The 114817-nt window shown below is 57.8% G+C and carries 100 protein-coding genes, 1 tRNA gene and 2 pseudogenes (2 of these 103 cut by a window edge); 50 read left to right on the top strand and 53 right to left on the bottom strand.

Going from position 1 to position 114817, the window contains the following annotated elements:
• The 3 genes in view from efeB to efeU are tightly spaced (at most 51 nt apart) and all read right to left on the bottom strand, a layout consistent with a single transcriptional unit that may run on beyond the window.
• Positions 1 to 889, bottom strand: the 5' portion of a protein-coding gene (gene efeB, locus ACOI6Z_RS15525) for an iron uptake transporter deferrochelatase/peroxidase subunit (protein WP_065812121.1). 395 nt of this gene lie to the left of the window's left edge; only the first 889 of its 1284 coding nucleotides appear in the window; its start codon is at positions 887 to 889; its stop codon lies beyond the left edge, outside the window.
• Positions 890 to 893: 4 nt separating this feature from the next.
• Entirely contained in the window at positions 894 to 2021 is a 1128-nt protein-coding gene (gene efeO / locus ACOI6Z_RS15520; RefSeq protein WP_049013715.1) for an iron uptake system protein EfeO, read from the bottom strand.
• A 51-nt stretch (positions 2022 to 2072) separates the two neighbouring features.
• Positions 2073 to 2903, bottom strand: coding sequence for an iron uptake transporter permease EfeU (efeU, locus tag ACOI6Z_RS15515; RefSeq protein ID WP_032452417.1), 831 nt, complete (start codon positions 2901 to 2903; stop codon positions 2073 to 2075).
• Between the two features lie 270 nt (positions 2904 to 3173).
• Between efeU and ACOI6Z_RS15510 the strand changes: the two genes are divergently transcribed.
• The gene (locus ACOI6Z_RS15510; RefSeq protein ID WP_065812211.1) at positions 3174 to 4358 is read left to right on the top strand and encodes a NupC/NupG family nucleoside CNT transporter; all 1185 of its coding nucleotides are present in this window, start codon (positions 3174 to 3176) and stop codon (positions 4356 to 4358) included.
• A gap of 31 nt (positions 4359 to 4389) precedes the next feature.
• Here ACOI6Z_RS15510 and ACOI6Z_RS15505 read toward each other — a convergent pair whose 3' ends face one another.
• Entirely contained in the window at positions 4390 to 4824 is a 435-nt protein-coding gene (locus tag ACOI6Z_RS15505) for a DUF3574 domain-containing protein (RefSeq protein ID WP_065812122.1), read from the bottom strand.
• Between the two features lie 134 nt (positions 4825 to 4958).
• Positions 4959 to 6467: a sodium/proline symporter PutP gene (gene putP, locus ACOI6Z_RS15500; protein WP_065812123.1), complete on the bottom strand. Its 1509-nt coding sequence runs from the start codon at positions 6465 to 6467 to the stop codon at positions 4959 to 4961.
• A 421-nt stretch (positions 6468 to 6888) separates the two neighbouring features.
• Between putP and putA the strand changes: the two genes are divergently transcribed.
• The gene (gene putA, locus ACOI6Z_RS15495) at positions 6889 to 10851 is read left to right on the top strand and encodes a trifunctional transcriptional regulator/proline dehydrogenase/L-glutamate gamma-semialdehyde dehydrogenase (protein ID WP_243817420.1); all 3963 of its coding nucleotides are present in this window, start codon (positions 6889 to 6891) and stop codon (positions 10849 to 10851) included.
• Between the two features lie 129 nt (positions 10852 to 10980).
• Positions 10981 to 11376, top strand: coding sequence for a lysozyme inhibitor LprI family protein (locus ACOI6Z_RS15490; protein ID WP_023289101.1), 396 nt, complete (start codon positions 10981 to 10983; stop codon positions 11374 to 11376).
• On the opposite strand, the gene rutR is transcribed toward ACOI6Z_RS15490, so the two are convergent.
• A complete protein-coding gene (gene rutR, locus ACOI6Z_RS15485) occupies positions 11373 to 12011 on the bottom strand; it encodes an HTH-type transcriptional regulator RutR (RefSeq protein WP_065812125.1) in 639 nt (212 codons plus the stop codon). The two genes, ACOI6Z_RS15490 and rutR, sit on opposite strands and share 4 nt — an antisense overlap.
• Positions 12012 to 12295: 284 nt before the next feature.
• On the opposite strand from rutR, the gene rutA reads away from it, so the two are divergent.
• Genes rutA through rutG form a run of 7 tightly spaced genes read left to right on the top strand, consistent with a single transcriptional unit; the run spans position 12296 to position 17718 of the window.
• Positions 12296 to 13387, top strand: a complete 1092-nt coding sequence (rutA, locus tag ACOI6Z_RS15480) for a pyrimidine utilization protein A (RefSeq protein ID WP_004204507.1) — start codon at positions 12296 to 12298, stop codon at positions 13385 to 13387.
• Positions 13387 to 14097, top strand: coding sequence for a pyrimidine utilization protein B (gene rutB, locus ACOI6Z_RS15475; protein ID WP_044522018.1), 711 nt, complete (start codon positions 13387 to 13389; stop codon positions 14095 to 14097). The genes rutA and rutB overlap by 1 nt, the downstream gene beginning before the upstream one ends.
• Complete coding sequence (gene rutC / locus ACOI6Z_RS15470) at positions 14090 to 14482, top strand: pyrimidine utilization protein C (protein ID WP_032455320.1); 393 nt, start codon at positions 14090 to 14092, stop codon at positions 14480 to 14482. Before rutB ends, rutC begins: the two co-directional genes overlap by 8 nt.
• On the top strand, positions 14479 to 15282 hold the full coding sequence (gene rutD / locus ACOI6Z_RS15465) for a pyrimidine utilization protein D (protein WP_044522016.1): 804 nt from the start codon (positions 14479 to 14481) through the stop codon (positions 15280 to 15282). The genes rutC and rutD overlap by 4 nt, the downstream gene beginning before the upstream one ends.
• A complete protein-coding gene (locus tag ACOI6Z_RS15460; protein WP_032455317.1) occupies positions 15279 to 15869 on the top strand; it encodes a malonic semialdehyde reductase in 591 nt (196 codons plus the stop codon). The genes rutD and ACOI6Z_RS15460 overlap by 4 nt, the downstream gene beginning before the upstream one ends.
• A 10-nt stretch (positions 15870 to 15879) precedes the next feature.
• Positions 15880 to 16374: an NADH-dependent FMN reductase RutF gene (gene rutF / locus ACOI6Z_RS15455; RefSeq protein ID WP_048297217.1), complete on the top strand. Its 495-nt coding sequence runs from the start codon at positions 15880 to 15882 to the stop codon at positions 16372 to 16374.
• A 21-nt stretch (positions 16375 to 16395) separates the two neighbouring features.
• A complete protein-coding gene (gene rutG / locus ACOI6Z_RS15450) occupies positions 16396 to 17718 on the top strand; it encodes a pyrimidine utilization transport protein G (RefSeq protein WP_065812126.1) in 1323 nt (440 codons plus the stop codon).
• Between the two features lie 796 nt (positions 17719 to 18514).
• Here the strand turns inward: rutG and ACOI6Z_RS15445 are convergent.
• Entirely contained in the window at positions 18515 to 19453 is a 939-nt protein-coding gene (locus ACOI6Z_RS15445) for a DMT family transporter (RefSeq protein WP_064158255.1), read from the bottom strand.
• 164 nt (positions 19454 to 19617) lie between these two features.
• Positions 19618 to 19791, bottom strand: coding sequence for a general stress protein (locus ACOI6Z_RS15440; protein WP_002898708.1), 174 nt, complete (start codon positions 19789 to 19791; stop codon positions 19618 to 19620).
• A gap of 435 nt (positions 19792 to 20226) precedes the next feature.
• Between ACOI6Z_RS15440 and wrbA the strand changes: the two genes are divergently transcribed.
• Positions 20227 to 20823, top strand: coding sequence for an NAD(P)H:quinone oxidoreductase (gene wrbA, locus ACOI6Z_RS15435; RefSeq protein WP_002898704.1), 597 nt, complete (start codon positions 20227 to 20229; stop codon positions 20821 to 20823).
• A gap of 20 nt (positions 20824 to 20843) precedes the next feature.
• Positions 20844 to 21071: a YccJ family protein gene (locus tag ACOI6Z_RS15430; RefSeq protein WP_008805934.1), complete on the top strand. Its 228-nt coding sequence runs from the start codon at positions 20844 to 20846 to the stop codon at positions 21069 to 21071.
• Between the two features lie 66 nt (positions 21072 to 21137).
• Here ACOI6Z_RS15430 and agp read toward each other — a convergent pair whose 3' ends face one another.
• Positions 21138 to 22385, bottom strand: coding sequence for a bifunctional glucose-1-phosphatase/inositol phosphatase (gene agp / locus ACOI6Z_RS15425; protein WP_420687444.1), 1248 nt, complete (start codon positions 22383 to 22385; stop codon positions 21138 to 21140).
• A gap of 152 nt (positions 22386 to 22537) precedes the next feature.
• Between agp and ACOI6Z_RS15420 the strand changes: the two genes are divergently transcribed.
• The gene (locus tag ACOI6Z_RS15420; protein WP_023289093.1) at positions 22538 to 22987 is read left to right on the top strand and encodes a winged helix-turn-helix transcriptional regulator; all 450 of its coding nucleotides are present in this window, start codon (positions 22538 to 22540) and stop codon (positions 22985 to 22987) included.
• A gap of 114 nt (positions 22988 to 23101) precedes the next feature.
• Positions 23102 to 23890: an SDR family NAD(P)-dependent oxidoreductase gene (locus tag ACOI6Z_RS15415; protein WP_044522002.1), complete on the top strand. Its 789-nt coding sequence runs from the start codon at positions 23102 to 23104 to the stop codon at positions 23888 to 23890.
• Position 23891: 1 nt separating this feature from the next.
• Here the strand turns inward: ACOI6Z_RS15415 and ACOI6Z_RS15410 are convergent, their stop codons facing one another.
• Positions 23892 to 24113, bottom strand: a complete 222-nt coding sequence (locus ACOI6Z_RS15410; RefSeq protein ID WP_023289090.1) for a hypothetical protein — start codon at positions 24111 to 24113, stop codon at positions 23892 to 23894.
• A gap of 255 nt (positions 24114 to 24368) precedes the next feature.
• Between ACOI6Z_RS15410 and ACOI6Z_RS15405 the strand changes: the two genes are divergently transcribed.
• Positions 24369 to 24491, top strand: a complete 123-nt coding sequence (locus tag ACOI6Z_RS15405) for a small membrane protein (RefSeq protein ID WP_002898600.1) — start codon at positions 24369 to 24371, stop codon at positions 24489 to 24491.
• A gap of 118 nt (positions 24492 to 24609) precedes the next feature.
• Here ACOI6Z_RS15405 and ACOI6Z_RS15400 read toward each other — a convergent pair whose 3' ends face one another.
• The 3 genes from ACOI6Z_RS15400 to ACOI6Z_RS15390 form a co-directional block, all read right to left on the bottom strand.
• A complete protein-coding gene (locus ACOI6Z_RS15400) occupies positions 24610 to 26001 on the bottom strand; it encodes an APC family permease (RefSeq protein WP_023289089.1) in 1392 nt (463 codons plus the stop codon).
• Positions 25991 to 26173 (bottom strand): hypothetical protein, encoded by a 183-nt coding sequence (locus ACOI6Z_RS15395; RefSeq protein ID WP_418887452.1) that lies wholly within the window; start codon positions 26171 to 26173, stop codon positions 25991 to 25993. The genes ACOI6Z_RS15400 and ACOI6Z_RS15395 overlap by 11 nt, the downstream gene beginning before the upstream one ends.
• A 181-nt stretch (positions 26174 to 26354) precedes the next feature.
• Positions 26355 to 27776 (bottom strand): glutamine synthetase family protein, encoded by a 1422-nt coding sequence (locus ACOI6Z_RS15390; protein WP_002898595.1) that lies wholly within the window; start codon positions 27774 to 27776, stop codon positions 26355 to 26357.
• Positions 27777 to 28001: 225 nt separating this feature from the next.
• On the opposite strand from ACOI6Z_RS15390, the gene puuD reads away from it, so the two are divergent.
• The 4 genes from puuD (at position 28002) to ACOI6Z_RS15370 (ending at position 32428) form a co-directional block, all read left to right on the top strand.
• Entirely contained in the window at positions 28002 to 28754 is a 753-nt protein-coding gene (puuD, locus tag ACOI6Z_RS15385; RefSeq protein WP_072199196.1) for a gamma-glutamyl-gamma-aminobutyrate hydrolase, read from the top strand.
• A 25-nt stretch (positions 28755 to 28779) separates the two neighbouring features.
• Positions 28780 to 29337 (top strand): HTH-type transcriptional regulator PuuR, encoded by a 558-nt coding sequence (puuR, locus tag ACOI6Z_RS15380; protein WP_002898590.1) that lies wholly within the window; start codon positions 28780 to 28782, stop codon positions 29335 to 29337.
• Positions 29338 to 29657: 320 nt separating this feature from the next.
• Complete coding sequence (puuC, locus tag ACOI6Z_RS15375) at positions 29658 to 31145, top strand: aldehyde dehydrogenase PuuC (protein WP_032455303.1); 1488 nt, start codon at positions 29658 to 29660, stop codon at positions 31143 to 31145.
• A gap of 2 nt (positions 31146 to 31147) precedes the next feature.
• On the top strand, positions 31148 to 32428 hold the full coding sequence (locus ACOI6Z_RS15370; RefSeq protein ID WP_065812127.1) for an NAD(P)/FAD-dependent oxidoreductase: 1281 nt from the start codon (positions 31148 to 31150) through the stop codon (positions 32426 to 32428).
• On the opposite strand, the gene ACOI6Z_RS15365 is transcribed toward ACOI6Z_RS15370, so the two are convergent.
• On the bottom strand, positions 32425 to 33387 hold the full coding sequence (locus ACOI6Z_RS15365) for a LysR substrate-binding domain-containing protein (RefSeq protein WP_074423593.1): 963 nt from the start codon (positions 33385 to 33387) through the stop codon (positions 32425 to 32427). The genes ACOI6Z_RS15370 and ACOI6Z_RS15365 overlap by 4 nt on opposite strands.
• A gap of 82 nt (positions 33388 to 33469) precedes the next feature.
• Between ACOI6Z_RS15365 and ACOI6Z_RS15360 the strand changes: the two genes are divergently transcribed.
• Positions 33470 to 34603 carry a tartrate dehydrogenase gene (locus tag ACOI6Z_RS15360; protein WP_044521999.1) on the top strand — a complete coding sequence of 378 codons (1134 nt, stop codon included), beginning with the start codon at positions 33470 to 33472 and terminating at the stop codon, positions 34601 to 34603.
• A gap of 21 nt (positions 34604 to 34624) precedes the next feature.
• On the opposite strand, the gene ACOI6Z_RS15355 is transcribed toward ACOI6Z_RS15360, so the two are convergent.
• The 5 genes from ACOI6Z_RS15355 to ptsP form a co-directional block, all read right to left on the bottom strand.
• On the bottom strand, positions 34625 to 35452 hold the full coding sequence (locus tag ACOI6Z_RS15355; RefSeq protein ID WP_023289082.1) for an IclR family transcriptional regulator: 828 nt from the start codon (positions 35450 to 35452) through the stop codon (positions 34625 to 34627).
• Entirely contained in the window at positions 35439 to 36302 is an 864-nt protein-coding gene (locus tag ACOI6Z_RS15350) for an IclR family transcriptional regulator (RefSeq protein ID WP_124070407.1), read from the bottom strand. Before ACOI6Z_RS15350 ends, ACOI6Z_RS15355 begins: the two co-directional genes overlap by 14 nt.
• 24 nt (positions 36303 to 36326) lie before the next feature.
• Positions 36327 to 37082: an SDR family NAD(P)-dependent oxidoreductase gene (locus ACOI6Z_RS15345; protein WP_023289080.1), complete on the bottom strand. Its 756-nt coding sequence runs from the start codon at positions 37080 to 37082 to the stop codon at positions 36327 to 36329.
• An 85-nt stretch (positions 37083 to 37167) separates the two neighbouring features.
• A complete protein-coding gene (locus tag ACOI6Z_RS15340; RefSeq protein ID WP_101995798.1) occupies positions 37168 to 38904 on the bottom strand; it encodes an FAD-dependent oxidoreductase in 1737 nt (578 codons plus the stop codon).
• A 275-nt stretch (positions 38905 to 39179) separates the two neighbouring features.
• Positions 39180 to 41681 carry a phosphoenolpyruvate--protein phosphotransferase gene (gene ptsP, locus ACOI6Z_RS15335; RefSeq protein WP_065812130.1) on the bottom strand — a complete coding sequence of 834 codons (2502 nt, stop codon included), beginning with the start codon at positions 41679 to 41681 and terminating at the stop codon, positions 39180 to 39182.
• 309 nt (positions 41682 to 41990) lie between these two features.
• Between ptsP and ACOI6Z_RS15330 the strand changes: the two genes are divergently transcribed.
• The 5 genes from ACOI6Z_RS15330 to ACOI6Z_RS15310 are packed head-to-tail and all read left to right on the top strand — an operon-like array spanning position 41991 to position 46954.
• Entirely contained in the window at positions 41991 to 43067 is a 1077-nt protein-coding gene (locus ACOI6Z_RS15330; RefSeq protein ID WP_065812131.1) for a PTS fructose transporter subunit EIIC, read from the top strand.
• 20 nt (positions 43068 to 43087) lie between these two features.
• On the top strand, positions 43088 to 43408 hold the full coding sequence (locus ACOI6Z_RS15325) for a PTS fructose-like transporter subunit IIB (RefSeq protein WP_065812132.1): 321 nt from the start codon (positions 43088 to 43090) through the stop codon (positions 43406 to 43408).
• Positions 43409 to 43458: 50 nt separating this feature from the next.
• Positions 43459 to 45756 (top strand): formate C-acetyltransferase, encoded by a 2298-nt coding sequence (locus ACOI6Z_RS15320; RefSeq protein WP_065812133.1) that lies wholly within the window; start codon positions 43459 to 43461, stop codon positions 45754 to 45756.
• On the top strand, positions 45722 to 46597 hold the full coding sequence (locus ACOI6Z_RS15315; RefSeq protein WP_032455296.1) for a [formate-C-acetyltransferase]-activating enzyme: 876 nt from the start codon (positions 45722 to 45724) through the stop codon (positions 46595 to 46597). The genes ACOI6Z_RS15320 and ACOI6Z_RS15315 overlap by 35 nt, the downstream gene beginning before the upstream one ends.
• Before the next feature lie 15 nt (positions 46598 to 46612).
• The gene (locus tag ACOI6Z_RS15310; protein ID WP_023289073.1) at positions 46613 to 46954 is read left to right on the top strand and encodes a PTS fructose-like transporter subunit IIB; all 342 of its coding nucleotides are present in this window, start codon (positions 46613 to 46615) and stop codon (positions 46952 to 46954) included.
• A gap of 13 nt (positions 46955 to 46967) precedes the next feature.
• On the opposite strand, the gene ACOI6Z_RS15305 is transcribed toward ACOI6Z_RS15310, so the two are convergent.
• Positions 46968 to 47735, bottom strand: coding sequence for a phytanoyl-CoA dioxygenase family protein (locus ACOI6Z_RS15305; RefSeq protein ID WP_065812134.1), 768 nt, complete (start codon positions 47733 to 47735; stop codon positions 46968 to 46970).
• 261 nt (positions 47736 to 47996) lie between these two features.
• Here ACOI6Z_RS15305 and ACOI6Z_RS15300 point away from each other — a divergent pair, with 261 nt between their 5' ends.
• The gene (locus ACOI6Z_RS15300; protein ID WP_023289071.1) at positions 47997 to 48830 is read left to right on the top strand and encodes a helix-turn-helix transcriptional regulator; all 834 of its coding nucleotides are present in this window, start codon (positions 47997 to 47999) and stop codon (positions 48828 to 48830) included.
• 17 nt (positions 48831 to 48847) lie between these two features.
• On the opposite strand, the gene ACOI6Z_RS15295 is transcribed toward ACOI6Z_RS15300, so the two are convergent.
• The 4 genes from ACOI6Z_RS15295 to ACOI6Z_RS15280 all read right to left on the bottom strand — a co-directional run bounded on the left by ACOI6Z_RS15295 (position 48848) and on the right by ACOI6Z_RS15280 (position 53634).
• Entirely contained in the window at positions 48848 to 49747 is a 900-nt protein-coding gene (locus ACOI6Z_RS15295) for a GGDEF domain-containing protein (protein ID WP_064158249.1), read from the bottom strand.
• 244 nt (positions 49748 to 49991) lie between these two features.
• Positions 49992 to 51020: an ABC transporter ATP-binding protein gene (locus ACOI6Z_RS15290; protein ID WP_023289069.1), complete on the bottom strand. Its 1029-nt coding sequence runs from the start codon at positions 51018 to 51020 to the stop codon at positions 49992 to 49994.
• A gap of 1 nt (position 51021) precedes the next feature.
• Positions 51022 to 52596: an ABC transporter permease gene (locus ACOI6Z_RS15285; protein WP_065812135.1), complete on the bottom strand. Its 1575-nt coding sequence runs from the start codon at positions 52594 to 52596 to the stop codon at positions 51022 to 51024.
• 21 nt (positions 52597 to 52617) lie between these two features.
• The gene (locus tag ACOI6Z_RS15280) at positions 52618 to 53634 is read right to left on the bottom strand and encodes an iron ABC transporter substrate-binding protein (RefSeq protein WP_032455292.1); all 1017 of its coding nucleotides are present in this window, start codon (positions 53632 to 53634) and stop codon (positions 52618 to 52620) included.
• Between the two features lie 402 nt (positions 53635 to 54036).
• Between ACOI6Z_RS15280 and ACOI6Z_RS15275 the strand changes: the two are divergent.
• Positions 54037 to 54651 (top strand): annotated as a pseudogene (locus ACOI6Z_RS15275) (CSS-motif domain-containing protein); the annotation flags it as partial.
• Positions 54652 to 54762: 111 nt separating this feature from the next.
• The gene (locus ACOI6Z_RS15270) at positions 54763 to 55572 is read left to right on the top strand and encodes an EAL domain-containing protein (protein WP_224252777.1); all 810 of its coding nucleotides are present in this window, start codon (positions 54763 to 54765) and stop codon (positions 55570 to 55572) included.
• A 44-nt stretch (positions 55573 to 55616) separates the two neighbouring features.
• Here the strand turns inward: ACOI6Z_RS15270 and ACOI6Z_RS15265 are convergent, their stop codons facing one another.
• From ACOI6Z_RS15265 to ACOI6Z_RS15250, 4 genes are all read right to left on the bottom strand, one after another.
• Positions 55617 to 55958 carry an STAS domain-containing protein gene (locus ACOI6Z_RS15265; protein ID WP_065812136.1) on the bottom strand — a complete coding sequence of 114 codons (342 nt, stop codon included), beginning with the start codon at positions 55956 to 55958 and terminating at the stop codon, positions 55617 to 55619.
• Positions 55959 to 56021: 63 nt separating this feature from the next.
• Positions 56022 to 58448, bottom strand: coding sequence for a glycogen/starch/alpha-glucan phosphorylase (locus tag ACOI6Z_RS15260; protein ID WP_065812137.1), 2427 nt, complete (start codon positions 58446 to 58448; stop codon positions 56022 to 56024).
• A 320-nt stretch (positions 58449 to 58768) separates the two neighbouring features.
• Positions 58769 to 58856, bottom strand: a tRNA-Ser gene (locus ACOI6Z_RS15255).
• A gap of 119 nt (positions 58857 to 58975) precedes the next feature.
• Positions 58976 to 60637 (bottom strand): ABC transporter substrate-binding protein, encoded by a 1662-nt coding sequence (locus tag ACOI6Z_RS15250; RefSeq protein ID WP_065812138.1) that lies wholly within the window; start codon positions 60635 to 60637, stop codon positions 58976 to 58978.
• Between the two features lie 268 nt (positions 60638 to 60905).
• On the opposite strand from ACOI6Z_RS15250, the gene yccA reads away from it, so the two are divergent.
• Both yccA and tusE read left to right on the top strand, forming a co-directional pair.
• Positions 60906 to 61565: an FtsH protease modulator YccA gene (yccA, locus tag ACOI6Z_RS15245; protein ID WP_002898458.1), complete on the top strand. Its 660-nt coding sequence runs from the start codon at positions 60906 to 60908 to the stop codon at positions 61563 to 61565.
• An 87-nt stretch (positions 61566 to 61652) separates the two neighbouring features.
• On the top strand, positions 61653 to 61982 hold the full coding sequence (gene tusE, locus ACOI6Z_RS15240) for a sulfurtransferase TusE (RefSeq protein ID WP_050532900.1): 330 nt from the start codon (positions 61653 to 61655) through the stop codon (positions 61980 to 61982).
• On the opposite strand, the gene yccX is transcribed toward tusE, so the two are convergent.
• Genes yccX through ACOI6Z_RS15225 form a run of 3 tightly spaced genes read right to left on the bottom strand, consistent with a single transcriptional unit; the run spans position 61979 to position 63669 of the window.
• Entirely contained in the window at positions 61979 to 62260 is a 282-nt protein-coding gene (gene yccX, locus ACOI6Z_RS15235; RefSeq protein ID WP_004201446.1) for an acylphosphatase, read from the bottom strand. The genes tusE and yccX overlap by 4 nt on opposite strands.
• A 48-nt stretch (positions 62261 to 62308) precedes the next feature.
• Positions 62309 to 63097 (bottom strand): AraC family transcriptional regulator, encoded by a 789-nt coding sequence (locus ACOI6Z_RS15230; protein WP_023289061.1) that lies wholly within the window; start codon positions 63095 to 63097, stop codon positions 62309 to 62311.
• Between the two features lie 17 nt (positions 63098 to 63114).
• Positions 63115 to 63669, bottom strand: coding sequence for a YbhB/YbcL family Raf kinase inhibitor-like protein (locus ACOI6Z_RS15225; protein ID WP_023289060.1), 555 nt, complete (start codon positions 63667 to 63669; stop codon positions 63115 to 63117).
• Between the two features lie 190 nt (positions 63670 to 63859).
• Between ACOI6Z_RS15225 and rlmI the strand changes: the two genes are divergently transcribed.
• Together rlmI and hspQ are read left to right on the top strand one after the other, a co-directional pair.
• Positions 63860 to 65062 (top strand): 23S rRNA (cytosine(1962)-C(5))-methyltransferase RlmI, encoded by a 1203-nt coding sequence (gene rlmI / locus ACOI6Z_RS15220; RefSeq protein ID WP_420687443.1) that lies wholly within the window; start codon positions 63860 to 63862, stop codon positions 65060 to 65062.
• A 59-nt stretch (positions 65063 to 65121) separates the two neighbouring features.
• Positions 65122 to 65439 (top strand): heat shock protein HspQ, encoded by a 318-nt coding sequence (gene hspQ, locus ACOI6Z_RS15215; RefSeq protein WP_023289058.1) that lies wholly within the window; start codon positions 65122 to 65124, stop codon positions 65437 to 65439.
• A gap of 30 nt (positions 65440 to 65469) precedes the next feature.
• Here hspQ and ACOI6Z_RS15210 read toward each other — a convergent pair whose 3' ends face one another.
• Positions 65470 to 65883 carry a CoA-binding protein gene (locus ACOI6Z_RS15210; protein ID WP_023289057.1) on the bottom strand — a complete coding sequence of 138 codons (414 nt, stop codon included), beginning with the start codon at positions 65881 to 65883 and terminating at the stop codon, positions 65470 to 65472.
• A gap of 154 nt (positions 65884 to 66037) precedes the next feature.
• Here ACOI6Z_RS15210 and mgsA point away from each other — a divergent pair, with 154 nt between their 5' ends.
• The gene (gene mgsA / locus ACOI6Z_RS15205) at positions 66038 to 66496 is read left to right on the top strand and encodes a methylglyoxal synthase (protein WP_004201439.1); all 459 of its coding nucleotides are present in this window, start codon (positions 66038 to 66040) and stop codon (positions 66494 to 66496) included.
• An 11-nt stretch (positions 66497 to 66507) separates the two neighbouring features.
• On the opposite strand, the gene helD is transcribed toward mgsA, so the two are convergent.
• Positions 66508 to 68562 (bottom strand): DNA helicase IV, encoded by a 2055-nt coding sequence (gene helD / locus ACOI6Z_RS15200; RefSeq protein ID WP_102005961.1) that lies wholly within the window; start codon positions 68560 to 68562, stop codon positions 66508 to 66510.
• A 124-nt stretch (positions 68563 to 68686) separates the two neighbouring features.
• Here helD and ACOI6Z_RS15195 point away from each other — a divergent pair, with 124 nt between their 5' ends.
• Both ACOI6Z_RS15195 and yccS read left to right on the top strand, forming a co-directional pair.
• Positions 68687 to 69133 carry a YccF domain-containing protein gene (locus ACOI6Z_RS15195; protein WP_004201437.1) on the top strand — a complete coding sequence of 149 codons (447 nt, stop codon included), beginning with the start codon at positions 68687 to 68689 and terminating at the stop codon, positions 69131 to 69133.
• A gap of 17 nt (positions 69134 to 69150) precedes the next feature.
• Positions 69151 to 71286 (top strand): YccS family putative transporter, encoded by a 2136-nt coding sequence (gene yccS, locus ACOI6Z_RS15190; protein WP_065812142.1) that lies wholly within the window; start codon positions 69151 to 69153, stop codon positions 71284 to 71286.
• Between the two features lie 10 nt (positions 71287 to 71296).
• Here the strand turns inward: yccS and ACOI6Z_RS15185 are convergent, their stop codons facing one another.
• Positions 71297 to 71893, bottom strand: coding sequence for a TfoX/Sxy family DNA transformation protein (locus ACOI6Z_RS15185; protein WP_023289053.1), 597 nt, complete (start codon positions 71891 to 71893; stop codon positions 71297 to 71299).
• A gap of 17 nt (positions 71894 to 71910) precedes the next feature.
• A complete protein-coding gene (locus ACOI6Z_RS15180) occupies positions 71911 to 72216 on the bottom strand; it encodes a hypothetical protein (protein WP_158238131.1) in 306 nt (101 codons plus the stop codon).
• 25 nt (positions 72217 to 72241) lie between these two features.
• On the opposite strand from ACOI6Z_RS15180, the gene sulA reads away from it, so the two are divergent.
• Both sulA and ompA read left to right on the top strand, forming a co-directional pair.
• Positions 72242 to 72751, top strand: a complete 510-nt coding sequence (gene sulA, locus ACOI6Z_RS15175; protein WP_023289052.1) for an SOS-induced cell division inhibitor SulA — start codon at positions 72242 to 72244, stop codon at positions 72749 to 72751.
• Between the two features lie 352 nt (positions 72752 to 73103).
• Positions 73104 to 74174: a porin OmpA gene (gene ompA, locus ACOI6Z_RS15170; RefSeq protein WP_044521956.1), complete on the top strand. Its 1071-nt coding sequence runs from the start codon at positions 73104 to 73106 to the stop codon at positions 74172 to 74174.
• A 146-nt stretch (positions 74175 to 74320) separates the two neighbouring features.
• Here ompA and matP read toward each other — a convergent pair whose 3' ends face one another.
• The gene (gene matP / locus ACOI6Z_RS15165) at positions 74321 to 74773 is read right to left on the bottom strand and encodes a macrodomain Ter protein MatP (RefSeq protein ID WP_002898404.1); all 453 of its coding nucleotides are present in this window, start codon (positions 74771 to 74773) and stop codon (positions 74321 to 74323) included.
• Between the two features lie 185 nt (positions 74774 to 74958).
• Between matP and ACOI6Z_RS15160 the strand changes: the two genes are divergently transcribed.
• Together ACOI6Z_RS15160 and fabA are read left to right on the top strand one after the other, a co-directional pair.
• A complete protein-coding gene (locus tag ACOI6Z_RS15160) occupies positions 74959 to 76716 on the top strand; it encodes an AAA family ATPase (RefSeq protein WP_065812143.1) in 1758 nt (585 codons plus the stop codon).
• A gap of 69 nt (positions 76717 to 76785) precedes the next feature.
• Complete coding sequence (fabA, locus tag ACOI6Z_RS15155) at positions 76786 to 77304, top strand: bifunctional 3-hydroxydecanoyl-ACP dehydratase/trans-2-decenoyl-ACP isomerase (RefSeq protein WP_004201428.1); 519 nt, start codon at positions 76786 to 76788, stop codon at positions 77302 to 77304.
• 68 nt (positions 77305 to 77372) lie between these two features.
• Here the strand turns inward: fabA and rmf are convergent, their stop codons facing one another.
• The 6 genes from rmf to rlmKL all read right to left on the bottom strand — a co-directional run bounded on the left by rmf (position 77373) and on the right by rlmKL (position 85291).
• Complete coding sequence (gene rmf, locus ACOI6Z_RS15150; RefSeq protein WP_002898396.1) at positions 77373 to 77540, bottom strand: ribosome modulation factor; 168 nt, start codon at positions 77538 to 77540, stop codon at positions 77373 to 77375.
• 252 nt (positions 77541 to 77792) lie between these two features.
• Entirely contained in the window at positions 77793 to 78356 is a 564-nt protein-coding gene (gene pqiC / locus ACOI6Z_RS15145; RefSeq protein WP_032455285.1) for a membrane integrity-associated transporter subunit PqiC, read from the bottom strand.
• Positions 78356 to 79993 carry an intermembrane transport protein PqiB gene (gene pqiB / locus ACOI6Z_RS15140; RefSeq protein WP_065812144.1) on the bottom strand — a complete coding sequence of 546 codons (1638 nt, stop codon included), beginning with the start codon at positions 79991 to 79993 and terminating at the stop codon, positions 78356 to 78358. The genes pqiC and pqiB overlap by 1 nt, the downstream gene beginning before the upstream one ends.
• Positions 79983 to 81251: a membrane integrity-associated transporter subunit PqiA gene (gene pqiA / locus ACOI6Z_RS15135; RefSeq protein WP_065812145.1), complete on the bottom strand. Its 1269-nt coding sequence runs from the start codon at positions 81249 to 81251 to the stop codon at positions 79983 to 79985. The genes pqiB and pqiA overlap by 11 nt, the downstream gene beginning before the upstream one ends.
• A 14-nt stretch (positions 81252 to 81265) precedes the next feature.
• Positions 81266 to 83173 carry an ABC transporter ATP-binding protein gene (locus tag ACOI6Z_RS15130; protein WP_023289046.1) on the bottom strand — a complete coding sequence of 636 codons (1908 nt, stop codon included), beginning with the start codon at positions 83171 to 83173 and terminating at the stop codon, positions 81266 to 81268.
• Between the two features lie 12 nt (positions 83174 to 83185).
• The gene (gene rlmKL / locus ACOI6Z_RS15125; protein WP_064155425.1) at positions 83186 to 85291 is read right to left on the bottom strand and encodes a bifunctional 23S rRNA (guanine(2069)-N(7))-methyltransferase RlmK/23S rRNA (guanine(2445)-N(2))-methyltransferase RlmL; all 2106 of its coding nucleotides are present in this window, start codon (positions 85289 to 85291) and stop codon (positions 83186 to 83188) included.
• Between the two features lie 99 nt (positions 85292 to 85390).
• Between rlmKL and ACOI6Z_RS15120 the strand changes: the two genes are divergently transcribed.
• The gene (locus tag ACOI6Z_RS15120) at positions 85391 to 86500 is read left to right on the top strand and encodes a YcbX family protein (protein ID WP_065812146.1); all 1110 of its coding nucleotides are present in this window, start codon (positions 85391 to 85393) and stop codon (positions 86498 to 86500) included.
• Here the strand turns inward: ACOI6Z_RS15120 and zapC are convergent.
• Both zapC and pyrD read right to left on the bottom strand, forming a co-directional pair.
• Positions 86497 to 87039 (bottom strand): cell division protein ZapC, encoded by a 543-nt coding sequence (gene zapC / locus ACOI6Z_RS15115; RefSeq protein WP_023289043.1) that lies wholly within the window; start codon positions 87037 to 87039, stop codon positions 86497 to 86499. The two genes, ACOI6Z_RS15120 and zapC, sit on opposite strands and share 4 nt — an antisense overlap.
• Before the next feature lie 169 nt (positions 87040 to 87208).
• Complete coding sequence (gene pyrD, locus ACOI6Z_RS15110; RefSeq protein WP_004201417.1) at positions 87209 to 88219, bottom strand: quinone-dependent dihydroorotate dehydrogenase; 1011 nt, start codon at positions 88217 to 88219, stop codon at positions 87209 to 87211.
• Positions 88220 to 88467: 248 nt separating this feature from the next.
• Here pyrD and ssuE point away from each other — a divergent pair, with 248 nt between their 5' ends.
• From ssuE to ssuB, 5 genes are read left to right on the top strand one after another with little or no spacing between them, the layout of a single operon-like run.
• Complete coding sequence (ssuE, locus tag ACOI6Z_RS15105) at positions 88468 to 89043, top strand: NADPH-dependent FMN reductase (RefSeq protein WP_050532906.1); 576 nt, start codon at positions 88468 to 88470, stop codon at positions 89041 to 89043.
• The gene (locus ACOI6Z_RS15100) at positions 89036 to 89998 is read left to right on the top strand and encodes a sulfonate ABC transporter substrate-binding protein (RefSeq protein WP_023289042.1); all 963 of its coding nucleotides are present in this window, start codon (positions 89036 to 89038) and stop codon (positions 89996 to 89998) included. Before ssuE ends, ACOI6Z_RS15100 begins: the two co-directional genes overlap by 8 nt.
• Entirely contained in the window at positions 89995 to 91140 is a 1146-nt protein-coding gene (gene ssuD, locus ACOI6Z_RS15095) for an FMNH2-dependent alkanesulfonate monooxygenase (RefSeq protein ID WP_023289041.1), read from the top strand. Before ACOI6Z_RS15100 ends, ssuD begins: the two co-directional genes overlap by 4 nt.
• Positions 91141 to 91150: 10 nt before the next feature.
• On the top strand, positions 91151 to 91942 hold the full coding sequence (ssuC, locus tag ACOI6Z_RS15090; RefSeq protein ID WP_065812147.1) for an aliphatic sulfonate ABC transporter permease SsuC: 792 nt from the start codon (positions 91151 to 91153) through the stop codon (positions 91940 to 91942).
• The gene (ssuB, locus tag ACOI6Z_RS15085) at positions 91939 to 92712 is read left to right on the top strand and encodes an aliphatic sulfonates ABC transporter ATP-binding protein (protein WP_023289039.1); all 774 of its coding nucleotides are present in this window, start codon (positions 91939 to 91941) and stop codon (positions 92710 to 92712) included. Before ssuC ends, ssuB begins: the two co-directional genes overlap by 4 nt.
• A 97-nt stretch (positions 92713 to 92809) precedes the next feature.
• Here the strand turns inward: ssuB and pepN are convergent, their stop codons facing one another.
• A complete protein-coding gene (pepN, locus tag ACOI6Z_RS15080; protein WP_117133957.1) occupies positions 92810 to 95425 on the bottom strand; it encodes an aminopeptidase N in 2616 nt (871 codons plus the stop codon).
• A 326-nt stretch (positions 95426 to 95751) separates the two neighbouring features.
• Between pepN and pncB the strand changes: the two genes are divergently transcribed.
• Entirely contained in the window at positions 95752 to 96954 is a 1203-nt protein-coding gene (pncB, locus tag ACOI6Z_RS15075) for a nicotinate phosphoribosyltransferase (RefSeq protein WP_032428717.1), read from the top strand.
• Between the two features lie 42 nt (positions 96955 to 96996).
• On the opposite strand, the gene ACOI6Z_RS15070 is transcribed toward pncB, so the two are convergent.
• The 4 genes from ACOI6Z_RS15070 to dpaL all read right to left on the bottom strand — a co-directional run bounded on the left by ACOI6Z_RS15070 (position 96997) and on the right by dpaL (position 102068).
• Positions 96997 to 98163, bottom strand: coding sequence for a M20 aminoacylase family protein (locus ACOI6Z_RS15070; protein WP_044521930.1), 1167 nt, complete (start codon positions 98161 to 98163; stop codon positions 96997 to 96999).
• 18 nt (positions 98164 to 98181) lie between these two features.
• Positions 98182 to 99420 carry a Zn-dependent hydrolase gene (locus ACOI6Z_RS15065; RefSeq protein ID WP_044521929.1) on the bottom strand — a complete coding sequence of 413 codons (1239 nt, stop codon included), beginning with the start codon at positions 99418 to 99420 and terminating at the stop codon, positions 98182 to 98184.
• A gap of 24 nt (positions 99421 to 99444) precedes the next feature.
• Positions 99445 to 100734, bottom strand: a complete 1290-nt coding sequence (locus tag ACOI6Z_RS15060) for an aromatic amino acid transport family protein (RefSeq protein ID WP_065812149.1) — start codon at positions 100732 to 100734, stop codon at positions 99445 to 99447.
• Positions 100735 to 100856: 122 nt separating this feature from the next.
• Positions 100857 to 102068, bottom strand: coding sequence for a diaminopropionate ammonia-lyase (dpaL, locus tag ACOI6Z_RS15055; RefSeq protein WP_074423595.1), 1212 nt, complete (start codon positions 102066 to 102068; stop codon positions 100857 to 100859).
• Positions 102069 to 102379: 311 nt separating this feature from the next.
• Between dpaL and ACOI6Z_RS15050 the strand changes: the two genes are divergently transcribed.
• From ACOI6Z_RS15050 to aspC, 4 genes and pseudogenes are all read left to right on the top strand, one after another.
• Positions 102380 to 102841 carry an Lrp/AsnC family transcriptional regulator gene (locus tag ACOI6Z_RS15050; protein ID WP_002898209.1) on the top strand — a complete coding sequence of 154 codons (462 nt, stop codon included), beginning with the start codon at positions 102380 to 102382 and terminating at the stop codon, positions 102839 to 102841.
• A 175-nt stretch (positions 102842 to 103016) separates the two neighbouring features.
• Positions 103017 to 104417: an asparagine--tRNA ligase gene (gene asnS / locus ACOI6Z_RS15045; protein WP_017899452.1), complete on the top strand. Its 1401-nt coding sequence runs from the start codon at positions 103017 to 103019 to the stop codon at positions 104415 to 104417.
• Positions 104418 to 105008: 591 nt separating this feature from the next.
• A pseudogene (locus tag ACOI6Z_RS15040) lies at positions 105009 to 106072 on the top strand (porin).
• A 187-nt stretch (positions 106073 to 106259) separates the two neighbouring features.
• On the top strand, positions 106260 to 107450 hold the full coding sequence (gene aspC / locus ACOI6Z_RS15035) for an aspartate transaminase (protein WP_023289032.1): 1191 nt from the start codon (positions 106260 to 106262) through the stop codon (positions 107448 to 107450).
• 66 nt (positions 107451 to 107516) lie between these two features.
• On the opposite strand, the gene ACOI6Z_RS15030 is transcribed toward aspC, so the two are convergent.
• From ACOI6Z_RS15030 to mukB, 4 genes are all read right to left on the bottom strand, one after another.
• Positions 107517 to 108164: an MBL fold metallo-hydrolase gene (locus tag ACOI6Z_RS15030; RefSeq protein ID WP_023289031.1), complete on the bottom strand. Its 648-nt coding sequence runs from the start codon at positions 108162 to 108164 to the stop codon at positions 107517 to 107519.
• Between the two features lie 13 nt (positions 108165 to 108177).
• Positions 108178 to 108729, bottom strand: a complete 552-nt coding sequence (locus tag ACOI6Z_RS15025) for a YcbK family protein (RefSeq protein WP_004201403.1) — start codon at positions 108727 to 108729, stop codon at positions 108178 to 108180.
• A gap of 303 nt (positions 108730 to 109032) precedes the next feature.
• Positions 109033 to 110823, bottom strand: coding sequence for a L,D-transpeptidase (gene ldtD, locus ACOI6Z_RS15020; RefSeq protein ID WP_044521923.1), 1791 nt, complete (start codon positions 110821 to 110823; stop codon positions 109033 to 109035).
• A gap of 201 nt (positions 110824 to 111024) precedes the next feature.
• Positions 111025 to 114817: the 3' portion of a chromosome partition protein MukB gene (mukB, locus tag ACOI6Z_RS15015; protein ID WP_065812151.1), read on the bottom strand. 656 nt of this gene lie beyond the right edge of the window; 3793 of the gene's 4449 nt are visible here — the last part of the coding sequence; its start codon lies beyond the right edge, outside the window; it ends in the stop codon at positions 111025 to 111027.

Here is a 114817-nt window from a genome sequence, read left to right as displayed (position 1 = left end):
TCGTCTGCTGCTCTTTCAGCGGCGTCCGGTCCCAGAACTCGACGTGAAACTGGATGATGCGCGCCGCCTGATAGCTGCCGCCCACGGCCCAGGCCGGCTCGTCCTGATCCGCCGTTACCCACACGACCTGATCCATCAGCGCGCTGTCATGGCTCGCCGGATTAGCGGTGCCGTCTTTGAAACCCAGCAGGTTGATGGGGGTCTCTTTGCCTTTGCTGCGCGCCGCGCTATCGGAGATAAACCCTTCCCGCTTCCAGCGCACGCTGAGCAAATCCGGCGTATGTTTGATGACATCGCGCAGGGCGTGGATCACCGTATCCTGAGTATTGGCGCAGATCTGCAGCAGCAGGTCGCCATGGCACAGGGCGGCATCCAGCGAATCATTGGGGAAGCGAGTCATCGGCTGCAGTTTTCTCGGCACTTTATCCGCGAGACCAAAGCGCTCATCAAACAGTGAATGGCCGACCGAGACGGTGATGGTCAGGTTATCCGGGGCAATCCACGGCCCTAAGATGCCGGAATCCATCGGCGGCAGCCGGGGATTAGGCGTATCCGGCGCCGGGCCGCCCTGGGTTAAAAAGGCGATACGCTGGGTCAGCAGCCGGAACAGACGCTCGAGGTCGGCTTTATCTGACGCCAGCACGTCGAACGCCACCAGCATCATCGAGGCCTGCTGCGGCGTCAGAATGCCCGCCTGATGCCGGCCGTAGAATGGCTGTTTTTCCTGACGCGCGTCGGGTGCGAGCGTCCCGGGGGAACTTTCCGCTTTTGCCGCATGCGCCACCGGGCAGCCGCCGGTGATGGCCAGCGCGCCGCCAAGCGCGCCGATCCCTTTCAGTAAGCGACGACGTGACGGCTCGTTCACGTCGTGTGGTTTCTGTTGTGCCATCGACTTAGTCCAGACCCAGGATCCCGCGCAGCTGAGCCAGATCTTCCGCCAGGGTGGTGATCGGCCCTTTCAGCGCATTACGGTCAGCGGTGGTCAGCTTATCGTAAGTTTCGAAACCGTCTTTGGTGCGGTATTTGCTGAGGATACTGTCCACTTTCTTAAAGTTGGCGTCCACTTTCGCCAGCAGCGCGCTGTTCTCTTTTTGCAGCTGCGGGCGCAGCAGGTCGACAATTTTCTGCGCGCCGTCAATATTGGCCTGGAAGTCCCACAGGTCGGTATGGCTGTAGCGATCTTCTTCACCGCTGATCTTGCTGGCCGCGACTTCTTCAATTAATCCTGCCGCACCGCCCACGACTTTTGACGGCGGGAACGCCAGCTCGCTGATGCGTTTTTGCAGCTCCAGCACATCGCTGTTCAGCTGATCGGCATATTTTTCCATGCCCTTGACGCTGTTATCGCCAAACAGCGCCTTTTCCAGACGGTGGAAACCGGTGAATTTCGGATCTTCCGCTTTTTTCTCGAAGTCGTCTTCGCGGGCGTCGATGCTGCCGTCAAGGTCAGAGAACAGCTCGGCGATCGGCTCGATGCGCTCGTAATACTGGCGCGTCGGGGCGTACAGCGCTTTCGCTTTCTCGATATCGCCCGCTTTCACCGCGTCGGTAAAGGCTTTGGTGCCGCTGACCAGCTGCGCGGTTTCCGCCGTCACATAGGCTTTGTAAGCGGTGATCGCTTCGCCGAGGCTCAGCACCGCATCGGCTTTCGCCGCGTCTTTGGTGGCGGCGCCGGTGACGATCAGTTTGCCTTTCGGGTTGGTGAGCAGGCCGCAGGTCATGTCATATTCGCCCGGCTGCAGGTTCGCGGTGAGCTTCTGGGTAAAGCCCGGCGCGATGTTCTCACGCTCTTCCACCACCATGACCCCTTTCAGAATCTCCCACTCCAGCGCTTTCTGGCTGTGGTTCTGAATAATAAACTGGGTTTTACCCGCGTTAACGGTCACCTGCATCGGCTCGCACTGTTTATCGTTGACGGTGACTTTGACCTGCGGGATATCCGCAGCCTGAGCACCGAATGCAGAGCTGAGCAGCGCGGCCACGGTCACCCGTAGCGCATTACGGCGAAAATGAATCATCATGATCATCCCTTTCGGTAAGTAGAGTGTCGCTTATAAGCTCGCAGCGCCCGGTCAGGCAGCCCGCGAGGCAGTCGTATTATTTCGCGGCGGCAGCGCAAACAGCACCAGCGCCGGGATCAGATAAAGCAGATAAACAGCCACTTCGCTGACGCTTGGCGTCTCCTGGTAGCCGAAGATCCCTTCCAGCAGCGTGCCGAACAGCGTATGCGTCGACAGCACAGCGCTCAGATCGAAGGCGGTCTCCTGGAACAGGTTCCACAGGCCCGCCTCGTGGAAGGCGCGGATCGCCCCCGCGGCCAGGCCAGCGGCCACCAGCAGGATAAACAGGCTGGTCCATTTGAAGAACACGCCGAGGTTGAGACGGATACCGCCCCAGTAGAGCAGGAAGCCCAGCACGATAGCCGTGGCCAGCCCCAGCAGCGCCCCCAGCGGCGGCCAGATGCCGACATCCTGCTGGAATGCCGCCAGCAGAAAGAAGACCGACTCCAGCCCCTCACGGGCGACCGCGAAAAAGACCATCATCACCAGCGCCCAGCCATGGTGATTGCCGCGCTGTAGCGCCTTGTCCACGGCCTGCTCCAGCTGCTGCTTGACGTTGCGTGAGACATTGCGCATCCAGAAGACCATCCACGTCAGGATCACCACCGCGATGACCGCGACGATCCCTTCGAACAGCTCCTGTTCACGCTGAGGAAATTCACCGGTGGTTTCGTTGATAAAAATGCCTAAGCCAAGACACAGCGCCGCCGCGAGGATCACGCCAATCCACATCACGCCAATCCAGTTGCCGCGCTGGGTGCGTTTCAGATAGCTGGCGATCAGGCTGACAATCAGCGCCGCCTCCAGGCCTTCGCGTAACATAATGAGAAATGGGACAAACATGCCAATACCCTTAAATGTAAAGCACCGTCAACGAATGCAAAAACAGGTAATATTTATGATAGTGATTATCATTACAATACTCAGAAACACAAGCAAAATGTGCAGAGAATGATGATCAGTTGTAAATAAATCGCTGGCAAATAATGACTTATGAAAATATTCGCCTGTTATGAGGGAAAAGAATAAGCAAAGGATTTTTTACGTCAGATATTTACCCGTCGCAGCGGCTATGGCTAAATGGCGGCCTTATTGACCTGCGAAAAGAACAACATGACTGCATTTTTTCATTTCCTGCTGGCGCTGGCGGTGATCCTCGCCCTGGCCTGGCTTGCCAGCTATGACAGACAAAAAATTCGTATTCGTTATATTCTCCAGTTGATTATTATCGAAATAGCGCTCGCTTTCTTTTTCCTGCACGCCGAAAGCGGCCTGTGGCTGGTGAAAAATATCTCCGGCTTTTTTGCTTCGCTATTAGGCTTTGCCGCCGAAGGGACCAATTTCGTCTTTGGCGGCATGAGCGAAAAAGGCTTAGCCTTTATTTTCCTTGGCGTCCTGTGTCCAATTGTGTTTATTTCCGCGCTGATTGGTATTCTCCAGCACTGGCGGATCCTGCCGATTTTTATTCGCGTCATTGGCACCCTGCTGTCGAAGGTCAACGGCATGGGTAAGCTGGAATCTTTTAACGCCGTCAGCTCACTGATCCTCGGCCAGTCAGAAAACTTCATCGCCTACAAAGGCGTGCTGGGCGACCTCTCCTCGCGGCGTCTGTTCACCATGGCGGCGACGGCCATGTCGACCGTATCGCTGTCGATCGTCGGCGCCTATATGACCATGCTGGACGCCAAATACGTCGTCGCGGCGCTGATCCTGAATATGTTCAGCACCTTTATCGTGCTGTCGGTGATTAACCCGACGCGGCCGGGCAGCGAGCAGGAAATAAAGCTGGAGAAGCTGCATGAATCGCAGAGTTTCTTTGAAATGCTCGGGGAATATATTCTGGCCGGCTTTAAGGTGGCGATGATTATTCTGGCGATGCTGATCGGCTTTATCGCGCTGATCAGCGCCATTAACGCGCTGTTCGCTACCCTGTTTGGCCTCAGCTTCCAGCAGATCCTCGGCTACGTCTTCTATCCGCTGGCCTGGCTTGTCGGCATTCCGCTGAGCGATGCGCTGAACGCCGGCAGCATCATGGCCACCAAGCTGGTCGCTAACGAATTTGTGGCGATGATTGAGCTGCAAAAGATTGCCGCCAGCATGACGCCGCGCGGGCTCGGCATTCTCTCGGTCTTTCTGGTATCGTTTGCCAACTTTGCCTCGATCGGCATTATCGCCGGGGCGATCAAAGGCCTGAATGAACCGCAGGGCAATATTGTCTCCCGCTTCGGCCTGCGGCTGGTGTATAGCGCCACGCTGGTGAGCCTGCTTTCGGCCAGCTTCGCCGGGCTGGTGCTGTAAGACAAACGGCGGGGCTGTCCCCGCCGTTAACTCAAAACTGTACGCAGACCGGCTGGTCGACACGCATCACCGACTCCTGCGCGAAGCGCGATTTATAGCCCTCGCGCAGGGCCTCAATACCGGTCTCGCTCTGCGCGTCGTGGCCATGGATCACCATCAGCGCCTTGCTCTGCTCCCGCACCACCTGACCATTCTGGCCAAGCCACTGGCCGTGGGCATCAAACACCGTCAGCCCGTCGCGAAAGCGCGGCGTGACGTCGCGGTCGACAAACTGTTGCCACTCTTCAGGGGTGATGTCTTTCCCCGCCGGGCGGCTCAGACCGAAGTAAAGCGTGGTTTGCACCATGGACTGATCCGCCGGGCAGGCGCCGGGCTTCGGCGCGCTGGCCGATGAACTTCCACCCGCCGCGCAGCCGCTGAGTAACCCTGCCAGCACCAGCGCCATTGCACCCTGTCTGAACGTCATCTTTGCTATCCTCATTGTTATTAGTCAGGAAATATCAGCGGATTTTCAAATAATTAGCAAGGGTTATAATATTCCGGCCCGGCAACAGGCAATAAAAAGCCCGCCAGCGGCGGGCTCGTGAGCGTCAGATGAGCTTACTCAGCCGTGGCGCGTACCGGCGGCGGCGTATGGTAGTGGGCATCCGCTTCGGCGAAGCGCTGCTGCATGCTGGCTGACGGCGCTTTATCCAGCAGGCTAAAGACCACAATCCCGATGCTGCCGAAGATAAAGCCCGGAATAATTTCATACAGGCCCAGCCAGCCAAACTGCTTCCAGACGATCACGGTCAGAGCGCCAATCACCATCCCGGCCAGCGCGCCGTTACGGGTCATACGCGACCACATCACCGAGAACAGCACCACCGGGCCAAAGGCGGCGCCGAAACCGGCCCAGGCATAGCTCACCAGACCCAGCACGCGGTTCTCCGGGTTGGCCGCCAGGGCAATGGCTACCAGGGCAACCACCAGCACCATCATACGGCCCACCCAGACCAGCTCTTTCTGACCGGCGTTTTTACGCAGGAAGGCTTTATACAGATCTTCAGTAATCGCGCTGGAGCAAACCAGCAGCTGACAGCTCAGGGTGGACATCACCGCCGCCAGAATCGCCGACAGCAGGATCCCGGCAATCCACGGGTTAAACAGGATTTGCGCCAGCTCGATAAACACGCGTTCGGCGTTCTGGTTAACCGCGCCCGCCAGGCTCGGGTTGTTATTGAAGTAGGCGATGCCAAAGAAGCCGACGGCCACCGCCCCGCCGAGGCAGAGGATCATCCAGGTCATACTAATGCGACGCGCGTGGACGATGCTGTGGTGCGAATCCGCCGCCATAAAGCGCGCCAGAATATGCGGCTGACCGAAATAGCCCAGTCCCCAGCCCATCAGCGAAATAATCGCCACGAAGTTCAGCCCTTTCAGCATGTCGATATTTTCGATGCTCTTCTGCTTAATGACTTCCAGCGAATCGCCAAAACCGCCGACGGATATAATCACGATTACCGGGGTGAGGATCAGCGCGAAAATCATCAGGCTGGCCTGCACGGTATCCGTCCAGCTGACGGCGAGGAAGCCGCCGACAAAGGTATAGATAATTGTCGCCGCCGCGCCGGCCCACAGCGCGGTTTCATAGCTCATGCCAAAGGTGCTTTCAAACAGACGCGCCCCCGCCACAATTCCCGAGGCGCAATAGATAGTAAAGAACAGCAGAATAACCAGCGCCGAAATAATTCTCAGCACCCGGCTTTTATCTTCAAAACGGCCGGTAAAATAATCAGGCAGCGTCAGGGCGTTATTATTCACCTCGGTATGCACGCGCAGGCGCCCGGCGACCAGCTTCCAGTTAATCCACGCCCCCAACGTTAAGCCGATGGCAATCCAGCTTTCGGAAATCCCGGAGAGGAAAATGGCGCCCGGCAGGCCCATCAGCAGCCAGCCGCTCATGTCCGAGGCGCCGGCGGAAAGCGCGGTCACAAATGGCCCCAGACTGCGTCCCCCGAGAATATAATCATCAAAGTTTTTGGTCGAACGCCAGGCAATAAACCCTATCAATACCATACCAAGAATATAAATAATAAATGTCACCAGCATCGGTGTGCTAATAGCCATGCAAAGTCTCCAGAATTTTTATCGACAGCGTCCAACTTCGTCGTTTTTTTCCACTACCGGAACGGGGTAATGGCGCATTGTTTAATTGGGCGACCGTATCCTGACGGAAGCTTCGGTTTTTCACAAACGATTTAACACAGCATTTACACGAAAAACCGACGGCGCAAAACGTCAATTTGCGAGAGGTTGCACTCTCTCACGTTTTTAAAGGTTGCACCAAACAAAAGTGTTAACTCACGCATACAAATACCCTATGAGCCCGGGGTTAAAATTCTGCTATTTTAGGCACTATTTTTAACAAATCCGCCATTTCACGGCTTTCGTCACACGCCTCAATTAACAAGGTTGCACAAAGTTGCAACATAGTGGATATTTTCAGGCAACCGCATAAGCCTAACGATAAATGACAGGAGTTTTGAGCATGGGCACCACCACCATGGGTGTTAAGCTTGACGACGCAACCCGCGAGCGCATTAAGTCCGCCGCGAGCCGCATTGACCGCACGCCGCACTGGCTGATTAAGCAGGCCATCTTCAACTATCTGGAAAAGCTGGAGAACGACGAAACGCTGCCCGAACTGCCGGCGCTGCTCTCCGGGGCCGCCAATGAAAGCGATGAAGCGGGTTCCCCGGCGGAAGAGCCGTATCAGCCGTTCCTCGAATTCGCCGAGCAGATCCTGCCGCAGTCGGTAAGCCGCGCGGCGATCACCGCCGCCTGGCGTCGCCCGGAAACCGACGCGGTGCCGATGCTGCTGGAGCAGGCCCGACTGCCGCAGCCGCTGGGCGAGCAGGCGCATAAGCTGGCGTATCAGCTGGCGGAAAAACTGCGCAACCAGAAGACCGCCAGCGGCCGCGCCGGCATGGTGCAGAGTCTGCTGCAGGAGTTCTCCCTCTCCTCACAGGAAGGGGTGGCGCTGATGTGCCTGGCGGAAGCCCTGCTGCGTATTCCGGATAAAGCCACCCGCGATGCGCTGATCCGCGACAAAATCAGCAACGGCAACTGGCAGTCGCACATCGGCCGCAGCCCGTCGCTGTTCGTCAATGCCGCCACCTGGGGGCTGCTGTTCACCGGCAAACTGGTCTCCACCCATAACGAAACCAGCCTCTCACGCTCGCTGAACCGCATCATCGGCAAGAGCGGCGAACCGCTGATCCGTAAGGGCGTGGATATGGCGATGCGCCTGATGGGCGAGCAGTTCGTCACCGGGGAAACCATCGCCGAAGCGCTGGCTAACGCCCGCAAGCTGGAAGATAAAGGTTTCCGCTACTCCTACGATATGCTCGGCGAAGCGGCCCTGACCGCCGCCGACGCCCAGGCCTATATGGTCTCTTATCAGCAGGCGATCCATGCCATCGGCAAAGCTTCCAACGGCCGCGGCATTTATGAAGGCCCGGGCATATCCATTAAGCTCTCGGCTCTGCACCCGCGCTACAGCCGCGCCCAGTATGACCGGGTGATGGAAGAGCTCTATCCGCGTCTGAAATCGCTGACCCTGCTGGCGCGCCAGTATGACATCGGCATTAACATCGATGCTGAAGAGGCCGACCGTCTCGAGATCTCCCTCGACCTGCTGGAAAAACTGTGCTTCGAGCCGGAGCTGGCGGGCTGGAACGGCATCGGTTTTGTTATTCAGGCCTACCAGAAGCGCTGCCCGTTCGTCATCGACGCGCTGATCGATCTCGCCACCCGCAGCCGTCGTCGCCTGATGATCCGTCTGGTGAAAGGCGCCTACTGGGACAGCGAAATCAAACGCGCGCAGATGGAAGGTCTCGAAGGCTATCCGGTCTACACCCGCAAGGTTTACACCGACGTCTCCTATCTCGCCTGCGCGAAAAAGCTGCTGGCGGTGCCAAACCTGATTTATCCGCAGTTCGCCACTCACAACGCCCATACTCTGGCGGCTATCTACCAGCTGGCGGGCCAGAACTACTACCCTGGCCAGTATGAGTTCCAGTGCCTGCACGGCATGGGCGAACCGCTGTACGAGCAGGTGGTGGGCAAAGTCGCCGACGGCAAACTGAACCGGCCGTGCCGGATCTACGCTCCGGTGGGCACCCACGAGACGCTGCTGGCGTATCTGGTGCGTCGTCTGCTGGAGAATGGCGCCAATACCTCCTTCGTCAACCGTATCGCGGACAATACCCTGCCGCTGGACGAGCTGGTGGCCGACCCGGTCAGCGCGGTGGAAAAACTGGCGCAGCAGGAAGGCCAGGCCGGTCTGCCGCACCCGAAAATTCCGCTGCCGCGCGATCTCTACGGCAGCGGCCGGTGCAACTCCGCCGGTCTGGATCTGGCTAACGAGCATCGTCTGGCCTCCCTCTCCTCTTCCCTGCTCAACAGCGCCCTGCATAAATGGCAGGCATTGCCGATCCTGGAGCAGCCGGTGGCCGAAGGCGAGATGCAGCCGGTGGTCAACCCGGCGGAGCCGAAGGATATCGTCGGTTACGTCCGCGAAGCCAGCGATGACGAAGTGCAGCAGGCGCTCACCAGCGCTATCAATAACGCGCCCATCTGGTTCGCCACCCCGCCGCAGGAGCGCGCCGCCATTCTTGAGCGCGCCGCGGTGCTGATGGAAAGCCAGATGCCGACCCTGATGGGGATCCTGGTGCGCGAAGCGGGTAAAACCTTCAGCAACGCCATCGCCGAAGTGCGCGAAGCCGTTGACTTCCTCCACTACTACGCCGGTCAGGTGCGCGACGATTTCGATAATGAAACCCACCGTCCGCTGGGTCCGGTGGTCTGCATCAGCCCATGGAACTTCCCGCTGGCGATCTTCACCGGGCAGATTGCCGCCGCGCTGGCGGCCGGCAACAGCGTGCTGGCGAAACCGGCGGAGCAGACGCCGCTTATCGCCGCCCAGGGCGTGGCGATCCTGCTGGAAGCCGGCGTGCCGCCAGGGGTGATCCAGCTGCTGCCGGGCCGCGGGGAAACCGTCGGCGCCGCGCTGACATCCGATGAGCGCGTGCGCGGCGTGATGTTCACCGGCTCCACCGAAGTGGCCACCCTGCTGCAACGCAATATCGCCAGCCGCCTCGACGCTCAGGGACGCCCAACGCCGCTGATCGCCGAAACCGGCGGCATGAACGCGATGATCGTCGACTCGTCGGCGCTTACCGAGCAGGTGGTGATCGACGTCCTGGCTTCCGCGTTCGACAGCGCCGGTCAGCGCTGCTCCGCCCTGCGCGTCCTCTGCCTGCAGGAAGAGGTAGCCGACCACACCTTAACCATGCTGCGCGGCGCGATGAGCGAGTGCCGGATGGGCAATCCCGGCCGCCTGACCACCGATATCGGCCCGGTTATCGATGCGGAAGCGAAAGAGAATATCGAACGCCATATTCAGACGATGCGCGCCAAAGGCCGCACCGTCTATCAGGCGGTGCGCGAGAATAGCGAAGACGCCCGCGAATGGAACCACGGGACCTTTGTGCCGCCGACGCTTATCGAACTCGACAGCTTCGACGAGCTGAAAAAAGAGGTCTTCGGCCCGGTGCTGCACGTGGTGCGCTATAACCGTAACGAGCTGGACAAACTGGTGGAGCAGATTAACGCTTCCGGCTACGGCCTGACCCTCGGCGTACATACCCGTATCGACGAGACCATCGCCCAGGTCACCGGCAGCGCGAAGGTGGGCAACCTGTACGTCAACCGCAATATGGTTGGCGCGGTGGTCGGCGTGCAGCCGTTCGGCGGCGAAGGGTTGTCCGGTACCGGTCCAAAAGCCGGCGGTCCGCTGTACCTTTACCGCCTGCTCTCCAGCCGTCCGCAGGGCGCGGTTGGCGTGACCTTCGCCCGCCAGGATGCAGAGCGTCCGCTGGACGCCCAGCTGAAAACGCTGCTGGAAAAACCGCTGCAGGCGCTGCAGCAGTGGGCGGCGGGCCGTCCTGAGCTGCAGGCGCTGTGCCAGCAGTACAGCGAGCAGGCGCAAAGCGGCACCCAACGCCTGCTTCCGGGGCCCACCGGCGAGCGCAACACCCTGACGCTGATGCCTCGCGAGCGCGTGCTGTGCGTGGCGGATAATGAGCAGGATGCGCTGATCCAGCTGGCGGCCGTGCTGGCGGTCGGTTGTGAAGTGCTGTGGCCGGACAGCGCCCTGCAGCGCGATCTGGCGAAGAAACTCCCGCGGGACGTCAGCGAGCGGATCCGTTTCGCCAAAGCGGATCAGTTGCCTGGCCAGGCCTTCGACGCGGTTATCTATCACGGCGACTCCGACCAGCTGCGCGAGCTGTGCGAGCAGGTGGCGGCGCGCGACGGGGCGATTGTCTCCGTGCAGGGCTTCGCCCGCGGCGAAACCAATCTGCTGCTGGAGCGGTTGTACATCGAGCGTTCGCTGAGCGTCAACACCGCGGCGGCAGGCGGTAACGCCAGCCTGATGACCATCGGCTAAGACGGGCTACCCGGTGGCGCTGTGCGCCGCCATCCGGGAAATCGGCGATGCGATCAGCTAATGACAGCCGACGTCAGCTGTGCTTAATTAAGGCTCCCGGACGGGAGCCTTTTTTATGGGAGCAGAACAATGAAACGCATGTTATTTGCCGCGGCGGTCTTGCTGGCCAGCGGCGCGGCGCTGGCGGACGAGTGCAGCAACGCCAACACCCAAACCGAAATGAATCAGTGCGCGGCCGCGCAGTATCAGGCAGCCGACAAAAAGCTGAATGACACCTGGCAGCAGGCTCTGCAGCGTGCGGTGGGTAAACAGCAGACATTACTGAAGCAGGCCCAGCAGGCATGGATCGCCCTGCGCGACGCCGACTGCGCTTTCCTCGCGTCCGGAGCCGAAGGCGGCAGCATGCAGCCGATGCTGGTGAGCCAGTGCATGACCGATAAGAGCGTGGAGCGGGAATCTTTCCTCGCCTCGCTGCTGCAGTGCGAGGACGGCGATCAAAGCTGCCCGCTGCCGCCGGCCAATTAACGGACGCGAATGCCTTCGATAATCATCCGCTGGACATTATCGACCGTTTGCTCAAAAAAGGCCGCGTCCTGCAGCGTGGCGCCGGTGACCGCCTCCACCTGGGTGGCGAAGTCGGCGTAATGCTGGGTAGTGGCCCAGATCATAAAGATTAAATGCTGCGGATCGACCGGCGCCAGCTTGCCGCGGTCGATCCAGCCGGAAACAATCGCCGATTTCTCATCGACCAGCGCTTTCAGATCCCCGGTCAGTTCGCCCATCAGCAGCGGCGCGCCCTGCAACATCTCAAGGCAGAAGAGCTTCGAGGCCTGGGGGTGATCGCGGGACACCTCCAGCTTCAGACGAATATACTCGCGGATCGCCACCAGCGGGCTGATATCCTCGCGAAAGGCCTTCAGCGGCGCCAGCCAGATGGCGAGGATCTGCTGCAGAACGGCCACGTACAGCGCCTCTTTCGAAGGGTAGTAATAGAGCAGATTGGTTTTCGACACCCCGGCGCGCTCAGCCACCTGCTCCAGCCGCGTACCGTGAATACCAAATTGCGAAAATGCCTCCAGCGCGGCGGCCAGGATGGCCTCCTTTTTGGCGCTGACCGCTTGTGAACGTTTGCCGTTTTTCTTCGCCGCGCCCTGTGCCATACATCCTCTCCTTCAGTTGACGCCACCAGCATAGCAAAAGCCCTTCGCCGACACGACCCCATGCACCCTGATTGCGCATGACTGCCGTTTTTTCGTGCACTGATTTTGACCATCCAGTCCACTTTTTTATCGTCCTTTTTAGCAACCCAATAGCAACACATTAATAACATTAGCATTTATAAAACTGGCATCGCGTTTGCTTTACCTCTTCTGCGAGGTGGTCCAGGGAGAGGCAGGATGCCGCGCCACCGCAACCCATCTTCCATGACTGTAGAGAGGTAGGTATGAAAATTGGTGTTTTCGTTCCCATTGGCAACAACGGCTGGCTGATCTCCACCCATGCCCCGCAGTATATGCCGACCTTCGAACTGAATAAGGCTATCGTGCAGAAAGCCGAGCACTACCATTTCGACTTCGCGCTCTCCATGATCAAGCTGCGCGGCTTCGGCGGGAAAACCGAATTCTGGGATCACAACCTGGAGTCCTTCACCCTGATGGCCGGCCTGGCCGCGGTAACCTCGAAGATCCAGATCTACGCCACCGCCGCCACCCTCACGCTGCCGCCGGCGATCGTCGCCCGGATGGCCTCCACCATCGACTCCATCTCCGGCGGCCGGTTTGGCGTCAATCTGGTGACCGGCTGGCAAAAACCGGAATATGACCAGATGGGCATGTGGCCAGGGGATGACTATTTCGCCAGCCGCTATGACTATCTCACCGAATACGTTCAGGTGCTCCGCGACCTGTGGGGCACCGGGCGCAGCGATTTCAAAGGCGACTACTTCACCATGAACGACTGCCGGGTCAGCCCGCGCCCTTCGCAGCCGATGAAGGTGATCTGCGCCGGGCAGAGCGACGCCGGCATGGCCTTCTCCGCCCAGCACGCCGACTATAACTTCTGCTTTGGCAAAGGGGTCAACACGCCAACGGCCTTCGCGCCGACCGCGGCGCGCATGATGCAGGCGGCGGAAAAAACCGGCCGTGACGTAGGCTCCTATGTGCTGTTCATGGTGATCGCTGACGAAACCGACGAAGCGGCGCGCGCCAAATGGGAGCACTACAAAGCGGGCGCCGATGAAGAAGCGCTGGCGTGGCTCACCGAGCAGAGTCAGAAAGACACCCGCTCCGGCAGCGATACCAACGTGCGCCAGATGGCCGACCCCACCTCGGCGGTCAATATCAACATGGGCACCCTTGTCGGATCGTATGCCAGCGTCGCCCGTATGCTTGATGAAGTCGCGAGCGTGCCCGGCACCGACGGCGTGCTGCTGACCTTTGATGATTTTCTTGCCGGCATCGACGCCTTTGGCGAACGCATTCAGCCGCTGATGCGCTGCCGGGACCATATTGCTCCTGTTACCCGTGAGGTGGCCTGATGATTACCCTTCCCGCTCGCCCGGAATCCCTGACCTTCGCGCCGCAGCAGAGCGCGCTGATTGTTGTCGATATGCAGAACGCCTACGCCAGCCTCGGCGGTTATCTGGATCTCGCCGGATTTGACGTCTCCGCCACCCGGCCGGTTATCGACAATATTAATACCGCCGTCGCCGCCGCTCGCGCCGCGGGCATGCTGATTATCTGGTTCCAGAACGGCTGGGATGACCAGTATGTTGAAGCCGGCGGCCCGGGCTCGCCGAACTACCATAAGTCCAACGCGCTGAAAACGATGCGTCAGCGCCCGGAACTGCAGGGCAAGCTGCTGGCGAAAGGCGGCTGGGATTATCAGCTGGTGGACGAGCTGACGCCGCAGGAAGGCGACATCGTGTTGCCGAAACCGCGCTACAGCGGCTTCTTTAACACTCCGCTCGACAGCATTTTGCGCAGCCGCGGCATCCGTCATCTGGTGTTCACCGGGATCGCCACCAACGTCTGCGTCGAATCGACGCTGCGCGATGGTTTCTTCCTCGAATACTTCGGCGTGGTGCTGGAGGATGCTACCCATCAGGCCGGACCGGCCTTCGCCCAGCAGGCGGCGCTGTTCAATATAGAAACCTTTTTCGGCTGGGTCAGCGACGTCGAGAGCTTCTGCCGCGCGCTGTCCCCTGCCACCCCGCTGTCTTTAGCCCAGGAGAAACGTTATGCCTAAACAGGTGATTATTCCGCCAGGCACCACCACGCCGATTGCCCCCTTTGTTCCGGGGACGCTCGCCGATGGCGTGATCTACGTCTCCGGCACTCTGCCGTTTGATAAGCAAAACAATGTGGTGCACATCGGCGACCCAAAGGCGCAAACCCGCCACGTGCTGGAGACCATCAAGTGCGTTATCGAAACGGCGGGCGGGAGTATGGCGGATGTTACTTTCAACAGCATCTTTATCACCGACTGGACAAATTACGCCGCGATTAACGAGGTTTACGCCGAGTTCTTCCCCGGCGATAAACCCGCGCGCTTCTGCATTCAGTGCGGGCTGGTGAAGCCCGATGCGCTGGTGGAAATCGCCAGCGTCGCCCATATCGGCACCCCGACATGATGAGGCTCAATATTGCTCCGGCCCCATGGCCCGGCGCGCCGGTGGTGGTCCTCAGCGCAGGTCTGGGCGGCGGCGGCGGCTACTGGCTGGCGCAGCGCGCGGCGCTGGAGGAACAGTATCAGCTGGTAAGTTATGACCATAACGGGACCGGGGAGAACGCCGGTCCGCTGCCCGCCGACTACAGCATGGCGACGATGGCCGGGGAGCTGTTCAGCGCTCTGCAGGCGGCGGGGATCGCCCGCTTCGCGCTGGTGGGCCACGCGCTGGGGGCGCTGATTGGCCTGCAGCTGGCGCTCGATCGCCCCGAGGCGGTGAGCGCCCTGGTGCTGGTCAACGGCTGGCTGTCGCTGTCGCCGCACACCCGCCGCTGCTTCCTGGTGCGCGAGCGTCTGCTGCATGCCGGCGGCGCGCAGGCGTGGGTCGAAGCGCAGCCGCTGTTTCTCTACCCGGCGGAATGGATGGCCGCGCGCCTGCCGCGCCTCGAAGCCGAAGATGCGCTTGCCATCAGCCATTTTCAGGGCAAGGAGAACCTGCTGAAGCGGCTGCAGGCCCTGAAGCAGGCTGATTTTTCCCGTCGCGCGGCGGCCATCGCCTGTCCGACGCTGATGGTTAGCGCCGCTGACGACCTGCTGGTCCCGGCCTCCTGCTCCCGCGTGCTGCAGACGGCGATCCCCGGCAGCCAGCGCGTGGAAATGCCGTGGGGCGGGCATGCCTGCAACGTCACCGACGCCGATACCTTTAATACCATTTTACGCGACGGGCTGGCCGCTATGCTGCCGGTCGCCAGGGAGACCCGATGAACGACGCGATAAACCAGACGGCCTGCGAGACGCTGTTTACCCAGGCCCGGACCCACAACGGCTGGCTGGATAAGCCAGTGAGCGATGCGCAGCTGCAGGCAGTCTGGGACCTGATGAAAATGGGGCCGACTTCCGCCAACTGTTCGCCGGCGCGCATCGTGTTCGTGCGCAGCGCGGACGGCAAAGAGAAGCTCCGCCCGACGCTCTCCAGCGGCAATCTGCAGAAAACCATGCAGGCGCCGGTGACCGCCATCGTGGCGTGGGACAGCGCCTTTTACGACCGGCTACCGACCCTGTTTCCCCACGGCGATGCCCGCAGCTGGTTCACCTCCAGCCCGCAGCTGGCGGAAGAGACCGCGTTTCGCAACAGCTCCCTGCAGGCGGCGTATCTGATTTTCGCCTGCCGGGCGCTGGGACTCGACACCGGGCCGATGTCCGGTTTCGATCGGGAAAAAGTCGATGCAGCGTTTTTCGCCGACAACGGCTGGAAAAGCAACCTGCTGGTGAACATCGGCTATGGCGACCCCGGCAAACTGTATGGCCGCCTGCCGCGTCTGTCCTTTGATGAAGCCTGCCTGCTGGCATAAGGAGTTGGCGATGAAGTTAGCGGACAAAGAGAGTTTTCGTGACGCCATGGCCCGCGTCGGCGCCGCGGTTAACATTATTACCACCGATGGCCCGGCGGGCCGGGCGGGCTTTACCGCCAGCGCGGTCTGCAGCGTGACCGACACCCCGCCGACCCTGTTGGTCTGTCTGAACCGCTCAGCCTCCGTGTGGCCGGTGTTCAGCGAACACCACACGCTGTGCGTCAATACCCTGGCGGCGGGACAGGAGGCGCTGTCAACGCTGTTTGGCGGTAAAACGGCGATGGACGAGCGCTTTGCCGCCGCCGACTGGCAGACCGGCGTCACCGGCTGCCCGCGGCTGGAGGCGGCGCTGGTCAGCTTTGACTGCCGCATCGACCAGCGCGTCAGCGTCGGCACGCACGACATTCTGTTTTGTCACGTCGTGGCCATTACCCGTCACCCGGAACCCCGGGGTCTGATGTGGTTTGACCGCGGCTATCACACGCTTATGCGACCCGCTTGTTAACCTTTAACCCGGGATATCATCATGGCACTCTTCGATTTTCCTCGCTGGAAGCTGACCTCCCCCGCCGCCGAATCCGGCGTTGTCGCGCCCGATGAACGCTTATCGGCCGGGCAAACGCTGGTGATGGGCGTGCAGCACGCCGTTGCGATGTTCGGCGCGACGGTGCTGATGCCGTTGTTGATGGGGCTCGACCCAAACCTGTCCATACTGATGTCGGGGGTCGGCACCCTGCTGTTCTTTGTCGTCACCGGCGGACGGGTGCCGAGCTATCTCGGCTCCAGCGCCGCCTTTGTCGGGGTGGTGATCGCCATTACCGGCTTTAACGGCCAGGGACTCAACCCTCACCTCAGCGTCGCCCTTGGCGGGATCATCGCCTGCGGGCTGGTCTATACCCTGATCGGTCTGGTGGTGATGAAGATCGGCACCCGCTGGATCGAGCGCCTGATGCCGCCGGTGGTGACCGGGGCGGTGGTGATGGCTATCGGCCTGAACCTGGCGCCGATTGCCGTGCGCAGCGTCTCCGCCAGCGCCTTCGACAGCTGGATGGCGGTGTTAACCGTGCTCTGTATCGGCATAGTCGCGGTATTTACCCGCGGGATGCTGCAGCGTCTGCTGATCCTGGTCGGCCTGATCGTCGCCTGCGCGCTGTACGCCCTGCTGGCTAACGGCTTTGGCCTCGGCAAACCGCTGGACTTCTCCCCCCTCGCCCAGGCGGCGTGGTTCGGGCTGCCGCACTTTACCACCCCATCCTTTAACGGCCAGGCGATGATGTTGATTGCCCCGGTCGCGGTGATCCTGGTGGCCGAGAACCTCGGGCACCTGAAGGCCGTCGCCGGGATGACCGGGCGCAATATGGATCCGTACATGGGGCGCGCCTTCGTCGGCGATGGTCTGGCGACCATGCTCTCCGGCTCGATCGGCGGCAGCGGGGTCACGACCTATGCGGAGAACATCGGCGTCATGGCGGTGACCAAGGTCTACTCGACGCTGGTGTTTGTCGCCGCGGCGCTGATTGCCATGCTGCTGGGCTTCTCGCCGAAATTCGGCGCATTAATCCACACCATTCCCGGGCCGGTGATCGGCGGCGCCTCGATCGTGGTCTTTGGCCTGATCGCCGTCGCCGGGGCGCGGATCTGGGTGCAAAACCGCGTCGACCTCAGCCAGAACAGCAATCTGATCATGGTGTCTGTGACCCTGGTGCTGGGCGCCGGCGATTTCGCGCTGTCGCTGGGCGGCTTTACGCTGGGCGGGATTGGTACCGCCACCTTCGGGGCGATCCTGCTGCACGCGCTGCTTCATCGCGGGACGCGTGAGGCGAAGGAGGCCAGGGTAACGCCGGTTTAAGCCACATTAGCGCGGCGTTGGCGCAGGGAGCGGTGGGGGCCGGATAAGTCGATACAGTTATCGGTTTGCAACGGTTTCGCCCCGGAAAAACGGCTGTTCTGGGTTATATCCAGGCAGATGGCGCTCCCGATATGTCTTCTGCGTTATGTCTCTCATGGCGCCGGGAGCGCACAGGGGGCGGCCAGTCGCCGCCGCCCCCTGTACCCCCGGGCTCCGGCCAGCAAAATCGCCACTGCGTGGTCCCTTCGACTTATCCCTGCAGGCTTCGGGTCGGGCCGAGGCAGCGTCCATGCAAAACACGGCCCTCAGCCCGCATCCATGCGGGCTGCCCCGGCCTTCCGGGAACGTCTCAGCGATTTTGAGGCCGTCAGCACCGGCAGTTTCAGCAACAATGGTGAATAAATTAACGGCAGGTCGTACGAACGTAGGCCGGGTAAGGCGCAACCGCCACCCGGCATAAAAGCGACGCCGAGCCTGATGCCATCGCCCGGCGGCGCTGCGCTTGCGCGGGCCTACGATGAGAGTTAACCATCTGATATAGAGATGGTTATGTAGGCCGGATAAGGCATTTATGCCGCCATCCGGCACCGCCGCGGGTATGGAGTCTGACCGCCCGGCGGCGCTGCGCTTGCGCGGGCCTACGATAAGAGTTAACCATCTGATATAGAAATGGTTATGTAGGCCGGAGAAGGCATTTATGCCGCCATCCGGCACCAGGGCGGGTACGACGGCTGAGGGATATGGCCTGATGGAACGCCTGGCAGAATAAGCGCCGCTGCCGGGGCACAAGGAAAGATTACGGCTCGCGACGATCGGCCAGGTCCGGGAGCGGCTGCGCATCGTCATTCGTTGACATCTGCGGTGGCGGTTTGCGCTTCCACTTCAGCTCGCTCACCAGCACTCCCGCGAGGATAAAGACGCAGCCGAGGAGGGCCAGCAGCGGCAGACGCTCACCGGCCAACCGGCCAAAAATACCGGCCCACACCGGTTCGCCGGTATAGATCAGCGTGGCCCGCGTCGGCGAGACGCTGCGCTGCGCCCAGTTCATGGTCACCTGAATGATCGCGCTAAAAATGCCCAGCCCCAGCGCCACGCCGAGCAGCGCCGGCGTCAACGGCGGCACTGACTCACCGGCCGGCTTCATGGCGGCGAAAGCCACCAGCGACGCGGTCGCCAGCTGCACCACCGTCACCCGCCGAACATCCACTTTCCCGGCCCAGGCGCTGATAAGGATAATCTCCGCGGCAATCGCCAGCGCGCTCGCCAGCGTGATCATCTCCCCCACGCCAAGCGCCAGCAGATTGTTTTCCGGCCCGGCCAGCAGGATCAAACCGATAAAGGCCAGCACAATCCCCACGCAGGACATCACCCCCGGCATACGACCCAGGCACAGCCACTGCAGCAGCGGCACCAGCGGCACATACATCGCCGTGATAAAGGCAGACTTACTGCTGGAGATCGACTGCAGTCCCCAGGTCTGCAGCCCATACCCCAGCGCAATCGCCACGCCAATCGCCACCCCCGCCTTCACCTCCAGCCATGTCATACCGCGCAGGGTGCGCAGCGAGAGCAGACCCACCGCCAGCGCGGCGGTCGCGAAACGCAGGCCAACAAAAAACAGCGGCCCGCTGAGGCTGACCGCATACTGCACGGCAAGGAAGGTCCCTCCCCAGAACATGGTGATCATGATAAGGAGCGCTTCCTGGCGGCTAACGGAGAATTTTAACGAAGACATAAAACAGCCATGACGATTAACGGGCGACCAGTGTGCAATCGGCCCGGCGGGAGCGCAACCTCCGACTGCTAAAAAAAAACCGCCGGCTGATGCCGGCGGCGAGGGCGATGCGGTTGGGTCGGGGAGATTAACACCGCATCAAAGAGAACAGTGCGAGTCGCGCGTTAACTCTCACGACTACCGTGACTGTTTTTACCCCCTTTTTTACCAGCCTCTGAGGCGCGCTGAGGGTCATTTTTAAAATTCCCCCCGCTATGCTGGCCACCTTTACGTCCTGCTTCTGATGCTCTTTCACGGTCTTCAGCAAAGTTGCCAGAACCGCCACGATGGTTTGCCATTACTGACCTCCATTAGGTTAGACATCATAGTGCATTACGCGGGAGCGGCGACGCCGCTGTCCTGCCGCGTATCTATAAGGTTAGTGAATGACTGCCGCTGACGATGGCAAATGTCACATTCAGAAACAAAGCCTGGCGAAAAAAATCCCCTCGCGCCGCGTGATGGCGCTAACCTCCTCTGCTGACGAAGAAAAAATAGTTAGCGAAAATGTATCCTGATGCTACATCCTCGCCGCACCGGCCAGAATGGCGGAGGCATCGCTTCCCGCTTCTCCGCCGCTCAGGCCGCGCTGCGCAAGGAAAAGTAAATAATGCTTTGTCATTTTGTTATAAATCAAATAAATGCCCGTTGGATTTGCACTCTTCGGCAGAGGCTTTATCTTTAAAGGTACCAGCTATTTGGCTGGCTTATAATGCAACCGAGGAGTGATGGAAATGGCTAAAATTCTGGTGCTTTATTATTCCATGTATGGACACATTGAAACCATGGCTCACGCCGTCGCCGATGGGGCGAACCGGGTGGACGGCGTTGAGGTGGTTGTGAAGCGCGTGCCGGAAACCATGCAGGCAGAAGCGTTTGCCAAAGCAGGCGGTAAAACGCAAAACGCGCCTGTCGCTACGCCGCAGGAACTGGCTGAGTATGACGCCATCATCTTTGGTACCCCGACTCGTTTCGGCAATATGTCCGGACAAATGCGCACCTTCCTCGATCAGACCGGCGGCCTGTGGGCATCCGGCGCGCTGTATGGCAAGATCGCCAGCGTATTCAGCTCAACCGGCACCGGCGGCGGCCAGGAACAAACCATTACCTCCACCTGGACGACGCTGGCCCACCACGGCATGATCATCGTGCCGATCGGCTACGGCGCCCAGGAGCTGTTCGATATCTCCCAGGTCCGCGGCGGGACGCCTTATGGCGCAACCACTATTGCCGGCGGCGACGGCTCGCGTCAGCCAAGCGAGGAAGAGTTAGCCATCGCCCGCTATCAGGGTGAACATGTCGCCAAACTGGCCGTTAAATTGCACGGCTAATCTTCCGCAGGAGGAGCACTATGCCAACTCAAGAAGCAAAAGCACATCGCGTCGGCGAATGGGCAAGTTTACGTAACACCTCGCCGGAGATCGCCGAGGCGATTTTCGAAGTCGCCCACTATGATGAAAAACTGGCGGAGCAAATCTGGGAGGAAGGCAGCGACGAAGTGCTGGCGCTGGCCTTTGCCAAAACCGATAAAGATGCGCTGTTCTGGGGTGAACAGACGATTGAGCGTAAAAACGTTTAGGACGTTTATCCCTGCCGAGTCTCACCCTAACCTGCTAAAAAACCCGGATTGCTCCGGGTTTTTTCGTTATTTCGCCGCCTCGTTGATCACCTTTTTAAAGGTCTCCAGCGGGCAGAAACCCTGGTCATCGACCGGGCAGCCGTTAAGCGCCAGCGTGACCCGCTGCGGTGGGGTCTGCAACGTCAATGGGTCGGCGTTACGCAGCTGCTCGGTGCTCTGGTAGACATACTCAATCTTCATCAGATCGCGGTTGCTGCCGCTGTCGTGCCAGCGTTGAAACAGCAGTTTGCCGCCGATAGGCGTGCGCTCATACTGGCCGGGCAGTTGATAGAGCTTAAAGTCCAGCGCCGTCAGCAGCGAGGCAATATTCGAGTCGTGTCCCACCAGCAGCGTGACTTTCGCCTTGCTGGCCCCCTCGCCCACCAGCGCGTTATCGATATAGTTGACCAGCGGCTTGGCCACGTTTTGCGCCACCGCCACCGAAGTAAACAGACTATCCTGATAGCCGTTTTTCAGCTTCGACAGCACCTGCCACTGCTTATCGCTGGCGATCTCCCCCCACGCCACCTGGTCTTTGGGGAAGCCTTCATAATATTGCAGGGTGAAGGCGTCCACCAGCGAGTTGCCCACCTTCAGCGGCCCGGACACCCCCGGCTCCTGCTGATAACCGGCGCTAAAGGTATCTTTACCCTCGCTCAGGGAACAGACCTGCTTCTCTTTGCAGGAGGGCGAGTTGCGGTAATCGATCATCGTCTCCAGCAGCTTGTAACTCTCGGTCAACTGCATCCCCTGGCGCTCTTTTTCCATCGCCTGCAGCGCTTTCTCACGAAACGCCGGGGAGTCGTCGGTGATAACCGGGTTGAAGGTCGGGTCCATGGTGCCCATCTGCGGCTGATGATGCACCGCAATGCCGCAGCCCGGGAACGCGCCGGTGATAAAGAACTGCGCGGTGGCGACGGTGCGTTGCAGGCTGTTAGCGTAGGCATAAACGGCGTTTTCCGGCGGGCACTCGCCGCTGGTCACCAGCTTCTGCTGCGCCAGCCATTCGCGCATATAGTGGCCCATATACACCTCCAGCACGCCACCCTTGGTGGTCAGCTGGCCGCCCGGCACATCCCACTGCGGCCAGGCTTTGGCGGTGGACTGCTCCAGCACGCTACCGTTATTGGCCAGCGGCGCGCGCAGGTTGTGACGACTCATGATCAGCACCTGCTGCAGCTGATACCCCTCCGGGGCGGCCGTGTCCTGCGCCAGAGCGCCGGCGGATAACATGACCGCGCCGGCTACGGCGGCGGCGAGTAGACGTTTTTTCATCCCTTCATCCTTAGTCATTTATTATCATCGGCTTAATTGTGACGGATTTATGCCATTTTTCCTGGCATTCGCTCGCAAACTTAGACCGCCGCCGAAAATTTCCTCTGCCGACCAAATAGTTTTATAATGAAACAACTAACCCGGAGGCTTTCGTGAAACGTACCCGTCTTGAAAACAGCTGCTGTCCTGTCGCCCGCTCCCTCGACGTTATCGGTGACTGGTGGTCGCTGCTTATCGTCCGCGATGCCCTGCGCGGGGCGTGCCGTTTTAGTGAATTCCAGAAAAACCTCGGCATTGCCAAAAATATGCTCGCCGGACGCCTGAAAATGCTGGTGGATGAAGGCATCCTGCGTCTGCAGCCGGCCTCCGACGGCAGCGCCTGGCAGGAGTACGTCCTGACGGATAAGGGCCGCGCCCTGCAGACCGTGCTGGTCGCCCTTTCCCAGTGGGCGGATGACTATCTGTTCGATCCTGACGAACCGGCAACCCGGCTTATTGACCGCCAGCAGCGCCAGCCCCTGCGTAAACTGGTCCTGCAGGCGGCGGATGGCCGTGAGCTGGCCCCGGCGGATATCACCATCGCCGTTCCGCTGAACGACTAATCGCTGCCCGCGGCAGGCAAAAATAAAAAAAGCCCGGCAAATGGTTGCATTATTAAACCAAGTATCTCATGCTGAATTTGGTTTAATTATGCAACCTTTTAAGAGGCAATACTCATGTCCCAGTCATCGCACACTGCTTTTATCACCGGCGCTTCCTCAGGTATCGGCGCGATCTATGCCGAACGACTCGCCGCTCGCGGCTACGATCTGATCCTCGCCGCCCGCCGTGAAGATCGGCTGCAGGCGCTCGCCGGGCAGCTGCAGGCGCGCTACGCCATCCGGGCCAGCATCGTCAAGGCCGACCTGAGCGAGGAGCAAGGCATTGAAGCCGTGGAGCAGCGTCTGCAGCACGATCCCGCCATTGACCTGTTCATCAACAACGCCGGCACGGCAAAAATGGCGGGCTTTCTCGCCAGTACGCCGCGCGAGCACCAGGCGATTCATACGCTCAACACCACCGCGCTCCTGCGCCTGAGCTATGCCGCGCTGGCCGCTTTCGCTCCCCGGGGCCGCGGAACGCTGATCAATATTGCCTCTATTCTCGCGCTGCATACGCTGCCGGGCAGCGCGGTCTACAGCGCCAGCAAAGCGTGGGTGTTGAGCTTTACCCGTGGCCTGCAGGATGAGTTTGCCGACAGCGGCGTGCGTATTCAGGCGGTATTGCCGGCGGCGACCGCCACCGATCTGTGGCCGACCTCCGGCGTGGCGCTGGACGCCCTGCCCACCGGTACGGTCATGACCACCGAGGATCTGGTTGACGCCGCCCTCAGAGGACTGGAGATGGGGGAAAAGGTCACCTTACCGCCCGTGCATGACCTGGGATTGTGGGAGGCTTTCGAGCAGACGCGACTGGCGCTGTTTACCAGCGCGCGAACCGGGCAACCGGCGCCGCGATATCGCTAACTCACTCCGGCAGTGGAACCGCCGCCAGGGTACAGATCGCCTCGTGCTCACCGCCGCGGCGATCGGTGATCACCACCTTATCGCCCGCTTTTTTACCTTCACACGGTTTCAGGACCTGCTCCACGATCCGCTCGCGGATCGCCTGACGTTCATTTTCAGCCTGACTGGCGAAGGCCGTCAGCGCCAGCGCCACGCCCAGCAGGCTGAGGGTTTTCTTATACATGTCTTGCTCTCAGATCATTCTAATTCGCGGTCAGCGTAACCCGCTGCTGGCCGCACTTCTGTAAAATCACTTAACGGAGTGTTACGCCCTTTCAGCTGAAACCCAGGCTGTCACATTCCTGCGGGAAATATTTTATCACAACCCCTGCGGCGGATATTCCCGCGATGAGGCGTCATCTTTCAGACATATCCCGATGTTATCTTCAACTGAGCCCTGTATCTTTTTCCCTTTCTAAACAGAATTTTAGGTTGGTCTATGTCGGGTCTTATTCTCTTTATCGTCGCGGTGGCGCTGCTGGGCGTCGCCATCTACAGTCTGGTGTCGTACCTCAAAGAGCGGCGCGCCAGTCAGTTACCTGTCCATAAAAAGAAGAAATAATACCTTCCGTTCTCCGCCGTTTTCTGCTGATTTCTTTACCATCCTGTACTGTCCCTTACCGATGCCATAACAAAGGCAGGCCTGCGGGCCTGCCTTTGTTCGGTTTCTGCGTCAGGCTCTAGGACTCCCAGGCCTGCTCCGCCTTGGCGGCATCGAACTGCGGCGGCGGTTTACGGAAGCGACGGGTCAGATAAGCCAGATACAGCAGACCAAGCGCCGCCCACACCAGACCGAGCGTCAGGGAAGTGGCCTCGAGGTTGATCCACAGCACCCCTACCGTCAACGCCCCGACCATCGGCAGCAGCAGATAGTGCAGTCGATCCTTCCAGGTTTTGTTGTACCCCTTGCGCCGCCAGAAGTGGTTGAACACCGACAGGTTAACGAAGGTGAAGGCCACCAGCGCGCCGAAGTTAATCAACGCGGTGGCGGTCACCAGGTCGAAGAACAGCGCCGACAGCGCGACAATACCCACCATAATCACGTTCAACGCCGGGGTGCGCCATTTCGGATGCACATAGCCGAAAATGCGCTCCGGGAAGACGTTATCGCGGCCCATCACGTACAGCAGACGGGAGACGCTGGCATGGGACGCCAGGCCGGACGCCAGGGTGTTAACAAAGGTGGTGCAGAGGAAAATTGACTGGAACAGCTTGCCGCCCACGTACAGCGCAATCTCCGGCAGCGCGGCGTCCGGGTCTTTAAAGCGATGAATATCCGGGAAAAACAGCTGCATAAAGAACGACGCGACGATGAAAATAATGCCGCCGTACATCGCGGTGAGAAAAATCGCCTTCGGGATCACCCGCGCGGCGTCAGGCGTCTCTTCCGACAGCGTGGTCACCGCGTCGAAGCCGAGAAACGAAAAGCAGACGATGGTCGCCCCGGTAATAATCGGGATCAGATGCGCATTCTGGCTGATAAACGGCTGCAGCGACCAGACGGTCCCTACCCCCTCGCCTTTGTGCAGCCCCTGGACCACCAGAATGACAAACACCACCATAATCGAGATCTGCACCAGCACGAACAGGGTGTTGAAGTTGGCCACCAGGTTAACGCTTTTCAGGTTCGCGGCGGTCAGAATGGCGACAAAGGTCACCACCCACACCCATGGCGGCACTTCCGGGAACAGCGCCGAGAGATAGATCTTCGCCAGCAGGACGTTGATCATCGGCAGGAACAGATAATCCAGCAGCGACGACCAGCCGACCATAAAACCGACGTGCGGACTGATGGATTTTTGCGCGTAGGTGTAGGCAGAGCCGGCTTCCGGGAACTGGCGCACCAGTTTGCCGTAGCTGATGGCGGTGAACAGCACGCCAGCCAGCGCCAGCAAATACGACGCCGGGACGTGGCCGTTACTGATGCCGGAGACAATGCCGAAGGTATCAAACACCGTCATCGGCGTCAGATAGGCGAGCCCCATCATCACCACTTGCCAGAGTTTGAGGGATTTACGCAGACGCGGTCTGCCCGCCTGAGCGGCGTTATGGGCAGGAAGATTAATTGCCATCGACCATTCCCCCCTTGCGGATAACAGTTTGCGGGCACAACGTTCGCGTGACAAACCTGCTTAGCAAGGGGGTAAGGCATAAATAAAAGGGTAAGACGGACCGGTGAGCGGTTGCTGGCTGGCATCCAATGCGGCCTGAGCGGCCTCCCTCTCCCTGCGGATATTTGAACATCTGCATCATCTCATTTCCTCGTCACACACTGTGTCGTTAACTGAAGCCCCGTTGCCGCCTGCGCTCCTTAACGCGACATCCGGGAAATGGCTGGGCTCCCAGCAAAAAGGACGACCAGGCTCCGCTCAGGCCGTATGATGCTACTCATGACTCAACTCATGCGCCCCTCGCGGGGCGACCATCAGGCGTTTTTCAACATCCACTCAATTTCAGTTTCTGTGATAAGACGCTCAAACTGCAATAATTCATCATGCTTGCAGGCATGGAAAACGTGGCAAAAACGCTCGCCGAGACGCTCACGCAGGTGATCGTTCTGCATAAACTCCCACAGCGCGTCGCTCTGACGGATCGGGAACGGCAGCCCTTCTTGTTCCAGGCCGTTACCTTCCACCTCTTCCTGCAAAGGCAGCTGAGGGTTATCCAGCCCGTGCAGGATACCGGCGAAAATCGCCGCCATCACCAGATACGGGTTGGCGTCCGCTCCCGCCACGCGATACTCCACGCGGTGGTTCTGCCGTTCTCCGCACGGGATCCGCAGCGCCACGGTACGGTTGTTATGGCCCCAGGAAGCCTGCGTCGGGACATACATCCCCGGCTGGAAGCGGCGATACGAGTTCACGTTCGGCGCCAGCAGCGCCATCGAGGCCGGCATCAGATCGATCATCCCGGCCAGCGCGCGTTTGAGCAGCGCGGAGTCTTCCCCGTCGCCGTCCACCAGCACGTTTTCCCCTTTATTGTTCAGCATGCTGATGTGGATATGCATCCCGCTGCCCGCATGCTCTTCATAAGGCTTGGCCATAAAAGTGGCGTGCATCTTATGCTTCTCCGCCATTAAACGCACGAGACGTTTTAACGCCAGCGCATCATCGCAGGCGTCCAGCACGTTATCGGTATGGTGGAGATTGATTTCAAACTGGCCCGGCGAGGCTTCGGCCACCGCGCCGTCGGCGGGGATCAGCTGCAGTTTCGCCAGCTCGTCGATGTCGTTGAGCACGTCGGCAAAGTGGTTCAGGTTATCGACCGAGTAGACCTGGCTTTGGGTGTTGCGATCGTCGGTGCCCGGCGCGCACGGCGGCTGCAGGTAGCCTTCGGCATCGCGTTTGCGGTCCAGTAAATAGAACTCCAGCTCTACCGCTACCACGGGGAACAGCCCGCGCTGGCGCAGCTGCTGCCAGAGGCGGTTGAGTACGTTCCGCGGCTCAACGTCAAAGGGAGCGCCATCTTCATCAACCATAGTCAGCTGTACCTGGGCTATCGACTGCGGATCGGCCGCTGAAGGCGTTAAGGTACCGGGCACCGGGATGCAACTGCGATCCGGCTCGCCCATCTCCTGGCCCAGACCGGCCTCTTCCACGACGTTGCCGAGAATATCCATCGCAAACACCGAGGCCGGAAAATAACAGCCTTTCTCCAGCTTGCTCAGGCCGGCAACGGGGATGCGCTTGCCGCGGAAGCAGCCGTTCAGATCAGTGAGGAGGACATCGACATATTGGGTATCAGGGTAGGTTTCGAGGTAGCGCTTCACTTCTTTCGCGAACGCGCTGACCCGTCTCTCTTCCGTTTGCTGAACAAAATTCTCAACTTCTACGATATTGGTTTCCATGATTCACCGCCGTTGGTTTGGTTTCGGTCCTGCACTCAGACCGTTAAATATAATGTCCACCCCATCGACTGTGTATGCAAATAAATTGTTTGTCAAATGTTAAATTAAGTTTGCAAAGGGCTATTTCCACTGCTAGATTGAGAAAATATTGAACGATATGGCCGTTAAACCCGCTATAGCGGTCATAATTTAGTCCACTTTGTGAGGGCGATCATGGAAAATATAATGTACAAGCCAGTTATTGGCGTCGTGATGTGTAGAAACAGGCTTAAGGGTCACCAGACCCAGACCTTGCAAGAAAAGTACCTGAATGCAATTGTTAACGCCGGCGGACTGCCGATCGCCCTGCCGCATGCGCTGGCGGAGCCGGAGCTGCTGAACGCGTTAGTCGATAAACTGGACGGGATATACCTGCCAGGCAGCCCCAGTAACGTGCAGCCGCACCTTTATGGTGAAAACGGCGATGAGCCTGACGCCGACCCCGGGCGTGATCTTCTGAGCATGGCGCTGATTAACGCCGCACTCGAAAGGCGCATCCCCATTTTCGCCATCTGTCGTGGACTGCAGGAACTGGTTGTCGCCACCGGTGGGACTCTGTATCGTCGTCTGTTCGAGCAGCCTGAGCTGCTGGAGCATCGCGAAGATCCTGAACTGCCCGTCGAGCAGCAGTATGCCCCGTCCCATCAGGTTGAGGTTCAGGAAGGAGGATTGCTGTCGCAATTGATACCGGGCTGCAACACGTTTTGGGTAAACTCGCTACACGGACAAGGGGCAAAAACCCTGAGTCCGCAGCTGCGCGTGGAGGCGCGAGCGCCGGATGGACTGGTGGAAGCGGTCAGCGTGAACGATCACCCTTTCGCGCTGGGCGTACAGTGGCATCCTGAATGGAACAGTAGCGAATACGCCCTGTCGCGTATGTTGTTTGATGGTTTTATCACCGCCTGTCAGGGCCATCATGCTGAAAAGCGGCGGCGCTGACCACTACCGTTAAGGAAATGCAAATATGAGCGATGACGGACTGGCGCCAGGGAAACGTCTGTCAGAGATCCGCCAACAGCTGGGTCTCTCGCAGCGTCGTGCCGCCGAACTGTCTGGGTTAACACATAGTGCCATCAGCACCATAGAGCAGGACAAAGTCAGTCCCGCCATCAGTACGCTGCAAAAGCTGCTGAAAGTCTATGGGCTGTCGCTCTCGGAATTCTTTTCTGAACCCGAAAAGCCGGACGAACCCCAGGTGGTCATTAATCAGGATGACCTTATCGAAATGGGCAGTCAGGGCGTTTCCATGAAGCTGGTTCATAACGGAAATCCGAACCGTACGCTGGCGATGATTTTTGAAACTTACCAGCCTGGAACCACGACCGGGGAGAGGATTAAGCATCAGGGTGAGGAGATAGGCACCATACTGGAGGGGGAGATCGTGCTGACCATTAACGGTCAGTCGTACCACCTGGTGGCTGGACAGAGCTATGCCATTAACACCGGCATCCCGCACAGCTTCAGCAACACCTCGGCAGGCATCTGCCGCATCATCAGTGCCCACACCCCCACCACATTCTGAATAGTTAGCCTGAACGAGGTTCAGGCTTTCTTCAGACCTGCGACGGCGGAAATTTTATTTTCGTCGCCGCGAAAAACTCGCCGTCATAACGTTTGTGCCGGAAGGGAATCCTATTTCCTGCTGGCCCTGAAATAATTAACGCCGTGAATGGCGACTCGTCCCTGAATTATTCGGCATGCAGACAACCTGCCGAAATTTAGGGCAATAAAACGGTATTCAACTCCGGGGATTCACGATGCCCTGCGCCTGGCGCAGCGCCCCCGTGCAGCCTGAAAACGCCGAAATGATTAATTTGCCGATAATGTTTTTAAGGAGTCATGATGAATTTTCAGCACCTGGCTTACTGGCAGGAAAAAGCGAAAAGCCTGGCCATTGAAACACGATTATTTATTAACGGCGAATATTGCGCCGCGGTCGATAATACCACCTTTGAAACCATTGACCCTGCCGCGCAGCAAACATTAGCCCATGTCGCCCGCGGCAAAAAAGCCGACGTCGAGCTGGCGGTGAAGGCCGCGCGTCGGGTCTTTGATAACGGCGACTGGTCACAGGCCGCCCCCGCGCAGCGTAAAGCGGTTCTCACACGCTTCGCCGACCTGATGGAGGCCCACCGCGAAGAGCTGGCGCTGCTGGAAACGCTGGATACCGGCAAACCGATTCGCCACAGCCTGCGCGACGATATTCCCGGCGCCGCCCGCGCCATCCGCTGGTATGCCGAAGCGCTGGATAAAGTCTATGGCGAAGTGGCCCCCACCGGCAGCAACGAGCTGGCGATGATCGTCCGCGAACCGATTGGCGTCATCGCCGCGGTGGTGCCATGGAACTTCCCGCTGCTGCTGGCCTGCTGGAAGCTCGGTCCGGCGCTGGCGGCAGGCAACAGCGTGATCCTTAAGCCGTCGGAAAAATCGCCGCTCACCGCCCTGCGCCTCGCCGGGCTGGCGAAAGAGGCTGGCCTGCCGGACGGCGTGCTGAACGTGGTCAGCGGCTTTGGTCACGAGGCCGGACAGGCGCTCGCCCTGCATCCTGACGTGGAGGTCATTACTTTTACCGGCTCCACCCGCACCGGCAAGCAGCTGCTGAAAGACGCCGGCGACAGCAATATGAAGCGCGTGTGGCTGGAAGCGGGCGGCAAGAGCGCCAACATCGTCTTCGCCGACTGCCCGGATCTGCAAAAAGCGGTCAGCGCCACCGCCGGCGGCATCTTCTACAACCAGGGCCAGGTGTGCATCGCCGGCACCCGCCTGCTGCTGGAGGAGAGCATCGCCGACGAGTTCCTGGCGCGACTGAAAACCGAAGCGCAACACTGGCAGCCGGGCAACCCGCTCGACCCAAACACCACCATGGGCATGCTGATTGACAACACCCATGCCGACAGCGTGCACAGTTTTATTCGCGGCGGCGAAAGTAAAAGCACCCTGTTCCTCGACGGGCGGAAAAATCCATGGCCTGCCGCCGTCGGCCCGACCATTTTCATTGACGTCGACCCGGCTTCCACCCTCAGCCGGGAAGAGATCTTCGGCCCGGTGCTGGTGGTGACGCGATTCAAAAGCGAAGACGAGGCGCTGCGGCTTGCCAACGACAGCGACTACGGCCTCGGGGCCGCGGTATGGACTCGCGATCTCTCACGCGCCCACCGCATGAGCCGCCGCCTGAAGGCCGGTTCGGTCTTCGTCAACAACTATAACGATGGTGATATGACCGTCCCCTTCGGCGGTTACAAACAGAGCGGCAACGGGCGCGATAAGTCGCTGCACGCCCTGGAAAAATTCACCGAATTGAAAACCATCTGGATTGCCCTGGAGTCTTAATCATGACCGAACATACCACCAGCTATTACGCCGCCAGCGCCAACAAATATGAACCCTTTCCGACGCTGGACGAATCGATAAGCTGCGACGTCTGCGTCGTCGGCGGCGGCTACACCGGCCTCTCATCTGCCCTGCATCTTGCCGAAATGGGCTACGACGTGGTGGTGCTGGAAGGGGCGCGCATCGGCTTCGGCGCCAGCGGCCGCAACGGCGGTCAGCTGGTTAACTCCTACAGCCGCGATATCGACGTGATTGAAAAAAACTACGGCCCGGATGCGGCGAAAATGCTCGGCAGCATGATGTTCGAAGGCGGCGATATTATCCGCGAACGCATCCAGCGCTATCAGATCCAGTGCGATTACCGACCGGGCGGCCTGTTCGTGGCGATGAACCATAAACAGCTGGAGACGCTGGAAGAACAGAAAGCCAACTGGGAGCGCTACGGCAACACGCAGCTGGAGCTGCTGGACAGAGAGGCGATTCGTCGCGAAGTGGACAGCGACCGCTACGTCGGCGCCCTGCTCGACCACAGCGGCGGCCATATTCACCCGCTCAACCTCGCCATCGGCGAAGCGGACGCTATTCGCCTGAACGGCGGCCGGGTGTATGAGCAGTCGCCGGTCACCCGCATCCAGCACACCAGCCCGGCAGTGGTCAGCACCGCCCGCGGCCAGGTCGCTGCCCGCTATGTGATCGTCGCCGGCAACGCCTATCTCGGTGACAAACTGGAGCCGGAGCTGGCGAAGCGCAGCATGCCGTGCGGCACCCAGGTGGTCACCACCGCGCCGCTGTCGGAGGAGGTCGCCCGCTCGCTGATCCCGAAAAACTACTGTGTGGAAGACTGTAACTACCTGCTGGACTACTACCGTCTGACCGGCGATAACCGCCTGCTGTACGGCGGCGGCGTGGTCTACGGCGCCCGCGACCCGGACGATGTGGAGCGGCTGATTATGCCAAAGCTGCTGAAAACCTTCCCACAGCTGCAGGGGGTGAAGATTGACTACCGCTGGACGGGCAACTTCCTGCTGACCTTGTCGCGGATGCCGCAGTTTGGTCGCCTGGATAGCAACATCTACTACATGCAGGGCTACAGCGGGCATGGGGTCACCTGTACCCACCTCGCCGGACGATTGATTTCGGAACTGCTGCGCGGCGATGCCGAGCGTTTCGACGCCTTTGCCAAACTGCCGCACTACCCGTTCCCGGGCGGCCGCAGCCTGCGTATCCCCTTTACCGCGATGGGCGCCGCCTACTACAGCCTGCGCGACCGCCTTGGGGTTTAATCGTCTTTGCCGACGGCCCTGGCCGTCGGCTCATGCTGCGGATAGTGTTGCTGGAAATAGTGGCGCAGAAACTCCACGGTGGTGCGAATTTTAGCCGACGTCGCCAGGCGGGAGACGTAAACCGCCCAGACGTTGGCCGGTTGCCAGTAGTCCGGCAGCACCTGCACCAGATGCCCGCTGGCGATATTCTCCCTGACGTCCCACCACGAACGGAGCGCAATCCCCTGCCCGTCCAGACACCACTGATGAACAATTTCGCCATGGTTGGACGACAGCGGCCCGGTCACTTTGATGGCGTGCTGGCCCTCTTTGCTATGCAGCTGCCAGACGCCGAACGGATGATCCCGCTCTTTAATCACCAGGCACGGCAGAGCCGCCAGATCGCTCAGCTGTTTCGGCGGCGCATGGCGGGCGAGGAACTGCGGCGACGCGCAGAGTACGCGGTGATTGCGCGCCAGCTGGCGGGCAATCAGATTCGGCGCGATATCGTCGCCGAGGCGAATATCGAGATCCACCCCTTCATTGACTAAATCCACCAGTCGGTCCTGAACATCAAAACGCAGCTCCAGCTGCGGGTACTGAAGCGCCAGCGCCGACAGCGCGGGGGCCACCACCCGGCGACCAAAGCCGAAGCTGCTGATAATCCGCAGCGTTCCCTGCGGCACCTGACGCACGTCGGAGAGCTCGTCCATCATCTCATCGACATCCTGCAGAATGCGCTGCGCCCACTCGTAGATCCGCTCTCCCTCTTCGGTAATGGTGACCCGGCGGGTGGTCCGGTGCAGCAACATCACATTCAGGGTTTGCTCCAGCAGCGCAACCCGCTTGCTGACAAAAGCCGGCGATACGCCCAGCTCCTCAGCGGCGGCGGCAAACCCGGCCCGGCGGGCGACCAGCATAAAGACGCGTAAATCATTCAGCAGCGGCAGATTATTCATGATCTGTGTTTTATGTTTCACCAGTTAGCGTGATTAATTATGAATCAGTCAATTATAGGATAAGCAGGTGGTCAAACATCATCGCTAAAAAGTGAGAACCGGAATGAAAAAAACCTGTCGTATTGCCGCCATCCCGGGTGACGGAATTGGCAAAGAAGTTCTGCCTGAAGGGATCCGCGTACTGAAAGCCGCCGCGCAGCGGTGGGATCTGGCGCTGAGCTTCGAGCAGATGGAGTGGGCAAGCTGCGAATATTATGCTCATCACGGTAAGATGATGCCGGACGACTGGCGCGAGCAGTTACAGGGGTTCGACGCCATCTACTTTGGCGCCGTCGGCTGGCCGGATACCGTCCCGGATCATATCTCGCTGTGGGGGTCGCTGCTGAAGTTCCGCCGCGAGTTCGATCAGTACGTCAACCTGCGCCCGGTGCGCCTGTTCCCCGGCGTCCCCTGCCCGCTGGCGGGGAAAAAGGCTGGCGATATCGATTTCTACGTGGTGCGCGAGAACACCGAAGGCGAATATTCCGCTCTGGGCGGGCGCGCCAATGAAGGCACCGAGCATGAAGTGGTGATTCAGGAGTCGATCTTTACCCGCCGGGGCGTTGACCGTATCCTGCGCTACGCCTTCGAGCTGGCGCAAAGCCGCCCGCGCAAAACGCTGACCTCGGCGACGAAATCCAACGGGCTGGCCATCAGCATGCCCTACTGGGATGAGCGGGTGGAGGAGATGGCCAAAAACTATCCCGAGATCCGCTGGGACAAGCAGCATATCGATATTCTCTGCGCCCGCTTCGTGCTGCAGCCGGAGCGGTTTGACGTGGTCGTCGGCTCCAATCTGTTCGGTGATATTCTCTCCGATCTCGGCCCGGCCTGCACCGGTACCATTGGTATTGCGCCATCGGCCAATCTCAACCCGGAGCGCACCTTCCCGTCGCTGTTCGAGCCGGTCCACGGTTCAGCGCCGGATATCTACGGTAAAAATATCGCCAATCCGATCGCCACCATATGGGCCGGGGCGATGATGCTTGATTTTCTCGGGAACGGCGATGCGCGCTATCACGCTGCGCACAACGGCATCCTGGCGGCAATTGAGCAGACGATCGCCAGTGGGCCGAAGACGCCGGATATGCAGGGCTCTGCCTCCACCCAACAGGTAGGAGACGCGGTTTGCCTGGCTGTGCTGAGTGAAGTCGTTCCAATGACGGCCAGGAAAACCAGCTCGAGTAGCGACCATTGATGCGAGGCACACTAGAGATACTCAACGCGTTGAGGTAACCGCTAAATCACCAGTGGGATAATCAATCCGTAGCCCCAGCGCTGCCGACAGGCAGTATGCATGATGGCGCAACACTTGTTGGGCTGCACCGCCGGGGCTCACATCAATGACCCCACTCTCATCAAACAAGGTCAACGCGTAAGCTATTGAACCACTGAGATCAAAAACCGGCGCGCTCACGGAACTCAATCCTGGCGCAGGAACATTTTGCTTGAAGTCGCACCCGGCCTGACGAACAGCCTCTAACTTCGCAAAGAATGCCGCCATAGCCGTTTTCGGCGCCGCACGGTGCTCACGTCGCCAATACTCCGCCTCCCATGCCTCGCGAACGATCTCCTCTGGCATCCAGGCGGAAAATACCTGACCAATGGAGGTCTGCTCCAGCGACATCACCGACCCGATTCGAATTTCCGGATATACGCTATAACGACTCTCTTCAACGCGCACGACCGTTGGTCCCATGTTCCCCCAAACGCTCAGGGCAGCACTATGTCCGCATTCCAGGTTTAAGATCTTCAACGTATGTTCAGCGGTATCGTAAGGACGGTGTAAATGCAGAGCCAGCATTCCTAACTGCTGTGACAGTTCTCCGGGTAGATAAAGCCCTCGTGCATCATCCTTTGTCACCAGTCCACTACGTACCAGGCTTATAAGATACGGGAAAGCCCGTGCCGGACTCATACCGACAGCCTGGGCAATCTTTTTTAGCGGCACACCACCCTGTTGGCCTGTGAGGAACTCTAACATCAAGGCGGCAGTTTCAACCGACTGCACTCCACGCGAGTTCTTATCATTATCAACGTGATTCATAAGCGATCTCATTGCATGAAAGGGAGGCGGCGAGCGCTTGAAGAGCATTGCTCACCATCGTTAAGCGCTCACCTATCAAATCATGAGCGGCCGCAAACGCGCTGATCGTCAGGGTAAGCGAGTTGTCAGCCGCAAACACCGGGACAGCAAGGCTGGTAATTGATGCCAACGGATAAGACTGTGCAATCGATATTTTGTCTCTCCTGATGGCGGCCAATTGTTGCTGAAAAGCCGGGGAGAGATAATCATCCAGCTTATCGCGCGTAAACATCTGCTGGTTAATTACCTCGGTACACTGTTCGCGATCGTGATAAGCGGCGAAAAGTTTTCCTGTCGCTGTCTGGGTCAGAGAAAGTACGCTTCCCAGGCGAAAACCAATATTCATCACTGCACCATGCTCACGATAGTCAATGACCAGCGGGCCAAAACGTCCCCACACAGAAAGAAACATATTGACGTTTAAACGCTGTCCCAACGCTGCAATATGAGCAATAGCCTCTTCCACTACCGACTGGCTATGTAGGGCTGCGACGCCTAAACGGAGGGCTAGTGCCCCTGGTTCAAATTTCTGACTTTGTGGGTCACGCTTAAGCAGACCCACGCGCGTCATGCTTACCAGATAGTTATGAATTTGCGCAGAAGTTGTCCCTGCCCGCTCAGCTATTTCGCTGAGCGTTAAGGGACGGGAATGGTCCACCAGTACTCGTAAAATTTGCCCGGCGATTTCCACGCTCTGGATCCCACGCGATTCTGATTTCATAGCACTTACCGCTGCTGTCAGGTTGTTATGAAGCGGTACTTTATCTTGGGCATCAGGTGCTAACAATATGTTTTGGGATGCTTCACTCACCAGCCTCAACGCAACGGTAATCCATCAGCTCACCAGATATCCTCCGTCTACAGGCAATATCACACCGGTCACATAGCTGGCAGCAGACGAAGCGAGAAAAGTCGCAGGGCCAATAAGTTCATCAGGTTGCGCGGCACGCTTCATCGGCACGTGCTGCAAAAAACGCTGCATAACCTCTTCATTATCCCTTGTACTTGCCGACATTTCTGTCGCGATCATTCCCGGAGCAATGGCGTTTACACGTATATTATCCGTCGCCAGTTCCGCAGCAAGCGTCCGGGTTAACTGCGCCAGCGCGCCTTTAGAGATGGCATAGGTGGGTGAGGTTGGTGCGGCGACAAAGGACTGGATAGAAGCAATATTAATAATATTTCCACGCCGTCTTTTTAAGGCAGGTAAAAATGCACGGGTCATATTAAAAGGACCATGAACATTCACGGCGAGCGTGACGGCAAAGGCCTCGTAAACAGATGCCGATGCAAAGGGGATCCGCTTCAACAGTCCTGCATTATTGATTAATACATCGATATCCCCTACCTCCTCAGCAAGCTGCAGACATCCTTCGATCTGGCTAACGTCAAGCCGGTACGCACTGGCTAATCGCCCTTCTGCTCTAAACGTATCTGCTAAACGCTGCACGCCTTTGTCATCGACATCGACCAATATGACTTCTGCCCCGGCATCCGACATCCCGCGCGCTAAGGCGGCGCCATTACCTTTTGCCGCCCCGGTGATGAGTATTTTCTTACCGCTTAAATCAAATAATGGTGCAATTTGCATAATCGTGTTCTTCAACAAGAGTAATAACCCATCCTTCCGGATGCGTGAAAGAGCGCATCCGGAGGCAAGAAAAATAGCTAAAGCATCAGGATGCTTTTTTTATCGTCTCGGAGACTGAAGGGGTGCTGCAGTGAGCCAAATACTGACCCACGGCATATCCGAAAGTTAATGCCGGTCCCAGGGTAATACCTGCCCCCGGGTAATTACCGCCCATGATGCTAGTGGCATCGTTACCAATGGCGAACAGGCCGCGGATGGGCTTCTTCTGCTGATCCAGAACACGGTTATCCGCATCAACCGGGATACCGTTGTAGGTCCCGATATCACCAGGTAAAACCTTCACCGCATAAAAAGGCCCGCGCTCAATGGTATTGATGCAAGGATTAGGATTATGCAAAGCATCGCCCTGATAACGGTTATAGGCTTTTGAACCTTTACCAAAGATCGGATCCTGACCGTAGGCGGCATAACGGTTATATTCCTCCACCGTCGCCTTAAACTGTGCCACCTCAATGCCCGCTTTTTCCGCCAATGCTTCCAGCGTGCGCCCTTCAAGGAGATAGCCGGAGGTCAAATGGCGTTTCAACGGTAGCGGAAATGGCGCGACACATCCCAGCCCGTAGCGTCTGAGAGTTCGGCGATCGCAAACTAACCAGGCACAAACTTCACTTTTAGCATCCCTAACGTTGATCATTGCCTGCACGAAATCATGATAGGAGTTGGCTTCGTTAGTGAAACGGCGTCCCTGACGAGTCACCGCGATAACGCCTGGCTTTGCCCGATCAATAAAGTGTGGCATCACTCCCTGACCGCCGTCCGGTCGTCGGGTTAACGATATCGGTGCCCATGCGGCGGCGTTTGGCAAATGGCTATCGACTCTCCCACCGATATTTTCAAACATATTCAGGCTGTCGCCGGTATTGGTTTCGGCTGTCGGGCTCCAGTGTTCCTTCCCGGTTGGCGTATGGGGATAGTGTTCGCTTCGTCTCTTAATATCATGAGAAAAACCGCCGGCGGCCAGCACCACACCGCGCGATGCGTAGACCGTATATAACGATCCTTCTTTTTCTACCTTTGCGCCAATGACCGCCCCCTCTTTAAGGATCAACTCCCTGACGGGTGAATTCAGCCAGAGCGGCACATTCTTATCAAAGACCGATTTAGCTAATCTGCCCATCAGAGCATTACCGTTGGTTAAGGTCATGCCTCGTCCACAGGTCAACGTTTGCCAAAAATGTTTAGTTAAACGCTTCGTGGCGTAGATGGCGGACTCCAGCGAACGCGTCGCTTTCATAAAGTGGCGAATATCGTTGCCCGACCCAATCATCATGCCAAACACTGTCAATTCAGGTAGCGGAGGTTCCAATTGGGCCAAATGTTTCCCCAACTGACGAGCATCGAACGGCTTCGCCACCATGGAGCGTCCTCCCTGCGCTGCCCCGGGAGCTTCAGCATGGTAATCAGGGAAAGTGAGAGGCATTTCAAATTTGACTGCGGTATCCTGGCTAAAGAAGGCGGCGGCTTGCGGGCCATGACGCAAGAATGCATCCACTCGTTCTTCGTTATAGCTGGCTCCCCCTTCATTCTTTAAGTAACGCTTCACCGACTCAATTGAATCAAGATGGCCCCAGGCTTTAGCCTGATCGCTGCCCGGGATCCATACCCACCCACCAGATCGGGCAGCAGTGCCACCGAAACGCGCTGCTTTTTCCACAATCAGTACATTCAGCCCCTGATGTGCCGCACTTACTGCCGCTGACATACCTGCCGCACCGCTACCGACCACCAGTACGTCGCAGTGAAACTCTTGCTCTTTAGTCATCGAATCCCCCTTTGTTTCTCGCCCACCCCGGACGGTCAATATGGATTTTCTTCGCAGGCAAACTAACGCTGAATTACATAATGATCAAACAATTTGTTATTGTGTAATTATAAATTTGCGATCGATGTTACAAAAATGTATAAAAAAACCACACCTTTCGGTGTGGTCTGAGGTAAGTGAGAGAGGAGTGACGGGGAATGAAATCACAGCAAAATTCATTGCAAATAAAATGGGCAGTGCAAAAAAAACGATAAAAAACCCTAAAGTTCAGTAGTTTAAATCTCAAGCTCACGCTGGAGCAACGTTGCGATAGCCTCGCTGCTCTCTGCGGATACCAGCGCCTGGCGGAACTCGGCGTGCATAATGCGCCGCGCCAGGCGCGAGAAGATGCGCATATGCTGGTCGCCCGCCGAATGCTTGTTTAGCGTCAGCATAATCACAAACTGCGCTTCTTCATCACCCCACTTCACCGGCTGCGCCAGGCGGGCGACGCTAATGGTCGACTGCTCAATATGCTCGGATTTACTATGCGGAATGGCAAAACTGAAGCCCAGCCCGGTGGAGAACACCGCCTCGCGGGCCCAGAGATCGGCCTCCAGCTTGCGTGGATAGCGGCAGCGCCCGGCCAGCAGCAGGTTATCCGTCATCCCCTTCAGCACCTCCTCCTTGCTGCGCCAGTCACTGTTGAGGGTGATGCACTGGCGGCTAATCAACGGCACATCCTGCTGGCGCATGCGGAACTGGGCCAACAGATGCTCCACTTCCAGCGAGGTACGGCACTGCATCGCCTGATTCAGCAGCTGACGGCAGGCGCGGCTGTCCAGCTGCGCCAGACGCGCTTTGGTCGCCGGGATCGTCGGCGCGCTCATGCTCAGTTCATCCAGCCCGAGGCCGACCAGCAGCGGCAGCACCGAACCTTTGGCCCCCAGCTCGCCGCACAGGCCGATCCATTTCCCCTGCCGGTGCGCCGCCTGCACGGCATAGTCCAGCGCACGCAGGAAGGCCGGGTTGAGACTGTTGTAATGGCGCGTCACTTTCGCATTATCGCGATCGACCGCCAGCAGATACTGCGTTAAGTCATTGCTGCCGATGCTAAAGAAGTCCACCTCTTCGCAGCACTGATCGATGATGAACATCACCGACGGCACCTCCAGCATGATGCCCAGCGGGATTTTTTCATCAAACGGGATCTGTTCGACGCGCAGCGACTGTTTGGCCTCCGCCAACCGCTCTTTCACCCACAGGATCTCTTCCATTGAGGAAATCATCGGGATCATGATCTTCAGCGAGCCGTGCGCCGAAGCGCGTAGAATCGCCCGCAGCTGAGTATGAAACAGCGCCTGGTACTCTTCATAGATGCGCACCGCGCGGTAGCCGAGGAAAGGGTTATTTTCCGCCGGAATATTGAGGTAGGCCACCGGCTTATCACCGCCGATATCCATAGTCCGCACGATAATGCTGCGCCCGGCGGCAGGCTCCAGCGCCTGGCAGAAAATGTTGTAGAGTTCGTCTTCCGATGGCGCGCCGGGCCGGTCCATATAGAGCATCTCCGTGCGGAACAGGCCAACCGACTGCGCGCCGTTGTTGAAGGCCGCCACCGCCTCTACCGAATGGGCGATGTTCGCCGCGATCTCGACGCGGATACCGTCTTCCGTCTGCCCCGCCTTATCCAGCCATACCTGCTGCTGTTGCTGGATCTGCGCCTGAACCCACGACTCCTGCTGATAGTAGCGCGCCACCGCCGGACTCAGGTCGACCACCAGCAGCCCCGCGTTGCCGTCGATCTGCACCTGGGTATCCTCCCACGGCAACAGTGCGTCGAGGTCAACCCCCACCAGGGTCGGGATATTGAATGAGCGGGCGAGGATCACGGTGTGCGACGTAGTGCCGCCGCTGCGCAGCAGCAGCCCTTTGAGATGCGTTTTATCCAGTTCGAGGAACTGGCTGGGGGTGAGTTCGTCGGCAAGGCAAATGGCGGCTTCCCGCAGTTGACCCGGCGCCGGGAAACGGGCTTCGCCGTAGATATGCTGCAACAGCTGGAAGCAGACATCGCGCACATCCAGCACCCGCTCCTGCAGATAGCTGCTGCCGGAATCGCGGAACTGGGCGCAGAAGTGGTCGCTGGTGGCGACGATCGCCTGGGCGCAGCTGAGACCGGTGAGGATCCCGCCGAGCAGATGCTGGCGCAGCGAGGCATCCGTCGCCAGCGAACGGTGAGCTTCCAGTATCGCGCTGGCGGTGCCGTCATTGTCCAGCAGCCGCAGTTCGATATCTTTCACCAGCAGGCGCAGGCCGTTATCCAGTGCCGCCTGCTCCTGTTCAGGACTGCTGGCGACGGGCAGTGCGCCAAGCTCGTGCAAATCGCGGGATTTTAGATGGATGAGTCTGCCCCCCGCGCTGCCGGCGCAGACCGGACTGGCATGGAACAGCGTCGGGTTCAGGCGTGAGAGTGACTCCGGCACCGGCTGGACGTCCAGCGCTTGTGCCGTAGGCAGCGGCGCGTCGCAGTGAGGAAATTCATCACGCAGAAAGGCCGTTAACGCGGCGTAAGCCCCGGCTTCATCTTCGCCGCTGATAAGCAACTGGCAGGTGTCGCCCTTCAGGGTGTTCGTGCCGATGACCGCCAACGCGCTTTTGGCATTACCACCGGTATCGCAGCGCAGGTTCCGCCACTCAATTGCCGATGAAAAACGGTTACACAGCGTTTCGACCAGACTGGCCGGACGCGCATGCACGCCGTTGGGCAAATCACATGTAAATTCAATGACCAGAGCCATCGCCTTCCTCCTGAGTAATCCATTAATTCCCCAAAAGGTAATGAAAGATGGTCAAGTGGACTAGGTGACAAAACTGGCAATTACTGGACTATTGTACACACGATACTTTTTTATGCCCGCCATCACAATTCCACCCTTTTAGCGCTCACTCCTCCTGTCATCACTAAGATTTGAGGTGGATCGCAATTCTTTTCTAACCTTACAAATATCCAGTAAATGCACTTTTTCTCTACTGTTTTATGCGGCGCCCTTTTTCTAATGTTGAGCCATCAATACTGTCACGGGCCCTACAGCGCTCAGGAGCAAGCAATGAACGAACTGGTGCAAATACTAAAAAATACTCGCCAGCATCTGATGACCGGCGTGTCACATATGATCCCCTTCGTGGTCTCCGGCGGGATCCTGCTGGCGGTGTCCGTCATGTTGTATGGCAAAGGTGCGGTTCCGGATGCCGCCACCGATCCCAACCTGAAGAAACTGTTTGATATTGGCGTCGCCGGCCTGACGCTGATGGTCCCTTTTCTCGCCGCCTACATTGGCTACTCCATCGCTGACCGCGCCGCGCTGGCCCCCTGCGCCATCGGCGCCTGGGTAGGTAACAGCTTCGGCGCCGGCTTCTTTGGCGCGCTGATCGCTGGGATGATCGGCGGTCTGGTGGTCTATTACCTGAAAAAAATACCGGTCCACAAGGTGCTGCGCTCGGTGATGCCGATTTTCATTATTCCCATCATCGGCACCTTTATTACTGCCGGGATCATGATGTGGGGGCTCGGCGAACCGGTAGGCGCGCTCACGGCAAACCTGACCAACTGGCTGCAGGGCATGCGCGAAGGCAGCATCGTGGTGCTGGCCATCATTATGGGCCTGATGCTGGCGTTTGATATGGGCGGCCCGGTGAACAAAGTGGCCTACGCCTTCATGCTGATCTGCGTTTCACAGGGGGTCTACAGCGTAGTGGCTATCGCCGCCGTCGGCATCGCCGTACCGCCGCTGGGGATGGGACTGGCGACGCTGATCGGCCGCAAATATTTCACCGCCGAAGAGAGGGAAACCGGCAAAGCGGCGCTGGTGATGGGCTGCGTCGGGGTCACCGAAGGGGCGATTCCCTTTGCCGCTGCCGACCCGCTGCGCGTTATTCCGGCCAATATGATTGGCGCGGCCAGCGGCTGCGTCACCGCGGCGCTGTTGGGCGCCCAGTGTTACGCCGGCTGGGGCGGGCTCATCGTGCTGCCGGTGGTCCAGGGCAAACTCGGCTTTATCGCCGCGCTGCTGGTCGGCGCCTGCGTCAGCGCCGCCTGCGTCATTGTGCTGAAAGCGCTGGCTAAAAAGAAATTGTCTGACGCCAAAGCCGACGACGAATTAGACCTTGATTTTGAAATTAACTAACAGACTGGAAGGAACAGATTATGACCCACATTATCGCTGTCACCGCCTGCCCGTCGGGTGTGGCTCACACCTATATGGCCGCCGAATCGTTAGAAAGCGCCGCCAAAGCCAAAGGCTGGCAGGTCAAAATTGAAACCCAGGGCTCTATCGGCATTGAAAACGAGCTGACCGCGGAAGAGATCGCCGCCGCCGATATGGTCATTCTGACCAAAGATATCGGTATCAAATTCGAAGAGCGTTTTGCCGGGAAAACTATCGTACGCGTCAATATCAGCGATGCGGTCAAACGCGCCGACGCGATCATGAACAAGATAGACAGCCACCTTTCCCAACGAGCCTGAAGCCTTAAAAGGGGCGCCCGCGCGCCCTTCGCCACAACATGGAGTTTGTCATGACGAATCGTACTCAACGCCTGAAAGCCAGCCTGTTCGCCCAACCGCGCGAAATATCACTTGAACGCGCCCTGCTCTATACCGCCAGCCATCGGCAAACGGAGGGCGAGCCGGTGATTATTCGCCGGGCGAAGGCCACCGCCTGGATCCTCGATAAGGTAGACATTTCGATTCGTGATGATGAACTGATTGCCGGCAACCGTACCATCAAACCGCGGGCCGGCATTATGTCGCCGGAGATGGATCCCTACTGGCTGCTTAACGAGCTCGACACCTTCCCGACCCGACCGCAGGACCGCTTCGCGATAAGCGAAGAAGATAAGCGCGTCTATCGGGAAACGCTGTTCCCCTACTGGGAAAAGCGCTCAATGAAAGATTTCATCAACGGCCAGATGACCGACGAGGTCAAAGCCGCCGTCAGCACCCAAATATTCAGCGTGAACCAGACCGATAAAGGCCAGGGCCATATCATTATCGACTATCCGCACCTGTTGAATAATGGCCTGGACGCGCTGGTTGCGGAGATGCAATCACACTGTGCCCGGCAGCCTGATAACCCTTTTTATCAGGCGGTATTGATCCTGCTGGAGGCCTCTCAGCGCCATATTCTGCGCTACGCCGCGCTGGCCGAGGAGATGGCTGGACACTGTCAGGATCCGCAGCGTCAGCGGGAGCTGTTAACCATCGCCGCGATTTCGCGCCACAATGCGCAGCACCGGCCAACGGACTTCCCCCAGGCCTGCCAGCTGTTCTGGTATATGAACATCATTCTGCAGTACGAATCCAATGCCAGCTCCATTTCGCTCGGCCGTTTTGACCAGTACATGCTGCCGTTTTATCAGGCGTCGCTGAATCAAGGACAGGATCCGGCGTCGCTCAAGGAGCTGCTGGAGTCGCTTTGGGTAAAATGCAACGACATCGTCCTGCTGCGCTCCTCCAGTAGCGCACGCTATTTCGCCGGTTTTCCCACCGGGTATACCGCCCTGCTCGGTGGGCTAACGGAAACCGGGCGCAGCGCGGTCAACGTGCTGTCATTTTTATGCCTCGATGCCTATCAAAACGTGCAATTGCCGCAGCCGAATCTTGGCGTGCGGGTGAACGAGCTGATTGACCGCCCGTTCCTGCGTAAAACCGCCGAAACCATCCGCCTGGGCACCGGCATTCCACAGATTTTCAACGACGAGGTGGTGATCCCCGCCTTCCTCAATCGCGGCGTGTCGCTGGAAGACGCCCGCGACTACGCGGTGGTCGGCTGCGTCGAGTTGTCGATCCCCGGCCGCACCTACGGCCTGCATGATATCGCCATGTTCAACCTGCTGAAGGTCATGGAACTTGTTCTGCAGGAAAATGAAGGACAACCGGAGGTCAGCTGGGAAGGGCTTATCCGCCAGATGCGCGACAAAATTCGCTATTACATCAAGCTGATGGTCGAGGGCAGCAATATCTGCGATATCGGCCATCGCGACTGGGCGCCAGTGCCTCTCCTCTCCTCGTTCATTAAAGATTGCGTGCAGCACGGTAAAGACATCACCGCCGGCGGAGCGCGCTATAACTTCTCCGGCGTCCAGGGCATCGGGATCGCCAACCTGAGCGATTCGCTTTATGCCCTGAAGGGGATGGTCTTTGACCAGCAGCGCCTTAGCTTTGACCAACTGATGGCGGTACTGAAAGCCAACTTCCAGACGCCAGAGGGAGAGAAAATCCGCGCCCGGTTGATCAACCGTTTTGAAAAATACGGCAACGATATCGACGACGTCGATAATATCAGCGCCGATCTGCTGCGCTTTTACTGCAAAGAGGTGGAACAATATCTGAATCCGCGCGGCGGGCGTTTTACGCCCGGCTCCTATACCGTCTCGGCGCACGTGCCGCTGGGCTCGGTGGTGGGGGCTACCCCGGACGGGCGGCTGGCTGGCGAACAGTTAGCGGACGGCGGCCTGTCGCCAATGGTCGGCCAGGATGCCCAGGGGCCGACGGCGGTGCTGAAATCAGTCAGCAAGCTGGATAACTATCTGCTGTCGAACGGTACGCTGCTCAACGTTAAATTTACCCCGGCGACGCTGGCCGGCGACGGCGGGCTAAACAAGCTGGCAGACTTTTTACAGGCTTTCTGCAAGCTCAAGCTGCAGCATATTCAGTTTAACGTGGTCAATGCCGACACTCTGCGTGAAGCGCAGCAACGGCCGCAGGACTTTGCCGGCCTGGTGGTGCGCGTCGCGGGCTACAGCGCCTTCTTTGTTGAGCTGTCGAAGGAGATTCAGGATGACATTATCCGCCGCACCGCGCATCAGCTGTGAGGTGATGGAGACGCGCGCCGACCGGGCGCGCATTTTTAATCTGCAGCGCTACTCCCTCAACGATGGCCAGGGGATCCGCACGGTGGTCTTTTTCAAAGGCTGCCCCCACACCTGCCCGTGGTGCGCCAATCCGGAGTCAATTTCACCCAGGATCCAGACCCTGCGCCGGCAGAGTAAATGCCTGGGTTGCGCCCGCTGCCAGCAGGATGTCGCCGAGTGTCCCTCCGGGGCATGGGAGCAGATCGGTCGCGACATGACGCTGGATAACCTCCTTCAGGAGGTGCTGAAGGATGAAGTCTTCTTCCGCGCCTCCGGCGGCGGTGTCACCCTCTCCGGCGGTGAAGTGCTCATGCAGGCCGAATTTGCCGCCCGCTTTCTCCAGCGCCTGCGCCAGTGGGGGATCCGCACCGCCATCGAAACCGCTGGCGACGGGCCCTTCAACCGTTTTTTACCGGTGGCTGAAGCCTGCGACGAGGTGTTATTTGATTTTAAAATCATGGAACCTGAGCGGGCATTGTCGCTACTGCGAATCAATCAGCCGCGGGTACTGGATAATTTTCGCCAGCTGGCGGCTAGAGAGATCAACCTCATCCCACGCGTGCCGCTGATCCCGGGCTATACCATGAGCGTCGATAATTTTCGCCAGATTCTGAACTTTCTCGCACCTTTTAATCTTACAGAATTGCACCTGCTGCCATTTCATCAATACGGCGAGCCCAAATACCGTCTGCTGGGCAAACCCTGGGCGCTGGCCAGGGTGAAAGCGCCTGACGAAGCGGACATTCAACCTTATCGGGTAATGGCCGAAGCGGCCGGATTCCACGTCACTATCGGCGGTTAACGCCAGGAGGATGTTATGGACTTCAATATTATCGCCGTCACCGCCTGCGTCAGCGGAGTGGCGCACACCTATATGGCTGCCGAACGGCTGGAAAAGGTCGGTCATCATGAAAAATGGCATCTTAAGGTGGAAACTCAGGGCGCGCTCGGCGTTGAAAATCGCATTACCGCAGAAGATATCGCCCGCGCCGAAGTGGTGCTGCTGGTGACGGATATCGAAATTGACGACGCCCAGCGCTTTCGCGGCCTGCGGACGATTAAAACCAGCATCAAGAGCTTCCTGCTGCAGCCGCAGCAGATCGTCGAGGCCGTAAAAAGCATCATGAAAAAGCCGGTCGTCTATGTTGAACTTCCCTGACCGGCGACGGGCCTTACTCTACATCCAGCAACCACTTTTGCGCGGGCGTCAGGCGGCTGGCCGTCTCGGGCGTCAGCCAGCGCCGCTGGTCCTGCTGCGGCGTATCCGCGCGATCGATGTATAACCCATGCAGCACCCGTCGTCTGCTGCCCTCACGATTACGCGTGCCGCCGTGCCAGGCGTGAGCGTTGTAAATCATCACGCTCCCGGCCGGCGCAGCAAACACGATTTCATCAGGGTGGGTCTGCTCCGGGTCGGCCAGTACCTCTTCCGGGAGCTCAGGACGCAGGTGGGTACCGGGGATAATCCGCGGCGCGCCGTTGGCGGCGCTCAAATCGTCTATCGCCCAGATGGTATTCACCAGGTGGACTTTGGGAAAATCCGGGCGCGGCTTTTTCCAGTCGGCGTGCAGCGGCTGGTGGCCGCCGTTATATAACGCCTCGCGCGCGTTCAGGCTGGAGATTTTAAAATCGCCGTCGAAGATATAGCGGCAGGCGGAGAGGATCAGCGGATGAGCCCAGACTTTCTCCCAGATAACCCCCTTATTCACCAGGTTGGCAATCCGCGTCGCGGTCGCTTCCTGATGATGTTCCATCGCCAGATTGTCGCCTTCGCGCTCAACCAGGGTATCAATTAGCCGTCGCATTTCGCTCAGCCACTGGGCGTCAACGACATTATGCACAACGGTGTAGCCGAGGGTGTCGAGCTCGTGTTTCATTTGCGCGCTGAGCGCCAGGCTGGCGCCTAACGCATCGAGAAAGCTAGCTGATGATAAGTTCATGTTGCGTTCCTTTTTAACGTTCCGATAACACAAACAAACTCTACTGGTCCATCCGCGGCATGACAGGAGGCGAGCGCTACGAAAAACTGGACATACGTACGCGAGCCAACAAAGTGTGATGGGCGTCAACAATCACGTTTTCGGCGATGCCTGTGCTGTAGCTGACCGGGAATCCACCGCGCAAAATGGCTTAACAAACGCTGCCGGGGAGGAAAAAATAGATTATCATCAACAGGATAATGCGCATGCTGAGGGCAAAGAATGATTGAAGATCTGCCGGATATACTGCATCGGTTAATCGGTCAAAAAGATCGCTTACAGGTGAGATTTCCTGAGCCGGATATCTCCGTGCCTGCCCTTGCCTTCAACGTACCGTTTCCACGTCTGGAAATTGTGCTGGAGGGTCAGCTTAATGAACAGGGGCTGCCGCTAGCCGCTTCGACGTTAACCGCGCTGCAGGTACTCTACGTGCAGGCGGGAAAGTGGACGCTGCCGCAGTGGACCGGCCCGGCCACTACCCTGAGTATCCTGTTTGGCCGGCAGAAACTGGGATTCAGTATTCAGCGCTGGGACGGGAAAAGCCTGCACACGGAGAAGCAAAGCGTTGCCCGCCTCGGGCCGCGCGTGGGCTCTTACCTGCTGCTGAGCCTGAATGAAGTCAGCCTGCAGCCCGATCCGCTGACCGCCCGGCTGGTGGTCGCCGCGCTACTGAGCCACTGTCGCGAACAGCTGGTTGGGCTGGAAATGCGCGTCAGTCGCAGCCGGGATCTGTTTCTTGCCGTTCAGGACTATCTCGAGGAAAATCTGAGCCTGCCGCTGACGCGGGAATCAGTGGCCAGACGTTTTCACATCACGCCCAACTATCTTTCGCATATTTTCCAGAAATCAGGCTCGGTGGGATTTAACGAATATCTGACCCGGGTGCGCCTTGAAAAGGCAAAACAGCTGCTGCGCGGCTATGACCTGAAGGTGAAAGAGATCGCCCATAACTGCGGCTTTGTCGACAGCAACTATTTTTGCCGGGTCTTCAAACGCTACACCGAGCGTTCGCCGTCAGAGTATCGGCGACACTGCCGCAGCGCGCAGCAGGCCTAACCTGCCGTGTCGGAATATTACGCCCACTCCACGCGCCCGCGCCCGTTGTGCTTGGCCTTGTACAACGCCTCGTCGACTTTGCGGATAAACGTCTCCTGCGCTTCGCCCGGCCGCCAGGTTCCAACGCCAATGCTGATCGACAGCGGTGTTTGATGATTGATCAGGATGGTGCGGGCATTGTCGAGGATCGCCTGCGCCAGATCGTGCAGCTCAGGCTCCGACAGGCCATCGACGATAATGGCAAACTCTTCCCCACCGATACGCGCCGGCAGGACCTGCTCGCTGGTCAGTTTCGCCAGCTGTTTCCCCAGGGAAAATAACACTTCATCCCCCACCAGGTGGCCCCAGGTATCGTTGATTTTCTTAAAAAAATCGATATCCAGGATCATGAGCCCCAACGCATGACCGGACTTTTCGCGAATGGTATCGATAAAAAAGCGGCGGTTGGGCAACTGAGTGAGCTCATCTTTTAGGGATTGCGAGCGCGCGTCAACGTACAGCAGGTTGATGCGCTCAATAATTTTGTAGACGCCCACCACGGTCAGCAGCATCCCGGAGAGGCGCAGCAGATCTTCGCAGTAGTAGCCCATCCAGCGCGGCTGAACCACCATCTCATCCATCACATCGAACGTGCCGCCGGCAATCCACAGCAGCAGCCCATAGCGCACCCAGTTGACGGCAATATGGCTCATCCGCACCTTCGCTGAGCTCCACAGCATAAACACCAGAAACAGCAGCGCCAGCATATCGATATAGAGCCCGGGGTTGGCCAGGATTTCTCGCCACGTGCCGATGGGCGGCGACACCAGCGCACAGCCGACAGCGACGGCGACGATAACCAGCAGCGCAGGCAGTAGCGTACCCCGCGCCAAAGCGGACGGAATGGGGCGTTTCGCAGGAATAAGGCATTCAGGCATAGCGATGTCTCATGGTAACCACAGGGCCGATCGCGGGACAGGATAGCAGTTAAGCGCAGCGGGACGAATGAAAAAGCGACGCGCCGACAAAACGGCGGTGAGGTAGACTGACCCCGCGGAATTGTTCCAACGTACTACCACTCCATGGCGACGAGGTCAGTGGCGCGGATACTATCGGCTAAATCCATCAGCTGATTAGCTTTCCGTGCGGCGCCACCGATAACCGGCGGCGCCTGCTCAGAGATTAGCCGCTGAACACTCGCGCCTTGCCGCTGACCGTCAGTCGCACCGTCGCGCCGGGCTGCCACGCCGGCTGGCTTACGGTTCGCAGGACAATCGGCCGATCGTGCCCGGACATCGACAGCGTCAGCGTGGAGAGCTGGCCGGAGAAATCAACATCGCGGATGGTGGCGGTACTTTCCTGCGGCCCGCTCACGCTGACGCTCAGCTGTTCCGGACGCAACATCACCTTACCTTCACCAGCAGGATGTCCTGCGTCTGTCGCCAGGTCGCCCAGCGCGCAGCTGGCCCGCCCGGGGCTCAGCCGTGCGGGGAGGATCAGGGCATCGCCGAGAAACAGCGCCGTCTCTTCATCCACCGGCTGCGCGTAAACCGCCAGCGGGGTCCCCACCTGGGCGAAACGCCCCTGGCGCATCACCGCCACCTGTGTGGCGAACGACAGCGCTTCGGTTTGGTCATGGGTCACCAGAATCGAGGCGATACCGGTCTCCGCCAGCAGATCGGCGGTCGCTTTGCGCGTGCTGGCGCGTAGTCCGGTGTCCAGGGCAGAAAAGGGTTCATCGAGCAGCATCAGCGCCGGCTGCTGGGCCAGGGCGCGAGCCAGAGCCACACGCTGCTGCTGGCCCCCGGAGATCTCATGCGGCCAGTGGCGCGCCAGGCTGTGGTCGAGGGCGACCATCTCCATCAGCGCGCCCACCCGGCGACGTTTTTCCTCGCGGCTGGCGTCCAGTCCCCAGGCGATATTGTCCGCCACATTGAGGTGAGGAAACAGCGCCCCCTCCTGCGGAACGTAGCCGATCCGTCGCTGGTGGGCAGGAACAAACACGCCCTCGGCAAACAGCGGCGCGCCGTGCATCACGATCCGCCCGCTGTCGGGCGTTTCGAAACCGGCGAGAATGCGCAGCAGCGTGGTTTTTCCCGAACCCGACGGACCCACTATAGCCGTCCGGCTACCCGGCGCCACCTGAAGATGTATATTATCGAGGACCTGCGCGTCGGCGAAGGATTTCGAAACAGAAGACAATTCCAGCATGTTACAACCCTGCCATTTTTTTCGACTGCATATAGAGAACCGCCGTCAGCGGCAGCGAAATGACGATCATCAACAGCGCGTAGGGCGCCGCCGCCACGTAGTCGATCTCGCTGGTTAACGCCCAGAATCCGGTCGACAACGTGCGGGTGCCTAACGGCGAGAGCAGCAGCGTGGCGGTCAGCTCATTGCTGACGCCGAGGAACACCAGCGCGGCGCCGGCGGCCGCCCCCGGGGCGGCAAGCCGCATGGTGATACTCCACAGGGCGCGGGCCGGGCTGCGTCCGAGACTGCGGGCGACGTTTTCCAGCTCCACCGGCGCCTGGGCGATACCGGCGCGCAGGTTAATCAGCGCCCGCGGCATAAACATCAGCAAATAGGCCAGAAACAGCGTCACTTCTGTCTGGTACACCGGACGGGCATAGTGGATGGTGACGGTGACCAGCGCCAGCGCGGTCACGATGCCGGGCAGCGAGCTGGTGATGTAATTACACCCCTCCAGCAGGCGGAACAGCGGACGCGGATAGCGCACGCCGAGCCAGGCGATGGGGATCGCGCAGACCGTCGTCAGCAGCGCCCCGCCCGCCCCCAGCAGCAACGTTTGACGCAGGGAATGCCACAGATCGGCATGCAGCCAGTTGTCGATACCGCCCAGCCACAGCCAGCGTCCCAGGACCAGCAACGGCACCCCCATCGCCAGCAACACCAGCAACAGAAGCAGCAGCTGCGCGCCGAAAGCGGCCCCTTTACCCAGCACCAGGCGCTTCTGCTCGCGCGCCGCCCCGGCGCCGATACGCGCATAGCGCGCTTTACCGCGCGAAGCGCTCTCCAGCAGCAGGATCGCCAGACAGCACAGAGCCAGCACGCCCGCCAGCATATTGGCGGCCGGACCGCTGAAGGTCGACTGGAACTGATCGTAAATGGCGGTAGTGAAAGTATCGAAGCGGATCATCACATACAGACCATATTCCGCCAGCAGATGCAGAGCCACCAGCAGCGCACCGCCGCAGATAGCCAGCCGCAGCTGCGGGAGGACCACCCGAAAGAACACTTTCCACGGCGGAGTGCCCAGCGATGCGGCGACATCTTCAAGCGTGGGATCGAGTCGGCGCAGCACGGCCGCCACCGGCATATAGATAAACGGATAGTAGGCCAGCACGGAAAGAAACACCCCGGCGCCCAGGCCATGCAGCGAGGGCGCAGCGCTGACCCACGCGTAGCTCTGAACAAAGGCTGGAATGGTCAGCGGGGCCACCGCCAGCGCCGACCACAGCTGCCGCCCGGCCAGCGCGGTACGTTCCGTCAGCCAGGCCAGCGTCACGCCAAGCACAATGCTGATGGGGACCGCCAGCACCGTCAGCCACAGGGTATTGCTGAGCAGCTCGCCTACCCGCGGGCGAAAGACCAGCGCTTTGATTGTCGGCCAGCCGGTATCGAATCCGACCGCCACCACAAACCCTAACGGCAACAGCGCCAGCAATGAAAACAGGAGCGCTAAGGCAACCATCGGAAATGCAGGACGCCTGCGCTCGGGCAGGCGTCCTGTTTTCTTTCCGAGCGACAGACTCAGAACAGACATAGCAACATCACTTCCTCAGGATCAGAGCAGGCCAGCCTGCGTCATCAGTTCAATGACCTTTTTACTGTTCAGCGAGGAAGGTTCTACCTTCGGGGCATCCAGATCTTTCAGCGGGGTCAGTTTCGGGTTAGAGGCCGCGTCTACCCCCACCGCATATTCGAAGGCGTTATTGGTGCGCAGCGCATCCTGTCCCTGCTTACCGGTGATCCATTTAATAAAGGCCTGCGCCTGCGCTTTATGTTTGCTGGAGGCCAGCACGCCGCCGCCGGAAATGCTGACGAAGGCCCCTGGATCCTGGTGTTTGAAGTAATACAGTTGGGTGTTTTTGCTGTTCTCGCCGGTTTTTGACTGGTCAACGAAGCGATAGTAATGGTAGATCACCCCGCCGTCGATCTGCCCGGCGTTGACCGCTTTCATCACCGTGCTGTTGCCTTTATAGGCGACAAAGTTGGTTTTCATCGCCTTCAGCCAGTCGAGGGTCGCCTGCTCGCCCTTCAGCGCCAGCATCGCGCTGACGATAGCCTGGAAATCCGCCCCCGATGGCGAAGCCGCCCAGCGGCCCTTCCACTCCGGTTTTGCCAGATCCATCAGCGAGTGCGGCAGCTGCGCCTCGCTGATTTTCGCCGGGTTATAGACGAAGACGGTGCTGCGCGCGGCGATGCCGATCCAGCGACCGTGCTGAGGGCGGTACTGCGCCGGAACCTGCTGCAGGGTCGCCGCATCCAGCGGGGCGAAAAGTTTGGCATTATCAACCAGCACCATCGACGGCGAGTTCTCGGTCAGAAACACATCGGCTGGCGACGCGGCGCCTTCCTGAACCAGCTGATTACCCAGCTCGCTGTCATCACCATTGCGCAACGTGACTTTAATACCGGTCTCTTTCGTAAATCCATCCACCCACGACTTCACCAGATTTTCGTGTTGGGCGTTGTAGACCACAATCCCGTCCTGACCGTCAGCCGCCATCCCTTGCGGCGCCAGAAACAGAGAAGCGGCAACCAGCGCTGCCGTGCGGAGGGGCGATAAGCGAGATTTCATGAACGCATCCTTAATGAAATAGGGCAATTAATGGTAAATAGCCTGAGCGGAGAGGATTAAATCACAGCAAAAAAAGAATGATAATGAAAACAATTATCATAAACTTAAAAAAGCAAAAAATAGCGCCGGTCTGTTATTAGGGATTAGAAAATGCTTAAAACCATCCGTTCCCGAAATTTAGATTAAGAAAACATTAAGCTGCGATTATTTTATTGCCTTCGTGACAGAGCAGCCGCCTCTGCACGTTATCTGCGGTCTTTGCCGGCGGGTATTGTGATACTGATCATGTTTTTAATATGCGCCGTCATCACGAAAGATATCCCCCTTCTACGATCATTAAAAAGCCTTTACCGTCAGAGGGATGGTTAACTTTATGCACACTCACCCTGGCACGCACGATAAATGAAAGAGATAAAGCGGCGAAACGCATGGATTGCCTTTTCCCTCGCGCTGGTGGTATTTCTGGCTGGCGTGTTCGTCATTAACTGGCAACTGTGGCATTCCGACCAGGCCGCCCATGTCGCCGCCGCCCGCCAGGCGGCGACGAAAATCGCCGTTATTCTGGATGAGGCCCGCACAGCAACGGTGACGGCGATGAACGTTAGCCGCAGCGGGTGCTCGGAACAGGGTCAGTTTCAGCTCGGAACGGAGGCCGCCCTGCAGCCGCATCTGCGCACCATTATGCTGATAAAAGAGGGCCAGGTGTGGTGCTCGTCCCTGCCCGGCAACCGGGTCCTGACGCTCAGCCCTGTTTCTTTATCTGACGAACCTCTGATGCTGCTCCCGGCCAGAATGATGGTCAATAAGCGTCCGGTGCTGATCTATCAGACGCACTCAGCGCAGATCCGGGTGATTGTCACTATCAGCGACGTCCATCTGCGCGATGCGCTATATAGCGATTCGGATAGCAATGGGCTGGCCCTATGGGTTCAGGATCAAATGATTACCAGGCATGGCGATGTCCAGCCACAGGCTGCGGATCCAAGCCGGAGCGTTTTTACCTCGCCGGCCTATCCGTTTCGCATTGCCTATCCCGAGTCATCTTTTTTAAGCCCCGGCCGCCTGGTGAATAATGGCGCCGGTTTGCTGATTTTTATTTTCTCTGTTTCGCTGCTGTTTTATTTTCTGATGCGTAAATTTCTCAATGTTTACACCTCTGAAGAGGAAAAGTTGCGCTACGCCATCGCCCAGGGCTATATCGTTCCCTACTACCAGCCTTTGGTGAACGGGAAAACCGGTGAGATATACGGTGTGGAAATACTGGCACGCTGGCAAAACACCACCACGCCCTCGCGTTCACCTGCTGAATTTATACCGCTGGCCGAGCGTACCGGCTTAATTATTCCGCTGACCCGCAGCCTGATGGCGCAGGTAACCGCCCAGATGAGACCGCTCTTTAATAAACTACCGGATGGGTTTCATATCGGCCTCAACATCAGCGCGTCGCATATTAACTCGCCGACGTTTATCGATGATTGTCTGCACTTTCAGCGCGGCTTTGAGGGTAAAGCGGTAAAGCTGATGCTGGAGATCACCGAGCAGGAACCGCTGTTACTCAATGGGGCGGTGGTCGACAAGCTCAACAGGTTACACAACTGCGGGTTTTCCATCGCGCTGGACGACTTTGGTACCGGCTATTCCGGGCTTTCCTATCTGCACGAACTGGTGTTTGATTACATTAAAATCGATCAGAGCTTTGTCGGTCGCGTGACCGGAGAGACGCCGTCAAGCAAGCTGCTGGACTGCGTGATAGAGATGGCCCGAACGCTTTCACTGCGCATCATTGCCGAGGGCGTTGAAACCCAGGCCCAGCTGGATTACCTCAATCGCCAGAATATTCCTCTGCTGCAGGGCTACTTCTTCTGGAAGCCGATGCCCTACGTCGCGCTGGTGATGCTCCTGCTGAGTAAACCGAAGGCACGGATTATCGAAGAATAAGCGGGCGGTCAGTAACCCGGCGGCAATCCTGCCCTGAACAAACCTCATCCCTGAGCAAACAGGTTCAGCGCCTCCTGACGGTTCTCTTTAATAGAAAAGATACGATCCATACGGGTAAGCTTGAACAGGTTCTGGATCGTCCCGTTGAGCGAACACAGCACCAGCTCTCCCTGCCCACTGATGCTCTTGAGTATGGATACCAGGGCACCCAGGCAACTGCTGTCGATAAACTCGACATGGCTCAGATCCAGCAGTACGTTTTTCGTCTCCCCGTCGATGGCCTCGAGGACCTGCTGCTTAAACGCCGAGACAACGGAAGCATCCAGTCGACGCACCAGGGGCACGATAATTTTGACGCCCTGCTCAGTATGTAATTCAACGTTCATCTTTATCCTCAATGTTGGCTGACACCTGTCAACGCGACTCAGTTCTGTTTGGCGTGTGCTTTTTTAGCGGGTGATGCCCCAGATATCCCTGGCGTAGCCGCGGATGGTTCTGTCGCTGGAAAACTCCCCCATCCGGCAAATGTTGAGCAAGGCCCGGCGGTGCCAGCGATCCGGTTGTTCAAAATCAGCCATCGCCTGCTGTTGCACCTGACAATAACTGTCGAAATCCAGCAGATGGCAGTAATGATCGGCCCCCGTCAGCATCTGATGCAGCGGCGCAAACCGTTCGCGATCGGCGGTAAACTGCCCGGACACCAGGCTATCGACCACTCGCGCGATAGCAGGATTCTGATGATAGAACGCATGGTGATGCCCGAGGCGTCGGCTCTCTTCAATCTCTTCCGCCACCGCGCCAAACAGATAAAAATTATCGATCCCCACTGCCTCGCGGATTTCGATATTCGCCCCATCATAGGTGCCGATAGTTAACGCGCCGTTCATGGCGAACTTCATATTGCTGGTGCCGGACGCCTCGGTTCCGGCGGTGGAAATTTGCTCAGAGAGATCCGTGGCGGGAATAATTTTTTCCGCCAGCGAGACTTTATAATCTTCGAGGAAAACCACTTTAAGCTGCCCGGCGACCTGCGGGTCACTGTTAATTTTTCGGGCAACGGTATTAATCAACTGAATAATCAGCTTAGCCATCCGGTAGCCCGGCGCCGCTTTACCCGCAAACAAATGAACCTTAGGCGCAATCGTTCTCCCTGCCTCTTTGATCTCCAGGTACAGCGCGATCACGTGAAGAATATTGAGTAACTGTCGTTTGTATTCGTGAATACGTTTGACCTGACAGTCAAACATGGCCAGCGGATCCAGCGGGATGCCGTAGCGTTGCGCCACCAGCTGGCTGAGCGCGGTTTTGTTGGCAAATTTTATGGCCCGGATATTGTCAATAACGGCCGGATCGTCCACCAGGTTTTCCAGACGGGAGAGCTGGGGTAAATCGGTTGGCCACCCCTCCCCCAATTGTTGGTGCAAAAACTCTGCCAGCCCAGGGTTAGCCTGCTGCACCCAACGACGCGGTGTGACGCCGTTGGTCTGATTAATGAATTTCTCCGGGGTGATAAAATAGAAATCAGGCACCAGCTGTTTTTTGACCAATTCTGAGTGCAGCCACGCCACCCCATTCACGCGATGGCTACCGACAATGGCCAGATTAGCCATGCGGATTTGCTTATCATGATGTTCGTCAATTAAAGACAGCGAAGATAACAGATGATTTTTATCCGGCCAGCGCCGGGCCACCGCTTCGAGAAAGCGGTGGTTAATCTCAAATATAATCTGCAAATGACGCGGCAGAAGTTTCTCAAACAACGACACCGGCCAGGTCTCCAGCGCTTCCGGCATCAGCGTATGATTGGTGTAGGCGCAGGTATTTTGCGTTATCTCCCACGCCTGCTCCCAGGGCAGTCGGTATTCGTCCACGAGGATCCGCATCAGCTCCACCACCGCCAATGCCGGATGGGTGTCATTAAGCTGAATAGCCACATGCTGCGCCAGCAAAGTAATGTCGTCATTAACCTCAGCGTAGTCACGAAATATATCCCGCAGCGTACAGGCCACCAGAAAATATTCTTGGGTCAGCCGCAGCTCTTTTCCGGTCAGCACCTCATCGGAAGGATAGAGTATTTTTGAAATATTCTCCGAGGCGATTTTTTCACTCACCGCCTTGATATAATCGCCGCGATTAAAAATATGGATATTAAAGGAGTCAGAGGCTACCGCGCTGTAGAGACGCAGCTTGTTGGTGGTCGTATCCCGGTAGCCGGAAACAAAATAGTCATGGGGAATACCAACGATAGTTTTCCAGCCGAGCCACATCGGGTTGTAATTACCATCTATATCTTCGCTGTGCTCGATATACCCCCCCAGCGGGATCAGAATGTGCTGGGCGTGATGCTCCACCAGCCATGGGGAATGCATGGAGTGCCAGTCATCAGGATGTTCGATCTGCTGATCGTTTTGAAATGACTGGCGAAAAAGGCCATATTCGTATTTGATGCCATGCCCGGACGCTGCAATGTCAAGGGTGGCCATCGAGTCGATAAAGCAAGCGGCTAAGCGCCCTAACCCGCCGTTACCCAGCGCGGCGTCAGGCTCCTCGTCAAGGAGGCGTTCAAGATCAAACCCCAGGTCATTGACCACCTGGCGCATCTCCGACAGTAAATTCATATTCACCAGGTTATTACGCAGCGACTGGCCGAGTAAAAACTCCATCGACAGGTAGTAAACTCGCTTTTTTCGCGCTTCGCGCTGCCGCGCCTGGCTCGACAGAAAATGGTCCTGCTGAAAATGACGAATGGCCAGCGCCACCGCGTTAAAAATATCGCCTTGCGTGGCTTTATTTAAGCTGACACACAGCGTGTATTTTAATTGCTGTTCAACCAACGCCCGTAATTCTTTGATATCTTGCGGATTAATGACAGGCATGCTGACCTCACTGGTCTCTTTTCTGCGTAAAACCGTGGCAGGTAAATCATCATTTTTCCAAGTATAGACGAAGTTTTTTGCGGAAAGTTTTTATTCCTGAGCATCAATTCGCTTATATCGTGCTTCGGAACAATTAACATTCCTCCTTTTAAACGGATTGGTGGTTTTATTTTCGCCAGCTGATTACGCTGCGGCGCTGACAGAGTCAACGAGATTTCGCATGGCGGGTTTGCGAAGTCGAAGGTCAGGATGAAGCGCGGTTGGGATGGTCAAAGGGAAAAGCAAAAAGGGGTTACCTTTCGGTAACCCCTTCTTTTATATGGCGGAAGCGCAGAGATTCGAACTCTGGAACCCTTTCGGGTCGCCGGTTTTCAAGACCGGTGCCTTCAACCGCTCGGCCACACTTCCGGTGTGAGGCGCACTATAAACACCTCGGCGGATGCTGTAAAGCACCATTTTGTTCAACTGCCTTAAAAACAAACAAATCTGTGTTATTCGTCTGAATTTAAGGCAGTTCGCACAGAAAATCAGCGCCCACTACCGCTCGTGGACGGCAGTTTCTTTATGTACATATCTTTGGTGTAGTAGTACCCCAGTTTGTCCGGCGTGAAGCCGCCCACCCAGGGCTTCACTAAATGGGTACGCACATAGTGATAGACCGGAATGGCGGGGACATCCTGCGCCAGCAGATCTTCCGCCTGCTGATAGTATTTGCCGCGGGTCGCCACGTCGGTGGCTTTCGCCGCGTTGTGCAGCGCCTCATCGTAAGCCAGGTTGCTGTACTGACTGGTGTTCTCGCTATCCCCGGTGCGGAAGGTATTGAGGAAGGAGGCGGCATCGTCGTAGTCGGCAATCCACGCGTAGCGGACGGCGTCAAAATTATGCGTATGCATCGTATCCAGCATCGTCTTCCACTCCTGGTTCTGCAGCTTCACCTCGACGCCGAGGTTTTTCTTCCACATAGAGCTGGCGGCGATGGCGATGCGCTGATGTGACTCGTAGGTGTTATATAGCAGGGTAAAGACCAGTGGGTGCCGCTCATCGTACCCTGCCTGCGCCAGCAGTTTTTTCGCCTCGGCAATCCGCTTCTCGCGCGGCCAGCTGGCATAGTCCGGGTTGTGTAGCGTCACGCCGCCAATATCCGGCTGACTGATCACCCAGGCCGGGCGCTGGCCCTGGCCGAGTACTTTTCCGGCAATGATATCTTTATCAAGCGCCATATTCAGCGCCCGACGCACGCGCGCGTCGTTAAACGGCGGCCGGGTGGTATTGAACTCGTAGTAATAGGTCGCCAACTGTGGCGAAACGTCCAGCTGGTCGCCCATGGTTTTCTGCAACTGCGCAAACTGATTGATCGGCACCGTGTAAACAATATCGATCTCCCCCGCTTTGTAGCGATTGACATCGGCGGCCTCGGAAGAGACTGGCAGGTAAGTGACTTTATTGATAACCGTGTGCGCATTGTCCCAGTACTTCACATTACGTTCAGCCACCAGCCGTTCATTCACCACCCATTGGGTCAGCTTATAGGGCCCGCTGGTGACGATATGCTCTGGCCGGGTCCATTTATCGGCAAAACGCTCCACCAGCACTTTGTCGATCGGCACCAGCGCGGGGTGCGCCAGCATCGCCAGGAAGGCAGCATTCGGCTGAGTCAGGGTAACCTGCAGCGTGGTGTCGTTTAGGGCTTTCACCCCCAGCGTCTCGGGGCCCTTTTGCCCCAGGGCAATCTCTCGGGCGTTGGTGATATGCATATTGCCGGGGTAGCTTGCATAGGGGGAGGCGGTGGCTGGCGAGACCAGCCGTTGCCAGCTCCAGACGATATCCTGCGCCGTGATGGCCGTGCCGTCGGACCAGGTCAGGCCGGGACGTAAATGGAAGGTCCACAGCTGGTTGTCCTTGTTTTCCCAGCGTTCCGCCAGCCGGGGCTCGACCGCCCCCGCAGGCGATACGCTGACCAGACCTTCAAAGAGATCGCTAATAATATTATTTTCAACGTCGCTCTCGACTTTGTGCGGATCGAGCGAGGCTGGTTCACTGCCGTTATTTCTGACCAGCTCCTGCTTTTCCGCCAGCTGGGTGCCCGGCGGCACCTGCGCCGCCTGCGCCGCCTGCGCCCCGCCGATCATGGCTATCATACTGACTGCCAGCAGCGTTCGCGTGATGTGATTGTTTTGATGTAATGTCATTTCCCTTTGCCTTTAACATACGGAGTTATTCCCCCTTCCACACTTAGTCGCAGAATTTCAATAAAGCAATATTTTTCAGTAACCTATAAGATTTCGATCGGCTCACCGAAGCGAAACGCGAAAACATATCGCTTTTTCCAATCCATGCAGAATTTTATGCTAGTCAAAAGCGGCAAAAGCTAAGTAAAGATGGGTAAAAGCATTAGGGCTTCACGCTTGTTTTTCTTATTCTTTATACCTAATTACATCTGTCATAAGAGAGTGACTCATGGATCGCATAATTACATCATCGCGTGACCGTTCCTCGCTGCTCAGCACGCACAAGGTTCTGCGTAACACCTACTTCCTGCTCAGCCTGACGCTGGCGTTTTCCGCCATCACCGCTACCGCCAGCACGGTGCTGATGCTTCCTTCCCCGGGGCTGATTTTAACCCTCGTGGGGATGTACGGTCTGATGTTCCTGACCTATAAAACGGCGAATAAGCCCACCGGGATTATTTCCGCCTTCGCCTTCACCGGGTTCCTCGGCTATATCCTTGGACCGATGCTGAACGCGTACCTTTCTGCCGGCATGGGCGATTTGATCGGCCTGGCGCTGGGCGGTACGGCGCTGGTCTTCTTCTGCTGCTCGGCCTACGTGCTGACGACGCGCAAAGATATGTCTTTCCTCGGCGGGATGCTGATGGCCGGCGTGGTCGTGGTGCTGATTGGTATGGTCGCTAACCTGTTCCTGCAGCTGCCGGCGCTGCACCTGGCGATTAGCGCGGTGTTCATCCTGATCTCTTCGGGCGCCATCCTGTTCGAGACCAGCAACATCATCCGCGGTGGTGAAACCAACTACATTCGCGCCACGGTCAGCCTGTATGTCTCGCTGTACAACATCTTTGTCAGCCTGCTGAGCATCCTGGGCTTCGCCAGCCGGGACTAACCGTTCCCCTGCTAACAAAGGCCTCGCTTATGCGGGGCCTTTTTTTTTGCTACACTGCGGCCAGTTTCAGGCGGTATGTGAAAAATTATGTTTATTTTTGAAGGCAACGAAATTGAGACGGATAGCGAAGGCTATCTGAAAGATACCACCCAGTGGAGCGAGGCGATGGCCGACGTCATCGCCGCGCAGGAAGGGATAACGCTCACCGTTGAGCACTGGGAAGTGGTGCGCTTTGTGCGCGAGTTTTACCTTGAATTCAACACCTCACCAGCGATCCGCATGCTGGTAAAGGCGATGGCCAACAAGTTTGGCGAAGAGAAAGGCAACAGCCGCTATCTCTATCGCCTGTTTCCGAAAGGCCCCGCCAAACAAGCGACCAAAATCGCCGGTCTGCCGAAGCCGGTGAAGTGCATCTAATAGAGGATCGCGAACTTGTCCCAGCTGCGGGTGGGTTGATGGGGTTCAGTCAACACTCGGTCAACCCGCGCGCTGCGCGGCCCACCGGCTTTCAGCCAGGCGATGAGTTTCTCCACCTGCTCCGCCTCGCCGCAGGCAAGCACTTCCACGCCGCCGTCGTCCAGATTACGGGCATAGCCGGTCAATCCCAGCTGCAGCGCTTCCCGCTGTGTCGAATAGCGAAACCCTACGCCCTGAACCGAACCGTAAACCCATGCCATCGTGCAGATACTGGCCATCATCGTCTCCTTTTCGCTCACCCTTTACGCTGAGGATAGCAAATTCATTCAGCGTACGTGCTTTGGCAGTAAACCATAGTGCTGACGGAAGCGCGCGGTAAAGCGCGATCCCGACTGATATCCGCTGTTCTGCGCAATTTCCCCGATGGGCCGCGAAGTGGTCTGCAGCTGCCCCAGGGCATGGGCCATCCGCACCTCCTCGACAATCTGGCGAAAACTCTGCGATTCCTGCTGCAGCCGACGGCGCAGCGTGGACTCGCCGAGAAAGAGCATTTTCGCCACCCGCGACACGCTCCACGCTTGCGCTGGCGACAGCATGACCAGTTGTCGAACCTGCGCCGACAGATCCTGCTGCCGCTCGACGAGCAGCGGGCCGGCATAACCCGCCTCGTGCAAGGCCAGCAGCAGGCCCATGGTCTGATGCTGCTGCAGAGAGGGGGACAAGCCTTCCCGCACCGCCTGCAGAACGCTTTGCCACATAAACGCCAGCTCAGTCGTCACCGGGGCGCAGAGCGAGGTCAGACGCCCGGGCGGTGGTTCACTGACATAGCGGGTCTTGAACGCCGTCAACAGCTCGGGCGTCAGCGACAGCAGATCGGAGCAAAAGAGGCCATTCTCCGGCTGGTTAATCACCTCCAGCTCAACGTCTGCCGGCAAAACAATCAGCTGTTGCGGGGTCGCCAGCACCCGGCTCTCCCCTTGCACAATCACCTTGCTGCCGCGCTTTACCCGACAGAGCGCCGGGGCGAACAGACGCACCCGATGCAGCCTGCATAGCCGTCGGGTGGTGATCTCCGCGGCGGTCAGGGCGTTATGCTGAAAATGAATACTCTCCATCCGACCACCCTTTTATTTTAGCGCCCGGCCGTCGCCGTCAACTGGGCGCTGGCGAGAGCATGGCTGTGTAACAGATACCCGACCAGCGCCCCGCTGGCATCGGCATTCACCGGCAGCGTGGGGATATCCAGCGCCCACACCGTAAAACGGTAGCGATGCGGTTTATCTCCCGCCGGCGGGCAGGCGCCGCCGAAGCCGGCATAGCCAAAATCGTTGCGGCCCTGTACCGCTCCGCCCGGCAGTGTAGCGCTGTTTTTATCTCCCGCGCCAGCGGGCAGAGAAGAGACGCTGCTGGCAATGTTGACTAACGTCCAGTGCCACCAGCCGCTGCCGGTAGGCGCATCAGGATCCCGGACGGTGACCGCGAAGCTGCGCGTGCCTGCCGGGGCGTTTTTCCATGTCAGCTGTGGAGAGACATTGCCTCCTGTGCAGCCGAAACCGGTAAACCAGTGCTTCTGGGCCAGCGGCTGCCCGTCACGCATATCATTGCTGCTCACGCTAAACGGCGCGGCCATCGCGCCACTGCTCACTGCCGCAACCATCGCCACAACTATCCGCATACCTGTTTTCATCGTCTTCTCCTCCTGGGGGTGAGAAGACAGAGTATGAAACGCCGCGCAAAGTGAATGTGCTGAAGCGCCTGCATTTTGTGCCGAAACGCTCAACCGCGCCTGGCGGGGGAAAGATGCTTGTATGCGCCAGGTGTGCTAATCTACGCGCCATTTTTCGGTGCCGACATTCCCGTTGCTTAAAGGTAGCTCCATGACAGATTCCCTATTCCCCCGCTTAGTGTTAGCCAAAGGACGCGAGAAATTCCTGCTGCGTCGCCATCCGTGGATTTTCTCCGGCGGCGTCGCCCGCATGGAAGGTAAAGCCCGCAGCGGTGAAACCATCGATATCGTCGACCATCAGGGAAAATGGCTGGCCCGCGGCGCTTACTCGCCGTCGTCGCAGATCCGCGCCCGCGTGTGGACCTTCGATCGCAACGAAGCCATTGATAACGCCTTCTTTGAACGCCGCCTGCAGCAGGCGCAAACCTGGCGTGCCTGGCTTGCCGAGCGCGATGGCCTCGACAGCTACCGTCTGATCGCCGGCGAGTCCGATGGGCTGCCGGGCGTGACAATCGACCGCTTTGGCAACTTTTTCGTGCTGCAGCTCCTCAGCGCAGGCGCCGAATACCAGCGCGCCGCCATCATCAGCGCCCTGCAGAGCCTGTTCCCGGACTGCGCCATTTACGATCGCAGCGATGTCGCGGTGCGTAAAAAAGAGGGGCTGGAGCTGGCCCAGGGGCCGGTAGTGGGCGAACTGCCGCCAGCGCTGCTGCCGATCGCTGAGCATGGCATGAAGCTGTTGGTCGATATCCAGGGCGGGCACAAAACCGGCTATTACCTCGACCAGCGCGACAGCCGCCTGGCGACCCGTCGCTACGTGGCGGACAAACGGGTGCTGAACTGCTTCTCTTATACCGGCGGCTTTGCGGTGTCAGCGCTGATGGGCGGCTGCCACCAGGTCACCAGCGTGGATACCTCGCAGGAAGCGCTCGACGTTGCGCGCCAGAACGTGGAGCTCAACGGACTGGATCTGTCCAAAGCGGAGTTTGTGCGCGACGACGTGTTCAAACTGCTGCGTAAATACCGCGATCAAGGGGAGAAATTCGACGTCATCGTGATGGATCCGCCGAAATTCGTAGAAAATAAAAGCCAGTTGATGGGCGCCTGCCGTGGCTATAAAGATATCAATATGCTGGCGATCCAGCTGCTGAACCCCGGCGGCGTGCTGCTGACCTTCTCCTGCTCCGGCCTGATGACCACCGATTTATTTCAGAAAATCATCGCGGATTCCGCAATTGATGCCGGACGTGATGTACAATTTATAGAACAGTTCCGTCAGGCTGCCGACCATCCGGTGATCGCAACCTATCCGGAAGGGCTGTATCTGAAGGGGTTTGCCTGTCGCGTCATGTAACTTGAAAAACGAAACATGAGCCTCATATAGGGAGTATTCATGTTTCCCAGGAGGTGCCTATGATAGCCAGCAAATTCGGTATCGGCCAACAGGTCCGCCATACGCTCTTGGGCTACCTGGGCGTCATCGTCGATGTCGATCCCGAGTACTCGCTCGCGGAACCGGAAGAGGATGAAATTGCCGCCAATGACGAACTGCGCGCGGCCCCCTGGTACCATGTAGTGATGGAAGATGATGATGGCCAACCCATCCACACCTATCTGGCAGAAGCGCAGCTGAGCAGCGAACCCCGCGACGAACATCCGGAGCAGCCGTCCCTCGACGAGCTGGCCAAAACAATTCGTCAGCAGTTGCAGGCGCCGCGCCTTCGCAATTAAACAAAACCCCGCCAGGCGGGGTTTTGTTTATTATTTTGCTAATCCCAGTCGCGGTAGCTCAATGGCCGGACAACGATCCATCACCACGTTTAACCCGGCTTCTCGGGCCAGCACCGCGGCCTGTTCATTGATCACCCCCAGCTGCAGCCACAGCGTTTTCGCGCCGATAGCAATCGCCTCCTGCGCCACGCCCCATGCCGCTTCTGAATTACGGAAGACATCAACCATGTCGACCTTTTCCGGAACATCGGCAAGCGTTCCATAGCCCTGCTGCCCCAACAGCGTCTTGCCTGCCACCTTCGGCGAAACCGGGATAACGTGATACCCCTGATCCAGCAGATACTTCATGACCCGGTAGCTAGGACGGTCAGGTTTGTCGCTGGCGCCGACCAGCGCAATCGTCCGTGTCGAGGTCAGGATTTCGGCAATATCGTTCTCTTTCATGGTTTCCTCCTGCTATTTCACCTAAGTGTATGCTAATCCGCAGCAGGGGGCCATCCAGGCTAACCCGCAGATTCAGCAAAATTTTCATCCCTGATGCTTGCAGCGACAGCCACATTCAGTAATCTGTCAGCAGGTCAAAATGCGGAATGAAAATATGGAACTGACAACACGTACCCTGCCTGCGCAAAAACATATCGCGCTGGTGGCTCACGATCACTGTAAAGATATGCTGATGAAATGGGTTGCTCGCCATCAGGCGCTGCTGGCGCAACATGTTTTGTACGCCACCGGCACTACCGGCAACCTGGTCTCCCGGGCTACCGGGCTGGAGGTCAATGCCATGCTGAGCGGCCCGATGGGCGGCGACCAGCAGGTGGGTGCCCTCATTTCAGAAGGGAAAATCGACGTGCTGATCTTCTTCTGGGATCCGCTGAACGCCGTTCCCCACGACCCGGATGTCAAAGCCTTGCTGCGTCTGGCCACGGTCTGGAACATTCCGGTCGCCACTAACGTCTCCACCGCTGACTTTATTATCCAGTCGCCGCACTTCGCTCAACCGCTCGATATTCTGATCCCGGATTATCCGCGATATCTTGCCGAGCGCCTGAAATAATCGAACCGCGATCACGGCTTTCTGGCCACAGGCACATCCAGCGCCTGCAGGATCTCGACAAACGGCGACGGTTGCGCCTTGTTAAATAACAGCCACACCCGGTGACGGGCACGGGTTATGGCCACGTACAGCAGTCGACGTTCCTCCGCATCCGGAAAATCTTCCGGTTGCGGCAGGAGCGCCTCCTCTATGATCGACTCGCGCGCTGGAGCCGGAAACGCATCCACTCCCTCCTGCAGTCCCAGCACAATGACATAGTCGGCCTGCTGACCTTTGCTGGCGTGAATAGTCATAAAATCAAGCTGGAGGTGCGGCCAGCGCGTCGCCGCTTTATCAAGCGCCTCGGGCTTCAGATGATGGTAGCGGGCAAGCAGAAGGATCCGCTGCTCGGGCTTAACGTAACCGCTCAATTTATCCAGAAGATCGTCCAGCTTATCGTCGGCTAACAGCGTGACGGCCTTTTTATCTCCCGCGGTCAGGCTGTTCAGCGGTTTGCTTAACTGATGCGGATTCTGCTGGATAAAACCATTGGCTATTTCGCCGATACGCCCGTTAAAGCGATAGGTGGTATCCAGCGCACAGCAGTCCCCTTCGCCAAAGTAGTGGTTGAACGCGGTGGTCAGGGAGAGCTGCGCCCCGCTGAACCGGTAAATCGCCTGCCAGTCATCGCCAACGGCAAAGAGCGTGGTTTGGCTATTTTGCCGGCGTAACGCGGCCAGCAGCGAGGCTCGCTGCGGCGAAATATCCTGAAATTCATCCACCAGAATGTGTTTCCACGGGCTAACGAAGCGGCCTTTATCGAGAATATTGACCGCCTGATGGATCAGACCGGAAAAATCGACCGCATTCTCCGCCTTTAGCGCCGCCTTCCACTCTTTCAGCAGGGGCGACATCAACTTCACCCGTTTACTGAACAGATCGCGTACCGCATCCGGCGCGCCGGCGATCATCTCTGCCTGGGAGCCGCCGTGCATGCGCATCAGGCTGACCCAGCGGTCAAGCCGGCTGGCCATCCGCCGCTGCACCTTTTTATCCTGCCAGAAGTCTCCCTCCGGCAGTTGCCAGCCCATCTCCTCTTCCAGCCACAGGCGCCAGCCTTTCGCCTGCGCTTTTTTCTCCTGGCACTGCTTTTGCCAGCTTTTCAGCAGCAATGCATGGCGGGCCGCAGTATCGCTTTCCAGCTTACTGATGGTGGGCACTTTTTTGCTGCCCTGCTGGATAATATGCAGCGCCAGCGAGTGGAAGGTGCGGGCGGTAATATCGTCTGATGCCAGACGCTCGCGGATCCGCTCATCCATTTCCTGCGCCGCCTGGCGGCCGAATGCCAGCAGCAGAATTTGCTCTGCCGCCGCTTCTCCCCGCGCTAGCAGCCAGCCCGCTCGAGCCACCAGCACCGAGGTTTTACCACTGCCCGCTCCCGCCAGCACCAGCAGGGAGCGCTCGCCGTTCACCACCGCTCGCGCCTGCGACGGATTGAGCGGGGAGGATTCCACGCCGTCAAAAAAGCCGCGATACTGTTCCAGCATCGCCTCGGTAAAGGCCTGGTTATGGGCCTGACGCGCCGCTTCAATATCCCCTAACCAGCGCTGACATTCCCGCCACAGCTCCCGGCAGTTATCAAAGGCGTCAAGCCGGCTGGTGGGCATCGGCAGCCCGGTTAACGCATGGCGAATATTATCCTGAACATCCGCCACCTGCTGACGCGTCAGCCACTTACCTTCTGCCCGGGTGCGTTCGATAGCTGTAAGCTGCTGCTTCAGCACCCCGGCGGCGATATCGCTCATTTCCGTGCTCCACTGCTGCCAGAGCGTGTGTAAATGGTGATAAAAGCGCTGCGTTTCGCTCCATTCGGTACCGTGCAAACGCACGACTTTATCGTCCGGCAGCACAAACTCCAGTTCGCCCCAGACCAGACCGCGCTTACAATGCACTGACAATAACTGATTGAAAGGGATAAGATACTCATGACGATCGCCGGAAACCTTTACCCCGGCATTCAGTAACTGCACCCTGTCATAAGGATGCTGAGCCATGCGTTTGCCCAATGTTGTCGCTTTAAGTTCCATATAATGTCGATTTTCAATCAGGGTGGATTGTTTTTCAGTTTAACCGCCCCGGACCAGGTGCTCCAGCGCAAAAAAACGTTACAATTGTCAGGTCTTATTATCCACAGGGCAAAACCGAGGCTTTATGCGTACCATTCTGAATATTTTGAACTTTATCCTTGGCGGTTTCGCCACCACTTTAGGCTGGCTGCTCGCCACCCTGGTCAGCATTATGCTGATCGTCACGCTGCCGCTGACTCGTTCCTGCTGGGAAATCACTCGCCTTTCGTTATTTCCCTATGGTAACGAGGCGATTCATGTTGATGAGCTCGAGCCAGGTCGCCAAAACAGCCTGCTGAACGCCGGCGGCACCATCCTGAACATTCTGTGGTTCATTTTTTTCGGCTGGTGGTTGTGCCTGATGCATATTTTCAGCGGCATCGCCCAATGCCTGACTATCATTGGCATCCCGGTGGGGATCGCTAATTTTAAAATCGCCGCCATCGCCCTCTGGCCGGTGGGTCGCCGGGTCGTCTCTGTGGAAACCGCGCGCGCCGCGCGCGAAGCCAATGCGCGTCGTCGCTTTCAGTAACCGAACGGAACACGGACATGATTAGCCCCCTGCTACGCCGCTACACCTGGAACAGCGCCTGGCTTTATAACGTACGCATTTTTATTGCGCTCTGCGGCACGACGTTGTTTCCCTGGTGGATCGGCGAAGTCAAACTGACCATCCCCCTCACCCTCGGCGTCGTGGCCGCGGCGCTGACCGACCTTGATGACCGTCTGGCGGGCCGTCTGCGCAACCTCGCCATTACTCTGGTTTGCTTTTTTATCGCCTCCGCCTCCGTGGAGCTGCTGTTTCCGTGGCCGCCGCTGTTTGCCCTTGGTCTGACCGTGTCTACCATCGGCTTTATTTTGCTTGGCGGCCTCGGACAGCGCTATGCGACCATTGCCTTCGGCGCCCTGCTTATCGCCATCTACACCATGCTCGGCGTCACGCTGTACGATCACTGGTATCTGCAGCCGTTGTTCCTGCTGGCGGGAGCCGTGTGGTACAACCTGCTGACGTTGTCCGGCCATCTGATTTTTCCAATTCGTCCACTGCAGGACAACCTGGCGCGTAGCTATGAGCAACTGGCCCGCTATCTGGAGCTCAAATCCCGGCTGTTTGATCCAGACCTTGAGGATGAGAGCCAGGCGCCGCTGTACGATCTGGCCCTCGCCAACGGCCAACTGGTGGCGACCCTTAACCAAACCAAGGTCTCACTGTTGACCCGACTACGAGGCGACCGGGGACAGCGTGGTACTCGTCGTACGCTGCAGTATTACTTTGTGGCCCAGGATATTCATGAACGCGCCAGCTCATCGCATATTCAGTACCAGACCCTGCGCGACCAGTTCCGCTACAGCGATGTGATGTTCCGTTTCCAGCGCATGCTTTCGATGCAGGCGCAGGCCTGCCAGAAACTCTCGCGGGCGATTCTGCTGCGCGAACCCTATCAGCATGATGCCCATTTCGAACGGGCGTTTATGCATCTCGATGCGGCACTTGAGCGCGTACGCGCCAGCGGCGCATCCGACGAGCAGCTCAACGCCCTTGGCTATTTACTCAATAACCTGCGCGCCATTGATGCTCAGCTGGCCACGATTGAATCGGTGCAAACCACCGCGCCCGCCGGGAATAATACAGAGACGCAGCTGGCCGACGACAGGCTCGGCGGACTGAACGATGTCTGGCTGCGCCTGCAGCGCAATATGTCGCCAGAGTCAGCCCTCTTTCGCCACGCGGTGCGTATGTCGCTGGTGCTCTGCGCCGGCTATGCCTTCATCCAGTTTACCGGTCTTCAGCACGGCTACTGGATCCTGCTGACCAGTTTGTTCGTCTGTCAGCCGAACTATAACGCCACCCGCCATCGTCTGGCGTTGCGGATCATCGGCACGCTGGTCGGGGTGGCGATCGGCCTGCCGGTCCTCCTGCTGGTACCGTCGGTTGAAGGGCAGCTGCTGCTGATCGTCCTCACCGGCGTGCTGTTCTTCGCCTTTCGTAACGTGCAGTACGCCCATGCCACCATGTTTATTACGCTGCTGGTGCTGCTGTGCTTTAACCTGCTTGGCGAAGGTTTTGAAGTCGCGCTGCCGCGCATCATTGATACGCTGATCGGCTGCGCCATCGCCTGGGCGGCGGTCAGCTTCATCTGGCCGGACTGGAAATTCCGCAACCTGCCGCGGGCGCTGGACCGGGCGCTAAACGCGAACTGCCGTTATCTGGATGCCATCCTGGAGCAGTACCACCAGGGCCGCGACAACCGGCTGGCCTACCGTGTCGCACGCCGTGACGCCTACAACCGCGATGCTGAGCTGGCTTCCGTCGTCTCGAACTTGTCGACGGAACCACGGGCGGATGCCACCCAGCGCGAGACCGCCTTTCGCCTGCTGTGTCTCAATCATACCTTCACCAGCTACATTTCCGCTCTCGGCGCGCATCGGGAAAAACTGTCCACGCCGGACATCCTCGCCCTGCTGGATGATGCGGTCTGCTATGTCGATGATGCCCTGCATCATACCCCAGCGGATGAACAGCGGGTGCAGAAGGCGTTGACCAGCCTGCAAAGCCGGATCCACCATCTGGAGCCTCGCGCGGACAGTAAAGAGCCCCTGGTGCTACAGCAGATTGGCCTGCTGCTGGCGCTGTTGCCTGAAATCTGCCGCCTGCAGCAGCGGGTACACGCTCAAACGGAATAACCGTTGTCCATTAGCGCGCAGACGCCCATTCCAGAAGCTCCTGACGCCGTGGCGTCGGGAGCGCGGCGGCATGAACGCCAACGATAGCCCCCTCCAGCGCCAGCAAGACGTTGTGCGATAGGGAAGCATTGTTCTCGCGCAGCTTTAGCCAGGCCTGGCGGGCGCCCACCTCCCGTAGTGCTAACACGTCTGGTATGCCCGAGTGAATCAGCTGCAATTCCATATGAAAACTGATATTGGGTAAATCCTTCAGGCGTCCCGACGACCGGCGGCGATATTTTTCACGCTGGGCGCTCTGCCACGACATCAGTGACAAGCGGAAAAGCTGTTTCTCATCGCGCCACAAGGCATCGTCGATTTGATAATACTTTAGCGGCACGATGCGCCCGTGTCGGCGCAGCATCAATAAAGGATTATGGTGTTCTACCCGATAGGCAGCGCTCTGCTCGCAGGCCTTTAGATAAATATTCCCCTCTGCCACCATCGCAAACACGGTATCTTCGATAGCCAGGCTGTAGCCGCCAAACAGGGGACGAGAGTGAAGTTGACCCAGCGGAGAGACGCAGGCCTGAAATTGCGGGAGCCGCGGACATACGAGTTTTCTCATGATCATTCCTTTGTGAATCATGTAATTAAACTTAAGTTGTTAACGGATCCGCTAAGGGAAAACATAAGGGACTTCCCTGACAGCAGCAAGATGATTTTTGCCTGCTTTTCCACCAGAATGCGGTTTTGCGAGACGCTTTCAGAAAATTGCAGCTGTTGCTGCAACTGGCAGACAGGAGAAAAAGGATTAGCCGGTGTTAAGGATGGTGTTGCGAGTAGCCGCAAACCTGTACCGTCAGGATGGCTGAAAGCGATTAAATTTCCACCAGCAAAATGACAAATTGCGGTTGATCTTTTCCCCTGGCGGATATACTGTATATGCATACAGTAACTACAGGCGGGATAGACTATGTTTACTTCAGCTCATGCAAACCGTTCAGCACAGGCCTCTGCTCCGGCAGCCCACTACGCTCATCGTTCTGGCGAACAGGCCGCCAATGGGCTGATCAGTGAAATTGTCTATCGTGAAGATCAACCCATGATGACACAGTTGTTGTTGCTACCTTTATTACAGCAGTTGGGTCAACAGTCTCGCTGGCAGCTGTGGCTTACGCCGCAACAAAAGCTTAGCCGTGAGTGGGTTCAGTCCGCCGGTCTGCCGCTGTCTAAGGTCATGCAAATTAGCCAGCTCTCCCCCAGTCACACTTTAGACTCGATGATCCGCGCCCTGCGTACCGGTAACTATAGTGTGGTTATCTGCTGGCTGGCGGAGGAGTTAACCGCTGACGAACATGAGCGTCTGGTGCATGCAGCCCAGGAAGGCTGCGCGATGGGATTCATCATGCGCCCGGTCCGAAATCAGGGCACGCTCGGCAGACAACTCAGCGGGCTAAAAATTCACTCAAATTTGTATCATTGAGTGAAATTAGGATTATTCCTGGAATTTTTTTTACCGGTAGTAATGGCACAGCGTTTTTTAAGGTCTTTTTCGCGGAATGCCTGCCACACGGGCATTTGTGCCTTTTTTTCGTGTACGAAAATCAACCATATTTGTTAAATATTGTGTACACAACCCTTTTTTTTCATATGCCTGACAGAGTTCACACTTGTAAGTTTCGAACTAAGTTGTAGACTTTACATCGCCAGGGGTGATCGGCTTACGCTGCATGTATCAGCATAGTTAACAACAAGTCACGCCCCCGGTGAAGGATTTAACCGTGAGGTCTTTTGTAACTTCATGGCGAATTTTGGATGATAATGAGGCGCAAAAAATGAAAAAGACAGCTATCGCGATTGCAGTGGCACTGGCTGGCTTCGCTACCGTAGCGCAGGCCGCTCCGAAAGATAACACCTGGTATGCAGGTGGTAAACTGGGTTGGTCCCAGTATCACGACACCGGTTTCTACGGTAACGGTTTCCAGGGCAACAATGGTCCGACCCGTAACGATCAGCTCGGTGCTGGTGCGTTCGGTGGTTACCAGGTTAACCCGTACCTCGGTTTCGAAATGGGTTACGACTGGCTGGGCCGTATGGCATATAAAGGCAGCGTTGACAACGGTGCTTTCAAAGCTCAGGGCGTTCAGCTGACCGCTAAACTGGGTTACCCGATCACTGACGATCTGGACATCTACACCCGTCTGGGCGGCATGGTTTGGCGCGCTGACTCCAAAGGCAACTACGCTTCTACCGGCGTTTCCCGTAGCGAACACGACACTGGCGTTTCCCCAGTATTTGCTGGCGGCGTAGAGTGGGCTGTTACTCGTGACATCGCTACCCGTCTGGAATACCAGTGGGTTAACAACATCGGCGACGCGGGCACTGTGGGTACCCGTCCTGATAACGGCATGCTGAGCCTGGGCGTTTCCTACCGTTTCGGTCAGGAAGATGCTGCACCGGTTGTAGCTCCGGCTCCGGCTCCGGCTCCGGAAGTGGCGACCAAGCACTTCACCCTGAAGTCTGACGTACTGTTCAACTTCAACAAAGCAACCCTGAAACCGGAAGGTCAGCAGGCTCTGGATCAGCTGTACACCCAGCTGAGCAACATGGATCCGAAAGACGGTTCCGCTGTTGTTCTGGGCTACACCGACCGCATCGGTTCCGAAGCTTACAACCAGCAGCTGTCTGAGAAACGTGCTCAGTCCGTTGTTGACTACCTGGTTGCTAAAGGCATCCCGGCTGGCAAAATCTCCGCTCGCGGCATGGGTGAATCCAACCCGGTTACTGGCAACACCTGTGACAACGTGAAAGCTCGCGCTGCCCTGATCGACTGCCTGGCTCCGGATCGTCGTGTAGAGATCGAAGTTAAAGGCTACAAAGAAGTTGTAACTCAGCCTGCGGCTTAAGTTATAACTGATGAAAAAACCCGCTTCGGCGGGTTTTTTTATGTCTTCTCGCTCGCTTTAGCGGCTAAAGACTGAAGGCCGTTAGAGGCGGATGGTAGCCTGTGTGGCGCGACCTGCGCCTTAGTCACCACTGAACGGGCAGCCCGCTACTCCTTACCTAACAGAACCTGCAGATCGTGCTTCAGGCTCGACATTTTGCTGGCATACTTCTCTTTATGCTCAGCATCCTCAATCAGCTGGACGATGGTTTCGGACAAGGTTTTCCCTCGCCTCTGCGCCAGACCGGCAAGGCGCTGCCAGACGACAAACTCAAGGTCGATCGACTTCTTACGCGTATGCTGATGCTCGGCGTTAAAATGGCGTTTCCGTCGCGCACGGATGGTCTGTTTCATGCGGTTCATCAGCGCCGGATTCATATGCTGCTCAATCCAGGCATGCACCAGCACAGGTTCATTCTCGAGCGTCAGCAAGTCATCTACCGCAGCTTGCGCAGCGCTGGCCTCAATGTAGCGGGTAATCAGCTCACCTTCCCGGTGCTTCTTTACCAGATATTTCCATTTCCAGCCGCTTTCAAGATTTTCCAGTTGTTGATATTTCATTGCGATCTCAATGTGACCGTGTAACTCATTTCAGGATATCAGTTTTTTCCTGATGTGCTGAATATAAATCATTATTCGTGATGTGGATGGCCGGGTAATCATCGGGGTAGCCATAATCCTCCGTGTGCTCAGACGCGGCATCAGGTATAATTGCGCGCTTTACATCTAACTAAAAAACAGCGACTTTGACCATTACGAAACTGACCCGAACCGACCTTGCGCCTGATCTGGAATCTTACCAGGCGCTGTTTGCTCAAGCTGAACTCTCTCATCCGGCCCCCTCCCTCTCGGGCGATCTGCAGCCGCGGTTGTTCTATGCGCTTGAGCAGCTGCTGTACACCCCGGCAGTCTCCTCCTTCATGCTGGTGAAAGCCCCTGAGGAGCCGGAATATCTGCAATGGCTGGCAGCTGAAACTCGCACGCTGCACGAGCCTGCCGCACCGCTTCACGGAGTTCGCTATGAGGTTAACGGCCCTCACGTGACGCTCGCGCCGGCGCAACGCGCTGAAGATAATTTTGCCAGTACCGCTCCGGTCGTGGCGGCCGATTGGCTGGAGGCGGAACAGCTGTTTGGCTGCGTACGCCAGTTTAATGGTGAAATCACACTCCAGCCTGGCCTGGTCCATCAGGCCAACGGCGGCGTGCTGGTGCTCTCACTACGCGCATTACTGGCGCAACCGCTGCTGTGGATGCGCCTGAAAAATATGGTGACCCGTCAGCGCTTTGACTGGCTCTCCATTGATGAATCACGGCCGCTGCCGGTCAGCATCCCTTCCATGCCGCTGAGCCTGAAAGTCATGCTGGTGGGCGAACGCGAATCGCTGGCCGATTTCCAGGATATGGAGCCAGAGCTCTCTGCCCAGGCTATCTATAGCGAGTATGAAGACACCCTGCAGTTTGCGGACGCCGATACGCTGAAGGCCTGGTGCCAGTGGGTATGGCAGAATGCGCAGCAGCTGGAGCTACCGGGCCCGGCGAGCGATGCCTGGTCACTGCTGATCGATGAAGGGACGCGCTACACCGGCGACCAGGAGACCCTGCCGCTCAGCCCGCTATGGATAGCCCGCCAGCTGCGTGAGTCTGCCGCCTTCTGCGAAGGCGAAGAGATTACCGGCGAAGCGATGCAGACGATGCTAGCGCGCCGGGAGTGGCGTGAAGGCTACCTGGCGGAGCGTATGCAGGATGAAATCCTGCAGGAACAGATCCTGATTGAAACCGAAGGCGAATGCGTCGGGCAGATCAACGCCCTCTCGGTCATTGAATTCCCCGGTCATCCACGCGCCTTCGGCGAACCTTCGCGCATCAGCTGCGTCGTGCACATTGGCGACGGCGAGTTTATCGACGTCGAACGCAAAGCCGAGCTGGGCGGCAACATCCATGCGAAAGGCATGATGATCATGCAGGCTTTTCTGATGTCCGAGCTGGAGCTGGAGCAACAACTCCCCTTCTCCGCTTCGCTGACCTTTGAACAGTCCTACAGTGAAGTGGATGGCGACAGCGCCTCCATGGCGGAACTTTGCGCCTTAATCAGCGCGCTGGCCAACGTGCCGATTAATCAGAGCATCGCGATCACCGGCTCCGTCGACCAGTTTGGTCGTGTGCAGCCGGTCGGCGGACTGAATGAAAAAATTGAAGGTTTCTTCACAATCTGTCAGCAGCGCGGCCTCACCGGAAAACAGGGCGTGATTATCCCTGCCGCCAACGTTCGCCATCTTAGTCTGACCCACGAGCTGCGTCAGGCCGTTGCCGACAATCAGTTTGCTATCTGGGCAATAGACGATATTACCGAAGCGCTGCCGATGTTGACCCAGCTGATGTGGGACGGTGAAGGACAGACGCTGCGACAAACCATTCAGGAGCGGATAGCGCAGGCGACCCAGCAGGAGACTCGCCATCGTTTTCCGTGGCCGCTACGCTGGTTAGGTGGGACAAGTTCTAACTGATCGGACTTGTTCAGCTTACACGTGTTAGCTATCCTGCGTCCCGAACTTAAAATAAGGCTTACTGAAAACATGGTAGATAAACGCGAATCCTATACAAAAGAAGATCTTCTTGCCTCTGGTCGTGGTGAACTGTTCGGCGCGAAAGGCCCGCAGTTGCCGGCGCCAAACATGCTGATGATGGACCGCGTCATCAAAATGACCGAAACCGGTGGTAACTACGACAAAGGTTATGTTGAGGCCGAACTCGACATCAACCCGGACCTGTGGTTCTTCGGTTGCCACTTTATCGGCGATCCGGTGATGCCGGGCTGCCTGGGCCTGGATGCCATGTGGCAGCTGGTAGGTTTCTATCTCGGCTGGCTCGGCGGCGAAGGCAAAGGCCGTGCGCTGGGCGTTGGCGAAGTGAAATTCACGGGGCAGGTTCTGCCGACCGCGAAAAAAGTGACCTACCGCATCCACTTCAAGCGCATCGTTAACCGTCGTCTGATTATGGGCCTTGCGGATGGAGAAGTGCTGGTTGACGATCGTCTGATCTACACCGCAAGCGATCTGAAAGTGGGTCTGTTCCAGGATACTTCCGCTTTCTGATAACGTTCAGCAGCGATTAAAAGGCGAAGCCCCCGCTATGCGGAGGCTTCTTTTTTAAAGAGACAGTGTCAGGCCGTTAGTACCCTGTCCTCCATGGCTTCTCGCCAGCCTCCCAGCCACCATGAGCGTTGATTCAAGCTCTGGTATGGACACATTTCTTTCGATCTTCCTGCGATACCCGCCTGATATCCGCGTTGATGTGCCCGTTCCAGGCGATCTCGTTTTTGTCTCTTCATGCCTCGTTTCCCTCATTCTTTGATCTGGTGGAAAAGAAAACAGTGGTCGCAAATTGTGCAGCCACGGGTTACGAATACCGCGAAATGAAGGCGACGTCAATGCGCAAAATTCACGCCATTGTCATATTTGTGACCTATATAAGAGTTCATTTTTTGTTCACCTGGCACACCGGCCGGTAACGAACTGACCTGACAAAAAAAAGCCGCGCGGCTCAGATGAACCGCGCGGCAGATCAGCGTGATGAATTTTACTTATGGCAGACGGTTAAGCTCGCTGGCAATGGCTGCCGCCTCCTGGCTCCACGCCTGCGCCAGGGTCTTGACCATCGCATCATATCCATCCTGATCCTGCTTAAGCACGATGTTAAACGGGCGCTTGATCAGCTGCCCCTGATGCTTCAGCAGCCACTCACCGCTGACGATAACCCGCCCGTCGTAGCGTCCGTGAAAGCCGTTGACCGCGACGTTGAGCGTATCCTGTTCGCTACCCAGCGGCTGGGATGACACTACCCAGCCCGGCAGCTGTTGGCTCAGGTTCGCCACCAGCGTGGTGCGCAGCTGCTGGTCCAGCGGGCTGGCCCACAGATTATTATTGGCGATCACATACTGTACGTCGGTGGTCTGGTAGACCACCCCGTTACCCGCCAGATAATCCGGGATGCTGACCTGCTCAACCCACAGCAGACGTGCCCCCTGGCTGGCGGCGCGCTGTGCGCCGCCCTGCGCCACCGGCAGCTGGTAATACGTTTTGCTTTCGCCGCCGCTACTGCATGCCGTCAGCACGCATACGGTTGCCGCGAGTAACCATTTTTTCATTATTTCGCTCCCTTCGGCTGTGGGTCTTTTTTATCCTTCGCCTCAAATACCAGCGCATTGCTCTTATCATTGAGCGTTTTCAGGACCGGCTGCAGCTCGCGCAGCACCTGATCCAGACGCTGCATATCGGCCACCATCTTATTGTAGGCCGCGGAGCCCGGCTGGAAGCCCTGCATGCTGCGGTTCAGCTCGCGCAGCGTCGTCTGCATATCGGCAGGCAACTGCTGCATCGACTGGCTGGAGGTGATCTTATTCAGACTATCCAGCGTGGTCTGCACGTGCTGCATGGTCTTCTCGCTCTGCGCCAGGGTGCTCGTCGCCTGCTCCAGCAACGGATTGAGCGGCAGGTTATTAATCTTATCCAGCGCATCCATCAGACGCTGCTGGATCTGCGCCAGACCACCGCTGATGGTCGGGATAATCGGATAGCCGTTAAACTCCTGCATTTTCCCGCGCGGCGGCGCCTTCGGATAGAAGTCGAGATCGATATACAGCGCGCCGGTCACCAGATTGCCGGTTTTCAGCGAGCCGCGCAGTCCGCGGTTGATCAGATCGTCAATGTGGGCGCGAATATTCGGATCGCCGCCCAGCTGGTTAATCAGACGTTGCGGTTCAACCCGCACTTCCACCGGAATGCGATAGTCGTCGTTCAAACGCTGCTTCAGACCGGGGATGAAGAATGGCACTTTGCCGACGGTTCCCAGACGGATGCCGCGGAACTCCACCGGCGCGCCGGGCTGCAGGCCGCGAACTGAGTCTTTGAAGAACATCACATAGTCAATATGTTCGGTAAAGACCGAATCCTGGATGCTCTTCTGATCGTCAAACAGATGGTATTCCGTTTTATTCGCCACCGGCTCGCCGAGATCCAGTCCTTCCGGAATATCGAAGCTCACGCCGCCGCCAAACAGCGTTGACAGCGAGCCCATCTCGACGCGCATTCCGGCCGAGGTCAAATCGACAGCGATCCCACTGTCCTTCCAGAAGCGGACATTGGTGGTCACCAGGCGGTCATTGGGCGCATTGATGAACAACTGATAAGTGATACGACGTTTCTGGGTGTCGAAGGTGCTGGTTTCCACCGACCCCACGCGATAGCCGCGGAACAGCACCGGATCGCCTGGCGACAGCTGGCCCGCCTTGCTGCTCTCCAGTAGAATACGGATCCCCTTGGCGTCCGGCGAGGCCAGCGGCGGAGAATCAAGCAGCGGATACTGCTCCGGCACCGTACCTTTCGACCCCGGCTGCAGTTCAATATAGGCCCCGGACAATAATGTTCCCAGGCCACTGATCCCCTCGCGCCCTACCTGCGGTTTCACCACCCAGAAGACGGAATCGTTGTGCAGTAATTTATGCATCCCGGAATTGAGGCGGGCTTTGATTTCCACGTGGGTTAAATCGTCGGTCAGCGTGGCGCTCTCCACCACCCCAACGTCCACGCTACGGCTCTTGATACGGGTTTTTCCCCCTTCAATCCCCTCCGCATTCGTGGTGATCAGCGTGACCTCAGGTCCCTGATGGCTGTAATGATAAAACAGGATCCACGCCCCGATCAGCGCAGTGACGATAGGGAAGATCCACACCGGTGACCAGTTCTTCACCTTCTGCACTTTCGCTTCTCCGCTCTTATTTTCCATGTTGTTGTCTTTCCTCATGGCTTGAATCTGGCTCACGATCCCACAGTAAACGGGGATCAAACGTCATGGCTGAAAACATGGTCATCACCACCACCAGCGCAAACATAACCGCGCCGATGGCGGGATAGATATTCATCAACCCTCCCATGCGCACCAGCGCAGAGAGTACGGCGATGACAAAAACATCAATCATTGACCAGCGGCCAACAAATTCCACCACTTCATAGATCAGATGCATGCGTTCCGAATCACGCGCACCGTTGCCATTGGCATTCCAGCACAGCCAGGCGATAGCGATCATCTTTAGCGTCGGCACCATAATACTGGCGATAAAAATCACCAGCGCCACCGGATAAGACCCCTCGCTCCACAGTAAAATTACCCCGGCCATGATGGTTGACGGCATTTTATCGCCCAGCAGATCGGTGATCATGATCGGCATAATATTGGCGGGGAGATAGAGGATAAATGAGGTCACCAGCAGGGCCAGCGTCCACTGCAGGCTGTTTTTACGCCGCGCCGTTCCTTTACTATGACAGCGCGGGCAGACCATCTGGTCGACCGGTAACACCGCCGTGCAGCAGGCGCAGGAGCGCAGCCCCTGGCGGATGCCGGCCACTCCGACCTTCAGCGGTTGGCTAATGGCTGGCATGGGGGCAATATCATCCCACAGCCAGCGGCGGTCGACGCACTGGAAAGTGCGTAACTGCAGCAGACAAAACATGCACCACGGAACAAAGCTCAGACCGATACCGATATCGCCATAGGCCATCAGCTTAACGAAGCTCACCAGCACGCCGGCAAGAAAGATCTCCGCCATGCCCCACGTCTTCAGGTGAAACAGAATTCGCGCCAGAAACGCTTTCAGGCCAGCGGGCATCCTGACCCGATTGACCAACAGCAGAATAGTGGCCAGGCAAAAGGCCGGTACCAGTTGCACAAAGAGTAAAAAGAAGGTGCCGAGGCTGGCGTAATCCTCGGTAAATAACACATTGGGAATTTCCAACAGCTCTATTTCGCTGCTGATCCCGCCCACTTTCATGTAGATAAATGGAAACAGGTTGGCCAACAGCAGCATAAACAGCGCGACCAACGCGTAAGCCGTGGGACGCTGGCGAGGCGCGTCCCACGTGGTGGTTAACGTTGTACCGCAGCGCGGGCAAGCGGCTTTCTGGCGATGCTCCAGCTGCGGCAAAGCCACCAGCAAATCACATTGGGGACATAAAATATGTCGCGCAGCATGATGATGATCGCACATGACAACTCCTCGGCTCAGGCGCCGTTCTTTAATCCTTCGAGATATTCCCAGCGTTCAAAGGCTGCTTCCAGCGCCTGTTCCGCTTCGGCCAGCTTTGCCAGCACCTGCTGCGTGCGATCGTGCGGTTGTCCAAAGAAGTCGGGATCGGCAACCTGTTCCTGCAGCGTCTGCAGTTCGGCCTCGAGAGCTTCCAGCTTCTGCGGCAGCTGTTCCAGCTCGCGCTGCAGGTTATAGCTTAGTTTGTTCCCACCGCGTTTGACAGTTTCTGCTTTTGGCTGAGCGACTTCCATCGTTTTTTTCGCTGCCGGCTGCTTCTGCGCCAACGACTGGGCCTGCTGGCCGCGGGCATCGTGATAGCCGCCGATGTACTGGCCGATGCGACCGCCGCCTTCGAAGATCCAGCATTCGGTTACGGTGTTATCCACGAACTGACGATCGTGGCTTACCAGCATCACGGTGCCCTGATAGCCATCGATCAGCTCTTCCAGCAGCTCCAGCGTTTCGACATCCAGGTCGTTTGTCGGTTCATCGAGAATCAATAAGTTGCTGGGTTTCAGGAACAGACGCGCCAGCAGCAGGCGGTTACGTTCCCCGCCGGAGAGCGCGCGCACCGGGGTCATCGCCCGTTTTGGATGGAACAGGAAGTCCTGCAGGTAGCCCAGCACATGGCGCGGCTTACCGTTAACCATCACCTCTTGCTTACCTTCCGCGAGGTTATCCATCACCGTCCGATCCGGATCCAGCTCTGCGCGGTGCTGGTCGAAGTAGGCGACTTCCAGTTTAGTGCCGACGTGGATCCGCCCGCTGTCGGCCTGCAGCTGGCCAAGCATCAGCTTCAGCAGCGTGGTTTTCCCGCAGCCGTTGGGGCCAATCAGGGCAATCTTGTCGCCGCGCTGGATCTGCGCGGAGAAATCTTTCACCAGCACTTTGCCATCAACCTGGTAGTTGACGTTCTCCATTTCGAACACGATTTTGCCGGAGCGCGAAGCCTCTTCAACCTGCATTCTGGCGCTGCCCATCACTTCCCGGCGCTCACCGCGCTCGCGACGCATCGCCTTCAGGGCGCGAACGCGGCCTTCGTTACGCGTGCGGCGCGCTTTGATCCCCTGGCGGATCCATACCTCTTCCTGGGCCAGCTTGCGGTCGAATTCCGCATTCTGCAGCTCTTCAACCCGCAGGGCTTCCTCTTTATCCAGCAGATACTGATCGTAATCGCCCGGGTAGGTCACCAGCTTGCCGCGATCGAGGTCGACGATGCGCGTCGCCATATTGCGGATAAAGGAGCGGTCGTGCGAAATAAAGATAATGGTGCCTTTAAAGGTTTTGAGGAACCCTTCCAGCCAGTCGATGGTTTCGATATCCAGGTGGTTGGTGGGTTCATCGAGCAGCAGCACGCGCGGCCCGCTGACCAGCGCGCGGCCCAGCGCCGCTTTACGCAGCCAGCCACCGGACAGGGATGCCAGCTGCGCGTTGGCGTCGAGACCAAGCTGCTCAATCACTTCGTTAATGCGGCTGTCCAGCTGCCACAGCCCCAGGTTATCGAGCTGCTCCTGCAGGCGCGCCAGTTCATTTAAATTTTTGTCGCTCGGATCGGTCATGACCTGATGCGACACGTCATGATAGGCCTTCAGGTAGGCCGCCTGCTCGGCGATGCCTTCCGCGACAAAATCGTACACCGTACCGGCGACATTGCGCGGCGGATCCTGCTGCAGACGCGCCACAATCAGATCCTGTTCATAAATAATGCGCCCGTCATCCAGCCCCTGCTCGCGGTTGAGGATCTTCATCAGGGTCGATTTACCGGCGCCGTTACGTCCGACGAGGCAGACGCGTTCGTTATCTTCGATATGCAGCTCGGCATTATCCAGCAGCGGCGCATCGCTGAAGGAAAGCCAGGCGCCGTGCATACTAATCAGTGACATTCTTTATTCCTTTCAGGCTGCGGTAATCAGCCAGCAGTTGTGGATCTGACGGTTGCGGGCAAAATCCTGCGACAGCGTTTTTTGCGAAATTTCTTGCGCCTTCAGGCCAAGCGCCGCCAGCCCGTCATGATCCATACGGAAACCGCGTTTGTTATTCGAGAACATAATGGTGCCGCCTTTACGCAGCAGACGTTTCAGATCGGTCATCAGGCGAATGTGATCGCGCTGGACGTCGAAAGCATCTTCCATTCGTTTGGAGTTGGAGAAGGTCGGCGGATCGATAAAGATCAGATCGAACTGCTCGGTGCTCTCCCGCAGCCAGCCCAGCACGTCCGCCTGCATCAGGCGATGCGCGCGGCCGGTCAGGCCATTGAGACGCAGGTTGCGTTCCGCCCACTCCAGGTAGGTGCGCGACATATCCACCGTGGTGGTGGAGCGCGCGCCGCCGAGACCGGCGTGGACGCTGGCGCTGCCGGTATAGGAGAACAGGTTCAGGAAGTCCTTGCCTTTGCTCATCTGGCCGAGCATACGGCGGGCGATACGGTGGTCGAGGAACAGACCGGTATCCAGGTAGTCGGTGAGGTTGACCCACAGGCGCGCGTTGTACTCCTGCACCTCGATAAAGTCGCCCTTCTCCGCCATCTTCTGGTACTGGTTTTTCCCCTTCTGCCGCTCGCGGGTCTTCAGCACCAGCTTGTTAGGCGCCATGTCCAGTACGGCGATGGTCGCGGCGATAATATCGAACAGGCGCTGGCGCGCTTTGTGCGCATCGACGGTTTTCGGCGGGGCATATTCCTGGACCACCACCCAGTCGGCGTAGCGGTCGATGGCCACGTTGTATTCCGGCAGGTCAGCATCGTACAGGCGATAGCATTCAATGCCTTCCTGACGGGCCCATTTTTCAAACTTCTTCAGGTTCTTACGCAGACGGTTAGCAAAATCTTCCGCCAGCATCGCCGGCTTGCCGCCTTCGCTCTCCGCCAGGTGATAATTCTTCTGTACGCAGTCCAGCGGGCCGTTCTTGGCTTTAAACTGTTTGTCGGCGCGCAGCTGCAGGCAGCTTAACAGCTCCGGCGAGGCGCTGAACACCGACAGGTTCCAGCCGCCAAACTGACTTTTCATGATCCGGCCCAGCAGGCTGTGCAGAGCGATCAGCGCCGGCTCGCTTTCCAGACGCTCGCCGTAAGGCGGGTTGCTGATCACGGTGCCGTACGGGCCTTTCGGTAGCGGATTATTCAGCTGGGCGACGTCTTTGACTTCAAAATCGATCAGCTCGCCGATGCCGGCCCGACGGGCGTTGCGACGGGCGCGGTCAATGACGCGTTCGTCGACATCAGAGCCATAGAAGCGTGACCCATATGCCGCCAGCCCCTGACGGGCGCGCGTTTGCGCTTCCGCTTTCACTTCTTTCCAGATGGCCTCGTCGTGCTGCGCCCAGCCGCCAAAGCCCCAGTGGCCGCGGTGCAGGCCCGGCGCGCGGTCGGTCGCCAGCATCGCCGCCTCAATCAGCAGGGTACCGGAGCCGCACATCGGATCGAGCAGCGGGGTGCCCGGCACCCAGCCGGAGCGCATCACGATCGCCGCCGCGAGGTTTTCTTTGATCGGCGCCATACCGGTGCCATCGCGGTAGCCGCGCAGGTGCAGGCCTTCGCCGCTCAGATCCAGCGAGATGTGCGCCGTCTCTTTGTTCAGCCAGACGTTGATCCGCAGATCGGGCGACTCACGATCGACGTTCGGGCGCGGCAGGTTCTTACGGGTGAAGCTGTCGACAATGGCGTCTTTGACCTTCAGCGCACCGTACTGGCTGTTGCGGATCTCCTCATTGAGACCGCTAAAATGCACGGCGAACGTGGCGCCAGGGTTGAACATCTCCGTCCACGGAATGGCCTGTACGCCGAGGTACAGATCCAGATCGCTGTATACGCGACACTCGCCCAGCGGCAGCATGATGCGCGAAGCCAGCCGGCTCCACATCAGGCTTTGATACAGCAGGCGCGTATCCCCCTGAAAATGGACCCCGCCCTGGACTACCTGGCAGTCCGTCGCGCCAAGCCCTTCCAGTTCAGTTTTTAACAGCTCTTCCAGCCCACGAGCCGTACTGGCAAACAGAGAATTCATATCGTCACTTTTACTTAAAGAAAATTGGTGCGCATTATAGCCAATATGTGCCCTATGTCATAAAGTTATAGGCTTATTTTTGGAACCCGGAGGCAGCGTATGGTAACGCTCTCGCGTCTTTTTATTCATCCCGTTAAATCCATGCGCGGCATGGGCCTGACCCACGCCTTTGCCGATATCAGCGGCCTGGCCTTCGATCGCCTGTTTATGGTCACCGAAACCGACGGCACCTTTATTACCGCCCGTCAGTTTCCGCAAATGGTGAAATTTATTCCGGCGCCGCTGCATGATGGCCTTCACCTGACCGCACCGGACGGCAGCAGCGCCGTGGTGCGTTTTAACGATTTCGCCCCTCAGGCCGAGCCGACAGAAGTCTGGGGCAACCATTTTACCGCCCTTATCGCGCCCGCCGCCGTTAATCAGTGGCTCAGCGGCTTTTTCAATCGCGATGTCCAGCTGCGCTGGCTGGGGCCACAGTTAACCCGCCGGGTGAAGCGCCACGATGCGATACCGCTCTCCTTCGCCGACGGCTACCCTTACCTGCTGGCTAACGAGGCCTCGCTGCGCGACCTGCAGCAGCGCTGCCCGGCAAGCGTAAGCATAGAACAGTTTCGGCCTAATCTCGTGGTCACCGGCGCGGCGGCCTGGGATGAAGACAGCTGGAAAGTGATCCGCGTCGGCGAGGTGGTATTTGACGTCGCCAAGCCGTGCAGCCGCTGCATTTTTACCACCGTCAGTCCGGAGCGCGGGCAGAAACATCCCAGCGGAGAGCCGCTGGAAACCTTAAAGCGCTTCCGCACCGCGCAGGATAATGGCGATGTCGACTTTGGTCAGAACCTGATTGCCCGTAACAGCGGCGTGATCCGGGTGGGGGATGAAGTGGAAATCCTCGCCCGCGGCCCGGCGAAAGCCTACGGCGCCGGCGAAAGCGACGATACCCCGGCTCCCGAGGCGCAGCAGCAGACCACGGTTGCCATTGAATGGCAGGGTCAACAATTTACCGGCAATAACCAGCAGGTGCTGCTGGAACAACTGGAGCAACAGGGCATTCGCGTACCCTACTCGTGTCGGGCGGGGATCTGCGGCAGCTGCCGCATCCGTCTTGAAGAAGGGGAAGTGAGTCCGTTAAAGAAAAATGCGGTCGCCGGAGATGGCACCATTCTCGCCTGCAGCTGCGTGCCGAAAACGGCCCTGCGCCTGGCGCCTTAAACCGCCTGCCCCAGGCTGTAGCTGACCGCGCTTTGCGCCGGCTGCAGCCTGTCGTTCATGATTTTAATCACATCGCCCAGCTGCATAACGCGGCCGGCAAGCGTGAGACCCGGCTGGGCCAGCAGACAAAGCGCGGCGTTATCGCCCGGCTCCACCACCAGCAAATTGACCTGCTCCCCGGTATCGCTCAGCCAGACGCAGGCCGCGTCGCCGCCGCTCGGCTGCCAGTGATGGGGATGGGCGACGAAGTGCCAGCTTTTCGGCATCTGCGGTTTGAGAAAACGGATCGCGGTTAATGCGTTGAGGACTAATTCCGCCCGCTGCTCTTTCGACAACTCGAAATCGCGGCATTTTTCTTCAAAGGAGAAATAGAGCGCGGCGTCATCGACGCAGAATCCCGATGGGGCAAAAGCGTCCGGGGTCAGCATGCGCCGGGCGAAGCGCGAGCGAAATAACATGCCATTGGCCAGATCGAGCATCATGCGGTCGTGCTCTTCATCGTAATACCAACGCCAGTTATCGTCAGGTTTAATCCGCATTTTTCCCCCTGTCCCCTTTCATACGCCTCTGCAAAGTTGTTGCGACTTGCCGCAGAATATTTTCTAAAATTAAGAAAAGTCTAAAATGTTTAAATAAGCAACAGTGAGGGAATATAAAACAACCAGGGCCGGAAATAAAGCCCTGGGTGGGATTCAGAGGAGGAAAAGATTAGATGTGGGTAACAATTTCTTTAATCAGCGGCGGACCTTTAAAAATAAATCCGGAATAGATCTGCACCAGCGATGCTCCGGCGGCCATTTTTTCCCGCGCGGCAATCACGGAATCAATACCGCCCACGCCAATGATAGGCAAGCGGCCATTGAGCTCAGCGGAAAGCATACGGATAATTTCGGTACTTTTTAATTGTAATGGACGACCGCTAAGTCCGCCGGTCTCATCGCAATGTTTCATTCCCTGAACCAGAGAACGATCGAGGGTGGTATTGGTGGCAATCACGCCATCAATATTATGACGCACGAGGCTATCGGCAACCTGGATCAATTCCTCAGGCAAAAGATCCGGCGCGATCTTCACGGCGACCGGAACATATTTTTGATGCTTCTGCTGCAGCTCAAGCTGCTTATTTTTAATACCGGAGAGTAAATCATCGAGCGCTTCGCCGTATTGCAGCGTGCGCAGCCCCGGGGTATTCGGCGAGGAGATATTAATGGCGATATAGCCGGCGTAGGGATAGACTTTTTCCATACAAATCAGGTAATCATCTTTCCCGTGCTCAACCGGCGTGTCTTTATTTTTGCCGATATTGATGCCCAGCACGCCGTCAAAATGCGCCTTCTTCACGTTCTCAACCAGGTTATCGACGCCATGGTTATTAAAGCCCATGCGGTTGATCAACCCCTCTGCATCCACCAGACGGAAGATCCTTGGCTTATCGTTGCCCGGCTGCGGACGCGGCGTCACGGTGCCGATCTCAATGGATCCAAAACCCATCGCGCCCAGCGCGTCAATGCATTCCCCGTTTTTATCCAGCCCGGCCGCCAGACCCAGCGGGTTTTTAAAGGTCAGCCCCATGCAGGTGACAGGCCTGGCCGGCACCTTCTGGCGAACCAGTATTTCCAGCGGCGTCCCGGTGACACGGCGTAATTGTTGAAAGGTAACTTCATGAGCGCGCTCAGGATCGAGCTGAAAAAGGGCTTTACGAACGAAGGGGTAGTACATGAACTCTCCTGGATTCCCGGTGTGCAAACCGGGGGCGTATTATGTGCGATCTGTTGCGGAAAGGGAATTGACCTGCGACAAAAAATCCCCCATCAGCGCAAACGATTACCTCCCCGCGCGCCGTTATGCGCTTTTCGGCTATCTAACGGTGGATAAATCATTTAGGGAAAGAATGGCCCTCTGTCACACTCACTACAAATGTTATCAATTATAGATAAATGCAAACATTTAGTTATAAGGAGAGAGAGATGCGCGTCATTACGCTTGCGGGCAGCCCGCGTTACCCTTCCCGTTCCAGCGCCCTGCTGGAATACGCCAGAGAGACGCTCGCCGCCGCCGATATCGAAGTCTGCCACTGGCATCTGCAGAACTTTGCCCCGGAAGACCTCCTGTACGCTCGCTTTGACAACCCGGCGCTGCAGACGCTCAATGAGCAGCTGGCCGGGGCTGACGGACTGATCATCGCCACGCCGGTGTACAAAGCCTCGTTTTCCGGCGCCCTGAAAACGCTGCTCGACCTGCTTCCTGAGCGGGCGCTGGAGGGCAAAATCGTGCTGCCGCTGGCCACCGGCGGCACCATCGCCCACATGCTGGCGGTGGACTACGCCCTGAAGCCGGTGCTGAATGCCCTCAAGGCTCAGGAGATCCTCCATGGCGTCTTCGCCGACGACAGCCAGGTGACCGATTACCAGCACAAGCCGCAGTTTACCCCGAACCTGCAGCGGCGCCTCGATGAAGCCCTGGAGACCTTCTGGCAGGCGCTGCATCGCCCCAGCAGCCGCGCCCCGTCGTTAACGTCTCTGCGTGGGGTGGAACATGCTTAATCCTCTCCGCGCTCTGACCCTCGGCGGGCTGCTGCTGTTCTCCGCCCTGGGCCATGCCGCCCCGGCGGCGCCTGACGCCCTGCGCATCGGCTATCAGAAAGGCAGCGTCAGCATGGTGCTGGCGAAAAGCCATCAGCTGCTGGAGCAGCGCTACCCGCAAACCCATATTTCGTGGATTGAATTCCCGGCCGGTCCGCAGATGCTGGAGGCGCTGAACGTCGGCAGCATCGATATTGGCAGCACTGGCGACATTCCGCCTATCTTTGCGCAGGCGGCCGGCGCCGATCTGGTGTATATCGGTTCGGAACCGCCAAAACCCAAAGCGGAAGTGATTCTGGTGGCACAGGGCAGCCCGATTCATAACGTTGCTGAGCTAAAAGGGAAAAAGGTCGCTTTTCAGAAAGGCTCCAGCTCCCACAATCTGCTGCTGCGCGCCCTGCAGCTCGCAGGTTTGAAGTTTAGCGACATTCAGCCGGTCTATCTCGCCCCCGCCGATGCGCGCGCCGCCTTCCAGCAGGGCAATGTCGACGCCTGGGCGATCTGGGATCCGTATTACTCCGCCGCGCTGCTGCAGGGCGGCGCCCGGGTGCTGACCGACGGAACCGACCTGAAACAGACGGGATCCTTCTATCTCGCTTCCCGCCCTTACGCTGAACGCAATGGCGCCTTTATTGAGGGCGTACTCGATACCTTTACCCAGGCCGATGCCCTGACCCATAGCCAGCGTGCGCAAAGCATTACGCTGCTGGCAAAAACGATGGGATTACCGGAAGCGGTGATCGCCAGCTACCTGGACCATCGTCCCCCCACCTCGGTTACCCCGGTGAGTGCTGAAACCGCCGCTCGCCAGCAGCAGACGGCCGACCTGTTCTATGAGAACAAGCTGGTGCCGAAAAAAGTTGATATCCGGGCCCGCATCTGGCAGCCCGCCGCCGCACAAGGAGCGAAATCATGAGTCTGAATATGTTCTGGTTTTTACCGACCCATGGTGATGGTCGTTATCTGGGTACCGAAGAGGGAGCCCGTCCGGTCGATTACGGCTATCTGCAGCAAATCGCGCAGACGGCGGATCGGCTGGGATTCACCGGCGTACTGATCCCGACCGGGCGCTCATGTGAAGATGCCTGGCTGGTTGCGGCCTCGATGATCCCGGTAACGCAGCGGCTGAAATTTCTTGTCGCCCTGAGGCCAAGCGTGGTGTCGCCGACGGTGGCCGCGCGCCAGGCGGCGACCCTGGACCGACTGTCGAACGGCCGGGCGCTGTTCAATCTGGTCACCGGCAGCGATCCCGCCGAGCTGGCAGGCGACGGTGTCTTCCTCGACCACACCGAGCGCTATGAGGCCTCGGCTGAATTTACCCATATCTGGCGCAAGCTGATGGAGGGGGAGACTGTCACCTTTAACGGCAAGCATCAGCGCGTTCGCGACGCCAAACTGCTGTTCCCGCCGCTCCAGCAGCCGCGTCCGCCGCTCTATTTCGGCGGATCGTCTGAGGTAGCGCAGGATCTGGCCGCTGAGCAGGTCGATCTCTATCTTACCTGGGGCGAACCGCCAGCCCAGGTGGCAGAGAAGATAGCTCAGGTGCGGGAGAAAGCCGCCCGACACGGTCGCCGGGTGCGTTTTGGCATCCGCCTGCACGTGATTGTGCGGGAAACCAATGAGGAAGCCTGGCAGGCGGCGGACAGCCTTATCTCCCATCTGGATGATGAGACTATCGCCCGCGCCCAGGCGGCCTTCGCCAGAACCGACTCCGTCGGCCAGCAGCGGATGGCGGCGCTGCACAACGGTCGACGCGATAAGCTGGAAATCAGCCCCAACCTGTGGGCTGGCGTCGGTTTGGCGCGCGGCGGCGCCGGAACCGCGCTGGTGGGCGATGCCGCTACCGTTGCCGAACGGATCAATGAATACGCCGCGCTGGGTATCGATAGCTTTATCTTCTCCGGCTATCCGCATCTGGAAGAGGCGTATCGGGTCGGCGAGCTGCTGTTCCCGCTGCTCGACGTCGCGGTGCCATCTGTTCCGCAGCCGCACAACCTGCGTCTGCAGGGGGAAGCCGTCGCCAACGAGTTTATCCCACGTAAAGTGGCGCAGAGCTGAGGAGGCACTGATGGCAAAATCAACCCATCCCCTGTTATTACGCCTCGCCCCCTGGCTGCTGCCGGTGGGAACGGTCATTGTCTGGCAGCTGGCGTCGTCCGTCGGCTGGCTGTCGACGCGGGTGCTGCCCTCGCCGGAGGGCGTTTTGAAAGCGTTCTGGACGCTCTCGGCCAGCGGTGAGCTGTGGCAGCATCTGGCCATTAGCTCGTGGCGGGCGCTGGTCGGCTTCGCCATCGGCGGCTCCATTGGACTGGTGCTCGGCCTGATCAGCGGTCTGTCACGCTGGGGCGAGCGCCTGCTGGACACGTCGATCCAGATGCTGCGCAATGTGCCGCACCTGGCGCTGATCCCACTGGTGATCTTGTGGTTCGGCATCGATGAGACCGCCAAGATCTTCCTCGTATCGCTGGGCACCCTGTTTCCGGTCTATATCAATACCTGGCACGGGATCCGCAATATCGACCGTGGGCTGGTGGAGATGGCGCGCAGCTATGGTTTATCCGGCTTTGCTCTTTTCCGTCACGTGATTTTACCCGGCGCCCTGCCCTCGATTATGGTCGGCGTGCGTTTTGCCCTCGGTCTGATGTGGCTGACGCTTATTGTCGCCGAAACCATCTCGGCGAACGCCGGTATCGGCTACCTGGCGATGAATGCGCGTGAATTTCTGCAAACCGACGTGGTGGTGGTCGCCATCATTCTTTACGCCATTCTTGGCAAACTGGCCGACGTCAGCGCCCAGATGCTGGAGCGGCTCTGGCTGCGCTGGAACCCGGCGTATCATCTTCAGGAGGCTAACGCATGAACACTGCCCGTCTGAACCCAGGTATCCCGCTGCTGCTGAACGGGGTGACTAAACGCTATGGCGACAACACCATTCTTAACGAGCTGGATCTGCATATCCCCAGCGGCCAGTTTGTGGCGGTGGTGGGCCGCAGCGGCGGCGGCAAAAGCACCCTGCTGCGCCTGCTGGCGGGCCTGGAAAAGCCGAATGCCGGCGAGCTGCTGGCAGGCGCGACGCCGCTGGCGGCGATCCAGGACGACACCCGGATGATGTTTCAGGATGCGCGCCTGCTGCCGTGGAAAACGGTGATTGATAACGTGGGGCTGGGGTTAAAAGGCGCCTGGCGCGACGCCGCCCTGCAGGCGTTGGCCAGCGTCGGACTCGAGAGCCGCGCGCAGGAGTGGCCGGCGGCGCTGTCGGGCGGGCAGAAGCAGCGCGTTGCGCTGGCCCGCGCGCTGATCCATCGCCCGCGCCTGCTGCTGCTGGACGAGCCGCTGGGGGCGCTGGACGCCCTCACCCGTCTGGAGATGCAGGAGCTGATCGTCTCTCTGTGGCAGGAGCATGGCTTTACGGTCCTGCTGGTGACCCACGACGTCAGCGAAGCCGTGGCGATGGCCGACCGGGTGCTGTTGATTGAAGAGAAGAAGATCGGTCTCGATTTGAACGTGGATATTCCGCGACCGCGGCGCACCGGTTCGGCGAAGCTGGCCGAGCTGGAGGCGGAGGTGCTGGATCGGGTGATGAAACGCGGCAAGAGCGAGAGCGCACCGCGTTTGTTTAGTCATGGCTAACTAACGTCCCCGGCCCGCGCTTCGCTCGGCCGGGCTACCAAATCGCACAGCGCTGTAGCCCCGGTAAGCGAGAGCGCAACCGGGGATTTTGCCACCGTTACGCCAGCGCCTTACTGATTTTCTCGTACAGATCGCCTGAGAGATCCTTCAGCCCCTTCAGCTGCTCCAGCGCGGCGCGCATCAGCGCCTGGCGTTTCTCATCATAACGCTTCAGACGAATCAACGGCTCAATCAGTCGCGATGCGACCTGCGGGTTGCGCTGGTTAAGCTCGGTCAGCATCTCCACCAGGAACTGGTAGCCGCTACCGTCTTCAGCATGGAACGCCGCCGGGTTGCTGCTGGCGAAAGCGCCGATGAGCGACCGCACGCGGTTCGGGTTGCTCATGCTGAACGAACGATGGTTCAGCAGACCGCGTACCGTTTCGACCACATTGGCCGCCGGACTGGTGGACTGCAGGATAAACCACTTGTCCATCACCAGGCCGTCCTGATGCCATTTGTCGTCATACTCCTGCATCAGCGCATCGCGGCACGGCAGCTCAGCGGCAACCGCCGCCGACAGCGCGGCCAGCGCGTCGGTCATGTTATCCGCCTGGTGATACTGCGCCGCCACCAGCTTATCGCCCAGCGTCGGCTCTGCGAACGCCAGATAGCGCAGGCAGGTATTGCGCAGGGCTCGCTTACCGATATCGGCGTGCTCCACCCGGTAGCTGTCGAGCTTATTGGCGTTATATACCGCGAGGAATTCGTCCGCCAGCTCGTTCGCCAGGGTGCGGGTGAGCGCCTCGCGCACGGTGGCGATGGCGATAGGATCGATAATGGCGAACATCTCGGCGATTTCGTTGGCCGACGGCAGGGTTAAGATCTCGGCGGCCAGCGCCGGGTCAATCTTCTCGTCGAGCAGAATCGCGCGGAAGGCGTCCGCCACGTGCACCGGCAGCGACAGCGGCTGTCCCTGCTGATGACGGTTGACGTTCAGCTTGATGTAGGTCGCCAGCAGACTCTGCGCCGCATCCCAGCGCGAGAAATCATTCCGCGCATGGCGCATCAGGAAGGTCAGCTGCTGATCGCTCCACTTGTATTCCAGTTTCACCGGTGCTGAAAACTCGCACAGCAGGGCCGGGACCGGCTGGAAATAGACATTATCAAAGACGAAGGTCTGCTCAGCCTGAGTCACATTAAGCACCGGGTGCAGCGGATGACCGCCCTTCTGCAGGGGGATCACCTTACCTTCGTTATCGTACAGCTCGATGGCAAACGGAATATGCAGCGGCTGTTTCTCAGCCTGCTCGGCGGTCGGCGGCGTGCGCTGGCTGATGGTCAGCGTATACTGCTCGGTTTCCGGGTTATAGTCGTCGTGGACGGTGACAATCGGCGTACCGGACTGGCTGTACCAGCGGCGGAAGTGCGACAGGTCGACGTTAGAAGCATCTTCCATCGCCTGGACGAAATCGTCGCAGGTGGCGGCGCTGCCGTCATGACGTTCGAAATATAGCTGCATCCCTTTCTGGAAGTTTTCTTCACCCAGCAGCGTGTGCAGCATGCGGATCACTTCGGCACCCTTTTCATAGACCGTCAGGGTATAGAAGTTATTCATCTCGATAACCCTATCCGGGCGGATCGGGTGCGCCATCGGGCTGGCGTCTTCGGCAAACTGCAGCCCGCGCATGGTGCGCACGTTGTTAATGCGGTTCACCGCCCGCGAGCCGAGGTCGGAACTGAACTCCTGATCGCGGAACACGGTCAGCCCCTCTTTCAGGCTGAGCTGGAACCAGTCGCGACAGGTGACGCGGTTGCCGGTCCAGTTATGGAAATACTCATGGCCAATCACCCGCTCGATATCGAGGTAGTCTTTATCGGTGGCGGTGTCGGTGCGGGCCAGGACATATTTGGAGTTAAAGACGTTCAGCCCTTTGTTTTCCATCGCTCCCATATTGAAGAAGTCGACGGCGACAATCATATAGATGTCGAGGTCGTACTCGAGGCCAAAGCGCTCCTCATCCCATTTCATGGAGTTTTTCAGCGAGGTCATCGCCCACGGCGCGCGGTCGAGGTTACCGCGATCGACGTACAATTCCAGCGCCACTTCACGCCCGGAGCGGGTGGTAAAAGTGTCGCGCAGGACGTCGAAATCACCGGCCACCAGCGCAAACAGGTAGCACGGCTTCGGGAAGGGATCCTGCCACTGTACCCAGTGACGACCGTTCTCCAGATCCCCTTCCGCCATCCGGTTGCCGTTGGAGAGCAGGAACGGATATTTGGCTTTATCGGCGATAATTTTGGTGGTAAAGCGCGCCAGCACATCCGGACGGTCCAGGTACCAGGTGATATGGCGGAAACCTTCCGCTTCACACTGGGTGCACAGCGCTTCGCCTGACTGATACAGGCCTTCCAGCGCGGTGTTCGCCGCCGGGCTGATCTCATTGACGATGGTCAGGGTGAAATGCTCCGGCAGGCCGCCGATCACCAGCTGATTGTTTTCTTCTTTATAGTCGCTCCACGGCTGGCCGTTCACCTGCAGAGCAATCAGGGTCAGATCTTCGCCGTCCAGGCGCAATGGCACATCAGACGCAGCCGCATGGCGGGAGACCTTGCTCTTGGCCGTAACAACGGTTTTTGCGGCATCCAGGTCAAAGGTCAAATCGATATCGCTAATCAGATACTCCGGCGCACGATAGTCGTGGCGGTATTTGGCTTGGGGCTGTTGTGTCATAAAAAACCTTTAGCATCTTCGGTAAAGTGTCGTCCCAGTCTATTCCTGTTGTGTCAATCGCGCTATGCAGAATCTTCATCTTTTCAACGTGAAACACGAAAATCGCTACATTTTGTTAACACTCGTGGCACGAATTGCCCTCGACCCGACGCAAAGCTTATGGTGTGATCCATGTTCAATATATTAAACTAGGCCTCGCAAATGACCGTCAGCGTCGCCATCGCTCTCCATCGCGGGACAGAGCCGGGTAATAAAGGTATACTCCGCCTCCTTTTTCCGCGTTGGTTTCGATGGAACGCTCCAGTGAGAGGATGCTACTGCGCACCATGACACAATTCACTTCTCCTGTACTGCATTCGCTGCTTGATACGGATGCCTACAAGCTGCACATGCAGCAGGCTGTCTTCCACCGCTACGGCGATGTACATGTGGCGGCGGAGTTTCGCTGCCGTGGAGACGACCTGCTCGGCATTTATGCCGACGCGATCCGCGAGCAGGTGGAGTCCATGCGCGATCTGAGGCTGCGGGATGATGAATATCGCTGGCTGTCCACCCTTCCCTTTTTTCGCCAGGATTACCTCGACTGGCTGCGCGATTTTCGCTATGACCCGCGCCAGGTCACGGTCGCCAATGACAACGGCAAGCTGAACATTCGCCTCACTGGCCCGTGGCGGGAAGCCATCATGTGGGAAGTCCCCCTGCTGGCGGTGATAAGCGAGCTGGTCCATCGCTACCGTTCACCCGAGATGGGCGTTGAACAAGCGCTAAACGCGCTGGAGCATAAGCTAGGCGACTTCGCCACCATGACCGCTGACCTCGATATGAGCGCCTTCCGCCTGATGGATTTCGGCACCCGCCGTCGTTTTTCACGCGATGTACAGGAAGCCATTGTGCAACGCCTGCAGCAGGAGCCATGGTTTGTCGGCACCAGCAACTACGATCTGGCGCGCCGTCTGAACTTAACCCCGATGGGCACCCAGGCCCATGAGTGGTTCCAGGCCCACCAGCAGATCAGCCCGAACCTGGCCAGCAGCCAGCGGGCAGCCCTCGCCGCCTGGCTGGAAGAGTATCCTGACCAGCTGGGCATCGCGCTGACCGACTGCATCACCATGGATGCGTTCCTGCGCGATTTCGGTCCGGAGTTCGCCACCCGCTATCAGGGTTTGCGCCACGACTCCGGCGACCCGGTGGAATGGGGTGAAAAAGCCATCGCCCATTACCAGAAGCTGGGCATCGATCCGCTGAGCAAAGTGCTGGTCTTCTCCGATAATCTCGACCTGGCGAAAGCCGTCGACCTGTATCGCCACTTCGCCTCGCGGGTGAAGCTGAGCTTTGGTATTGGCACTCGTTTAACCTGCGATCTGCCGCAGGTTAAACCGCTCAATATCGTGATTAAGCTGGTGGAATGTAACGGCAAGCCGGTGGCGAAACTCTCCGACAGCCCGGGGAAAACCATCTGCCACGATAAGGCCTTCGTCCGCGCCCTGCGCGAGGCGTTTGACCTGCCGCCGATTAAAAAGGCAAGCTAAAAAACATGGCCCGACGGCATTCTGCTATCGGGCCAATCAATATCACTCCTGCGGCAGACGGGTTCTGACGACCTCGGCAAAATACTCCGCGCCAGTTAGCAATATCTCATCATTAAAGTCGTAGCAGGCATTATGCAACGGTGTATTGCCCTGAGCATCTGAACCATCGCCGTTGCCTAAAAAGATGAAACAGCCGGGGATTTTTTGCAGAAAAGCGCCAAAATCCTCCGAAATCATCATCTGTGCGACGTTGCCGTCCACCTTCTCAGCCCCTACCACGTTAATCGCAGCGGTGACCGCCACATCAACGCATTTCTGCCAGTTCACCGTTGGCGCAAATTCATGGGTATAGCTGAACTGGCACCTCGCACCGTGCATCGCGCAAATTGCTTCGCTAATGGTACGCATTCGTTCTTCGAGCAGCATCTGCACCTCCGGTACAAAGCTGCGCGTATCCCCTTTGATTTCAACATGCGTCGGAATCGCATTGCGGATGCCATCGGTGTGCAATTCAGTACAGGAAATGACCGCTGGCACGTTCGGATCAACATTTCGCGAAACAATTGTCTGCAAAGCCAGGATGATTTCCGCCGCAATTACCAGCGGATCTTTCGCCATATGCGGCCGCGCCGCATGCGCTCCCTGCCCTTGAATACGAATAATAAAGTTATCTTCACTGGCCATAATGCCACCGACTCGCGTGGCGATAGTCCCGGCTTTCATACCCGGCATATTATGCAGACCGTAGATTTCCTCAATGCCAAAGCGTTCAATAACGCCATCGTCCATCATCGCTCTGGCGCCATAGCCAGGCTCCTCAGCAGGCTGAAAAACAAAGATGACCGTGCCGTTAAAATTCTGCCGCTGCAATAGCAACTGCGCCGCGCCCAATGCAATGCAGGTATGACCATCATGCCCGCAGCCGTGCATCCGATCGGCGGTCATGGAGCGGTAAGACCGGTCTCCCTGTTCGGTCAATTGAATGGCGTCAATATCGGCACGAATAGCGATAACGCCCTTGCCGTCGCCGCATTTCAATCTCCCCACTACCCCGGTTTTGCCAATATCGCGGTGTACCTCAATGCCCATGGCCTCGAGCTTTTCGGCAATAAACCGTGAAGTATTCTGCTCTTCGAAGGCGCTTTCCGGATGGGCATGCAAATAGTGACGCCAGGCGATAAGCTGCTGCTTTAACTGTTGCTGATTCATTCTCTGTTCCTGTAAACATTAGTCCATACGCTGGGCGCGCTGTAAAACCACCTGCAGCAGCACATTGGCGCCAGCAATCAGGTCTTTGGCCGCACTGTGTTCTTTGACGTTGTGACTGATGCCATCAACGCAGGGGACAAAAATCATCCCGGCGGGACATACCGACGCCATAAATTGTGCATCGTGTCCAGCGCCGCTTGGCAAACGTCGGTAACTGAGCGCCTGACGCTCCGCCTCGGCTTCCACCGCATTGACGATCTCATCGGCAAAAATGACCGGTTCAAAGCGCACCAGTGAGCGGCTGGTTATCTCCACGCCCTCTTCCTGCGACGTTTTTGCGACAAATTCTGCCAGTTGCTGCTCCGCCAGACATAAGATCGCATTATCGGTATTGCGAAGATCCACTGACATAACGACATGGTTGGGAATGACGTTGATCAGATTAGGCTTCACGCTGAAATGCCCAACGGTAGCTACCTGATCACCACCAAGGCTTAGCGCCAGCTCACGGGCAAAAACAGCGATTTTCGCAGCCGCCAGCCCGGCATCGCGTCTCATGGACATTGGGGTAGTACCCGCATGATTCGATACGCCTCTCAGGGTAAATTCCTGCCACGAAATACCCTGTACGCCGGTAACAACGCCAATATCAATTTGCTCTTTATCAAGAATCGGTCCCTGTTCGATATGCAGCTCAACGTAGCTATCTACCGCCATATCTCCCGGCTGACGTTCGCCCTTATAACCAATGTTACGCAGCGCTTCATCGAGCGTGATACCGTCGAGATCTTTTGCCGCGAGCGCCTGCGCCAACGGATACTCGCCGGCAAACACCACGCTGCCCATCATATCGGGCTGAAATCGCACCCCCTCCTCGTTAGTAAAGAAGGTTACCGCCAACGGTCGTCGGGGGCGGATCCCGGCATCCTGGAGGGTGGCAATCACCTCAAGGCCGGCCATAACGCCGTAGTTGCCATCGTATAACCCACCGGTAGCGACGGTATCGATATGTGACCCCATCATCACCATCGGCAACGTCTCCTCGCCGTGATAAACACCGGTGACATTACCGATAGCATCAATAGACACACTCAGGCCCAGGGCCTTCATGCGGGCTACAACAAAGTCCCTGCCGGCTTTATCTTCGGCCGTCGCTGCCAGGCGGCATACGCCGCCGCCTTCCAGCGCACCATATTCGCCAAGCGCATACAGGGAATCGATAAGCCGTTGGCCGTTAATCTGCAGAAAATGACTCATAAAACATCTCGCTAGTGATGGTGGTTATTGGAACATGCCGTAAAAAATGGCAGAGACGGTGATAAGCCCGATCAGGGTGACGAAAACGTTGCTCGCTTTACCGCGCCAGGGGGCAAGCACCGGTAATTTATGAATGGCGTACATAGGCAACAGCAGAAGAATTGCCGCCCCGGTGGGACCGCTGATGCATTCGATAATACCGAGGATACTGGGGTTCTTGTACGCGGCGAACCAGCAGGTAAACACCATAAACACCAGGATGACCGCGTCGACGAGGCGAATGCCAGGTTTTTTCCCGCGTGCGGCGGCGGCCTCCAGAATCAGGTCGCGCAGCGATTCATAGGCGCCGATGTAGTGGCCAAGAAATGATTTAGTAATAGCGACGAAGGCGATAATCGGCGATAGCCAGGCAATAATCGGTGTATCGTACTGATTGGCCAGATAGGACAAAATCGACAGATTCTGGGCTTTGGCTTCCGCCAGTTGCTGCGGCGACAGGCTTAACACGCAGCTGAGAACAAAAAACAGCACCACCACCGTCATGAGCAGGATACCGTAGCGCTGGATCTGCGCGCATTTCCCCTCAGCGAGCGCCAGACCGTAACGCTGCTTCTGGCGCACCACCATCGGCGAAATGATGGGATAGTGGTTAAACGACATCACCAGTACCGGGAAGGTCATCCAGAGGGATAACATGATCCCCTGCCCATCGCCTGTGGCGCTGAAGCTTGCGGTTTGCAAAATTGCGCCGTTCCAGTGCGGAATCAGAAAAAGTGCCATAAAAATAAGCGAGATAATAAAGGGATAAACCAGGGTGCTCATCACCCGCATTATCAAACGCTGTCCAAAACGGACGATAAACATCAGCCCGAGGATCAGAACGATGGCCACCAGCGACCGGGGCGGCTCGGCCATTGCCAACTGGTGGGTGATAAAGCTCTGCGCGGTGTTGGTGATTGCCACCGCATACATAATCAGAATGGTATAGACGGCGAAGAAATAGATGACGGTAAACACTTTTCCCGCCAGCGCGCCAAAATGCTCGCCAATAACATCGGTAATACTGCTTTCCGGCGTATTGGAAGAGTAAATGAATCTCGCCAGACCGCGGTGAGCCAGATAAGTAATAGGAAAAGCGAGGACAAAAACAATCAGCAGCGGCCAGAAGCCGCCAATTCCGGCATTAATCGGCAGAAACAGCACCCCGGCGCCAATTGCGGTACCGAAAAGGCCAAGGACCCAAACGGTATCTTCGCTATGCCACTTTGCGGGATCGGAACATCTTTTATTGATAATTATATTTTCAGTATTCATCGGTCAGGTTCTCTCTGTGCATGACGCGAAAGCGCGTATGTTTTCGTTATGAGTCAGAACGCTTGTCACACCGAGGGCTCGTAGGGTAGGTAAGATGGCCCCCTTGTTATTGTCGATAGCGCTCAACCATTACGTCCAAACCAGACGATGTCTTCATAGACATCGGGTGATGTATCTCCTTCCGTGCTGATTAACAGAACCTGTGCATCGGCATTCAGGCGCAGAGATTCGGCAAGCTCGCGATACTCCGGCTGAGTCATCAGCGCGTAAAGCACGCCAGTGCCGATAGCGCCGGATTCCCCGGAGATAAAAGGTTCGTCAGTACCTGGTCGCGGAGCGGCCAGCAGGCGCATGCCATTGGCGGCCAGACAATCGTCGGCGGAAATAAAACAGGTGGCATGGTCGCGGAGCATTGGCCAGCTGGTGATATTAGGTTCACCACAGGCAAGCCCGGCCATCAGGGTTGACATATCCCCGCCGACGCTGTGCGGCAGTCCGTCATTAATGGTTGCCGAGCGATACAGGCAGTTCGCCTTGTGCGGCTCAACGATGATGATGGTGGGAGCCTTCTGCTGCATCTTTTCGATGAAATATCCCATGATGCTGCCGGCAAACGACCCGACACCGGCTTGTAAAAACAGATGCGTCGGCATCGGCGCCCCGCTTTCTACTAATTGCTGCCAGATTTCAACAGCGAGGGTCATATAGCCTTGCATGATCCATGTGGGGATCTGCTCGTAGCCCTGCCAGGCGGTATCCTGGAGTAATACCCATCCCTGCTCGCGCGCGGTTTTGGCCGCCATCCGAACTGTGTCGTCGTAGTTCAGTTCAGTAATCGTGCATTCGGCGCCATGCCGGCGAATATTCTGCGCGCGTACCGGTGAGGAGCCCTTTGGCATATACACCACCGCACGCAGCCCAAGCTGCTCAGCCGCCCACGCCACGCCACGTCCATGGTTACCGTCGGTAGCAGTCACAAATACGATGTCCTTGATACGCGCCTTAATCGCTGGTGAATTAAGCTCGGCAAAGCTCAACGTAGTAATATCTCGCTCAAGCAGAGCGGCGAGATATTTCCCCATCGCATAAGATCCACCTAATCCTTTAAACGCATTCAAACCGAATCGCTGGGCTTCATCTTTTATATGGATCGACCCCAGGCCCAGCCGCTGGCTTAAAAATTCCAGCTTACGCAGCGGCGTGACCCGGTAATCAGGAAATTTTTGATGGAATGCCAGCACTTCGTTCCCCACGCTTTCATTGAGCAGACTCAAGTCTGCTCCCTGGCCATAGGGCTGCCGCCGGGCGTTGAGTTGAAATTTAATTGTGTCCACTATTCAGGCACCTCTATTTTCATATCGTCCTGCGACGATAACGTTATTTGCGACCATTCCGCCTAAACGACGGGTGCACGGATCCGTGCGGCCTGAGACAGGACGGTCGCTTTAAATTGGTTAAGTCAGAGTGTGAGAGGCTTTTTGTCGCGATATGCCGCTTTCCCACTGCCTGTGATGGTACACTGCGCCCGGCGGTTAATTGGCGCAAAGTTGCCCATCGCGCCGCAATTTTCACTCTGTTTTATCATTCTCACGCAACAACGTTGCATGAGTGAGATTGATCACAGGCTTGCAGGACGAGATATATGATGAAACTTGACGCATGGGATAAAAAAATTCTTACGCTCTTGCAGCGTAATAATCGCTTGTCGCAACGGGAGATCGCCGATCGGATCAGCCTGTCTCCTTCGGCAGTCAATCGGCGTATCGCTGCACTTGAGGATGCAGGGGTGATTAAAGGCAGTGTTAGCTTAGTGGACGCCAGTAAAGTGGGAAGACCCATCACCATTATGGTGCAGGTGACCATTGAGAATGAACGTCTCGATCTGCTTGAGGAGGATAAACAGCGTTTCGTAACCTGTCCGCAAGTGCAGCAGGTCTACTATGTCACTGGCGACTTCGATTTTCTGCTCGTGATCAACGTCCGTGATATGGCGGAATACGAAGCGCTAACCCGTGAACTCTTTTTTGCCTCGGGAAATATCAAGTCTTTCCGGACCATCGTGTCGATGCAAAATGCGAAGCAGGAAATGACGGTCATTATCGAGTAAGTCGTGTAAAAGTCGAAATGGGGAGCCAAAGAACGCCCCGGAGGTGTATTTATTTCCGAAATCCACCCTTCCCTGTGCGAAATCTACTTGTCTGATGGAAGATGACAGGTAACATAGATATCCCCCCGCTGTAGGGGGAAGAGACTTTTTTATTGGACTATATAGAGAGATTATTATGAGCGTTGTGCCTGTAGCCGACGTACTCCAGGGCCGCGTTGCCGTTGACAGCGAAGTCACGGTCCGCGGATGGGTGCGTACCCGCCGAGATTCAAAAGCTGGCTTTTCATTCCTCGCCGTCTATGACGGTTCCTGCTTTGATCCTGTACAGGCCGTTATTAATAATTCTCTGCCCAATTACAATCAGGAAGTGCTGCGTCTGACCACCGGTTGCTCGGTGATTGTCACCGGTAAAGTCGTGGCTTCCCAGGGCCAGGGTCAAAGCTTTGAGATCCAGGCGACCAACGTGGAAGTGACCGGCTGGGTGGAAGATCCGGACACCTACCCGATGGCGGCCAAGCGCCACAGCATCGAGTATCTGCGTGAGGTGGCCCACCTGCGTCCGCGCACCAACCTGATCGGCGCGGTTGCCCGCGTGCGTCACACCCTGGCGCAGGCGCTGCATCGCTTCTTTGATGAGCAGGGCTTCTTCTGGGTCTCCACCCCGCTGATTACTGCCTCCGATACCGAAGGCGCCGGCGAAATGTTCCGCGTGTCGACGCTGGATCTGGAAAACCTGCCGCGTAACGATCAGGGCAAAGTCGATTTCGACAAAGACTTCTTCGGTAAAGAGTCGTTCCTGACCGTTTCCGGCCAGCTGAACGGCGAGACCTATGCCTGCGCGCTGTCGAAGATTTACACCTTCGGCCCGACCTTCCGTGCGGAAAACTCCAACACCAGCCGCCACCTGGCGGAGTTCTGGATGCTGGAGCCGGAAGTGGCCTTCGCTAACCTGAACGATGTTGCCGGCCTGGCGGAAGCGATGCTCAAGTACGTCTTTAAAGCGGTACTGGAAGAGCGCGCGGACGACATGCAGTTCTTCGCCGAGCGCGTTGATAAAGACGCTATCGACCGTCTGCAGCGCTTTATCACCGCTGATTTTGCGCAGGTGGATTATACCGACGCCGTCACTATTCTGGAAAACTGCGGCAAGCAGTTCGAGAACCCGGTGTACTGGGGCGTGGATCTCTCCTCCGAGCACGAACGTTACCTGGCTGAAGAACACTTCAAAGCGCCGGTGGTAGTGAAAAACTATCCGAAAGATATTAAAGCCTTCTACATGCGCCTTAACGAAGACGGTAAAACCGTCGCGGCAATGGACGTCCTGGCGCCGGGTATTGGCGAGATCATCGGCGGTTCCCAACGTGAAGAGCGCCTCGACGTGCTCGACGCGCGTATGGCCGAGATGGGTCTGAATAAAGAAGACTACTGGTGGTATCGCGACCTGCGCCGCTACGGCACCGTTCCACACTCCGGCTTTGGCCTGGGCTTCGAGCGTCTGATCGCCTACGTGACCGGCGTGCAGAACGTCCGCGATGTCATCCCGTTCCCGCGGACCCCGCGCAACGCGACATTCTAAATTTTTCTGACACAAACCTGAAAGGCCAGCTTGCGCTGGCCTTTTTTTATGTCAATTACTGTTATCAAAATTCAACAAACTTAAACATCAAGGCCTCGGATTCACATTTATGTTACGCACTGTTTCGGTGCATCCGGGTGATACAGATCGCACTTTATGTTCATAACAGAGCAAACCCTCTGATAAATTTGCTCATTTTTTAACCACGCGCCGCACGTCTTGCCAAGACAAAGGCTGAATAAAAAGAAGACGAATTCAACACACAAAATGAGCAAATTTACGCTTATCCAAATTAATCATAAATAATTCATATAGATAGATATGGAAAGGCGATTTACCTCACCATGTGGAACGGAATTTTGATTAAGTTCACAAAGTTCCCATAAAAACATATTTAGTTACATGTTTTTTCGTTTTGTTACTCATATGAGATATTAGTAGCATTTTCCGGCTAGCGAAACGTTGTCGCGGATGGAAAGATGCCTTCAGACACCAAACTCTCATCAATGGTTCTGTAAGTTTTTATTGACAGAACTTATTGACGGCAGTGGCACGTGTTCATATAAAAAATATTAATGAGGGTAATAAATAATGATGAAGCGCAATATTCTGGCAGTGGTGATCCCTGCCCTGCTGGTAGCCGGTGCAGCTAACGCTGCAGAAATCTATAACAAAAACGGCAACAAACTGGACTTCTACGGAAAAATGGTCGGCGAGCACGTCTGGACCACCAATGGCGACACCAGCAGCGACGATACCACCTACGCCCAACCCAGATCAACGATCAGCTGACCGGCTACGGTCAGTGGGAATACAACATGGACGCCTCCAATGTTGAAGGTTCCCAGCCGACGAAAACCCGTCTGGCGTTCGCAGGTCTGAAAGCGGGCGAGTATGGTTCATTCGACTACGGCCGTAACTACGGCGCGATCTACGACGTCGAAGCAGCAACCGATATGCTGGTTGAATGGGGTGGCGACGGTTGGAACTACACCGATAACTACATGACCGGCCGTACCAACGGCGTGGCAACCTACCGTAACTCTGACTTCTTCGGTCTGGTTGACGGCCTGAGCTTCGCGCTGCAGTACCAGGGTAAAAACGACCACGACCGTTCGATTCACAAGCAGAATGGCGACGGCTTCAGCACCGCGGCGACCTACGCGTTCGACAACGGTATCGCGCTGTCTGCTGGCTACTCCGGCTCCAACCGCAGCGTAGACCAGAAAGCTGACGGCAATGGCGACAAAGCCGAAGCCTGGGCAACCTCTGCAAAATATGACGCCAACAATGTCTACGCGGCCGTCATGTACTCCCAGACTTACAACATGACCCCGGAAAACCAGGGTAACTACTTCGCTGGCAAAACCCAGAACTTCGAAGCCGTTGTACAGTATCAGTTCGACTTCGGCCTGCGTCCGTCCATCGGCTACGTACAGACCAAAGGCAAGGACCTGCAGGCGCGCGGCGGCTTCTCCGGCGGCGATGCGGATCTGGTTAAATACGTCGAAGTGGGTACCTGGTACTACTTCAACAAGAACATGAACGTTTATGCGGCGTACAAGTTCAACCAACTGGACGACAACGCTTATACGCGTGAAGCTGGCGTAGCGACCGACGACCAGGCGGCCGTGGGTATCGTTTACCAGTTCTAATCTGCAGTACACCCCTTCGTGATATGCCTTCAGAGCAGGACTTCGGTCCTGCTTTTCTCTATTCCTGAGGCAAAGATCGTATCTTTCGAAAACCTTCGCGCTTTTTATCGCAAACGGTTGGCAATTCGTTGTTCTCCCGTTAACCTGATAGCGGATTTCCCTTCAGTAATCACAATGGAACCTCGTCATGTTTGAGAACATTACCGCCGCCCCAGCCGACCCGATTTTAGGTCTGGCCGATCTGTTTCGTGCCGATGACCGCCCTGAAAAGATTAACCTCGGAATTGGTGTTTACAAGGATGAAACCGGTAAAACACCCGTTCTGACCAGCGTCAAAAAAGCAGAGCAGTACCTGCTGGAAAATGAAACGACTAAAAACTATCTGGGCATCGATGGTATTCCTGAATTTGGTCGCTGCACCCAGGAGCTGCTGTTCGGTAAAGGCAATGCGATTATCGCCGATAAACGCGCCCGCACCGCGCAGACCCCGGGCGGTACCGGTGCGCTGCGCGTCGCCGCAGACTTCCTCGCCAAAAACACCGACGTGAAACGCGTGTGGGTAAGCAATCCAAGCTGGCCAAACCATAAGAGTGTGTTTACCTCCGCCGGGCTGGAAGTACGTGAATATGCCTACTACGATGCGGCTAACCACGCGCTGGACTTTGATGGTCTGCTGGCCAGCCTGAACGAAGCCCAGGCGGGCGACGTGGTACTGTTCCACGGCTGCTGCCACAACCCGACCGGTATCGATCCGACGCTCGAACAGTGGCAGACGCTGGCGCAGCTGTCGGTCGAGAAAGGCTGGCTGCCGCTGTTCGATTTCGCCTACCAGGGCTTCGCCCGCGGTCTGGAAGAAGATGCTGAAGGGTTGCGCGCCTTTGCTGCTCTGCATAAAGAGCTGCTGGTCGCCAGCTCCTACTCGAAAAACTTTGGCCTGTACAACGAGCGCGTCGGCGCCTGCACCCTGGTCGCCGCCGATCAGGAGACCGTAGACCGCGCGTTCAGCCAGATGAAGTCGGTGATCCGCGCTAACTACTCCAACCCGCCAGCGCACGGCGCGTCCGTGGTCGCGACCATCCTGAGCAACGATGCGCTGCGGGCAATCTGGGAGCAGGAGCTGACCGATATGCGCCAGCGCATCCAGCGTATGCGCCTGCTGTTCGTCAACACCCTGCAGGAGAAAGGCGCGAGCCGCGACTTCAGCTTTATCAGCAAGCAGAACGGTATGTTCTCGTTCAGCGGCCTGACTAAAGAGCAAGTGCTGCGTCTGCGTGAAGAGTTCGCCATCTATGCGGTCGCGTCCGGCCGTATCAACGTGGCCGGCATGACGCCTGACAACATGGCGCCGCTGTGTGAAGCCATCGTCGCCGTGCTGTAAGCGATATTATTCGCTATAAAGAAAAAGGCCGCGAATGCGGCCTTTTTTACGTTCGCGTCAGGTCGGTTACCAGACCGGCATCTCATCCTGCAGGAACGGGTTGTTGCGGCGTTCCTCACCCAGCGTCGACAGCGGACCATGGCCGGGAATAAAGGTCACGTCATCGCCCAGCGGCAACAGCTTATCCTTAATGGCCGCGATCAGCTGTCCATGGTCGCCGCGTGGAAAATCACTGCGCCCCACCCCGCCTTTGAAAATCACATCTCCGGAAATGAGCAGTCGGGAAGCGTCATCAAAGAAGACCACGTGACCCGGCGTATGGCCCGGGCAGTGCAGTACCCGCAGCGCCACATTCCCCACATTAACCACATCGCCTTCATTGAGCCAGCGATCCGGACGCAGCGGCTGGCAATCCTCCAGGCCGAACATCCGGCTTTGCGCCGGTAATCCTTCCAGCCAGAACTCATCTTCTTTTTCCGGACCAATAACCGGTACGCCATAATGCTGCGCCAGTTCCGCAGCGGCGCCGACGTGATCGAGATGGCCATGCGTCAGCAGGATCTGCATCAGCGTGACGCCAGCCTCCGCCACCACCGCTTTGATACGTTCAGCATCGCCGCCAGGATCGACCAGCGCCGCCAGCCGGGTTTGTTCGCACCAGATAAGAGAACAGTTCTGCGCGAACGCGGTAACCGGAATAATACGATAGTTCATGACGCTCCTTTCGTTACCAGTGCCTTACGGGACCGGTATCAATATGCACAAAGTTACTACGTGGGTAATATCCTACACCACCTGCGCGCATAGATAACGCCGCTTTGCGAATATTGCTTAACGAAATACCTTCAATATGGAAATCCATTGCCTGCCCCTTGGTGTGATAGCTGTGTTTTGCTACACCACGGCTTCGTGCGCGAAGCTCATCATTGGTATCGAGGGAACGATAGCCAGAGATAAGCTGGACAGGTTTGTTGGTGCCAAGTAGTCCCTGCAACCGATAAAGATGATCGAACAGATTTGGATCGATGGACTTAATTTTATTCGCGCGGTAATCACGGAAAAAATGGTTAAGTCTTGCTAATTCATCCTGAATATAGCCTCTGCCATCGAAAAACTCCGCCTTGAGTGATTCACCAGTATGCAGGTTATTCAGCGTCAAAATACGCGGACGGGGGGTCGAGAGGGTGGCAAATGCCGGCGCAGGGAGAATGGCGGCAGCACCCAGCGCAGCACCACCCAACGCCAGCAATCTGCGGCGATTAGCGTCAAATTTGTCCATGATAATCAGGTCTACAGTCAATGAATCGTTATATACTTTTTCCGCCTTGCGCGATGCTGAACCTCAGCACGCCATCGCTCGCCACAGCCGTGATGCTGCCCGGCAAAAGAGAGCGTTCGCGCTGACTGCGTCACGCATTGAGCGGAATGATATGTATATGCACTTCTGGCGCACGAAAGGCACCTTACCGGGCATTATTGCCAACGTCAAGGCAGCCTCACCCCAGGAAAATCGGGCGCTGCAGAGGAGCAGCGCCCTTTTTTACCCAGTGCTAGGACAACAAAATCCATTGAACTACTTCATTTACCTGATTAATTGCTCAGCTTTCGTCAGAATTTGTGCGCTGGATCGCGCGGTGATATCGTAATTGTAAATATCTGTTCGATATTGTGTACGTCCATCAGCGTCCACAAACGCCGTTAAGTAATATAAATTCACCGGTATATTTTGCCGAATATTGACATAGCGCGTGTCCCCTTGCTTCAGGGCATCGGAAATACGCGTGTCATTCCAGCCCGCATCCTGCAGCAGCATATTGGCCAGTTCCGAAGCCTTATTCACCCTCACACAGCCGGAACTGAGCGCACGAACATCCTTCTGGAACAGGTTATGGTTCGGCGTATCGTGCAGGTAGATGGCATCGGAGCTCGGCATATTGAACTTGTAGCGTCCGAGCGAGTTACGCGCTCCGGGCGCCTGCTGAAAACGGAACGGTAAGTTGTTCTCGGTGATGGTCGACCAGTCGACCCGATAAGGATCGATGGTCTCTTTACTGTTCCAGCCGCGCATGACGGTGTAGCCATGCTGCTCAAGATAGCCTGGATTGTTACGCACCTTCGGCAGGATATCTTTGCGCGCCAGGGTTGGCGGCACGTTCCATGGCGGATTGACCACCACGTTATTCAGCGCGCTGCTCATCATTGGCGTTTTGCGATCCGGACGCCCCACAATTACCCGCGAGGCCAGCACCTGGCTGCCGTCCTGGTAATAGACCAGCGAGAACGCCGGAATATTGACCATAATGCCGGTGGACAGTTTGCCCGGCAGTAAGCGTAAACGCTGAATGTTCAGGGCCAGCACCCCTGCGCGCTGCGCGGAAGAGACGTTGAGCCAGTCGCGAGTCGACTGGCCGATGACGCCATCCGCCCCCAGCCCCTGCATCGCCTGGAAGCGCTTAACCCCCTCCACCAGCTGGCGATCGTAAACGCCGCGCGCCGCAGGTTTGCTCTTTTTCTTCGCCGACGGGCTCACCACATCGCCGGGCAGAACGATATTGGCGGTATCGTCCAGCATTCCGGTACGCTGGAGGATCTCGCGCAGGGCGCCGATATCATTGCTCCATTCGCCGGGGCGCAGCGAGCCGCTGCCGGTCATCTGCGGCCATGGGCGAGAATCAGCCACTAGCGCCAGCAGCGACTGATGCATGGCTTCATACTGCGGATGATGCGGCGCCAGGCCGGCGATAAACGCCGGCAGGGAGCCATTGTCCAGCGCCAGCTGCCACTGGTTAATTACCGACAGCGGTGGGGTCGCCATCTTGTACGGCGTTGAACTGTACAACCAGCGGGTCCCCTGGGTGGGGATGCCGCTGATAAAGTGCAGATAGCCCATCATGGCGTCCGACAGCACCACATCGCGCGCCATGCCGCTGACGGCGGGATCGGTCAGCAGGCTGACCCAGGTGGTAAACTGCGGCTGAAAACCGGCGATGGCGATCTCCGCCAGCTGCTGCTGGAACGCCTGCACTGCCTCGCGGTTTTCCCACATCGGTTTCATATCCCTGGCGGCGTACAGCGACACCAGCGGATTCATAAAGACGGGTTTGTACCCTGCCGGCAACAGCGCCTCGATCTGGGCGCGGCTGTTTGCCGCCGCCTCCATCGACAGCGGCTGCTCACCGGCCAGCTTCGCGACCGCCGGCGATTGCCCATCGCTTTGCGCCAGCGCGGCGGAAACCTCGGCGGGCGCCGCAGAACTGTCGCCGGGTACGACTTCAGGCTCTTCGGCCTGGACATTGAACAGCGGAGCAAATGCCAGTGCCAGGCTCAGGCTGAGCGCTGACAATGGACGACCATACCGTTTCTTTAGCAACATCCCTTGCCCCCTGTTGTCACACATTGCTGCCCACAAAATTGGGGCTCTTTTTTCAGTATATAAAGACGAAAAGGCTTTTGCCTTACCTAATGTAAAGAAGTTTAAAGATTATACCACCCTCGCATACCGGGCTGGATAGAAAAAAAGGGCAACATAACGTTGCCCTCTTCACCGCTTAGCCGCCAGAATGTAGCCGCAGCCTCAGGAGGCGTCGGCTGTTCCCGGCAGCGCTTCCGGCAGCGGCGCGGCAAACCCGCGCAGCCCCACCACGTGGACGTGTTCGTGATTATTGAACACCTTACGCACCAGTTTATAGGTGGTGCCTTTCTCCGGACTGATGTTCTCCGGCGCCGCGATAATCAGCTGCATCTCCAGACGTTCGCACAGCTCGAACAGCGTGGCGATGGAGCGGGCGTCGAGACGCGCCGCTTCATCGAGGAACAGCAGACGGCAAGGCGAGATATCCTTGCCGCGCAGGCGGCGGGATTCATCTTCCCAGCTCTGGACGACCATCACCAGAATCGACATCCCGGTACCGATCGCTTCCCCGGTGGACAGCGCGCCGGACTCCGCGCGCAGCCAGCCGTCGGAGCCGCGGTTAACTTCCACTTCCATCTCCAGATAGTTGCGGTAGTCGAGCAGCTCTTCGCCGATGGTTTGCGGCGTGCGCTGCCCCATGTCGATCTGCGGATTCAGGCGCTGATAGAGCTTGGCCAGCGCTTCCGAGAAGGTCAGGCGGTTGCTATTGAACAGATCCTGATGCTGTTCATGCTGCTCGGAGAGCACATCAAGCAGCGTCGAGTGGGTCTCGCGCACGTTGACGTTCAGACGCACGCTGTTGACCTGGCCGAAGGAGACGCTCTGCAATCCCTGGTTGAGCATTCGGATACGGTTCTGCTCGCGCTGAATGGTTTTGCGAATAATGTTGGCCACGCTGCGGGAGCTGATGGCCAGCTTCTGTTCGCGGTTTGTCAGCTCTTCGGTCAGGCGGCTGAGCTCAATCTCCATCTGCTCGATCGCTTCCACCGGATCATCGGTGCGGATAATATCCTGGCGGATACGCTCGCGCAGATGCTGGTAGACGGCAACGAAGAACTGAATTTTGCGCTCCGGGCGCTTCGGATCTTCCGAGATACGCAGCACGTCGCGCAGATGTTCGTTATCGGCGACCGCCAGACGCAGCGCACCGAGCGCCTTATCCGACATGGAGCGCAGCTCGTCGGCGGAGAGATAGGCCAGCTCGCGGCGGTGCAGACGACGCTCGACGCCGTTGTCTTTCACCAGGCGCATCACCGCGCACCAGCCCGCCTTGGCGGTCACCACCTGCTCGCGCATTTCGCAGTAATCGCGCTCCAGCTTGCGCAGTTTGCGGGTCAGGTTGTCCATTTCCGCTTCGCAGAAGGTCAACGCTTTCTCCAGCTGATTGCGACGGGAGCGGTTATTGCTCAGCTGCATGTACAGCTCATCGCGACGCGCACGGGCACGCTCTTCCGCGCCGGCATCGGCGCGCACGCCAATGTCCTGCAGCTCTTTATACAGATCGTTGAGCAGCTCTTTTTTGGTGTCATACGAGCTCTTCAGCGAGGCCAGCACCTGATTGTACTGGCTAAGCTGCGCCGCATGGGCACGCATCGCGTCGCGCGCGCGGCTGCGTTCGGTTTCCGCCTGCTCCAGGCGCTGGCGCAGTTTCTCGTTGAGATCGCTGTTGCCGCTGAGCATTTCCGCCGAATCGGAGTAGCTGAAGTGGGCCCGGCGCTGGACGACTTCCGCCAGGGCAAAAGCCTGCTGGCGCGCATCGCGCTGGGTCTGCTGCGCATAGGCGTAATCTTCTTTCAGCTGCTCAAACTGCTCCGGATCGCTCTGCAGCACCGAAACAATCGGCTCCAGCTTCGCCAGCTGGTTGCCGTGCTGCTGAATAAAGCGCGCGGCCTCCTGCGCTTCGTCCAGACGTTCCTGGATCTCGTCCACGCGGTCGGCCAGCGTATCATCCGCCAGCAGATTCAGGCGCGGCAGCAGGCGGTTGAGCGCCGACACGCCCTCTTTCGCCTGCTCATACTGCACGCGGTTCTGTTGGTTATCGCTTTCATGGGCGCTCAGCGCGCGCTCCAGCTCGCCGCGGCGGCTGTTGAGTTTGCGGATCTCTTCTTCCGGATCGTCCTCGAAGGCCACCGCCAGATGGCTGCCAATGAAGCGGCTAAAGGCCTGATGCAGACGCTGAGTTTTCTGCACGTCAAACGACAGGGTCGCAAAACGCTCGGACAGCGATTCACGCTCGGCATGCAGGGTTTCAATGCGGTTTTCACGCGCGGCGCGGCCAAACAGCGGCAGCGACGGGAAGCGCGAATAACGCCACTGGCGGTCGGCGATCTTCACCACCACCGCTTTTTCCAGCTCATCCACGCTGAATACGCTATCGTCAAAGGACTGCGGATCGCCTTCGATCAGATAGAGATCTTCCGGACAATCTTCCAGTCCTTCAAGCTGCTCGGCAACCTGCGACAGATCCGGCACCACGATGGCATGGCGCGACGGACCGTACAGCGCGGAGAAGTACGGCGCATCGTCAAGGCTGACATCATCGTAGATCTCGGACAGCAGAACGCCGCCGAACCGTTCCGCCAGCGCGTTGAGGCGCGGATCTTCCGAACCGCCCGGCTGGCTGAGACGCTCAATTTCTTCGTCGATGGCGCGCTTGCGGGCGCCGACCTCGTCACGTTCAACGATAGCTTCGCGTTCGCGCTCCAGCAGCTGCTGCAGGTATTCGGTAACCTCCTGGCCGGACTCAAACTGCTCGCCGCTCTGCTCGCACAGCTGGTTAAGGCTGTTCTGCGCCGCCAGCCAGACCGGCGCCCGGCGCATCAGCGTCTGAGTGCGCGACTGCAGCTGCTCCAGCTCCTGGCGCAGGGTCATGCGCTGTTCCTGCGCGTTAGAAACGCTGTCGGCCAGCGAAGCGATGCGCGCTTCCAGCTCCTGATGCAGCGTTTCCAGATCGTCGATATCGTAGCGTTTGCCCTGGCGTTTGCAGAACTCAGCCAGCTGGCGCTCGGCGTCCTGCTGCTCGCGCAGGCGCTGCTCCAGCTCGTTGAGGCGGCTACGCAGCCCCTGCGCCTGCTCGGCCTGGTGACGCTGGTTCACGCCGTCGCGCAGCAATTCGCGCGCCACGTCCCAGGCTTCATTGCGCGCCAGCGGGCCGTTAATCGCCGCCACCAGCTGGTAGGCCTGTTCAAACTGGCTGTGCGCGGTTTGCGCCACGCTCATTTTCTGTTCCAGCGACAGCATTTTCTCCGTCGCTTCCTGCTCTTTCGCCTGGAAGGTTTCCAGCCACTCGTCGGCGCTCTCCGGCGTCAGATCCGGCAGATGACACAGCGCCTTCGCGCGCTCCAGCGCCTGCAGCGCCTGGTTATACTGAATGGCGCGGGTCTGCTGCACGTCGAGCGCCTGCTGATAGTCGGCGAGCTGGTTTTTCAGCTCATCCACTTCCAGCTCGGCGGCCTCGGCGCGGGCTTCGTTCTCTTCCTGGCGATCGATGGCTTCCGCCACCACTTCGTTCTGCTCTTCCAGACGGATCTGCAGCTCGTCGAGATCCGCTTCGTAGCGCTCGATTTTTTCCTGCTGACGCAGTGCGGTCTGCACCAGGTTCAGGTGGTCGCTGGCGGCCTGGTAATCCGCTTCCAGATCGCCTTCTGCGCCGTTATGCTCCTGCAGCTCGCGGGCCATGTCGACGTGCTTATACTGCTCTGCCGCCAGCTGCGAACGCGAGGTAAAGAGATCGCGACGATACTCCAGCGCCTTATCAAGATGAATGCGCCGCTCGTTGGCGTGACGCATATAGTCCGCCGCCACGTAGTTGGTGGCTTCGCTGATCAGGTGTTTGAACAGATCGCGATCGGACTGGGTGACGCGGATCGCCTCGAGGGTCATGCGGTTTTCCCGCAGCGCCGCTTCCATATCCTGGAATGCCTTACGCACGCCGCTGTTTTCCGGCAACAGGTAG

This window comes from Klebsiella sp. C239 (assembly GCF_048822715.1).
In the GTDB taxonomy this organism is placed as follows: domain Bacteria; phylum Pseudomonadota; class Gammaproteobacteria; order Enterobacterales; family Enterobacteriaceae; genus Klebsiella; species Klebsiella quasipneumoniae.
Note: the sequence above shows the minus strand (reverse complement) of the source record. Positions and strands in the feature narration are given on the sequence as shown.

Bases quoted from the DNA above. Each gene is read 5' to 3' on its own strand.
- ACOI6Z_RS15430 (WP_008805934.1), top strand. From the start codon at position 20,844: ATGCCAACTCAAGAAGCAAAAGCACATCGCGTCGGCGAATGGGCAAGT.
- efeU (WP_032452417.1), bottom strand. From the start codon at position 2,903: ATGTTTGTCCCATTTCTCATTATGTTACGCGAAGGCCTGGAGGCGGCG.
- ACOI6Z_RS15320 (WP_065812133.1), top strand. From the start codon at position 43,459: ATGACGAATCGTACTCAACGCCTGAAAGCCAGCCTGTTCGCCCAACCG.
- ACOI6Z_RS15305 (WP_065812134.1), bottom strand. From the start codon at position 47,735: ATGAACTTATCATCAGCTAGCTTTCTCGATGCGTTAGGCGCCAGCCTG.
- pqiA (WP_065812145.1), bottom strand. From the start codon at position 81,251: ATGTGCGATCATCATCATGCTGCGCGACATATTTTATGTCCCCAATGT.
- putA (WP_243817420.1), top strand. From the start codon at position 6,889: ATGGGCACCACCACCATGGGTGTTAAGCTTGACGACGCAACCCGCGAG.
- rutR (WP_065812125.1), bottom strand. From the start codon at position 12,011: ATGGCACAGGGCGCGGCGAAGAAAAACGGCAAACGTTCACAAGCGGTC.
- aspC (WP_023289032.1), top strand. From the start codon at position 106,260: ATGTTTGAGAACATTACCGCCGCCCCAGCCGACCCGATTTTAGGTCTG.
- ACOI6Z_RS15340 (WP_101995798.1), bottom strand. From the start codon at position 38,904: ATGACTAAAGAGCAAGAGTTTCACTGCGACGTACTGGTGGTCGGTAGC.
- ACOI6Z_RS15400 (WP_023289089.1), bottom strand. From the start codon at position 26,001: ATGGCAATTAATCTTCCTGCCCATAACGCCGCTCAGGCGGGCAGACCG.
- pyrD (WP_004201417.1), bottom strand. From the start codon at position 88,219: ATGTACTACCCCTTCGTTCGTAAAGCCCTTTTTCAGCTCGATCCTGAG.
- rutD (WP_044522016.1), top strand. From the start codon at position 14,479: ATGATGAGGCTCAATATTGCTCCGGCCCCATGGCCCGGCGCGCCGGTG.
- ACOI6Z_RS15325 (WP_065812132.1), top strand. From the start codon at position 43,088: ATGACCCACATTATCGCTGTCACCGCCTGCCCGTCGGGTGTGGCTCAC.
- ACOI6Z_RS15250 (WP_065812138.1), bottom strand. From the start codon at position 60,637: ATGACATTACATCAAAACAATCACATCACGCGAACGCTGCTGGCAGTC.
- ssuE (WP_050532906.1), top strand. From the start codon at position 88,468: ATGCGCGTCATTACGCTTGCGGGCAGCCCGCGTTACCCTTCCCGTTCC.
- ACOI6Z_RS15100 (WP_023289042.1), top strand. From the start codon at position 89,036: ATGCTTAATCCTCTCCGCGCTCTGACCCTCGGCGGGCTGCTGCTGTTC.
- ACOI6Z_RS15390 (WP_002898595.1), bottom strand. From the start codon at position 27,776: ATGGAAACCAATATCGTAGAAGTTGAGAATTTTGTTCAGCAAACGGAA.
- ACOI6Z_RS15195 (WP_004201437.1), top strand. From the start codon at position 68,687: ATGCGTACCATTCTGAATATTTTGAACTTTATCCTTGGCGGTTTCGCC.
- ACOI6Z_RS15285 (WP_065812135.1), bottom strand. From the start codon at position 52,596: ATGTCTGTTCTGAGTCTGTCGCTCGGAAAGAAAACAGGACGCCTGCCC.
- ACOI6Z_RS15460 (WP_032455317.1), top strand. From the start codon at position 15,279: ATGAACGACGCGATAAACCAGACGGCCTGCGAGACGCTGTTTACCCAG.
- pqiC (WP_032455285.1), bottom strand. From the start codon at position 78,356: ATGAAAAAATGGTTACTCGCGGCAACCGTATGCGTGCTGACGGCATGC.
- efeO (WP_049013715.1), bottom strand. From the start codon at position 2,021: ATGATGATTCATTTTCGCCGTAATGCGCTACGGGTGACCGTGGCCGCG.
- ACOI6Z_RS15505 (WP_065812122.1), bottom strand. From the start codon at position 4,824: ATGACGTTCAGACAGGGTGCAATGGCGCTGGTGCTGGCAGGGTTACTC.
- ptsP (WP_065812130.1), bottom strand. From the start codon at position 41,681: ATGGCTCTGGTCATTGAATTTACATGTGATTTGCCCAACGGCGTGCAT.
- ACOI6Z_RS15025 (WP_004201403.1), bottom strand. From the start codon at position 108,729: ATGGACAAATTTGACGCTAATCGCCGCAGATTGCTGGCGTTGGGTGGT.
- rutC (WP_032455320.1), top strand. From the start codon at position 14,090: ATGCCTAAACAGGTGATTATTCCGCCAGGCACCACCACGCCGATTGCC.
- ACOI6Z_RS15345 (WP_023289080.1), bottom strand. From the start codon at position 37,082: ATGCAAATTGCACCATTATTTGATTTAAGCGGTAAGAAAATACTCATC.
- ACOI6Z_RS15065 (WP_044521929.1), bottom strand. From the start codon at position 99,420: ATGAGTCATTTTCTGCAGATTAACGGCCAACGGCTTATCGATTCCCTG.
- ACOI6Z_RS15260 (WP_065812137.1), bottom strand. From the start codon at position 58,448: ATGCCTGTCATTAATCCGCAAGATATCAAAGAATTACGGGCGTTGGTT.
- pncB (WP_032428717.1), top strand. From the start codon at position 95,752: ATGACACAATTCACTTCTCCTGTACTGCATTCGCTGCTTGATACGGAT.
- rutG (WP_065812126.1), top strand. From the start codon at position 16,396: ATGGCACTCTTCGATTTTCCTCGCTGGAAGCTGACCTCCCCCGCCGCC.
- yccS (WP_065812142.1), top strand. From the start codon at position 69,151: ATGATTAGCCCCCTGCTACGCCGCTACACCTGGAACAGCGCCTGGCTT.
- ssuB (WP_023289039.1), top strand. From the start codon at position 91,939: ATGAACACTGCCCGTCTGAACCCAGGTATCCCGCTGCTGCTGAACGGG.
- ompA (WP_044521956.1), top strand. From the start codon at position 73,104: ATGAAAAAGACAGCTATCGCGATTGCAGTGGCACTGGCTGGCTTCGCT.
- agp (WP_420687444.1), bottom strand. From the start codon at position 22,385: ATGAAAAAACGTCTACTCGCCGCCGCCGTAGCCGGCGCGGTCATGTTA.
- ACOI6Z_RS15030 (WP_023289031.1), bottom strand. From the start codon at position 108,164: ATGAACTATCGTATTATTCCGGTTACCGCGTTCGCGCAGAACTGTTCT.
- ACOI6Z_RS15415 (WP_044522002.1), top strand. From the start codon at position 23,102: ATGTCCCAGTCATCGCACACTGCTTTTATCACCGGCGCTTCCTCAGGT.
- ACOI6Z_RS15370 (WP_065812127.1), top strand. From the start codon at position 31,148: ATGACCGAACATACCACCAGCTATTACGCCGCCAGCGCCAACAAATAT.
- ACOI6Z_RS15330 (WP_065812131.1), top strand. From the start codon at position 41,991: ATGAACGAACTGGTGCAAATACTAAAAAATACTCGCCAGCATCTGATG.
- hspQ (WP_023289058.1), top strand. From the start codon at position 65,122: ATGATAGCCAGCAAATTCGGTATCGGCCAACAGGTCCGCCATACGCTC.
- yccA (WP_002898458.1), top strand. From the start codon at position 60,906: ATGGATCGCATAATTACATCATCGCGTGACCGTTCCTCGCTGCTCAGC.
- rlmKL (WP_064155425.1), bottom strand. From the start codon at position 85,291: ATGAATTCTCTGTTTGCCAGTACGGCTCGTGGGCTGGAAGAGCTGTTA.
- rutF (WP_048297217.1), top strand. From the start codon at position 15,880: ATGAAGTTAGCGGACAAAGAGAGTTTTCGTGACGCCATGGCCCGCGTC.
- ACOI6Z_RS15440 (WP_002898708.1), bottom strand. From the start codon at position 19,791: ATGGCAAACCATCGTGGCGGTTCTGGCAACTTTGCTGAAGACCGTGAA.
- pqiB (WP_065812144.1), bottom strand. From the start codon at position 79,993: ATGGAAAATAAGAGCGGAGAAGCGAAAGTGCAGAAGGTGAAGAACTGG.
- ACOI6Z_RS15490 (WP_023289101.1), top strand. From the start codon at position 10,981: ATGAAACGCATGTTATTTGCCGCGGCGGTCTTGCTGGCCAGCGGCGCG.
- yccX (WP_004201446.1), bottom strand. From the start codon at position 62,260: ATGGCCAGTATCTGCACGATGGCATGGGTTTACGGTTCGGTTCAGGGC.
- ACOI6Z_RS15510 (WP_065812211.1), top strand. From the start codon at position 3,174: ATGACTGCATTTTTTCATTTCCTGCTGGCGCTGGCGGTGATCCTCGCC.
- helD (WP_102005961.1), bottom strand. From the start codon at position 68,562: ATGGAACTTAAAGCGACAACATTGGGCAAACGCATGGCTCAGCATCCT.
- ldtD (WP_044521923.1), bottom strand. From the start codon at position 110,823: ATGTTGCTAAAGAAACGGTATGGTCGTCCATTGTCAGCGCTCAGCCTG.
- ACOI6Z_RS15180 (WP_158238131.1), bottom strand. From the start codon at position 72,216: ATGCATATACAGTATATCCGCCAGGGGAAAAGATCAACCGCAATTTGT.
- ACOI6Z_RS15315 (WP_032455296.1), top strand. From the start codon at position 45,722: ATGACATTATCCGCCGCACCGCGCATCAGCTGTGAGGTGATGGAGACG.
- puuR (WP_002898590.1), top strand. From the start codon at position 28,780: ATGAGCGATGACGGACTGGCGCCAGGGAAACGTCTGTCAGAGATCCGC.
- ACOI6Z_RS15070 (WP_044521930.1), bottom strand. From the start codon at position 98,163: ATGAATCAGCAACAGTTAAAGCAGCAGCTTATCGCCTGGCGTCACTAT.
- ssuD (WP_023289041.1), top strand. From the start codon at position 89,995: ATGAGTCTGAATATGTTCTGGTTTTTACCGACCCATGGTGATGGTCGT.
- ACOI6Z_RS15360 (WP_044521999.1), top strand. From the start codon at position 33,470: ATGAAAAAAACCTGTCGTATTGCCGCCATCCCGGGTGACGGAATTGGC.
- ACOI6Z_RS15060 (WP_065812149.1), bottom strand. From the start codon at position 100,734: ATGAATACTGAAAATATAATTATCAATAAAAGATGTTCCGATCCCGCA.
- rmf (WP_002898396.1), bottom strand. From the start codon at position 77,540: ATGAAGAGACAAAAACGAGATCGCCTGGAACGGGCACATCAACGCGGA.
- mgsA (WP_004201439.1), top strand. From the start codon at position 66,038: ATGGAACTGACAACACGTACCCTGCCTGCGCAAAAACATATCGCGCTG.
- ACOI6Z_RS15300 (WP_023289071.1), top strand. From the start codon at position 47,997: ATGATTGAAGATCTGCCGGATATACTGCATCGGTTAATCGGTCAAAAA.
- ACOI6Z_RS15120 (WP_065812146.1), top strand. From the start codon at position 85,391: ATGGTAACGCTCTCGCGTCTTTTTATTCATCCCGTTAAATCCATGCGC.
- ACOI6Z_RS15225 (WP_023289060.1), bottom strand. From the start codon at position 63,669: ATGAAAACAGGTATGCGGATAGTTGTGGCGATGGTTGCGGCAGTGAGC.
- puuC (WP_032455303.1), top strand. From the start codon at position 29,658: ATGAATTTTCAGCACCTGGCTTACTGGCAGGAAAAAGCGAAAAGCCTG.
- matP (WP_002898404.1), bottom strand. From the start codon at position 74,773: ATGAAATATCAACAACTGGAAAATCTTGAAAGCGGCTGGAAATGGAAA.
- putP (WP_065812123.1), bottom strand. From the start codon at position 6,467: ATGGCTATTAGCACACCGATGCTGGTGACATTTATTATTTATATTCTT.
- ACOI6Z_RS15290 (WP_023289069.1), bottom strand. From the start codon at position 51,020: ATGCTGGAATTGTCTTCTGTTTCGAAATCCTTCGCCGACGCGCAGGTC.
- ACOI6Z_RS15445 (WP_064158255.1), bottom strand. From the start codon at position 19,453: ATGTCTTCGTTAAAATTCTCCGTTAGCCGCCAGGAAGCGCTCCTTATC.
- ACOI6Z_RS15270 (WP_224252777.1), top strand. From the start codon at position 54,763: ATGCGTAAATTTCTCAATGTTTACACCTCTGAAGAGGAAAAGTTGCGC.
- ACOI6Z_RS15050 (WP_002898209.1), top strand. From the start codon at position 102,380: ATGAAACTTGACGCATGGGATAAAAAAATTCTTACGCTCTTGCAGCGT.
- ACOI6Z_RS15185 (WP_023289053.1), bottom strand. From the start codon at position 71,893: ATGAGAAAACTCGTATGTCCGCGGCTCCCGCAATTTCAGGCCTGCGTC.
- ACOI6Z_RS15295 (WP_064158249.1), bottom strand. From the start codon at position 49,747: ATGCCTGAATGCCTTATTCCTGCGAAACGCCCCATTCCGTCCGCTTTG.
- rlmI (WP_420687443.1), top strand. From the start codon at position 63,860: ATGACAGATTCCCTATTCCCCCGCTTAGTGTTAGCCAAAGGACGCGAG.
- ACOI6Z_RS15280 (WP_032455292.1), bottom strand. From the start codon at position 53,634: ATGAAATCTCGCTTATCGCCCCTCCGCACGGCAGCGCTGGTTGCCGCT.
- ACOI6Z_RS15405 (WP_002898600.1), top strand. From the start codon at position 24,369: ATGTCGGGTCTTATTCTCTTTATCGTCGCGGTGGCGCTGCTGGGCGTC.
- ACOI6Z_RS15355 (WP_023289082.1), bottom strand. From the start codon at position 35,452: ATGAATCACGTTGATAATGATAAGAACTCGCGTGGAGTGCAGTCGGTT.
- zapC (WP_023289043.1), bottom strand. From the start codon at position 87,039: ATGCGGATTAAACCTGACGATAACTGGCGTTGGTATTACGATGAAGAG.
- pepN (WP_117133957.1), bottom strand. From the start codon at position 95,425: ATGACACAACAGCCCCAAGCCAAATACCGCCACGACTATCGTGCGCCG.
- fabA (WP_004201428.1), top strand. From the start codon at position 76,786: ATGGTAGATAAACGCGAATCCTATACAAAAGAAGATCTTCTTGCCTCT.
- ACOI6Z_RS15265 (WP_065812136.1), bottom strand. From the start codon at position 55,958: ATGAACGTTGAATTACATACTGAGCAGGGCGTCAAAATTATCGTGCCC.
- asnS (WP_017899452.1), top strand. From the start codon at position 103,017: ATGAGCGTTGTGCCTGTAGCCGACGTACTCCAGGGCCGCGTTGCCGTT.
- ACOI6Z_RS15410 (WP_023289090.1), bottom strand. From the start codon at position 24,113: ATGTATAAGAAAACCCTCAGCCTGCTGGGCGTGGCGCTGGCGCTGACG.
- puuD (WP_072199196.1), top strand. From the start codon at position 28,002: ATGTACAAGCCAGTTATTGGCGTCGTGATGTGTAGAAACAGGCTTAAG.
- tusE (WP_050532900.1), top strand. From the start codon at position 61,653: ATGTTTATTTTTGAAGGCAACGAAATTGAGACGGATAGCGAAGGCTAT.
- sulA (WP_023289052.1), top strand. From the start codon at position 72,242: ATGTTTACTTCAGCTCATGCAAACCGTTCAGCACAGGCCTCTGCTCCG.
- ACOI6Z_RS15230 (WP_023289061.1), bottom strand. From the start codon at position 63,097: ATGGAGAGTATTCATTTTCAGCATAACGCCCTGACCGCCGCGGAGATC.
- rutB (WP_044522018.1), top strand. From the start codon at position 13,387: ATGATTACCCTTCCCGCTCGCCCGGAATCCCTGACCTTCGCGCCGCAG.
- ACOI6Z_RS15130 (WP_023289046.1), bottom strand. From the start codon at position 83,173: ATGTCACTGATTAGTATGCACGGCGCCTGGCTTTCCTTCAGCGATGCG.
- wrbA (WP_002898704.1), top strand. From the start codon at position 20,227: ATGGCTAAAATTCTGGTGCTTTATTATTCCATGTATGGACACATTGAA.
- ACOI6Z_RS15310 (WP_023289073.1), top strand. From the start codon at position 46,613: ATGGACTTCAATATTATCGCCGTCACCGCCTGCGTCAGCGGAGTGGCG.
- ssuC (WP_065812147.1), top strand. From the start codon at position 91,151: ATGGCAAAATCAACCCATCCCCTGTTATTACGCCTCGCCCCCTGGCTG.
- ACOI6Z_RS15210 (WP_023289057.1), bottom strand. From the start codon at position 65,883: ATGAAAGAGAACGATATTGCCGAAATCCTGACCTCGACACGGACGATT.
- ACOI6Z_RS15395 (WP_418887452.1), bottom strand. From the start codon at position 26,173: ATGTTCAAATATCCGCAGGGAGAGGGAGGCCGCTCAGGCCGCATTGGA.
- rutA (WP_004204507.1), top strand. From the start codon at position 12,296: ATGAAAATTGGTGTTTTCGTTCCCATTGGCAACAACGGCTGGCTGATC.